The organism is Nannocystis sp., from assembly GCF_016714285.1.
Classification (GTDB): Bacteria; Myxococcota_A; Polyangia; order Nannocystales; family Nannocystaceae; genus Nannocystis.
The window spans coordinates 57486-170789 of record NZ_JADJNN010000013.1 but is presented as its reverse complement, the minus strand read 5'-3'; the positions used below and the strand labels follow the sequence as shown (position 1 = coordinate 170789).

Here is a 113304-nt window from a genome sequence, read left to right as displayed (position 1 = left end):
GGGGACCAGCTCGCCGGTGTCGGCGTTGAGCAGGAGGGTCGGGCTGGTCGCGCTCAGGGTCGCGTCGCCGCCATCAAGGTGGAAGGTCAGGCCGGTGGTGTCGATGCCCGCGGGGAACAGCGCGAGGATCGGCATGTGCTGCGAGAAGCCGTCCGCTGGGTGGGCCAGGAGGTTGTCGATGGCGACGCCCTCGAGCGTCTTCGGGGTCGCCTCCGGGCTCAGCGCCACGCGCAACCCGCCCGGGAGCGAGGCGTCCGGCACGGTGAACCAGTCGGAGGGGTAGGGCAGCATGCAGTCCGCCTCGTAGGCGATCGGGTTGCAGCCCTGCGGGACCTCGGCCGGTGGCAAGGGGTCGCCGGTCGGGTCGCCGGTGGGTTCTCCGGTGCTCGGATCGTCGGTGCCGGCCGTCGGCGTGGTCGTGGTCGGTGGCTCGGCGGTGGTCGCGTCGGTCGTGGAGCCTGCGCCCTCGGTGGTCGTGCCCGGGTCGACCGTGCAGGCGACGAGCGCAGCGAGCGTCAGCGAGGCGAGTCGCGCGGGGAGCTTGGGGGTATGCGAGGCAGCCATCATTGCAGCTGCAAGCTTAGGGCGAGGCGGTGAGCTCAGTAAAGCAGGGCGTCGTCGCCGTCGGTCACGCTGACGACGAGGATCGTGTCGGCCTTGAGCAGGGGGTCGAGGTCGGCGTAGGCGGCGACGATGCTCTCGCTGTGCATCGGGGCGTAGGCGACGACGTGGAGGATCTGCTTCACCCAGGCGTCCTCGGGGGCGACGTTGCCGGAGCTGATCTGGATGTCGCCGAGCTTCTTCTTGAGGATGGTGGTGGCCTGGGCGACGGTGTACGGGTCCTGCTTGGGGAATCCGACGGCCCGCACGACGCTGACGCCGACCTTGGCGCCGTCCAGCTCGACGAGGATGTCGGTCTTCTTGCCCATCGGGTCCTGATAGACGATCTTGGCCTCGGTCTTGAGCAGGGTCGCCATGTCGCAGCGGGCGAGCACCTCGTAGGCGATGACCTCGGACTTGAGCGAGCCGTCGTTGAGGCCGCCCTCCGCGATCATCTGCATGCCGCCCGGGGTGAGCAGGGCCTCGTCGAAGCCGCCGACGCCGAGGTCGATCGCGTTGGTGAACACGAACGGGGCGGGCGACTCGAGCTCCATCGCGTCGATGAGCCCGCAATCGCCGGAGAGCGTGCCGAGGGCCTCCGGGTCGCCGGTGGTGCCGGTGCTCGTGGTGGTGCCGGTGGTGCCGGTCGTGCCGGTCGTGGTGGTGTCGGTGGTGTCGGTATTGTCGGTGGTGCTGTTGTTGTTGCCGGTCGTGCTCGCGTCGACGGTGCTGGCGGTGGAGCCGGTGTCGGCTTGCACGCTGCCGGTGCTCGGGGCGGTGGTCGTGTCGCTGGTGCCGGTCGCGGTCGCGGTGGTGGTCGGCAGCTCGCTCGCGGAGCTGGCCGCGTCGGTGCTCGCGGTGCTGGTGCTGGCCGCGCTGGTGGTCGGCTCGGAGGGGCTGGCGGCGCAGGCCGACGCGCAGGCCAGGAGCAGCGCGCTCAGGATCCGTTGGGAGGTTGTCGCGGGGATGGCCATGGCGCCTCGGGCCGCGACTGTATCACCGCGCGGGGGTGACTATCCGCGGTAGGACTCGTCCTGTTCGATCTTGCTGAGGACCCAGTCGAACTCGCCGCGGGTCAGGTGGGCGCCGCAATACTCGCAGGTGCCGGCCATGCTGACCTTGTCCGACGGGGCGCCGCAGCTGGGGCAGGTGCCGGGGTCACGCGGGGCGCCGCGGACCTTGGCGCCGCGGATGAGGGTCCAGTATTCGCTGTACTTGCGCTTGCGGGTGTTGCTGCCGGACACGCGGTGGTTGTCGGCGGCGCGGACGGTGTAATCGAGGCCGGCGGCCCAGAAGCGCAGGGTGATGGCGTCGTAGTGAAGATCGCGGGTGAGCTTGACGATCTGCACGCGCTCGACAGCCATCTGCTCGAGCACGTTGCGCAGGCCCTGGTTGCGGTAGGCGGAGATCCAGTATTCGAGGTAGTTGTAGAGGGAGTCGGAGACGAGCGGACGGATCCGCTTGAGGTCGAGGGCGGTCCACGCGAGGTTCAGTTCGCTGTAGATCGCTCGCAGGCGGCGCTCGATCAGCTCGGGCGCGGCGCCGGGGTCGTCGGAGATGAGGGCGGCGTGCTGGGCCTGCACCTTCGGGTCGAAGATCGTGCGGCGATTCGTGCCCTGCTCGGCGACCTCGGCGGTGAGCGCGGGCGGGCGGGTCTCCTGGCGCAGCAGGCGGACGTGGCTGACCGACCAGTCGAAGCGGCCCTCGCCGACCTCCTGCTTGCAGAAGCGGCAGCGCTCGTCGCCGGTGGACTCGAAGGCGGCGCCGCAATTGGGGCAGCGGAAGGTCCAGGCGTCGCCGGCTTCGCGGGGGCGGGTGAGCACGCCGGCGGCGCGTTCGACGGTCCAGCGCTCGTGGACGTAGTAGCCCTGGGGGCCGCGGGGGCCGGCGGCGGTGTAGTTGGATTCGAACTCGAGCTCGACGCGGGTGGCGTCGTCGCCGAGCTTGACGGAGGCGATGCGCATGGCGCCGATGACGACGCCGGAGATCGTTTGGCCGGTGGGTTCGCGGGCGAGGAGGGCCTGGCGCGAGGCGGGGGCGACGTAGGGGGCCAGGCTCGCCATCGCTGCGGGGTCGCTGCGGGCGGTGTGGATGCGGGCGTAGAGGGCGTAGAGAAAGTCCTCGAAGAGGACGAGCGAGAACTCGGGGTCGCGGGCGCGGAGGGCGTTGATGTCGACGCTGCCGCGGGGCGCGGGGGCCTCGATGCTGGGCTCGCCGCTGCTCGACCAGCGCTCGCTGCGGAGCGTGTTGCCGTGGCGGGCGCGGACGACGAAGATGGCGATGACGATGAGGGCGAGCGGGATGCCGACCTGCGGGTAATAGATAATCAGGCGGATGAGCAGCTCGATGATGATGCCGGCGCCGTCGCCTCCCCCGCTGCCGCCGCCGCTGCTGTGACCGCCGCCGCCGGAGTAGCCCTGGCCGCCGCCGGGGCGGGCGTCGGCGCCCTGGGCGACGAGGCAGGCGAGGGCGACGATGGCGATGGCGAGGGTGGTCGTCGTGCCCGCGGTGGCGAGGCGTGAGCCGCGGTTGAAGCTCGTGCTGCCCTGCTCTGCAGCGCAGCCTGTTGGCGTGCGGTGCTGCTTCACGAGTCGACCTCGTCGGAGAGTTCGTTCTCGTCGTCGGCCTGGCGCGGGAGCTGCTCTGCGCACAGGTCGGCGAGGGCGACGAGCAGGGGCGGGAGGGCCGAGGCTGGTTCGCCGCGGCGGACGGCGGCGTCGATCGCCGCGCAGGCCGGCGACCACAGCTCGGCGGGGACGGCCTGGCGCACGCCGAGGTCGGCGAGGACGACGGCGCGGCGCTCACCGACGGCGATGTAGAGGAGCACGCCGGTGCGGGCCCGGGTGTCGCAGACGTTGCGGGCGACGAAGGCGGCGCGGGCGGCTCGCAGGACCCAGGCGTCGCGGCGGGCGGCGGGGGTGACGAGGCGCTCGAGGGCGGACCAGGTCGAGGTGAGGTACGCGACCGCGAGGCCGATGACGACCGGGTCGATGAGGAACCAGTGGAGGGCGAAGCTGGGCTCGCCGTACAGGAGGAAGGCGAGGGCGGCGAGGGCGGCGAGGGCGGCGAAGGCGAGGGGGACGTGGAGGTAGTGGCCGGCGCGGGGTTCGACGACGATGACGAGCTCGGCGGCGGTGCGGGCCTCGAAGGCGACGATGGCCCGCGAGAGGGCGGCCTTGCCGTCGGCGCGGAGGAAGGACATGCGGGGAGATTGTCGGCGAAAGCGGGGCCCGGGGCCAGCCCTCGCGGGTGCGCGTGTCAGCGCAGGTCGAACTCGTAGTCGGTGTCGTAGGTGCGGACGAGGAGGCGGCGGCCCTGGACGAACAGGTACTCCGGGGCGCTGTCGACCTTGACACGGGAGACGGTCTTGCCGCTGCGGCGCTCGAGGACGATGAGGTTGTCGGGCTCGGCGGTGAAGCCGTAGCCGGTGAGGATGAAGGCGCCGTCGAGGACGAAGTTGGCGGCGCCGGCGACCAGGGGTGCGCTGCGCCAGCGCAGCTCGGCGGTGAGGAGGTCGAGGGCGGTGATATAGGCGGTCATGCCCTTGGAGCTGCGGGCGTAGGTGCGGTGGCCGTGGGAGATGTAGAGGATGCCGTCCTTGACCTCGGCCCACTGCACCGTCTGGTCGACGAATTGGAGGTCGGACTTGAGGTTGTCGGGGGCGAGGCGGTAGGCGGAGAAGTCGAGGAAGGCGATCATCGTGCCGCTGGCGTCGAGCACGGCGACGTGGGTGCCGCCGGCGTAGTTGGGGCCGTAGACGAGGATCGTGTGGTCGGGGTGGGCGATCGCCTGGACCAGCAGCTCGTTGCCGAAGGTCGGGGGGATGTTCGGCGGGAGGTTGCCGGGGAGGTTGCGCATCGGGTTCGGGACCTCGAGCTCGGGGATGCGGAGGTTGTGGCGGCGCAGCCACTCGGCCTCGTCGGTGATGCTGTTGCTTTGTTTGCTGAGCTGGACCAGCTTCGGCGGCGCGCCGGTCTCGATGGCGATCGTTCGCGCGAGGGTGTAGCGCCACGGCGGCGCGGGCACGGGGCGCGGGGTCACGTTGGCGAAGCTGCGGGCGGCGCTGTCCTGGGCGGCGAGCATGGCCGCGGTGGCGACGTCGAACAGGGCCTTGACGCCGAGGTTGCCGGGGGCGACGGCGAGGATCTCCGCGAACTCGCTGCGGGCGAGGTCGAAGCGGCCGGCGTCGAGGGCCGCGAGGCCGCGGAGGCGACGCTGCTGCTCCGCGTCACGCAGCGGGGCGGCGGCCCCGTCGGTCGCGGGATCGAGGCGCTCGCCGACGATCTGCGGCGGACGCTCGGCGAGGATCGGGGCCGGCTGCGGACACGTGCTCGCGGGCGGGACCGAGAGCGGGGCGACGCCGGGGGCGTCGCGGCGACAGGCGGCGGCCAGGAGCAGCGCGAGGAGCTGTGAGGTGCGGGGCACGGGCGGACGATAGCGCAGGCGGTCGCGGCGGCGGGGCGGCTCGCGTATGCTGCGGGGCGTGCGAGCGTGGGCCCTGGCGATCGGTTGCGCGCTGCTCGGCGCCTGCGAGGGTGGCTCCGGGACGACGAGCACGAGCGGCGGCGCCTCGAGCAGCGGCGAGGTGGACCCCACCGGGGGCGAGCTGGTGCCGCTGGTGCTGCCGACGATGTGGAAGCCGGTGCCGGCGCCGATGGACCCGCTGGCGGAGCACCGCCCGGCGCAGGTGCAGTGCCCGCTGGGGGGCTGGCTGTTCGAGCCGCAGGGGCTGGAGATCAACACGCTGCTCTGCAACTACGCGATGTTCAGCCAGCCCTCGCGCGCGGCGATCGTGAAGGGGGCGCGCATCGTCGCGTCGGTCTATCACTTCGATCTCGTGGCCGACGAGCCGGCGACGGCTCACGTCGCGCTGCTGGTCGGCGACGACGTGGTGTGGGAGCAGGAGATCGCGATCCCCGGCAAGGCGAACGCGTACCCGATCGACGTGCCGGCGAGCTTCGCCGCCGACGCGGGGACGCCGGTGTACTTTCACCTGCACAATCACGGGCAGAACACGTGGACGCTGGGCGAGATCGAGGTCGAGGTGTTCGCGGATTGAGCCGGTGGCCGGCGCGTGCGATCTCTCGTATGGGCGGCGGGTCCGGGCTGGTGCGGGTCCGCGCCGCTGGCTTGCCAGGCAGCGGTGGGCCCGGTAAAAGCGAAGGACGATGGTTTTCGTGTCCTCGTCGTCTCTGCGGGTGTTCGGGTCGATTGCTGGCGTGGCGCTGTTGGCCGCGCCCGGTTGCAAGGAGGGCGACGCTGGCGATGCCGGTGACGCGAGCACGAGCGGGGCGACGACCCCGGCGACGACCGGTGATAGCGCGCCGACCAGCGGCGGCGAGAGCAGCGGTGGTGACACGGGTCCGGCGGCGGCGGTGACGTGGCATCAGGACATCGCGCCGGCGATCGTGAGCAAGTGCGGTGGCTGCCACGTGTCCGGGGGTATCGCGCCGTTCTCGCTGCAGAGCTACGAGGAGGCCAAGCCCTTCGCGGCGGCGCTGCTCGACGCGGTCGAGCGCAAGGCGATGCCGCCCTTCCTGGCCGAGACCACGGAGACCTGCGCGCCGCGTTTCGACTTCAAGGACGACCCGCGGCTCAGCGATGAGGAGCTCGAGCAGCTGCGCGCGTGGATCGACCAGGACACGCCGGAGGGTGACCCGTCGAAGGCCAAGCCGATCCCGCCGGCGGCGGATCTGGTGCTGAAGGACATGGACCTCAGCCTCAAGATCCCGAGCGAGGTGACGATGACGGGCAAGGACGACGCGTACCTGTGCTTCAGCATCGATCCGGGCTTCACCGAGGACACCTGGCTCGACGGGCTGCAGATCAACGCGGGCAACCCCAAGATCGTGCACCACGTGCTGGCCTATGTGGACGAGGACGGGGCGTCGGCGGCCAAGGTCGGGCCCAAGGGCGAGCCCTACTCCTGCTTCGGCGGGCCGGGGATCAACAGCTCGCAGCTCATCGGCGTGTGGGCGCCGGGCTCGCTGCCCTTCGTGCCGCCGCCGAACGTGGCGATGCGGGTCGCGGCCGGCTCGCGCATCGTGCTGAGCGTGCACTACCACCCGACGGGCGAGGAGGAGCGCGACGACAGCACCTCGGTCGACCTCAGCCTGTACCAGGGCCTGCCGACCTACGTCGGGCTGCTGGCGCTGCTGGGCAACGAGGGCGGGGCGGGCGGCGGGCTGCAGCCGGGGCCGAACGACAGCAACGGCGTGCCCGAGTTTCGCATCCCGGCGGGCGCGGTCGACCACACCGAGGAGATGCTGATCGACCTCAACAGCCTGGACATCCCGGAGCTGCGGGTGTTCGGGGTGGCCACGCACATGCATTACGTCGGCACCGACATGATGATCGGTGTCCAGCACGCGGACCCGCAGGGGACGGAGCCCTCGGGGGAGTGCCTGCTGCAGACGCCGCGCTGGGACTTCCAGTGGCAGCGCCTGTACAGCTACGACACCGACCTCGAGACGGTGCCGCGGGTGCGCCCGGGCGACTCGGTGTACCTGCGCTGCGTCTACAACAACTCGATGAGCAACCCCTTCGTGGTCAAGGCGCTGGCGGACCAGGGCCTGAAGGCGCCGAAGGACGTGGTGCTCGGCGAGGCGACGCTCGACGAGATGTGCCTCGGGGTGTTCGGGGTGGCGGTGAAGCTCAGCGACGTGCTGTGAGGGTGCGGGCCCCTGGGGAGGGGGCGTGCGGGCCTCTAGCAGTTGGCCTCGTCGGTCTCGTCGTCGCAGTCGGCGAAGCCGTCGCAGACGTACGGCCACGGGAGCTCGAAGTCGTCGTCGCAGCGGTGGATCCGCGAGCACACACCGACGGCCTCGCGGTCCGGTTGGCTGTAGCCCTCAAGGTACCAGTCGGTGCACAGCAAGCCCGCGGCCTGGGCCGCGCATGCGACGTCCCGGTCGGGCAGCGAGTGGTCGCAGAACGCGGAGCAACAGCGGGCGGTGTCGCAGTCTGTCAGGACCTGGGCGTTCACGCAGGCCAGGCCGGGGGCGCAGCTCTGGACCCCGCAGGCCTCGCCGGGCCCAGCCGGTGGCGGCTCGGCGGGGGCGCACATGAAGCGATTGCCGTAGGGAGCGCACAGCTCGCTGGGGCCGCAGGCGTCGGCAACGAGCGGGTCGCAGTCGGCCCGGGTTCGACGCAGGCGGACGACCTCGAGGCTGCTGCACTCGCTCTTGTTGATCGCCGCGCTCGCGTCGTCGTCGGGCCAGCACATGCCGCCGTACTCGGCCTTGGGTGGGCCGTAGTCACCGGTGTGATGCACGCGGTTGGTGATCACGATGCCGTCGCCGTCGACCTCGAGCTTGATGCTGCGCAGGCTCGCCTCGCAGTGATCGCCGACCATCTCCGGGGCGAGCCATGCCCCGGCGTGCCAGCCGTCGTGGTCGTTGCCGTGGAGTTGAGGCCAGCCGGCAGCGAAGGCCTCGAAGAATCCGCCGCCGCACACCCTTGACTCGCATTCGGCTTCGTCGACGCAGGGACGCACGTGCAGCCGCGGTGTGCTCTCGGTACATGCCTGGACCAGCGCGGCGTGCTCGCTGCGGGCCGCGAGTACCGACGGGCCCTCGCCGTCGCAGCTGGCCTCGTTCACGGTCCACGCCTCGATCGTGTAGAGGCCGAGCAGCGTGCTGTCATAGGGGTCGATCTCTGGCCCGGGCTCAGATCCACAGCCGGCCAGTCCTATCAACAATGGGATCACCCTGCGCCTGTATGACGTCATCGGCCACCTCGGGGTTGAGCGATCGCCGATGGTACCAGACCGGTCGATCCGCGAGCGATGCTCACTCCGGGCGCAGCTGCGCGCGGGCTTCGCTGGCGGAGAAGCGGCCGGCGGGCGAGCGGACGACGCGGCTGGCGGCGACCTCGGGGTCGTGGGTGTAGAAGGCCCAGCCGCGCTCGGCGACGATGCTGGCGAGCAGGGCCTCCTTCTCGTCGATGAGTAGCTCGGGGAAGCGGTCGTAGCCCATGGTGATCGGGAGGTGGACCCACGGGACGCCGGGGACCAGGTCGCCCAGGAAGGTGACGGGGCCGAGCGCGGCGCCCTCGACATGGGTGAGCATGAGGCCGGGGGTGTGGCCGCTCGAGTAATGGAAGCGGTAGGCCGGGCCGAGCGTGGCGGCGTGCGGGCCGTCGACCTGCTCGAGTCGGCCGGTCGCCTGCAACATGTCCTGAAGGACAGGGATGAAGGAGGCGCGGTCGCGCGGATGGGGGTGGAGGGCGCGCTGCCAGGCGGGGGCGCTGACGATGTAGTGGGCGCGGGGGAACACCAGCTGCGGGGCGTGGCCCTCGGCCCAGGCGGACAGCAGGCCGCCGGCGTGGTCGAAGTGGAGGTGGGACAGGACGATGATGTCGATGTCGTGGGGCTGGAGGCCGAGCTCGGCGAGCGAGCGGAGGAGGACGTGCTCCGACTCCTGGACGCCGAAGCGGTCGCGGAGCTTGGGCTCGAAGAAGGCGCCGATGCCGGTCTCGAGCAGGACGTTGCGGCCGCTGGCCTCGCGCACGAGCATGCTGCGGCAGGCGAGGCGGATGCGGTTGTGGTCGTCTGGCGGGGACCAGGAGGCCCACAGGTCGCGGGGACAGTTGCCGAACATCGCGCCGCCGTCCAGGCGCTGGGTGTTGCCCTCGACCGAGAAGATCTGCACGTCCCGGGGATAGCACGGGGGCGGGTCAGTCGTCGTCGTCGTCGTCGTCGTCGGGCTTCGCCGGGTGAGTCGCGGGGCGCAGGGGGTGCTTCGCGGCGGGTTCGGGGAGGCGGTGGCCGTGGCGGTACGGCATGTTCTCCTCGGGGTTGTCGCCGATGAGGGCCGGGCCGAGCAGCTGCGACATGAGGTTCAGCAGCTGCACGCGGTCCTCGTCGCTGCCGGCGGCGCGCATGAGGTCGTAGATGAAGGCGGGCACGGTGAGGGCGAGGAAGGCGGCGATGAGGCCGAGCTTGGCGGCGGTGATGCCGGTGAGGCCGAGCCAGGCGAAGCTGGCGGCCCACATGATGTAGAAGCTGGCCTGGCGGGACAGCGGGCCGCGGGCGAAGCGGGCGCGGACGAGGGTGCCGCGGGGTGTGGCGATGAGTTCGGCCTCGAGGGTGAGGCGGCGGAGGACGGCGGGGCCGGTGTCGACGGTGCCGCTGGCGGCGAAGTTCTGGCACACACGAAAGCCGCGGCCGGCCCGCTCGGCGAGGAACTTGCGGTCGCTGCGGCCGCGCGCGGGGAAGCCGGAGATCAGCTGGATGTCGGGGTCGGCCTCGACGCGGGCGAGCACCTCGGTGGGCGAGAGCTCGACGTGGTAGGCGAACTCTCGCGCGAGCTGACGGAGCGCGGGCACGGCGCGGGACGGGCTGGTCATCGGGTGAGTGCGGAGCGTAGCCGCGAGCCGGGCTCCGGCGGACGGGGGGCCGCGTGGTGGTGCTCACGGTGGCGGCGGTGATCTGGCTCTTGGGTCAGCCTGTGCGGTGATCTGGCTCTTGGGTCAGCCGGGCTCGGGCGCCTCGTTGGGGCCGTAGGGCACGTCGCGCGGGGTGGTGCCGGCGAGTGGGAGGCTGAAGTGCCACCATTCGCGCGGGTAGTCGCGGAAGCCGGCCGCGCGCATGGCCTGGCGGAGGCGGAGGCGGTTCTTCAGCGGCGCGCCGGTGGCGGCGGTGGTGTGGCTGCGGGGGTCGAGGGTGTCCCAGGCGGTGCCCATGTCGAGCGGGCGGCAGTCGGGGGTGGCGAGGCCGAGGTCGACGGTGGTGCCGTGGTTATGGTTGGACTTGCGGGCGATGTAGCCGCCGCGGAGGAGGTCGCCGCGGTCGTGCTGCTCGGCCCAGCTGACCATCGCCTCGCTGGCGCGGCGCGGGCGGTAGGCGTCGAAGATCAGGAGGCTGAGGTGGTCGGCGGCGAGGGCGGCCTGGACGCGCGCGAGGGCGGCGGCGGGCTTGGCGAGCAGCCAGGCCCCGGCGGCGGCGTAGCCGGGGAGCGGGGCGCCCGTGAAGTTGTCGGCGGCGGCGTAGCCCGGGGTGAAGCAGGCGCCCGGGAGGGCGGCGCGGAGGTCGATGAAGCCGGGCGGGGGCGGGCGCGGGGATGGGGTGGTTGGAGGGACAGGTGAGGTCGGAGCCGGGGTGGTCGGAGGGACAGGTTCGGCTGAGGTGGTCGGAGGGACAGGTGAGGTGGTCGGAGGGACAGGTTGAGCTGAGGTGGTCGGAGGGACAGGTGAGGTGTCTGAAGGGACAGGTCGGGGGGTGCAGGCGCCGAGGAGGGCCGCGAGGGTGAGGGGGCGGTGGGTCATTCGCTGGCCCCGGGGAGGACGCCATGGGCGACGATCACCTCGCCGTCGAGGACGGCGCCGCCCTGGCGGCGGGGGTCCGGGAAGGCGACCCGCTGGTAGCGCAGCTCCCAGGCGACCCAGCTCTGCGAGAGGTCCTCGCAGATCGCGGCGACGGGCCCGGGGCCGTCGTGGAGGTCGAAGCGGACCAGCACTGGTTCAGCGTGCAGGCGGGTGTCGGCGATCTGGGCGCGGGCCAGGACGGGGCCGTGCGGGCGGGTGGCGAAGCTGCGGCCGAGGTTGTGGCGCTGGGGGGCGCGTGGGTTGGTATCGTCGATCACCTGGACGCGGAGCTCGAGGCGGCGAAACAGGTCGCCGGTGGGGAAGGCGTGGCCGGCGGCGTGGGGCGTGAGGGTGAGCTCGACGAGGTCGCCGGGCAGGCGCCGCGCGGACACGCCGACGGCGCGCGCGAGCAGGTCCGGGTCGCGTGAGGCGGCGAAGCGGTGGGAGCGGTGGCCGCGGGCGTCGCCGTCGTCGACCCAGGGCATGTGACAGTCGGCGCAGGCGTAGTCGGCGGCCCACGACGCGGCGTGCTCTTGCACGGTGGATTGCATGAGGTCGGGGCGCGGGACGATGCGGGCGTCGGGGAAGGCGAACTCGTGGCAGGCGGCGCAGGCGGAGGGGCCGGCGAAGGCCGCGTCGCGGCGCAGGCGGTGGGGGGTGGCGGGGTCGTGGTTGCCAGGGATTGCGAGCACTGCGTCACCGGCGGTGAGGTGGCAGGTGACGCAGCCGACGCCGACGGCCTCGGCCCAGGCGGAGGGGGTCTGGCGCGGCGGGGCCTCGGGGACGTGGCAGGCCTGGCAGAACGGGAGCGGCTCACGGGCGTGGGCCTCGCGGTAGGGCTCGTCGCTGCCGGCGACGTGGTGCAGCGACTCGGACCACTCACGGGCGATCGCCGGGTGGCAGGTGACGCAGCCGGCCTGCGCGGCGGGGCGGTCGCGGGTGCGCGGCGGCGGTGCCGGGTGGGGCATCGGATGCGCGGGCGCGGCGAGCAGCAGGGTCAGCAGCGTCCAGCCGGGCGGCATCGCGGCAGTGTAACGCTACGGGATGGGCGAAGGTGGCAGCGGATCACGGGTGGCTCCCAACCAGCCGTGATGACGGCGGGCGGGCGCACGCGAGAATCTACAGGCTTTGGCTGTTCGGCATCAGGGGCAGTTCAGCTCGTCCGAGGCGTCGGCACAGTCCGGGAAGCCGTCGCAGTCCTGGCCCTGCGCGATGCATTCGCCGTCGTCGCAGGTGAACTCGTCGATCGCGCAGGGGATCGTGCAGAGCGGGTTGATCGGGGCCTCGTCAGACTCGTCATTGCACTGGGGCATCCCGTCGCAGACGAGGGCGAGGTCGATGCAAGCCCCGCTGTTGCAGGTGAACTCGTCGGGCTTGCAGTCCTCCTGCGGCAGGCCGCCGTAGAGGCCGCAGACCTGGGGCGGCGGCTCTGTGCACACGTCGTTGTCGCTGCACACGTAGGGGGCCTGGCAGGCCCCGAAGTCGCAGGCTTCGCCGAGAGTCGGCACCGCCGCGCAGACGTTGGGCAATTGCATCGGATCGCAGTACAGGCCGGCAGCGCACTGGAAGTCGATGCATTCGGCGCCGAGGCCCGGGAGGGCGGTGCAGATCTTCTTGCCGGGGACGCTGGTGTCGCAGAACAGGTCCTCGGCGCAGAACTCCCCGGTGGTGCAGGTCTCGCCGGCGGCCGGCAGGGCCTTGCAGATCGGGTTGAGGTCGGCGGCTTCGGTGTCGCAGAAGGCTCCGTCGACGCAGCCGAGCAATTGTCCGCAGACCTCGCCGAGCGCGGGGACCTTGGGCTCGGCGCAGGGATCGACGCAGACTTGATCACCACCGCAGACGAGACCTTGCTTGCAATTGTCGAAGCCGTTGACGGTGGTGCAGGTGGCGCCCTTGCCGACCGGGCCGTACCAGAGCTTGCAGGGGGCCTCACAGGCCGCGTCGGGATCGCCCAGGTTGACGCCACAGGCGAGCTCCTTCAACGCCGCGGTGGCCTCGTCGGCGCAATCGCCGTCGAAGCTCAGGCCATCGACGAGGTTGAGCTGCGCCGTGGAATCGAGGAAGACCGTCAGCTCGCCGAGGCAGTGCTCGTACGCCGCGCCGTTGGGGTACTGGCAGCTGCAGGCGATGACGGCGTCGCAGATGTCCTTGGCGCTGTTGTCGACGTAGGCGTCGACGGAGGTCGAGCTCTTGCAGGCGACGAGCCCCGCGATCGCCAGCGCGAGCGAGCTGGTACGAAGTCCCCGACGATTCGCTTGCGAGATCATGGCGGACACTTACCGCAAGGACGCCGTGGACCCAAGCCCCGGGCTCCACGCCGAGTGGGTCCTGCGTGGTGACGCCGGACCCGCCGCGGACTGAGGCCAAAGCCGCCCCGGGGCCGCGGGGGCCCGAACAGTGGCTACTCCGCGCTCCATGGATGATATCGGCACAGGGTCTCCTCACACGGTCAATGATTGTGGAGAGATCTCTCTGACGCTGGGGCCACACGAGCAGCGCCGTCGGAATCAGGGTATCTGGACCGCCTTGCGGTCCAGGTGGACTGCGTGGTCGCGCGATAATATTGGCGACGTCGCAGCGAGCGCTGGTTGTCATCACCGGGCGTGGCGCGCATCATGCGGGCCGCATGCGTACGCTCCTCGGAATCTCCGTCCTCGCCACGTCCCTGCTCGTCGCGCCGATCGCCCGCGCCGACGGGCCGCAGGACGTGTTCGTGATCCTCACGGCGAGCTTTGAGGGCAGCAAGGCCTGCCCGGCCGACGCCGGTTGGGAGGTCTCGCAGGTGATTGAAGATCCCGACGGGGGCAGCCCGGCCGCGCCGGCCGGCGCGTACGCGGTGCCGGTGGGCTACGTCCTCGAGATCACCGACGTGATCGTCACGGTCAAGCGGCTCGACAAGACCACCAACAAGTACCTCGCCGTGCGGGTCCAGAACCGGGCGGACGCGAGTCGCCGGCATACCGCGTTCTCGGTGAACCTGGCGGCGGAGGCGATCATGAGCCGGGCGCAGCTCGAGGGGCTGGACGATCCGACGCGCGCGGGTCAGTACATTCTCCCGCGTGGCACCCAGCACTTCGGGCTTGGCACGGGGTTCCTGGTGTCGTCGCGGGCGCGGCTGTGCGTCGCCACGGACATGACCCCGCAGGAGCGCTCCGTGGTGCGCCTGCGCGGCAGGCTGCACAAGGTGGCGGAGCTCGAGACGCCGCCTGACCCGGTGCCCCCGCAGCCGGCCCCGAAGCCGATTCCGAAGCCAGCCCCGGCGAAGAAGAACCTCCCGAGCCCCTAGTTAGCTGGCAGTCGGCGCGCGCCGCCGCGGGAGGGCGCCAGGATTGTAGTGCCCGCTTGTGGTGCCGCGCGGGACGGGCGAGAGTGCTCGCCATGACCCTGACGATTCACGCATCGATCGAGCCCGCCCGCCTGTCGCTTTTCCTCGCTCTCGGATTGCTCGGGTGCGGCTCCGGCGGAGGGAGCAGCGACGGGGACACCGGCGGCGGGACCACGCAGGCGGCGTCGACGGGGAGCAGCGGGGTGGCGAGCACGGGCGGGGCGACGGGGACCGGCGAGCCGACCAGCGGGGCGAGCGGGAGCTCGGCCAGCAGCGGCGACGCGAGCACCGGGGCGCTGACGACGAGCAGCACGGGCGAGAGCTCGGGCGTCAGCGCCAGCACGGGCGGCCCTGGTGGCGGATCGACCGATGGTAGCACGGACGGCGGGAGCTCGAGCGGTGGCGAGACCGTCGGGCCGGAGTGCACACAATTGATGCAGGGATTCGTCGACCCGCCGGTGCCGTCGGGCTGGGAGAAGTGCGGTGATTTGCTGCCGCACCGGGTGTCGGCCGAGGCGTGCGTTGTGCCGGCGACGCCGTCGAACTGCGACTTGCAGGGCCAGCCGTGCCAGACCAACGCGGATTGCAAGGAGCAGGCGTTCGGGTCGTGCCAGAAGTTCTCGGTGCAGATCATCGGCTGCGGTTGTGTGTACGGTTGTGAGACGGACGCGGACTGCGGGCCTGGGCTGGTGTGCCGCTGCGCGGGCGACGTGCTCGGGCCATGGACGCGCTGTGTGGCCTCGAGCTGCGACGACGACGCGGACTGCAAGGGCGAGCTGTGCCAGTTCTCGCAGTCCGAGGGCTACGACTGCGGGGCGGAGGTGGTCAATGGGGCGTGTACGACGGCCAACGATCTGTGCGAGACGGACCCGCCGTGCGTCGACACGCCCTGCGCGTTCGGGGAGGGCAAGTGGGAGTGCTCGTTGGTCGCGTGCGGTCGGCCCTTCGTGGTCGACGAGGTGGCTATGACGGCGCCGAGTTGCGGGCGCGACGACTGGGGGACGGCGGTGGTCGGGGTGGTCGCAGCGGCGGAGCTGCGCGCGCCGCTGGCGGAGGCGTGGACGGAGATCGCGGTGGCGGAGCACGCGTCGGTGGCGTCGTTCGCCCGCTTCATCTTGCAGCTGCTCGCGGTCGGGGCCCCGCCGACGCTGGTGCTCGCGGCCCAGCAGGCGCTGGCCGACGAGGTGGAGCACGCGCGCGTGGCGTTCGCGCTGGCCAGCGCGTACGCGGGGCGAGGCGTCGGGCCGGGGCCGCTGCCGCAGGCGAATGCGCGGGGTCCGGAGACGCTCGATGAGATCGTGGCGGCGGTGATCCGCGAGGCCTGCGTGGGCGAGACGCTGTCGGCGCTCGAGGTCCGCGAGGCGGCGGCGCGGGCCGAGGACGCGGGGCTGCGGCGGATCTTGTCGGCGATCGCGGCGGACGAGCAGCGCCACGCGGAGCTCGGCTGGCGCTTCGTGCAGTGGGCCCTCGCGGGTGCGAGCGGCGAGCAGCGAGCCCGGGCGCAGGCGAGCTTCGCGGCGGCGATCGCCGCTGCCGAGGCGGGTGCGGAGCGCATGTCCCGGGGGACAGGTTGTCCCGAGCTGCGCGCGCACGGGGTGATCGATGCGCCGCTGCGGGCGGCGGTGTGGCGGCGCGGCCTGCGGGGGCTGGTGATGCCGGCGGCCGCGGCTCTGCGGGCGGCGTGAGGGCGGGGAGTCGCGGAGCGCGTGACGTGCTTGGGTTCAAGGGGCGCGGCGCGGCAGCAGGGGCATCGGCTGGGAGTCTACCGCGGCGCGGGGATATGCGGTCCGTGATATTCTGCGAGCATCTGTGGCGATGTTCCTGGTGCGCGTGTTGTTGAGTTGCTGTTATAGCTGCTCGATCTGCAGCTCGAACGGCCCGTACATCTCGCCCTTGCCGTCGACGAACATGCGCACGTTCTGTCCCGCCGTGAGGTCGAGGGTCACGACCTCGGGCGCACCCGGGCCCGCGTCGTCGGCGCAGGCGAGCTCCGTGCTGCAGCTAAAGCTCCCGTCCGTCTCGTTGTTGCTGACGTACAGGATCGGGTCGAAATCGGCCATCAGGGTGAACCGGTAGCTCCCGTCGGCGGCCGCCGTCCACGTCATTTGGGTGTCGCGGAAGTTCTCACCGCCGCAGCTCCCGCAGCTGGTGTCCGCCCAGTAGCCCGTGGTAGCGAGATCGCCATAGATTGAGAACGGCGGCAGTTCGTCCGAGTAATCGTCGTTGAAACTGCAGTATAGATAAATGCCCCGGACGATCTCGAGCTCGAAGTCGCCGAACTCCCCGGGGCTCGCCGTGTCGACGACGATCGTCAGCTCCGTGCCCGCCCCGAAGCTCTGGTAGTGCACCACCTTGCCGTTGACCGTGCCCTCCGCCAGGCACGCCAGCTCGGTGCCCGAGCACGCGTTCAGGCCCTCGTAGATCGCCAGGCGCGGCGTAAACGCCGGGTTGTTGATCCGCAGCGAGTACGGGCCGGCCTCCACGGGGCGGAAGTTGACGAAGGTCTCGGGGCCCGAGCCCGAGTAGCACGAGCCCTCGGCCAGCGACATGCCGGCGGCCACCCCGTAGTAGAAGCTCGTCTCGACCGCGTCCCCGATCTCGGGCTCGCCGCCGTCGCACACGGCCGGCCCGTCCGTGGTCGCCGCGCTGGTCGGTGCGGTAGCGTCGCCGCTCTCGCCGCTCGCGTCGGTTCCGCCGCTGGCGCTCGTCGGCGTGCTCGTTGTTCCACCAACCTCGGTCATGGTCGCCGGCGTATCGCCGGACGTCGATCCTCCCGACGAGTCCGAACAACCGCAGAGCCCCACGACGATCCCCATCCTCCACGCGATACGCCATGCCATCCCTGCGTTGATGCGCGCGCCGCAGGCACCTGTCAAGGCGCGTCGACGTCACGCACGGGCCGCTGGCCGGGCGACGCCGCGCACGATGTGAGCCGCGACGAGGTCTTCCCGCTGGTCTGGCGGATCTTCGACTTGCTCGCCGAGGAGCGGCTGTGGCGTCACGAGCTGCGGGCGACGATCTTGCGGAGGATCACCTTGGGGCTCGGCTCGGTGACGCTCGAGTTTTGTTCGATCGACACGATGACCTCGAACTTCGCGTGCGGCGTGGTCGCCACGAGCAGGCCGCGGCGGCGACGCTCGGAGTAGTTGAGGAAGCCGGCCTTGGTGGTGGGCTGCCCGGGCACGGCGATCCACACCATGTAGCCCTTGTTGGCCGGGTCGATCCTCGCGGGCGGAGCGAGGTGGATCATCTCGACGCGGAGGGTGCGGACGCCGGTCTTGTTGACCTTCACCGAGAGCTTGGCCTGGGCGGCGTAGGTCGGGCCGTCGGCGTCTTGCTTGTAGCGCGAGGCGCAGGCGGAGCTGGTGGCGAGCAGCAGGGCGCACAGCGTGGGGGCGAGGCGGGAGGCGAGGCGCTGCATGCGGGCGAGGGTAACACGGGCGGGACGCGCGGACGCCCGGGGTCAGGGCTCACGGGCGCGCCGTCGCGGGCTCCTGGCGTGCGACGGCGAGCGGGTCACGGCAGCAGGTGAGTGGGGTATTGGGGAAGCCCTCGAGGCCACAGCCGGTCGACGGGCAGATCCTGGTGACGGCACCCTCGAGCGTACAGATGCACGTATTGTTGTCGCAATCGATTCGCAGCAGGCCGTCCGGGCACAGCTCGTCGGAATAGCAGGAGTTCGCATCGACCGGGCCGCCCGAGATATTGCACAGCCGGCAGGCCGTGAGCATTGCCCGCAGCTCTGGGTCGCAGGCCCGCGAGGGGTTGTCGCCGAGCAGGATCTCGCAGCTGAGCGTGGCCAGGCAGGCGGTGAGGGCGGCGTCGGCGGGCAGGCATTCGGGATCGTGGCCGGTTTGGAGCAAGAACAGGCAAGATTGCACGCAGGCTGGATCGACGGGTTGCTGCCAGCACGCTGCCTTGGCGTCGCAGAGCGCGGTGCAGGCGGCCTCGGGCTCGACGGGGTCGGGCTCGCCGGTGGAGGCGATCGCGGTGCTCGTCGGGCTGGGTTCGTCGGTGCTCGCCGCGAGGGTGGCCCCGGTCGTGGTCTCGGCGTCGGTGGTCGACGGGGCCGCGGCGGGGCCGCAGGCGAACGCCGCGCAGCTCAGGCCGAGGACGATGCCACGCATCGCAGCACCGTATCAGTTTTCGGGGGGCCTCAGTTCATGCTCTTGTCGTCGATCACGCTGACGACGCGGAGGCCTGGGATGAGGGTGCCCTGGTCGGGCTCGCGTTTGTCGAGTTCGATGATGACCTCGAGGATCTTGGTGTCGATGCGCTCGACCGGGTCGTCGGTGCGGATGTTCTTGCGGCCCATGCGGCGGCCGATCTCGATGACGCGGCCTGGGAAGCGCTGGCCTGGGAAGGCGTCGGCGGTGATATATGCGTAGAGGCCCTTGCGGATCTTGCCGATGTCGCGCTCCTCGACGTCCATGCGGACGCGGAGGACGCGGGTGTCGCCCATGACAACGGCCTCGCCGGCGCCGGGGCTGTAGTATTCGCCGGCGCGGACCTTCACGGAGAGCACCTCGCCGGCGATCGGGGCGCGGATGGTGAGGCGATCGAGGATCGCTCGGGCCTGGTCGCGGCGGGCCTGGGCTCCGCTGACGCGGGCGCGGGCGGCGAGCACGTCCTCGCGGCGGGAGCCGGCGAGGGCGGCGGATCTGCGGGCGTCGGCGGCCTTGTACGCCATATCCTCGGCCTCGGAGGATCGCCGGGCCCGGTCGAGCTCGTCGGGGGTGGCGGCGCCGCCCTCGGCGAGCTTGCTGATGCGGTCGAGGGTGCCCTTCGATAATTCGGCGCGGGCCTTGGCGGCGTCGGCGTCGGCGTCGGCGGCGTCGATGTCCTGACGGATGCGGCCGTGCAGGGTGCGCGACAGCTCGGCGTCGGCGGCGGCGAGGTCGGCCTCGGCGGCGGCCAGGGAGGCCTTCTCGGTGGCCGCCTCGAGCTCGAGCAGGGGCTGGTCGGCGACGACCTGGTCGCCCTCCTTGATATGCACGACGGCGATTCGTCCGGGGGCCTGGCCGGCGACGCGGGTCTCGCGGTCGGCGGGTTCGACGATGCCGTTGCCGGCGACGCCGCGGAGCTCGGGCAGGGGGACGCGCTCGTCCTTGCCCTTGACCGCGACCTCTTTGTTGGCGCTGGCGAAGTCGGCCTGGTTGGGGACCGTGGGTGGGCCGCCGAGGGCGGAGCGGAGGATGAATGTGAGAGGCCGCCGGCGGCGACGATGGCGACGAGCGCGGAGAGGGTGCTGCGGGTGCTCATGGTTTGGCCTCTCTCATGCGGCCGTCCTCGATGTGGAGGATGCGGTCGGCGAGGTGGAAGATGCGATTGTCGTGGGTGACGACGACGACGGTGCGGCCCTGTTCGCGGGCGAGCTGGCGGAGGATCTCGGTGACCTTGAGGCCGTTCTCGGCGTCGAGGGCGGCGGTCGGCTCGTCGGCGAGGATGAGGGGCGGGCCGCCGGCGAGGGCGCGGGCGATGGCCACGCGCTGGCGCTGGCCGCCGGAGAGGTCGCGGGGCTTGCTGTCGGCCTTGCCGGGGAGGCCGACCTGGTCGAGCAGGAGCTCGGCCTCCTGGCGGGCGGCGCGGACGGCCCAGCCGCGCAGCTGGAGGACCAGCATGACGTTCTCGCGGGCGCTCAGGGAGGCGACGAGGTTATGGCCCTGGAATACGAAGCCGATGTACGAGAGGCGCAGCTGGGGCAGCTGGGAGTCCTTGCTGGCGGACACGTTCTCGCCGAACAGGCGGACCTCGCCGGCGGTCGGGGAGAGGACGCAGCCGAGGATCGACAGCAGGGTGGTCTTTCCGGAGCCGGAGGGGCCCTCGAGCATGATGAATTCGCCGGGTTCGACGCGCATGTCGACGTCGCGCAGGGCGGTGAAGGCGGTCGCGCCCGATCCGTAGACCTTGCTCAGCTGCTTGACCTCGACGGCGGCCTGGTTGCGGAGGATGGGGATCATCGGAACACCATCCCTGGTTCGACCTTGCGCAGGCGCAGCAGCGCCAGGCCGGAGGCGACGATGCACATGAGGATCATGACGATGGTGGTGCCGATCAGGAGCTCGCCGGGGAGGATCATGGCGAGGGTGGGCGAGCGGATCTTGCTGGCGACGAAGGTGACGAGGCTGAGGCCGATGAGCGAGCCGAGGAGCGCGTAGACGACGGCCTGGACGGCGAGCAGGCGGGCGAGGTCGCGGTTGGTGGCGCCGATCGCCTTGAGGGTGCCGAATTCGCGGACGTTGTCGAGGACGGCGGAGAACATCGCCAGGGCGACGATGACGAAGCCGATGATCAGGCCGAACAGCGCCGAGGTGCCGAATGTGATACCGATCGCGGTGCGGGTGAGGAGATAGCGAATGATCGAGCTGCGGTATTGGTCCCTTGTGAGGATCTTGGTGTCGGGCAACTGGGCCTGGAGGTCGGCGGCGACCTGGACGGGGTCGTGGCCGGGGCGCACGCCGACGAGGCCGAAGCTGGTCTGGTCCGGGGGTACGCGCAAGATCTGTTGAATGAGGTTGTATTCGCCGAATGCGTAGGAGGGGCCGAATGGCAGCAGGCCCCACGTGAAGCCGCTGACGACGACCTTCTTGCCGCCGAGCTCGCGGACGGTGCCGAGGTTCAGGCCGCCGAACTTCTCGCGGTCGGCGTGCTCGAAGAACATCATGTCGGGGGAGCCGAGGCTCTGGGGATCGCCGACGACGACGTTCCAGGGGCCGCCGTGGAGCGCGGGGGCGCGGGTGCCGACGAGGGTGACGGCCTCGGCGCCGCCGGAGGGGAGGGCGATGGTGGAGGCGCCGTAGAGCAGGGGTTCGGCCCATTCGACGCCCTCGACGACGCGGGCCTGCAGGATGTAGGACTCGGGGATCGGCTTGCCCGGCTGGAAGGCCTCGGTGCCGGGCGGTGCGATCCAGATGTCGGCGTCGCTGTTGGCGACGAACATCGTGTTCTTGTAGATGAGGCCGAGGAAGGTGCCGGCTTGTTGATTGGAGAGCAGGACGGCGAAGATGACCCCGGCGAGGGTGCCGATCATCTTGAGCTTGTCGTGGAACATCATGCGCAGGGCGACGCGGGCGAGGGTGCGCCAGCGCAGGCCGAAGCCGGGCCGGGTGGTGATCGGGCGGGCGATCGGTGGCGTGATTCGAGCGACGATCGGGAGCGCGACCGGCGGGTCTGGCGGGGTCGCGGTCATCGGGCCAGCTCCTGCGGTGATTCGACGCGCGGGGGTGCGGGCTCCGGGGTCGATGCGGGCGCGGGTTCGGGGCCGGTATCGCGGAGCAGGGCCTCGGCCTCCTTGAGGTCGCGGCCGGCGGCGAGGCGCAGGGCGATGCGGGCGTAGGCGAGGTCGGCGTTGGCTTGAATGAGGGAGATATGCGCGGAGAATGCGTCGCGTTCGGCCTGGGTGACCTCGAGGAAAATTCCGGTGCCGGCCTCGTAGCGTTGGCGGGCCTGTTTGTGGGCGGCGCGGGTGGTGTCGCGTTCGACGCGGGCGGAGCGGGCCTTGGCGACGGCGGCCTTGACCTGATGCCACGCGTTGTGGATCTGGTCGTGGACGCGCTGGCGGGAGCGGTCGACGCGGACCTGGGCGAGCTGGGCCTGGGTCCTGGCGGCGCGCAGCTGGGGGATGATGGCGAGGTCGATGCGCCAGCTGAGGTTGAGCGACGCGGAGGCGATCGCGTATTTGCCGAGGAAGCCGGTGGCGTTGGTGAAGCGCTCGGAGGCGGAGGCCGAGAGGGTGGGGAAGAACAGGGCCGAGGCGGCGCGGACCTGGACCTCGCTGGTGTGGGCGTCGGCGAGGTCGGCCTTCACGGAGGCGACGGCGTCGATGCGGCCGTCGAGGAATGTCGGTAGTGGCGGCTCCTCGGCGAGGGACACCGATATCGCGGGGTCCGAGCTGGCGGGTTCGGGTTCGACGCTGGTGAGGCTGACGAGGCGCTGGCGGGCGATCGCCAGGTTGTATTCGGCGTCGGCGATGGACTTGCGGCCGCGTTCGACCTCGACCTCGGCGCGACGGCGGTCGAGGTCCGAGGCGACGCCGGCGGCGGCGCGCTGCTGGACGATCTCGAGGCTGGCGCGGGCGGCCTGGAACACCTCCTGGGTGGCGGCGATGAAGGCCTCGGCGGCGACGACCTGGTAGTAGGCCTCGGCGACGCTCTGGTCGACCTGCAGGCGGGTGGCGGCGACGCGGGCGTCGGCGGCCTCGCGGCTCTGTTTGGCGATCTGTAGGTTACGCAGGATCGCCACGTCGACGATCGGCTGGGTGAGGGTGAGCTGGGCGTCGAGTTGGTTGTAGGGGGTGATCGTGCGGGTGAGGGGATTGGCGGGGTCCTGGCCGGGCAGGGTGACCTTGACCTCGTATTGATTGCGCGTGTAGCCGGCGGTGGCGGAGATCGTGGGCGTGTAGTCCCACTTTTGTTGGTCGATCTGGTGCTCGCGCTGGCGGACGATCAGGGCCGCCTCGCGATTGTCAGGGTTGTGGCGGCGGCCGGCGGCCAGGAAATCGCTGAGCGGCTGGAGGGCGCGCGCGGGGGCCGGGGCGAGCAGCGCGAGGGCGAGGGCGAACAGGGCGGGGTGGCGGGTCACGGCGCGCTCCGTGGGGAGGGTAGGGTGGTGGTGGCGTCCGGGCCGGCGCCGCGCCACAGGAGCTCGACCAGGCCGCGGAGGAATGTGGGCAGGGGCAGCGGCAGGGCGTGCTGGGCCTGGGTGACGAGCTCGAAGAAGACGTACTGTTGGACGCTGCCGAGGAAGATGCGGGCGAGCAGCTCGGGGTCGATGGGGCGCAGGCGGGCGAGTCGGATCTCGGCCTCGAAGTAGCCCGCGAGGCGCTTGAGGGCGCGCAGCGGCGGCGGGTTCGGGCGGGTCAGGGCCTCGGGCAGGCCGCTCGGGCCGGGGTTCGCGTAGCTCATCATCATCAGCGGCATGAGCTGGCGGAAGAAGCCGATGCCGGCGGCGCCGAGCTCGTAGAGGTGCTCGCGCAGCTCGCCCTGGCCGACGCGGGCCTCGAGGTCGCTCAGCCACTCGAGCTGTTCGAACTGTGGGTGCATCGCGGCCTGGAACAGCTCGGCCTTGGTCTTGAAGCGATTAAAGAGTGTCCCCTCAGAAACTCCGGCGCGCTCGGCGACCTCCGCGGTGGTGGCGGCGAAGCCGCGTTCGAGAAAAACGGCCCTCGCGGCGTCGATGAGGGTCTGGTCCTTGATGGAGACGGGGCGGGCCATGGGCGGAATAATGAGCCACGACTTAGTAACCTGGATCCGCGGGTGTTGGTGATGGGGCAACGCGAGAAGAAACTCACGGAGGTTCGAGCGAAAACGCGCAGATGCATCGTGGTGAGGGCGAGGTTTCGAGGATTGTGGGTAGTTGGCGTGTGCTGAAAGTTCGCCATGGATGATGGATTGGGCCCGGACGACATCGGCGGGTTTACACGCCTCGCGGGCGCTGTTACCGTCCGCGGCGCATGCAGACCGCGAGACGGGGGCACAGATTCGCTAATGGTGACGAGATGCCGCTCCTCGGGCTCGGCACCTGGAAGTCGGCGCCGGGCGACGCGTACCGGGCGGTGAAGGCCGCGATCGCGGCGGGATATCGTCACCTGGATTGCGCGGCGATCTACGCCAACGAGGCGGAGATCGGGCGGGCGCTCGCGGAGCTGTTCGCGGCGGGTGAGGTGCGGCGCGAGCAGCTGTGGATCACGTCGAAGCTGTGGAACGACATGCATGCGCCTGCGGACGTGCTGCCGGCGCTGCGCAAGACCCTGGCCGACCTGCAGCTGGAGTACCTCGACCTGTATCTCGTGCACTGGCCGATCGCGCTGGCGAAGGGGGTGCTCGCGCCGCGGTCGGCGGCGGACTTGATCCCGCTGAGCGAGCTGCCGCTGGCGCAGACCTGGGCGGCGATGGAGCCGGCGGTCGAGCTCGGGCTGACGCGTCACCTCGGGGTATCGAACTTCAGCGCGGCCAAGCTGCAGGCGCTGCACGCCGGTGCCCGGGTCAAGCCCGAGGTCAATCAGGTCGAACTGCATCCATATCTGCAGCAACCGGAGCTGCTGGCGAGTTGCCGCGCGCTCGGGGTGCACGTGACCGCATATTCGCCGCTCGGCTCCGGCGACCGTCCAGGCGGGCTCAAGGCGGCGGACGAGCCGGTGTTGCTCGGCGACCCGGTGATCGTCGACATCGCCGGGCGGCAGGGGGTGAGCGCGGCGCAGATGCTGATCGCGTGGGCGCTGCAGCGCGGGACCTCGGTGATCCCCAAGTCGATCGATCCGGGGCGGATGCGGGAGAACCTCGCGGCGACGGCGCTCACGCTCAGCGACGAGGACATACAGCGCATCGCCGGGCTCGAGCGGCGGCGCCGCTACCTCGACGGCAAGTTCTGGATCGCGGGCGGGGTCTACTCGCTCGCGGGTCTGTGGGACGAGTAGCGCGGGCGCCGTCGTGCCAGCGATCTTGCCAGCCACGCTCGACCCACTCGAGCCGCACGAGATCCCCGCGGAGTATGACCTCGCGGGGCTGCGGGCGTTCGTCGAGCAGACGCGTCTGGCGGACGGCGCGGAGCTAGCGAACAGCCAGAAGATGTTTGTCGAGCTGTGCGTTGTGCTCGGGGTGCCCGAACCGGGGTACAAGCGGGCGGGGCAGGATAACGCGTACTGTTTCGAGGAGGACGTCAAGGCCGACCAGGCCCACCGCCGGATCGATGTCTATTGCCGCGGTCATTTCGTGTTCGAGGCCAAGCAGGGCGTTTCGCCGCGGGGGCCGGTCGACGCGGTCGGCCGGGCCGCCAAGGCGAGGTCGGGGCACAGCAAGCGGGCCACGGGGGCGGGGCTGCGTGGCTCGGCCGCGGTGGTTGGAGGCGATGCAGGCGGGGCGCATCCAGGCCGGCAACTATGCATTGTGGGTTAGCCAGCGCGGCGATCCGAAGCCGCCCTTTATCATCGTCGCGGACATGGGCCACCGGTTCTGGGTGTGGTCGAGCTTCCAGCCGGATATCAGAGACGATTATGGGGACTTCGACCTCCACGAGGAGGCCGCGTTCGCGTGGAGCGACCTGCTGAGGCCGGAGGTGTTCGCGTTTCTCCGCGCGATCTGGACGGCGCCCGAGCGGCTGGACCAGGAGGCGATCGGCCAGCGCGTCACCGCCGAGATCGCGGAGAAGATCTGCGACCTGGCGGTCCGCCTGGAGCGCAGGGCGTCGCCGGAGCAGGTCGGCGATTTTTTGATGAAGTGTGTATTCACGATGTTCGCCGAGGACATCGGGCTGATCCCGACCAAGCTGTTCAAGCGCTGTCTCGAGGGCTGGATCCGGGACGCCCAGACGGGCAATGTGGGCACCTTTGTCAAGGGGATCCGCCGGCTGTGGACGGTGATGCGGGACGGCGGGGACCTCGACTCCGGGGAGTCTCTCAAGCGATTCAATGGCTATCTGTTTAGCGACCCGGAGCCGCTCCCGCTCGGGCTCGACGAGCTGGAGCTGCTCCACGCGGCGGCGGGCGCCGATTGGCGCAAGGTCTCGCCGGCGATCTTCGGCACCCTCCTCGAACGCGCGCTGACGCCGGCCGAGCGGCAGCGGCTCGGCGCCCACTATACACCGGAGGTGTACATTCGTCGGCTGGTCGAGCGGACGGTGATGCGGCCGCTGCGCGGCGAGTGGATGCGGACGCGGGTGGAGATGGACCTCATCGCCCGCACCGGCGCGGCGACCAGGGCCGACGGTAGCGTCACCAACACCCGGAAGCCGCGCAAGGAGTTCGACGCGGCGCGGGCGCTCGGCGCAGCGGTGATGCATGGGCACCGCTTTCGCCGGCGCCTGGCGGGTGTGACCGTGCTCGACCCGGCCTGCGGCAGCGGTAACTTCTTGTATGTCGCGCTCAAGGAGATGAAGCGGCTCGAGGGGGAGGTCGAGCGCACGCTGCTGGCATTGCAGAGGACGCAGAATCTCTGGCTGGACATCGACGGCGAGTCGGTGCGGCCGGGGCAGTTCTGGGGCATCGAGCAGAAGCCGTGGGCGGCCAAGGTCGCGGAGCTGGTGCTGTGGATCGGCTATCTCCAGTGGCAGGTGTCGGCGGGGCGGCTGCCGCGGATGCGCGAGCCGCTGATCCAGGACCTGCACCACATCGAGACCGGCGACGCGTTGATCCGCTGGGAGCGGCGTGAGCAGCAGCGGGGCGAGGACGGGGCGCCCGCCCTCCAGGCGGTGGGTGTGACGGCGCGGCGAGGGGCGCGGGCGATGGTGCCGATCGAGCGATATGTCGGGGTCCGCGTGGCGCCGTGGCCGGACGCGGAGTTCATTGTGGGCAATCCCCCGTTCCTGGGGAACAAGCGGATCAATGATCTCCTCGGAGCCGGGTACGTCGACGCGATCAAGCGCAGTTATCCCGGCGTGGGCGGCGGCGCGGACCTGGTGATGTGGTGGTGGCTGCGCGCGGCGGAGCTGGTCGTGCGGGGCAAGACCCGGCGCTTCGGGTTTGTCACCACCAACAGCATCGCCCAGACCGGGGGTCGCGGGGTGGTGAGTGGGGCGCTCGCGCAGGGGTTGCGGCTGGTCTATGCGATCGCGGATCACCCCTGGTACGACGAGGGGGCCGCGGTGCGGATCGCCATGACGGTCGGGACGATGGAGCCCGAGGTGGCGGTGGTCGGGGAGGTCGTCGACGAATCGCGGACCCGCGTCGGCGAGCTCGAGTCGGTGCGGGTGGTCGAGCGCGAGGTGGCCGATATCCACGCCGACCTCTCGACCGGGGCGGATGTCTCCGCGGCGGCGCCGTTGCTCGCCAATCAGGGGATCTGCTTTCAGGGGATGAATTTGGTGGGGGATGGGTTTCGCCTGACGCCGGAGGAGCTGAAGGGGCTCGGTTTGGCTGCTGCGGCGCTGCCCCTGGTGGTGCGCCGCTACGTGATCGGGCGGGACCTGCTGCAACGTTGCACGGAGCGCTATGTGATCGATCTCCACGGGCTCGAGGCCGACGACGCCCGGCTGCGCTTCCCGGCGCTGTGGGACCACCTCGTGCGCCACGTGCGGCCGGCGCGGGCTGCCAACAATCGCGCGAACTATCAGAAATATTGGTGGTTGTTCGGCGAGGGGCGACCGGGGATGCGGCGGGCGCTGGTCGGATTGTCCCGCTATATCGTCACCGGGGAGACGGCGAAGCACCGCGTGTTCCAGTTCTTGCCCGCGGACACGGTGGCGGACCACAAGATCTACGCGATCGCGGCGGACGATGCATTCTTGCTCGGGGTCCTGTCGTCGCGCGTGCACCGCGAATGGGCGCTGGCGGCCGGAGGCACGCTCGAGGACCGGCCGACCTGGACGAGCACGACTTGCTTCGCGCGCTTTCCGTTCCCGGACCCGTCGCCGGAGCAGCGGGCGGCGATCGCTAGGATCGCCGAGGCGATCGATGGGCACCGGAAGGCGGTCCAGCGCGCGCGTGCGGAGCTCGGGCTGACGGATCTATACAATGTGATCGCGGCGCTGCGCGCTGGACGGGCGCTGACGACCGAGGAGGAGGCGGTGCGGAGCGTGGGGCGTGTCGACACATTGTTGCAGCTCCACGAGGACCTCGATGCCGCCGTGTTCGCGGCGTATGGCTGGCCAGTCGGGCTGGGGCGCAATGAGCTGCTGGCGCGGATCGTGGGCTTGAACGGCGAGCGGGCGCGGGAGGAGGGGCAGGGGCGGGTCCGATATCTGCGCCGCGAGATGCAGGCGCCCGGGGGCCTGGACGCGGGTCGGGAGCTGGTGTTGCCCGCTCGCCCGGGGCCCGTGCGGGTCGTGGTTGGGGGCCCCGAGAAGTGGCCAGCGGGGGCCTTCGAGCGGGTCGGGGCGGTGGTGCGGGCGCTGCGGGGGCGCGGCGAGGCGTGCGGGGTGGAGCTGCTGGCGGGGATGTTCACCGGCGCTGCGGCGGGTGACGTGTTGCTCAGCCTACAAAACGCCGCGGCGGCGCAGTTGGTGTCGTGCATCGATAGTGAGGCGGGCGCGGTGTGGATCGCTCGCAGCTGAGTGCGCTGCGGCGCTGGTTCTCGGCGAGCAACGCGGCGAGCGTGCAGGTGCCCGGCGAGCGCGGGCGAGGCGGGCGGCGGCGGCGGGCGTTTCTTGCCAGATCGTGGCCAGTGCCCGATCGGTCCGGGTGACCTGCTGTACGCACGTTCACGCTTGGCGGTGGAGGGCGCGGTGGAGGGCGGCGGCGGCGTGGTCGAGGGCGGCGGCGGCGGCTGGGATGGCGTCGACCAGGCCGATGAAGCCGTGGACGAGGGAGGGGTTCTCCTTGAGCTCGACGGGGACGCCGGCGGCGCGCAGGCGCAGGGCGTATTCATGGGCCTCGTCGCGCAGGGGGTCGAAGCCGGCGGTGCTGATATAGGCGGGGGGCAGGCTGGCGAGGTCGGGGGCGAGGAGCGGAGATACGCGGGGGTCAGTGATATCGGCGTCACTGTGGAGATAGTGACCCATGAACCAGGAGATCGAGGCGGCGGTGAGGAGGTAGCCGTCGGCGAAGTCGCGGTGGGAGGCGTGGCCGCGGCGGAAGTCGAGGCCGGGATAGAGGAGCAGCTGGAAGCAGGGCGGCTGCGGCCAGTGTTCGCGCGCGGCGGTCTGGCAGATCACGGCGGAGAGGTTGCCGCCGGCGCTGTCGCCAGCGACGGCGATGCGGCGGGGGTCGAGGCCGAGGCGGTCGGCCTCGGCGACGATCCACTGGAACGCGGCGAGGGCGTCGTCGAGGGGGGCGGGGAACTTGTGTTCGGGGGCGAGGCGGTACTCGAGGGAGAGCACCACGCACTCGCCGAGCTCGGCGAGGCGGGAGCAGGGGCTGTCGTGGGTGTCGAGATCGCCGATGACCCAGCCGCCGCCGTGGAGGTAGAGCAGGGCGGGGGCGGGGCGTGTGAGGTTGTGGGGCTCGTAGATGCGGAGGCGTAGCGGGCCGCCGGGGCCTGCGAAGGTGGTCTCGTGGACCCGCGCGAGCGGACGGCGGCGGCCGGCGAGCAGGCGCATCGAGCGACGGGTGCGGCGGCGGGCTCTGGCTGGGCTGTGGGCGGTGAGCTCGTCGAGGCCGAAGCGGTTGCTGGCGTGGAGGAGGAAGGCGAGGCGGGGGTCGAGGTGATCGCCGCGGGGTCGGGGAGAGGCGAGGCGGGCGAGCCAGGCGGCGGGGGCACGGAACACCGTGCGTACGACGCTCGAGAGGACGAGGTGACGGATCTGGTCGCGGCGGGTCATGCGAGGGCGGCGAGGATATCAGCTGGCGAGGCGCCCAGGCGGTGCCCCGGCGCACCCCGGCGGCACCCCGGCGGCACGATGGTGGTTGCGCGCGAGGTGGCGGGGACGTTATGCCTGCGGCATGTCGATGCTGTCCGCCGATCCGTCGTTCAAGTTGCTCGCGATTTGTAGCTGCGTACTGGTGCTCGAGAGCCTGGTGCTGGCCGGCATCACGCCGGCGAAGCGGGCCAAGCACAAGGGCTTCATCAACCCCGAGGACAACCGCGTGTCGTTCGGCGAGGCGCGGATGGTCGACGGAGCGGAGCACCCGGAGGTGGCGCGGGTGCAGCGGGCGCACCGCAACCTGCTCGAGAGCCTGCCGCTGTTCTTCGGGCTCGGGTTGGTCTATGTGCTGTCCGGGGCGCCGGTGTTGGGCGCGCAGGTGTGCTTCATCGGTTTCACGGTGATGCGGGTGCTGCACGCGATCGTTTATTTGAACGCGGTGCAGCCGTGGCGCACGATCTTCTACGCGCTGGGGACCTTCTGCCTGTTCGGGATGATCGCGCTGATCCTGCGAGCCGTGCTCGCAGGGTGATCAGTTGGTGCCGCAGTAGCGGCCGTTGCAGCCCCAGGAGACGTTCTTCAGGTAGTAGACGAAGAACTGGCCGCAGTTGCGGACCTTCGCGGGCTCGTTCCAGTTGCAGGTATTGTTGTTCCAGTTAAAGCAGATCGTGCGGTCGACGGCGCCCTGGTTGACGGCCGGTTCGGCGCCGTTGAGCCAGCCGGGGGCGTGGGTGCCACAGGCGAGGATCTGGGGGGCGACGGTCGGCATGCGGGTGCCGGAGGCGCCGGTGAAGCGGTACCAGCCGGTCGTGAAGGGGTTGTCGCAGCTGACGTTGCCGTTGACGTAGGTGATGTTGCGGGTGTTGTCGTTGAGCTGGGTGGCACTCATGCACTCGGGGGCCATCGGCGAGTTCTTGCAGGTGTTCTCGCAGCCGTCGCCGTTGACCATGTTGCCGTCGTCGCACTCCTCGACGCCGGCCTGGACGAACTTATCGCCGCACTTTGCGGCCTTGCAGGTGACGCAGGCGTCGGTGTTGACCATGTTGCCGTCGTCGCAGGTCTCGCCGGCGGCGGCGTTGACGGTGCTGTCGCCGCAGGTGACAGCGGTGCAGTCCTTGTCGCAGGCGACGGTCTCGGCGCCGTCGTCACAGGTCTCGCCGGCGGTGGCGTTGACGGTCTTGTCGCCGCACATGGCGGCGCTGCAGTCCTTGTCGCAGGTCTTGGTCTCGAGCTTGTCGTCGCAGGTCTCGACGCCCTCCTGGATGAGGCCGTCGCCGCACTTGGCCTTGATACACATGGAGGTGCAGGCGTCGGTGTCGACCACGTTGCCGTCGTCGCATTCTTCCATGGCGGAGAGGATGCCGTCGCCGCAGCCGGGGAGGGCGCAGCTGTTGGTGCAGGCGTCGTCGTCGACCTGGTTGCCGTCGTCGCAGGCCTCGACGCCGTCCTCGACGAGGCCGTCGCCGCACTTGGCGAGGGTGCAGTCGGGGAGACAGGCGTCGGTGTCGATGTCGTTGCCGTCGTCGCAATCTTCGCCGTCGTCGACGTTGCCGTCGCCGCAGATGGGGGCGACGCCGGTGCTGGAGACGTCGGTGGCGGAGGCAGTGGAGCTGGACTCGGCGACGCCGGTGCTGGCGACGTCGCTGGTGCCGCTGACGCCGCTGGTGCTGGGGTTATCGCCGGAGGTGGTGGGGGTGCCGGAGGTGGTCTCGGCCTCGGAGGTGCTGCCCGGCGGGGTCGTCATGTTGGTCATGGAGGCGAAGCCGGTGGTCGTGACGTCCTCGCCACCGCCGCACGCGAGCGTCCCACAGATCAGAAGCGCACCCACTCCGACGGTCCTACGCATATGCATGGAGGGCATGAGAGCGGAGGCCCACCGGCTGCGCAATGGCTGCGATCGCGGAGGGCCGACGATCGCGCGCCGGCGATATGGAGGCGCCGCGAGTCGTGGGATCAGTTGGTGCCGCAGTAGCGGCCGCTGCAGCCCCAGGCGACGTTCTTCAGGTAGTAGATGAAGAACTGGCCGCAGTTGCGGACCTTGGCGGGCTCGCTCCAATTGCAGGTGTTGTTACTCCAATGGAAGCAGATCTGGCGGTCGACGGCGCCCTCGTTGACGGTCGGCTCGGCGCCGTTGAGCCAGCCGGGGGCGTGGGTGCCACAGGCGAGGATCTGGGGGGCGACGGTCGGCATGCGGGTGCCGGAGGCGCCGGTGAAGCGGTACCAGCCGGTGGCGAGGCCGTTGTCGCAGCCGACGCTCTGGTTGACGTAGGTGATGTTGCGGGTGTTGTCGTTGAACTGGGTGGCGGTCATGCACTCGGGGGCCATCGGCGAATTCTTGCAGGTGTTCTCGCAGCCGTCGCCATTGACCATGTTGCCGTCGTCGCACTCCTCGACGCCGGCCTGGACGAACTTATCGCCGCACTTTGCGGCCTTGCAGGTGACGCAGGCGTCGGTGTTGACCATGTTGCCGTCGTCGCAGGTCTCGCCGGCGGCGGCGTTGACGGTGCTGTCGCCGCAGGTGACGGCGGTGCAGTCCTTGTCGCAGGCGACGGTCTCTGCGCCGTCGTCACAGGTCTCGCCGGCGGTGGCGTTGACGGTCTTGTCGCCGCACATGGCGGCGGTGCAGTCCTTGTCGCAGGTCTTGGTCTCGAGCTTGTCGTCGCAGGTCTCGACGCCCTCCTGGATGAGGCCGTCGCCGCACTTGGCCTTGATACACATGGAGGTGCAGGCGTCGGTGTCGACCACGTTGCCGTCGTCGCATTCTTCCATGGCGGAGAGGATGCCGTCGCCGCAGCCGGGGAGGGCGCAGCTGTTGGTGCAGGCGTCGTCGTCGACCTGGTTGCCGTCGTCGCAGGCCTCGACGCCGTCCTCGACGAGGCCGTCGCCGCACTTGGCGAGGGTGCAGTCGGGGAGGCAGGCGTCGGTGTCGATATCGTTGCCGTCGTCGCAATCCTCGCCGTCGTCGACGTTGCCGTCGCCGCAGATGGGGGCGACGCCGGTGCTGGAGACGTCGGTGGCGGAGGCAGTGGAGCTGGACTCGGCGACGCCGGTGCTGGCGACGTCGCTGGTGCCGCTGACGCCGCTGGTGCTGGGGTTGTCGCCGGAGGTGGTGGGGGTGCCGGAGGTGGTCTCGGCCTCGGAGGTGCTGCCCGGCGGGGGGGTGGTCATGTTGGTCATGGAGGCGAAGCTGGTGGCGGTGTCCTCGCCACCGCCGCACGCGAGCGCCCCACAGATCACGATCGCACCCACTGTGACAGTCCTACGAATAGCCATGGGGGCATGAGAGCGGAGGCCCAGCGGCCGCGCAATGGCTGCGATCGCGGAGGGCCGAGGATCGCGCTTGTGCCACGGCGGCGCGACTTGGTGGGCGGAGCGCCGATGGCAAGTGTGTAGATATCGCTAGCGGCGACTTGGCGGCGGCGGTGATTCGCGGGAGTAGAGCTGGCTGACGGCGACGCCGCTGCCCTGGCCGGCGCGGAGCACGAACTTGGCGGCGATCGGGCTCTGTTCGGGCTTCCACGGGAAGCAGGCCGCGCCGCCGCCGATGACGGCGGTGGTGCCGGTGGCGGCGTCGCTGGCGAGGATCTCGGTCTTGCTGCGGGCGGGGCCGAAGGTCTCGAAGGTCGCGTCGAGCTCGGCGATGCCGTCGCCGGCGACGGCGACCAGGGTGTAACAGCGGCCGGGTTGGAGGCGAAACTCCTGCTCGAAGAGCTGGCCGGGGGCGAGCTTGGTGGCGATGAGGTCGCCCTCCTGCTGCATGTCGACGGCCTCGCGTTCGGCACACTCGCGCAGCGGGCCGTTGGTCAGGCGGGTGCCCTCGAGGGCGACGGGGTCGTCGTCGGGGACGGGGCCGTCGAAGCCGGCGAGCGCGGCCCGGGCGTCGAACTTGGGCTCGGGGGTCGCGGTCGGCGGTGGGGCCTCGCGGCAGGCGGCGAGCGCGAGGAGCAGGAGGAGCGCGCGCGGGGCGGTCGACATCGGGGCGGCCATCGGGGCGGCAGGATAGGCCGCGGCGAAGATCGCGAGCAAGCGGCGCTTGTGGCTCGCTCGCGGCGCGATCACCAGGCGGCGGGTTGGCGGTCGCGGAAGAAGCCGCCGCTCGGGCTGTCGTTCGGCGGGCGGGTGGCGAGCCACACGGCGGTGTCGGCCCCCTCGGCGACCTCGCGGGTGGCGTGTGGGCCGCCCATGTCGGTCTTCACCCAGCCGGGGCAGACGGCGTTGAAGCGGAGCTGGCGGGGGTCGTCGGCGAGCTCGCGCGCGAGGATCTGGGCGAGCATGGTGGCGCCGATCTTGGAGACGCCGTAGGCGGAGGAGGGCCAGCCGTCGGCGCTGTGGTGGCCGTCGGCGACGGCGGTGACGAAGGCTTGCATGAGGTCGACGAGCTGCGGGCGGTCGAGGGCGCCGTCGGCGAAGCGGGCGCGCAGGGCGGGGGCGAGCTTGCTGCGATCGCCGACGCCGCTCGAGACGATGACGACGCGGGCGTGCGGGCGCAGGAAGGGGAGCAGCGCGACGGTGAGGTTGTGGACGGCGAAGAAGTTGACGGCGAGGGTGTCGCGGGCGACGCGGGCGTCGAAGCCGGGGAAGGTGACGCCGGCGTTGTGGACCAGGACGTCGAGGCCGAGCTTGCGGCCCTCGAGGCTGGTGACCATGCGGGCGATGCTGGCGGGGTCGCTGACGTCGAGGGGTGTGAAGGCGACGCCGAGCTCGCGGGCGACGGCGAGGCCGCGGGCGGGGTCGCGGGCGGCGAGCAGGACGTGGAAGCCGCGGGCGTGGAGTTGACGGCAGATCTCACGGCCGATGCCGCGGTTGCCTCCGGTGACCAGGGCGACGGGCTGCTCGTGCATCGCGGGAGGATAGCTCGCCCGGCTGCGCGGGCGAAGTGGTTTGCGCGGCGCGGGTGTGCGTCAGGACTCCGGGTTCACGGACTCTGGGCGCTCGCGCGGGTCGGCGTGGCGTCGGTCTTGCGGGGGCTTCACTGCGGGAGCGGGGGCGGGGCCTTGAAGCCCTGGACGATGTACACGCGATCGACGCCGGCGCCCCAGGTGAGGAACATGAAGTCGCCGGTGAGGGGCTCGAAGTAGGCGCCCCAGGGGCGCGGGAAGGTCGTGTAGAAGTCCTTGCGGGTGGCCATCTTGGGGTCGCCCTGGGCGTCGACCTGATAGACGCCGACGGTGTTGGTGCTCCATTCGGAGACGATGACGTGGTCGACGTCGAAGCCGGGGGAGCCCTTGGGGACGTAGGCGAAGCCGCCGGGGCCGTTGGGGAGGGTTGCGGTCTTGACTGGTTTGGAGACGACGAAGAGCTCGCCGTCGGGGTCGCGCTCGAGGTGGTACCACTCGCCGCCGGGCCAGGACAAAAGGCGCATGCCGCCGGCGTCGACGAAGCCGGGCGGGACGAAGCCGATGCCGCCGATCGAGTTGGCGACGCCGAGGGGGCCGAGGGCGGTGGTGCGGGCGGGGGCGTTGCCGCCGGGCAGCAGCTGGCTCAGGTTGTTCACCGGCCACTCGGAGTAGAAGAGCAGGCCGCTCTTGACGTAGATGAGATTGGCGTCGATGTAGGGGGTGTTGGCGATCGAGGTGGCCTGGCCGGTGAAGGCGACGATGTGATCGCAGTTGCCGCGTTCGACGCCGATCTTGTAGAGCTGGCCGTTGGTGGCCTCGGAGTAGCCGGCGATGAGGAGGATGTTGGGGTCGTCGAAGCTGATCACGCAGCCGCCGAGGCGCGCGTCCGGGGGGATACCGGGCACGGGGCCGAGCTCGTAGGTGGTGTAGAGGTCCATGAACTCGGGGGCGATCACCACCTCGTTGCCGGCGAGCTTGCCGGGCTCGTCGGTGCAGTCGATGATGCCGCCGGTGCTCGCGGCGGCGCCGGTGCTGCCGGTGTCGGCGGCGCCGGTGCTGCCGGTGGTGGAGGTTGTGGTTGTGGTGTCGCCGGCGGAGGGGTCGGTGGTGCTGGCGGTGGGGTCGGTGGTCGTGCTGCCGGGGCCAGTGGTGGTGTCGATCGGTGTGGTGGTGGCGGAGGCGTTGGTGGTCGCGTCGGCGGTGGTCGGGCTGTTGGTGGTGGGGGTGTCGGTGGTCGGCTCGCTGGTGTCGGTGGCGGTGGCCGTGACGGTGTTGGTGTTGGTCGGGTTGCTCGACGAGGGGCCCGTGCTGGTGTCACCCGAGCCGCCGTCGTCGGGGCAGGCCGCGAGCAGGAGCAGGGCGAGGGGTAGCGACGAGGGGCGGGAGTTCATCATCGCAAGCTATCGCGATCACGGGCGCGGAGGGAGGGCGGCGCTGGAATTCGCGGGGGTGCTGGCGCGCAAATGGCTGGGCGTCGATGCACGCGCGGCGCTGCGGGTCTCGTGATCGAGCAGCCAGCGCTTGGCCGGCGGGCCGCCGGCGTAGCCGGTGAGGCTGCCGTCGCTGCCGAGGACGCGGTGGCAGGGGACGATGATGGAGATCGGGTTCTTGCCGTTGGCGGCGCCGACGGCCCGGGAGGCGCGTGGGTGGTCGATCGCCGCGGCGAGCTCGGCGTAGCTGCGGGTGGCGGCGAAGGGGATCTCGCGCAGGACCTGCCATACGCGGCGCTGAAAGGCGGTGCCTTCGAGGTGTAGGGGGATATCGAATTGCTGGCGGGTGCCGGCGAAGTACTCGTGCAATTGCCGGGCGGTGCGCAGGAGGATCGGGTGGTGTTGGGAAGTGGCGGCGATCGGGGCGGGCTGGACCGGGAGGTAGACGCCGCGGAGGGCGTCGTCGTCGGCGAATAGGCGGAGTTGTCCGAGCGGGCTGGTGATGGCGAGGGTGTGGAGATTGTCGGGATTCATGGGTGTTCGCTTTCGTTGTGCTCGGTCCACAGGTGGAGGACGGCGTAGGCTCGCCAGGGCCGCCAGGCCTCGGCTCGCTCGCGGATGGCGCGTTCGGGGCGGCCGCCGAGGGCCTTGCGGAGCACGAGGTCGCCGGCGGGGAAGCCGTCGGGGTGATGCAGGGCGCGCAGGACCAGGTATTGCGCCGTCCAGTCGCCGACGCCGGGGAGGGCGGTGAGGGCGGCGGCGAAATGCTCGGGGTCCTGGTGGGGTCCGGCGAGATGCTCGTCGGTGAAGGCGCGGGCGAGGGCCTGCAGGCCTGCGGCGCGGGCCTGCGGCAGGCCGATCGCGGCGAGCTCGGGGACGGCGATATCAGCGATCTCGGCGGCGGTGGGGAAGCGGTGGGTGAGGTTGGCGAGGGGCTCGGCGAGGGGGAGGCCGAAGCGGGCGACGAGGCGGCCGGCGAGGGTGGTGGCGGCGCGCACGGAGACCTGCTGGCCGAGCACGGCCCGGGCGGCGGCCTCGAAGGGGTCGATGGCCCCGGGCACCCGCAGGCCGGGGCGGCGCAGCAGGAGGGGGGCGAGCCGCGGGTCGCGGGCGAGGACGGCGGAGATCTGGGCGGGGTGGGCGTCGAGGTCGAGGAGGCGGCGCAGGCGGGCGACGAGGGGCATGAGCACGGGGGCGAGGCCGGGGTCGACCTCGGCACGGATCGCGGGGTGGTGTGGGTAGGGGCGGAGGCAGACAGGTCCGGTGTGGCCGCCGAGGTGAATGACACGACGATAGATATCGCCGTCGATCTGCTCGACGCCGGGGATCGCCCGGGCGGCGAGGAATGCGAGGAGGCGGGGCCAGTCGAAGGGCGGGCGGAGGTCGAGGCGCAGGGCGAGGGCGGGGCCGCGGGTGGTGGCGGCGCGGCGCAGCTCGGAGGGCGGGCGACCGAAGCGGGCCTGGAACAGGGCGTTGAAGCGGCGGACGCTGCGAAAGCCGCTGGCGTGGGCGAGCTCGGTGATGGGGAGGGTGCTGTCGTGGAGGAGCTGCTTGGCGAGGGCGAGGCGGCGCGACTGGGCCAGCTCGATCGGCGAGACGCCGAGCATATCCTCGGTGGCGCGGCGGAGGTGGCGGGCGCTGACGCCGAGGGTGCGGGCGAGGGCGTCGACGCCGTGCTCGTTGAGGTATCCGTGATCGATCAATGCGGTGGCGCCGGCGACGAGGCGGGGGACGGCGTCCTGCGGGGCGGCGCCGGGGGCGAGCTCGGGGCGACAGCGCAGGCAAGCGCGATGGCCGGCGCGCTCGGCCTCGGCGGACGATCGATAGAAGGTGCAGCGGTCGCGCCGCGGGGTGCGGGCGCTGCACACGGGCCGACAATAGATGCCGGTGGTGGCGACGCCGACGAAGAAGAGACCGTCGAAGCGGGCGTCGCGGGCGGTCAGCGCGGCGTAGCAGGCGTCGAGGTCGAGCATGGTGGGGTGGTGATAGCCCGGGATGAGGGCGGCGTCTGGCCGTTTTCGGACGCGGAGACGAGAAGGGCGCGGCGACGAGGCCGAGGCCGCCGTCGATCAATTCGGGTGGAGCGTCATGGCGTGGGAGCTGCCGCACGGCGAGCGACCATTCGGCGGACGGGGCGCGGCGGTCGTTTCATGCTGCACCGCGGATGCGGGGCTCAGGCGTATCTGGCAACATCGCTCGCATGCGGACCGCGGCGCGAACCCTCGTGTGCCTCCTGGCCCTCGGCTGCCCGCCGCAAAACCCGCCGATCACCGGCCCGAACGACGACACCGGCGCCGCGGACACCGCGACCACGGGCGCTCCGACCAGTGGCGACGTCACCTTCGACGATTCCGGGTTCGTCGACCCGACCATGGGCGAGCCCCTCGACCCGGACGCCAGCCCCGCGGAGATGTGCCTCCACCTGTGCATGCGGGTCGACGTGTGCGACACCGATCCCGGCTTCGAGGGCTGTCCGTGCGACGAGTCCATCCCGGCGTTCTGCGTCGCCGAGTGGTTCGACGTGACCAACTGCTTCGACCAGACCTCGTGCACCGAGCTGCAGACCTTCGAAGGCCCGTGCTGGGACAAGCTGGAGCACGCCTATCTCAAATGCGAGTTCGGCGAGGATGGCTGCGAGGAGTACACCGTCGGGGTGTTCCCCGACCCCCCGGCGGGCACCTGTGGGTTCGGGCGCGAGTGTCTCGACATGCCGTCCAGGGATGTCACCTGCGAGGCCGACACCTGCACGTGCACGATCGACGGCGTGCAGGTCGGCACCTGCCCCAGCGGCGGCGTATGCGAGTTGGACGACCCGGCGATGTCCGCCAAGATCGACGAGTGCTGCGGCTGAGCCGACACACTCTCGCGGGTGTGGCGTGGCGAGCCGCTTACGTGGTAAGCACGACGCCCATGCCCGTACCCCGCGCAAACATCGCGCTCCGCCGCTGTCACAGGAGTCTCGCGTGCGCTGCCTCGTGACCGGGGCGGCGGGCTTCGTCGGCTCGAGCCTGTCGGAGCGGCTGCTGGCGCTCGGGCACGAGGTCGTGGGGGTCGACCGCTTCAGCGATTATTACGGTCGGGCGTACAAGGAGGCGAACCTCGAGCGTCTGCGCGACGAGCCGCGGTTTGAGCTGCAGGTGCACGACTTGGCGGAGTGTCGGATGGAGCCGCTGCTCGAGGGGGTCGAGGTGGTGTACCACCAGGCCGCGCAGGCGGGGGTGCGGGCCAGCTGGGGGCAGAGCTTCGAGACCTACCTGCGGGATAATTTGTGGGCGACGCAGCGGCTGCTCGAGGCGCTGCGCGGGCACAGGAGCGTGCGCAAGGTGGTGTATGCGTCGTCGTCGTCGGTGTATGGCGAGGCGCACGAGCTGCCGATGCGGGAGGCCAGCGCGACCCGGCCGTACTCGCCCTACGGGGTGACGAAGCTGGCGGCGGAGCACCTGGTCGAGCTGTACCGCCACAACTTCGGGCTGGCGGCGGCGTCGCTGCGATATTTCACGGTGTACGGGCCGCGGCAGCGGCCGGACATGGGCTTTCACAAGTTCATCGAGGCCGGCCTCGACGGCCGGCCGATCCACCTGTTCGGTGACGGTGAGCAGACGCGGGACTTCACCTTCATCGCCGACATCGTCGAGGCCAACATCGCGGCGGCGGCCGACGGGGTGGCGGGGGTGTTCAACATCGGCGGCGGCTCGCGGGTCACGCTGCGCGAGGTGCTGGCGACGATCGGCGAGCTCACAGGGCCGCTGCAGATCGAGCGGCAGGGGCGCGAGGCGGGGGACGTGCTGGACACCTGGGCCGACGTGTCGCGCGCGGCCGAGGTCATGAACTACGCGCCGCAGGTGGCGCTGCGCGAGGGGTTGGCCGCGCAGGTGGCCTGGCACCACGAGCGGCGGGCGCGGCTGGGCCGGTGAGCGTCGGAGGGCGTCGACCGGCATGAGTGAGACGCCAGGACAGAGCATCGCGCCGGTGCGGGCCGTGGCGATCAACGGGCCGCTGCTGCACCGCCGCGGGCAGCCGGACCGCGAGCCCTACGTCTCGGTGGTGGTGCCGATCTTCAACGAGGTCGACAACATCGAGGCGCTGCTCGCCGAGCTGATGGCGGCGATGGAGCGGACCGGTCGCAGCCACGAGCTGATCTGCGTCGACGACGGCAGCACGGACGGGAGCTTCGAGCTGCTGCGGGCCGCGCACGCGCGCGACCCCCGGGTGATCGCGGTCCGGTTTCGTCGCAACTTCGGGCAGACGCCGGCGATCGCGGCGGGCTTCGACCGCGCGCGCGGGGAGTGGGTGATCACGATCGACGCCGACCTGCAGAACGACCCGGCCGACATCCCGCGGATGCTGGCGCGGGCGGAGGAGGGCTACGACGTGGTCAGCGGGCGGCGGGTCCAGCGGAAGGACGCGCTGCTTAGCCGCAAGCTGCCGTCGCGGGTGGCCAACTGGTTGATCGGTCGCATCACCGGGGTGGCGCTGCACGACTACGGCTGCTCGCTCAAGGTCTATCACCGCGACGTGGTCAAGAACGTCAAGCTGTACGGCGAGCTGCACCGCTTTGTCCCGGCGGTGGCGTCGAGCCTGGGGATCCGGTGGACCGAGATGGCGGTCAATCACCGCGCGCGCACGGCCGGGGTGTCGAAGTACACCGGGTTCTTTCGCACGGTGTCGCGGACCATGAAGGTGGCGCTCGACCTGATGACGGTGCGCTTCCTGCTGACCTACTCGACCCGGCCGGCGCACGTGTTCGGCGGGCTCGGGGTGCTGACGGGCGGGCTCGGGGTGGCGATCGGGCTGTACCTGACGGTCGAGAAGCTGGTCTGGGGGCACGAGCTGGCCGACCGGCCGCTGCTGATGTTGGCGGTGCTGCTGGTGGTGGTCGGCGTGCAGCTGGTCAGCCTCGGGCTGATCGGCGAGTTCGTGGTCCGCACCTACCATGAGTCGCAGCGCAAGCCGATCTACATGGTGCGCGAGGTGCTGGCGGACGACGACGCGCTGGCGGATGGGGCGGATGGATCGCAGCGCGTATGATCGCTGGTTCGAGCTCGAGGACCGGCACTTCTGGCGGATCGCCAAGCGCGAGCTGATCCTCGAGCTGGTCGAGCGGCACCGGCCCGCGGCGGCGCCGGGGCAGCCGCTGCGGCTGCTCGACATCGGCGGCGCGTGCACGCTGCTGACCCGCGAGCTCGGCCGCTTCGGTGAGATCACGATGGTCGAGCACGACGCGGAGATGGCCCGGTTCGCGGCGGAGACGCTCGGGCTGCCGGTGCACCACGGGAGCCTGCCCGACCGCCTGCCGGCCGACCTGGGCGGGCCCTTCGACGTGGTGACGCTGATCGACGTGCTCGAGCACATCGACGACGACGTGGCGGCGGCGCGGGCGGTGCTCGAGATCTTGCGGCCGGGGGGGCTGGCGGTGATCAGCGTGCCGGCCGTGCCGCTGCTGTGGAGCGAGCACGACGTGTCGGTGCATCACCGGCGGCGCTACATGGCGGGGACGCTGCGGCCGGTGCTGTTGGCGGCGGGGTTCGCCGTCGAGCGCCTGACCTATCACACCTCGCTGCTGTTCCCGGCGGTGCTGGCCCAGCGCGTGTGGAGCCGGCTGCGGCGGGGGCTCGAGGCGCGCGCGGAGTATCCGGTGCAGGCGCCGCCGGCGGTGATCAACCAAGCGTTTTATGCGGTGATGAACCTCGAGCGGAGATTGCTGCGGCGGGTCGACATGCCGATCGGTTCGTCGCTGGTGGCGATCTGCAGGCGGGCGGCGTGATGGGATCTGGTGAGATTGGCGGACGGAGTGCCGAGCGTGCTCGAGTCGGTGTGAGTCGCTACTTCGCGGGCTCGCCGACGGGCGGGGGCGCGACCTGCCAGCTGATGAAGCCCATGATCACGGCGGCGACGTAGATGACGAGGAAGACGCCGAGGCCGTAGATCACGCCGGCCTCGCTGCTGTGGCCGAGCAGCGGGAAGGCGAGCGCGAAGAACAGCTCGCGGACGCCGAGGCCGGAGATCGAGATCGGGAGGAGGCCGAGCAGGCTCGAGACGGCGAGCAGACCGACGACGCTGAGGACGCCGAGATCGAGGTTGAGGGCGACGGCCAGGAGGTAGCCCTGCAGATAGTTGATGACGAAGGCGAGGATCGTCCAGACGACGGCGCGGGCGATGTCGGCGGGGCGCTGCTGCTTGAGGCCGGCGAGGAAGCGGTCGAAGCCGGCGAGCTCGGGCTGACCGGGGAGCCAGCGGTACATGACGGCGGCGACGCGGCGCAGGAGGCCAGGCAGGAGCAGGAGCAGGGGGCCGAGCGCGGTGACTGCGACGCCGAGCCAGAGCACGAGCGCGAGCTCGCCGGTGAGGGCGGCGCCGAGGAGGGCGACGCCGAGGCCGGCGAAGGCGAGCAGGACGTAGAGGTCGCAGAGGCGGTCGATGGTGAGGAGGGCGAGGCCGTCGGCGTAGGGGATGCCGAGGTCGTGGCGGAGATACTGGACGCGCAGGAGGTCGCCGACGCGGCCGGGGGTGAGGAGGCCGACGTAGCCGGAGGAGAGGAAGGAGGTCCAGGCGCGCAGGCGGCTGTAGCGGTGGCCGCGGGCGGCGAGCAGGACGTCCCAGCGCAGGACCTTGAAGTAGTAGTTCAGCGCGCCGAGCAGCATGGCGCCGGTGAGCGGCAGGATGTCGTGGCGGTCGAGCTGATCGAGGACGACGCCGGCGCCGTGCAGGCGGTAGAGGACGACGACCAGCAGCGCGGGGCCGACGAGGCGGATCGCCAGCTTGAGGACGCGGCGCGGCATGCTGGGCGCGCGAGTATACGCCCGCTTGCGAGGGGCGTGCGAGCTGACGCGAGGTCAGCGGGGCGTGCCGGCGATCGCCGCGGTCAGCTTGGCGAGGAAGGCCTCGCGCTCGGTGGTGGCGACGAGGTCGCGGCCGAGCGTGAGGGCGGCGACGGAGATCAACATGGCGATGACCTTGGAGCGGACGAGGTAGTGCACGCCGATGAAGTCGGCGTTGTGGCGCTTACCCCAACGCTTGAGCTCGTCGCGCGCTTCGGCGTCGTAGCTGGCGAGGTCGTACCAGTCGTGGAACACGGCGACCCGACCGTGGCGCATCTCCTGCTCGGCGTGGCCGGTGTAGAAGCGCAGGGCCGCGGCGCTGGCGTGGCCGCGGATGCGGGTGACGAGGAGGCGCGGGGCGGGGCGCCACAGCAGGGCCTCCATGCCGGCGTCGCGGTAGGACTCGGCGTCGGCGGGGTTCCAGGTGAAGGCCGGCATGGCGGGGGTACGTGGGCGACGGGGCAGGCGACTCGAAGGCTACTCGATGGGGAGCGGCGCGGGGTCGCGGACCATCCGCAGGAAGGCCTTGATGCCGGAGATGAGCTCGCGGTTGTCGGTGAGGCGGTCGAGGCTCTCCTCGAACTTGCGGGCGAGGGCGGCGATCTTGAGGTCGAGGTCGCCGCGCTGTTTGTCGGCGCGGGCGAGGGCGGCGTCGTGTTCGCTGCGCAGGGCCTCGAGGGTCTCGCGCAGCTCCTTGACGGCGAGCTCGTGGGCCTCGACCTGGGCGCGCAGCTTCATGACGTCGTCGCGCGGGAAGCGGGTGTCCTCGGCGATGTGCTCGAGGCGGCGCCGGACCTGCTGGATCGACGCGGTGGCGGGGCGGACCAGGCTGCTGAGGAGGTAGAAGCCGGCGAAGGGGTAGCCGAGCTGGTTGCCGGTGAACAGGGCGAGGGCGAGGGCGACGGCGGCCGAGAGGATGTGGATGCCGAGGCTGGTGGCGAGGGTCCAGCGCTTGACCTTCTCGGCGAACGCGAGCTGGTCGGCGGTCACGGTGATGCCGGCGTCGATCGATCGCCGCATCTCGCCGAGCACCTCGCGGGCCCGGAAGTGCAGGTTCCACGGCAAGGTGACGAGCACGACCAGCCAGATCAGGGCGGCCCCGCCGGCGCCCCAGGTGACGAGGGTCCCGGGCGGGACGCCGCGCCAGGTCGACACCGCGAGCGCGGCGACGTAGGCGAGGAACAGGAACGCCAGAGCCGAACCTTGCACGGGCCCAGGATACCCGGGGCGGGGGCGCGGGGGCAGGCCACGCGCAGGGGGCGAAGTCGACCTCGCGCCACGTCGCCCGCCGCACCCTCGGCGTCACCGCCGCCCTTGTAATGCAAACAGGTCTTCTGCATATTGAGCACGATCGTCACGGACACTAACTCCTCAAGGAATGTGTTGTTCATTCCGGGGAGATTGAAGAAATGAATATTGACGGTGCTGAGGATAGTTTTACTAATATTCTTGCCTTCCTTGATTGTGTCGAGATTTTGCGAATCCGTAATCCGGACAGTCACAACCTGCGACGGCGGTCTACCCTTGCGCCAAGTGACACCTTAGCAACAGTGGCTCACTCATTATATTCAAGTCAGAGAGAACGATGTCGACGTCGTTCGTCATGCGCTGTGCACCATGGGCGATCGCGGCGAGGCCTCCCACGATCACGAACTCGACCCCGCCTTCACTCAGGCGGCGCAGCGAGCCGCCCGCGGACCGGTCCAGATGCTGCCCGCGCCCGGGCAAGGACCCGTCCCGCAGGACCCTGATCACGAACCCGCGAACACGAGATAGATCAGCGTCACCACGACCCCCGCGCCGAGCGCGAGGAATGCGACCGTGCCCGCGGAGGGGCGCCGCGCGGTGTCGAGGAAGGTTTGATCGTGATCGGGCAGGGGCACCGGCGACCTCGCTTCGCGAGCGTCGCGCCGGGCGCTCGACTCGACGTCGTGCACCTCGAGCGAGTCGAAGACCGCGGCGACGGCGTGGTCGCCCAGCACATCCGACTCCTTCGAGATGGCCGCGAATGCCTTGACGAGCGAGACGCCGGGCTCGATCGCCGGGGCTGCGGCGGCTGCAGGGCTCGCGGTGTCGCCGGGCGGCGTGCTGTCCGCGGGTCGGGGCTGCGGCGGTGGCTGGCTGGCCATCGGTACCACCACAGCGATCTCGGTGCGCAGACCGCTGTCCGTGGGCATGGCGGCGAGGGGCGTCGCTGCGGCTGGGGGCGGTGATCCTGCGATTGCGGTCGCTGCGATGTCGAGCGGCTTCGCTGGGGGCGGTGATCCTGCGATTGCGGTCGCTGCGATGTCGAGTGGCTGCGCTGGCGGCGGCGATGCTGCGATTGTGGTCGCTGCCACGCCGAGGTCCGGGGTCGCCGCCAGGACGGTGCTCGAATGAACGATCGGCCGGGGAGTGGCCATCAGGGTCGGCGGGAGGCTGTTGCGGCCCTTGATCGCGGCGGACAGGGCCGAGCGGAATTCGCTGCCATTGCGAAAGCGGTGATCTCGGTTCCAGGTGATCGCGGTGCGAATGACCATGCGGATCGCCTCGGGGACCTTCAATTCACCGATCAGTCGGTCGGTGTCGCGGATCACGTCCATGGTCAGGTCGCGCTCGTAGAACAGGAACGCGAGGGTCATCCCCAGGCCGTAGACGTCGGCCCGGGCGTCGGCCTCGCCGGCCTGCTCCATCATCTCGGGGGCGGCGTAGATCACGGTGCCGAGGCCGCCGGCGGTGCCGCCGGTGGTGTCGTCGGCGCGGACCAGGTCGAAGTCGGTGAGATAGGGGGTGCCGTCCTCGGCGACGAGGATATTGCTCGGCTTGACGTCGCGGTGGACGATGCCGCGTTCGTGGGCGAAGGCGAGCGCGTCGGCGACGGAGATGAGCATCTGGAGGCGCCTGGAGACCGAGAGAGCGCCGCCCATGACGGCGTCGCGGAGGGTGCCACCGGCGACGTACTGCATGGCGAAGTACTCATATTCGCCGTCGCTGGCCCAGGGTTCGATGATCTTGACGATATGCGGGTGGTCGAGCTGGGCCATGATCCGCGCGCCGCGGAAGAAGCGTTCGCGGCGCTCGGGGTTATGCACGTGCTGCGAGTGGAGGACCTTGAGCGCGACCGCTGAATCGGTGGACTTGTCGAGCGCCCGCCAGACGGTGGCGAAGCCGCCGGCGCCGAGGAGGTCGAGGACGACGAAGCGGTCGTCGAGGACATCGCCGTGGTGCAGGGAGCGGCCCATCCGCAGGGAGCGGCAGAGCATGTTGATCTCCTCGCGCACGGTCCTGGTGTCCTCGCCCAGGTGCTCGAGTTGGGCCTTGCGCGCGCGGGCCAGCTCGAGCCGGTGCTCGATGTCGCGGGTGCTGTCGGACTTGATGATCGTGGAGGCGCGCGGTGTCGGGCCGCCCGGGGCCAGCCCCGCGAGGGTCGGGCCGCCCAGGGCTGGGCGGTCCAGGGTCTCGACGATCTGGTCGCAGATCTGCTCGAGGGCGTGGTCGGCCTCGGTGAAGGGCAGGCTGTCGAGCGGGCGCGAGGGGTCGCCGAGGACCTTGAAGTCGACGAGGTCGGTATCCTCGTAGTCGCTGGCCCGAACCGAGATCCACAGGACCGGGAGGCCGCGGCCCTGGGCCATGAATGCCAGCGAGAAGAGCTCCTCGCCGGGCGCGAATTGCTCGGCCAGGAATTGCGGCGAGACCAGCAAGATGACGGCCTTGGCCCCGGTCAGGGCGGTCGCAATGGCGTCACGCTGGTGGGCGCCGGGTTCGAACTCGCCGCAGTCGCAGGTCGTGAGGCGGTTGCCGTCGCGGTGGGTCTTGAGGTGTTGCTGCAGGTGCACGACCCAGCGGCGGTCGGCGGGGTTGCAGCCGATGATCAGGTGCTCGGCGGCGGCGCTCGTCGGCGCGGGCCGCGGGACCTCGGCGACCTCGTCGATGATCAGCGATTCGTCGCGGACGGCGGGGCCGACGACGGGGCCGCTTGGGTTGGCCCACGGGCGCGGCACGGCGGTGCGGGTGGGCGTGAGCTCGGGGTGCTCACGGGCGCCGCTGGGCTCGGGCGGGCTCGGGGCGGCGAACGCGGTGCGGGCGAAGGCGAGGCCCTCGAAGGGTGCCAGCGCCGCGCTCAGCTCGGCGCAGGAGGCGTAGCGCTGCTCGCGGTCCTTGCACAGGCAGCGGTCGACGATCGCGGCCAGGCCCTCGGGGACGTGCGGCGCCACCTGTGCGAGCGGCGGGTGCGGCGTGTGCAGGATCGCCGTGAGCATGGACGGCAGGTCTGGGCCATCGAAGGGCGCGACGCCGGAGAGCGCCTTGTAGAGAATGGCCCCGATCGCCCAGATATCGGTGCGCAGGTCGACCTGGGCGGCGCCTCGCGCCTGCTCGGGCGAGGTATAGGCGGGGGTGCCCATAAACAGGTTCATCGCGGTCATGGCCTTGCGGCCCTCGACCGAGAACTTTGAGATGCCGAAGTCGAGGAGCTTGACCACCAGGTGGCCGTCCGCGGGTTCGTGGAGGAAGATGTTCTCCGGCTTGATGTCGCGGTGGACGATGCCGGCGCGGTGCACCGCCTCGAGGCCGATCAATGCCTGGCGGAGCAGCAGCACGGCGGTCTCGGGGGCGAGCCGGCCCTGCTGCTGGATCAGCGCCTCGAGCGGGCGCCCGAACAGCCGCTCGAGGACGATGTAGGGCCCGTGGACGCTGCTCTTGACGAGGTCGAGGACATCACATACGTGCGGGTTATGAATGCGGCCGGCGGCGGTCGCCTCCCACAGGAAGCGGGCGAGCACGGCGGGGTTGCTGACGACCTCGGCGCGCAGCGATTTGATCGCCACCTCCTTCTGGGTGTCGATATTCCGCGCGTCCCACACCAGGCCAAAGCTGCCCTCGCCGAGCAGCTGCTTCAGCCGGTATTTGCCGTCGAGCAGGATCGTCTGCCTGGACTTCGGGCACGCCGGGAGGTCCTCCAGGTGGTGGTCTGCGCAATAGGGGCAGGGCAGCGGCTCGCGCGCATGAGCGAAGGTGTCGGTCATGGCGCCCGGATCTTTCGCACCCGGGCGCGGCCGCTACGGCCCGTAGGGTGCCCGCCACGGCCGAACCGGAGCCGGGCACCCTGCTCCGCGCAGGAGGTCCCCGGTCGAGGGGGTGCCGACGAGCTCCGCAGCATCGCGGGCACTGTAGCCCGCAACGCGCGAGGTCCACAAGGCGGGATCCCGGGGCGCGGGATAGTCCTCGAAAGAGGACCACAGATTTGTGGAGTATTTCGGTGGCCACACAATGATATATGCGATCCACGATATCGGTGCGCAGTGGAGCTCAGGAGGCCGGAGTCCATGCCAATTGGCTGGAGACCATACGAGCGGGTCGGCGCCCGATCTGCGCAGTATGGTCAATCGCCCCATCGACGCTCAGACCCGAGGCCGCCAGGGGGCGCAAGATCGGGTCACAATTCGGGAGACAGAGCGCGAGCACAAGGTACTGATCGGAGCGACAGCTGGTCTTAAGCGGGCAGAGGGGTGCGTTAGAAGTGCCGGTGCACTGCCGGAAGAAAATCCCGTGATTATCGGCATCGACATCCCAGCAAACCGATCCCAGGGCGCAATCATCGACACCAGCGAAAGGGCCTTCCGGCGTGGTACAGGTCTCGCCGGGGGGACGTGCGGCCGTGGTGGGCAAGTTGGTGGTCGAAGGATCGCCTTGGCTCGTGGTTGGTGTGCCAGTGCCCGACTCGGGGCCTGCAGGAGCAGGACCGCGCGACGGAACACGAATCGCCGCACTCCTGAGCTGCTGCAGCCCAAATTGCGCCGTCTCGTCCGTGCCTCGAATCGAGGCACGATATCAGGGGTCCGGGGACCACACGACAGAAAACCTAAAATTATTTTAGTTTTTCTGTCGTTGACAGCGCCCTTCACGGCCCTTTGTTAGGCAGCCCCAGCGTGGGAACGCAGTCGACCGTCCAAACACCGGCGGGCCCGTCGGGGAGGCGGCAGTAGGACAGCGCCGCCTCGCTGGGCCCGTAGCTGACGTGGTTGATCGGCTTCAGGCCGAGGTCCAGAAGGGTCACGGAATCGCCGGTATCGCCGAGGCCGAAGGGGTGTTGGCCGGCGAGGTCGCCCTTGGCGATGACGAGGTACTCCTTGGGGGCGACGCTGGAGGCGGCGGGGAAGACCAGCTTCTCGAGGTCGGCGTCGGGCTTGTAGGCGGGGTCGACGGGGTCGTCGGTGAGGATCCACCCGGAGATGTCGATGGCCTGGGCGCCGGCGTTGTAGAGCTCGATGCGGTCGTCGCTGGACTCGACCTCGTTGATGACGAGCATGCTGCCGGACGTGCAGGCGGAGGCGTCGAGGAGGCAGCTGGCGGCGCAGGCCAGGGTGCCGCCGGTGAAGCCGAGCTGCTTGCAGTCGTGGCCGTCGAGCTGCTTGCCGTCGCAGACCTCTTCGCCTTCGAGCTTGTCGTTGCCGCAGGTCACGCTGGCGGGCTTGTTGGCGCTGCCGAGGGTGAGGTCGCAGGTCTGCCAGGCGCCGCTGCCGTCGGGGATCCGGCAGTAGGAGACGGCCGCGTCGGCGCCCTGGACGATCAGCTGGTCGACGACGACGTCGCTGGCGTTGGCGAGGGTCAGGGTCTCCTCGCTGCTGCTGCTGATGCCGAAGGGGAGCTCGCCCTCCATGGTGTCAGGGTTTAGCTCGACGAGCACGAAGAAGGCGCCCTTGGCGAGGCTGCTGCCGGCCGGGAATATGTAGGTCTTGTCGACCGGGAAGGTCGGGTCGTCGGAGAGCTTCCAGCCGGCGAGGTCGATCGCCTCGGCGCCGATGTTGGTCAGCTCGATCGCGTCGCCCTTGTCGGCGAAGGGGCCGTCGACCGCGCCCTTGGAGGTGACCTCGTTGAGGGCGACCTGGGCGGCCCCGGGGTCGCTCTCGCAGCCGCTGGTGACGTACTTGCAATCTGCGCTGCACTGCAGGGTGCCGCCGCTCCACATCGGGTCCAGGCCCTGACAGGTCTGGTCGGCGAGGTCGTCGCCGTCGCAGTCCTCGCCGTCGTCGCGGGTGCCGTCGCCGCAGACGCCGGCGCCGGTGGGGGTGTCGGTGGTGGGGGTGTCGCCGGTGCTCGAGCTGGCGGCGGTGGTGTCATCCGTCGTGGCGTTGGTGCCATTGCAGGCACACACGACAATGAGGGTTGCGAGGGGCAGGGCTAATGTACGCATATTGGTTTGTGTAGAGATGGAGAGGTCAATGCGTGAGCGGGCCGCCGAGGGCGAGCTCCAGGTCGATGAGGGCGTCGCGGCGATCGTGGAGGGCGGCGAGGTGGAGGCGGCGGGCGGCGACCCGGCGGGCCTCGATCTCGCCGGCTTGCAGCGGGTCGAGGGCGCCGGCGGCGAGGGCGGCCTCGGCGGCGCGGGCGGCCTCGTCGAGGCGGGGGAGCAGGGTGGCCTCGAGCTCCTGCACGCGGGTGTTGGCCCGCTCGACGCGGGCGAGGGCGTCGCGGACCTCGCTGGCGACCTGCGAGACGCTGGCTCGCTCCTCGGCCTCGCGCTGGCGGACGAGCGCGCGGGCGGCCTTGATCTCGCCGCGGTTCCAGCTGAACAGGGGGACGTCGAGGGCGAGGCCGAAGCCGAAGGCGGCGGGGGTGCTGCTGGCGCCGAAGTAGTAGTTGACCTGGGCCCAGCTGAGCCACGGGTAGACCTCGCTGCGGGCGAGGTAGACGCCGGCCTGGGCCTGGCTGACGCGGCTCTGGGCGGTGCGCAGCTCGGGGCGGGCGCGCAGGGCCTGCTCGGTGAGGCGGGTCATGTCGAGGGGGAGGTCGCGGGCGCCGAGGGTGTTGGCGTCGACGCGGAAGGTTCGCGGTGGGCCGGGGCCGATGAGGCGGGTGAGTTCGGCTTCGGTGAGGGCGAGCTCGTCGCGGGCGCGGCTGGCCTGCTCGAGGGTCTCGGCGTGGTCGACGTCGGCGAGGGCGAGGTCGACCTGGGTGGCGGCCTGGCGCTCGAGGCGAGCGCGGAGCTGGGTGCGGCGGGCGTCGCCGAGGGCGGCGGCGCGGGTGAGCTCGTCGATGTCGGCACGGAGGAGGGCGAGGCGGGCGTAGCGGCGATCGATCTCCGAGCGGAGGAGGCGGCGGGCGGCCTCGGTCTCGCTGTGGACGCTGTCGGCGGCGAGGCGGGCCTGCTTGACGCGGGCGTGGACGCTGCCGGGGCGGGGGATCGGTGCGCGCAGGCCGAGGTTGAAGCCGGTCTTGCCGCCGGCGGTGTCGTCGACGCGAAAGTTGGTGAAGCGGACGGTGGGGTTCTCGACCTGCTTGGCGACGTCGACGCCCGCGGCGGCGACCTCGGCCTCGGCCTCGGCGACGGCGAGCTCGGGGTTGTTGGCGAGGGCGAGGGCGTAGGCCTGGTCGGCGCTGAGGGCGTCGTCGGCGGCGGGGCTGGGCGTGTCGCGGCTGCCGGCGGGCGTGTTGCTGCCGGGGCGCGTGGACTGCATGTCGTGCCAGGTTGCGACGCTGCGCTGCGGGGAGTAGGCCGGGGCGTGGAAGCAGCCGGCGGCGAGGGTGAGGCCCAGCGCGTGGGTGGCGGCGATGGGGATCCGGGGGTTGCGTCCGGCTGGCGGTCGCGCTGCCTGGGTCGCCACCAGTCCGTTGGTGGCGGCGATCAGGGGGCGGGCCACGGGAGCTCCATCCACAGGCTGGGCGCGGCGCCGGTGTCGAAGACGACGACCAGAGCGGCGCCGTCGTGGCGCAGGGCGATGCCCTCGGGCTTGAGTCCGGGGAAGCTGTGGAGCTTGCGGGGGGCGGCGAGGCCGTTGCGACCGTCGGCGAGCCAGAGGGCGCCGTCCTGGGTGCTGGGCTCGGTGCCAGAGGCGGTGCTGGCGATCAGGAGGGTGCCGTCGGCGAGCTCGAGCAGGTCGGAGATGCCGGCGGGGTGGGGGCTGCCGTCGGCGAGGACGGTCAGCGGGGCGGCGCCCCAGAGCGCGAGGCCGGCGTCGCGGGTGGTGCCGCCGGCGAGCAGGACCTCCGGGCGTGGGAGGTGCCAGATCGGGGCGTGGTCGGCGGCGTCGAGCGGCTCCTTGAGGCCGAGCAGGAGGCCGCCTTGCGCGGTGGGGGTCATGCCCTCGAGGTCGAGCTTGGCGGTGCTGGCGAGGCCGAGGGTGGTGAGGAGCTTGCGGTCGGCGCCCAGCTGGTCGGCGAGGGAAGTGCTGGCGAGCACGTGTGCGCCGGTGGCGTCGATGGCGATCTGGGCGAACAGCTGGCGGGTCGCGGGGCGCTTGCCCTTGCGGCTGCGGCTCTGGGAGGCGAGCAGGTAGAGGCTGCCGTCGGGGCCGGGGGCGAGGGCCTCGAGGTCGCTGAAGCCGGCGATGCCGGCGACGACGAGTGGTTCGGGGTCGACGCGGCCCTGGGCGTCCATGGTGAACAGCCAGGGGGCGTGCTCGTTGAGTTTGTCGTGACCGGTGTCGTCGCTGGCGATCACGAAGCGGTCGCGGGCGGGCAGCCAGGCGATCGCGGAGGGCTCGAAGCGGGTGCGGGCGGCGAGCGCGGGCGGGAGCGCGAGCGGGCGGGCGCTGCTGTTCGCGCCGGGGCGACGGCCGGGGCGACGGGCGGGGCGAGCGCGGGTGTTGGTGCAGGTGCAACGGTCGAGGGTGTGGCGGCGCGGGGGGAGGGGTGGCCGAGGAAGCTGACGGAGAAGGCCTGGCCGGGGAGGAGGGGGAGGTGCTCGTCGAGGGCGACGGCGACCTCGCGGCCCCACTCGGGGAGCTGGGGGTTGCGGCGGCAGCGGAGGGGGAGCTCGCTGACCTGGGGGGCGACGCGGGTGACGTGGCTGGCGAGGCCCTCGCCGACGGCGCCGCGTGGCGTGACGATCGCGGCCTCGCCGATGCGCACGGTGCCGGCCTGGGTCTCGTGCAGGCAGACGATCACCTCGTCGTCGTCGCCGGGGCCGTGGCTGACGATGGTGAGGATCGGGAGGCCGACGGTGGCGACCTCGCCGGGGCGGACGAACACGGCAGCGACCTCGCCGTCGGCGGGGGCGCGGAGGATCGTGGCGTCCTTCTGGGCGGCGAGGAGCTCGGCGCGGCCGGCGAGGACGGCCAGCTCGGCGCGCAACCGGGCCGAGGGCGAGCTCGGTGGCGCCCTGCGGGAGGAGGGCGCGGCGGGCCTTGGCGCCGGCGACCTGGCTGACGAGCTGGGCGACCAGGGTGTCGGCCATCTGCAGCTGTTTCTGCAGGCCGGCGTGGGTGACGCTGAGGGCGTCGAGTTCGCGGCGGTCGGCCATGTGGAGCTCGACGAGTTCGCTGAGGCGCTGGGTCTGGGTCTCCAGGGCCTTGAACTCGGCGGCGCGGACGTTGCGTTCGGCGCGGGCGGACTTGAGGGCGAGGTCGGCGGCGGCGACGGACTCCTCGAGCTCGCGGGAGGACTCGCCGACGCGGACGTCGGTCTCGGAGCGGACGGCGCCGATCTCGGCCTCGAGGCGGGTGCGTTCGGCGGCGACGATGGCGAGTTCGGCGTCGATGGTGCGGGCGTCGAGGGTGGCGACGACCTGGCCGGCGCGGACGCGCTGGCCGGGGGCGACGATGAGGGTCTCGACGCGGGCGGCGAGGGCGGGGGCCAGCTTGTATTCGACGCCGAGGGCGAAGCCGACGGCGCTGACCTGGCGGACGTCGTGCCAGAGCCACGCCGCGGTGGCCATCGTCACGCCCCACATGCCCCACGGCAACAGCCGCGTCCTGACCCACTCGATCATCGCTTACAGCTCCACCGTCGGCTCTTGTAGCAGCAAGGATACGTCTTGAATGCCCGGGGTGGCCTCGAGGGCCTGGACCAGGGTGGCGCGCTGACGCGGGCTACCGAGGCGGATCTGGTAGGCGTGCTCCATCGCCTGGCCCTGGGCGACCTCGCGGAGGGTGACGAGGGCGACGAAGCGGGTGTGGGCGCGCAGGAGCGCCATGATGCCGGTCTCGTCGGCGCCGACGGGGAGCTGGAAGCGGAGCAGGCCGTCGAAGCGGCGCTGGCTGCCGAATTCGCTGACGGTGAGGGTGACGACGGCGAGGCAGAACAGGGCGGTGCCGCAGACGGCGGCCGCGTGGGCGCCGAGCCCGGAGGCGATGCCGCAGCCGAGGCCGGCGAACACGAACATCATGTCGCGAGGGTCGCGCAGGGCGGTGCGGAAGCGGATGATCGCCAGGCCGCCGGCGATGCCGAGGCCGGCGGCGATGCTGTTGCCGATCGCGAGCATGAGCATGCAGGCGATGATGCTGCCGAGGACGATCGCGTGGACCAGGCCCTGGGAGTAGGACATGCCGCGGAAGGTCCAGACGTAGACGGCGCCGAGGGCCTGGGTGAGGCCGAAGGCGAGCAGGAGCGAGAGCGCGGCGGCCTTGAGGCTCAGGGCCTCGCTGACGCCGTGCGACCACAGGTCGAGGCCGTTCACCGCCAGCCTCCGGCGTGGCGGGGGGTGCGGAGGTCGGGCGGGCAGTAGAAGGCCTGGATCGAGGTGCCGTACTTGGAGAAGGAGCGGCGCGCGAGGCCGCAGAGCTCGACGATGTGGACCAGCCAGCTGGGGACGTGGGTGGTGAACTTGAGCTCGAGGACGATGAGGGAGTCGAGGGTGCGCTGGGTGATCGCGTCGTCGAGGGCACGCCAGCCGCGGGCTTCGGACTCGAAGGACAGCGTGCGCATGGCCTGGGCGCGGATGCGGGTGTCGAAGGTGACGCGGGCGTAGTCGTCGATGCGGCTGAAGTAGGGCTCGCGCTCGTAGCGGACCAGGGTGTAGGGGCGGAGGTTCAGGGTGCGGGCGATCGAGACGAAGCGTTCGACGGCGACGCGGTCCTTGCCGGTGATCTCGGCGGGGATCGGCGCGGCGGGGTCGCTGAGCATCGCGGTCCACAGCTTGCGCGGGACCTTGCCGCGGGTCTTCAGGATGACGTCGTTGACGCGGCGCTTGACCTCGAAGAAGACCGGGCTGCCGGGGACCTCGGCGTAGCCGCGGACGCGCACCTTGATGCGGTCGAGCTGCTCGTGGTGGTTGGCCCAGAACAGGCCGAGGGCGGCGGTGTCGAGGTAGAGGCTCTCGATGGTGTAGATGCCGCGGGGGTTCTTGGCGGCCCAGGGGTCGAGCTCGCAGAACGGGCGGATCGCCGAGCGCACCGCCGCGGCCGTGGGGGCGTCGATCAGGTACTTGAATTCTCTGCGCTCGATGACGTTGACGTTGGCCGCGGACATGGACCTCCCGAAGTGCGAGCCTCGAAATGCTCAGTCGCCGCGTCCCGGGTAGGGGCGCGCCTGTTTGATGTAGAGCGTGGGCGGCTGGCCGGGGTCGGCCTCGTCGTCGAACTTGAACTCGATGTCCATCGCGTACCAACCATCGTTGCCGGCGGCGGGACCGTAGGCGGACGAGAAGCGATGATGGATCGCATCGAGGGCCGTGCCAAGCTGGTAGACCTGCTTGGTGCTGAGCACGGTCTCGCCCGCGGGCACGAGGCTCGAGTGCGCGAGGTAGGAGATCGGCTGGTTGGGCGACCCGAAGAAGTAGAGGAATTGGTCGCTGGCGATGCCGGGGGGCGGGTGCACGACCTCGACCTCGCCGCCGTACTGGACGTTGATGTAGAAGGCGGGGTCGATGCCGGAGGCGTCGAAGGGGTTGGCGGTGACGGCGACGCCGTTGGCCTCCTCCTCGGGGAAGTTGTGGTGGACGAGCAGGGCCATGGCGACCGAGCTGTGTTTGATGCCGTAGTAGCTGCGCTCCTCGAAGGTGCGAAACAGCCACGCGCTGGCGTAGGTCTCGCGGATCGCGTCGAGGACGTCGGGCCAGTCGGCGGGGTCGCCGGTGTGCGACTCGTAGCAGCCGGCGCAGGGGAAGCCGTCGAGGTCCTCGCTGTTGGTGCTGGTGCGGAAGCGCATCGTCTGGCCGGGGTAGTCGGCGGCGAGCTTGGCCTTGAGCTTGGCCTGGAAGGCGCCGTCCAGCGGGGCGTCTTGCATGTCGACGCGCAGGAGGGCGAGCTGCTGGTCGCGGACGGTGGCGTCGGTCTTGAAGTCGGGGTCGGCGAGCAGGCCGTCGATGCGGTCGTAGAAGCCGTTGTCGACCATGAACTGCTCGTAGAAATAGACCGGGACGGCGAAGGCCTTGGGGATCGGGACGCCGTCGGTGCGGGCGAGGATCGAGTACTGGGCCGCCTTGCCGCCGAAGGCGCGCACGGACTCCTTGATCGCGTCGCGCAGCGAGGCGCCGCCCGCGGGCTCGGGGGTGACGGCCTCGATGTCGACCAGCTCCTGGATGTCGAGGTTCTTGCTCGGCAGGGTCACGGGGTCGGGCTTGTGCTCGTCCCAGAAGGCCTCGGCCTCGGCCTGCGTGACCTCGTGGATGGACCAGGCGGAGGACTCGACCTTGAGCTCGATGAGCTTGCCCTCGAAGGCGCGCAGGGTCTCGTTGGTGGTCGCGCCGCGCAGGCCCATGTTGGGGGTGTGGCGGTTGAGCGAGAGGACGTTGACGTGGGAGAGCGGGGTCTGAAACTCCTCGGTGATGAGGCCCTGGACCACGGAGATGTCGTTGGGGGCCTCGTCGAGGACGAGGATCTCCTGGTAGGAGACGTACTCGGTCTCGAGATCGGCGGCGTTGAGGAAGCGCAGGCGGCCCATGGCCGAGCCGAGTGAGAGCGGCTGGTAGTCGATCGCGGCGTAGAGCTCGTCGGTGCTCATCACCGGGATGTCCTTGGGCAGCTTGGCGGCCTCGACGGTGACGGCCTCCGAGGTGGGGTGGAACACCAGGGTGTCGCGGAAGTAGGCCTCCTTCTGGACCCCGCGGAATAGGGTCTCGATCATCGCGGCGGAGGCGGTGTCGTAGGGGGCCAGCTCGAGCGCATAGACCTTGGGGCCGTCGTAGTAGGTGACGGCGCCGAGGTTGAAGCGGCGCTCGGGGGAGTAGTACTCGGTGGTGTTGAAGTCGGAGAGCTGGGGCACCAGCGGGAGCGTGTCGCCCGAGAGGTGGGTCGACACGAAGTCGTAGTGGATCTGGTAGAGCACGCTGTTTTGGAAGTACAGCGCGTCGCTGTCGGCGTGGTCCTGCACCACCTTCACCGAGCGGGCACCGGGCAGGTTGGCGTCGATCGGCTCGGAGGCGAGGGCCTGGAAGTCTTCGGCGCAGCCGATGTGCTGGATGAACTCGGGGGCCTCGCCAGCGGGGATCTGGCAGGTCTCCTCGGTGGGCTCGCTGGTGTCTGCGGTGGTCTGCGCGCCGCCGTTGCAGGCGGTGAGGAGGCCGAGCAGGAGCAGTGAGCGGGTGGTGCGGTGGGCGGGCATGACGGGTCGCTCAGGGGGTGAGTGCGAAGCAGTAGAAGCCGCCGTAGCCGCCGCCGGAGCCGACGGTGTTGGAGTTCGGATCGGGCGGGCCCATCTCGATCAGGCTGACGCCGGGGGCGCAGCCGGACTCGTCGAGGGAGGACATCCAGTTGGCCATGCTGCCGTCGCCCATGCCGGGGCCGGGGCCGGGGCCGGGGCCGCCCATGCCGTAGCGGGGCCACGAGTGGCCGACGCGCGGCTTGCCCTCGCTGCCGGTGTTGCCGGTCCAGTCGGCGCAGGTGGCGGTCTTGCTGTAGAGCTGGCCGTTCTCGTTGGTGCCGGTGAGGGTGTCGTGGTTGTCGACCTCGGGCTGGTTGGGGTCGGGCTGGTGGTTGGGGACGCCGTCCTCGTTGGGGAAGTCGTCCTTGATCGCGGGGTCGATGTTGGTGGGTCGCTCGGTGAGCAGGTCGGCCTTGGTCAGGGCGAAGGTGCGGCCGAGGCGGTCGTACCAGGGGCCCTCGCCGACGCGGTCGATGGCGTTGACCTGGTTGCCGTTCTCGTCGGCGACGGCGCTGAGGAAGGCGCGCCACTGCTTGTTGCCGGCGCCGGGCATGCTCTTCTCGGCGATCGTGGCGCAGATCTTGTCGGCGCCGCGCAGGCCGGCGCCGGGGCCGTCCTCGCCGAAGCGGAGGTCGCCGCCGAAGCCCTCCTGGTTGCCCGAGAGCTCCTGCAGGGCGATCAGGCTGGTGACGAAGAAGCTGAACTTCTCGGTGGGGATGACCTCGCCGGTGCTCTCGCCGTTGCTGTCGGTGCCGGCGGTGGTGGCGTCGGTGGTGGCGTCGCCAGTCGGGTCACCGGTCGGGTCGCCAGTCGGGTCGGCGGAGCCGGCGGTGGTGGGCGCGTCGGTGGTGGGCGCGTCGGTGGTGGCGCCGGTGGAGGCGCTGGTGCCGTCGGTCTCGCCGTCGCCGTCGCCGGTGCACCCGAGGGTGACGAGGACGAGGGCGCCAGGGAGGAGGCCAGTGAGGAGGGAGAGGGGGCGGGTCATGGCGTAGTTCATGGGAAGGGGGGGCCTTGATTACTTGCAGGTGAGGTCGTCCTGGCAGGTCTGACCGTTGGGGCACTCGCTGGTGTCGCTGCAGGACGTGACGCCGTCGATGTCGACGAAGTGTTCGGTCTTGGCGGAGATGACGAGGTCGACGCGACCGGTGGCGATCGCCGCGGAGCCGACGGAGCGGCGGGTGACGATGATCGACGGGAAGCCGGCGACGCCGAGGTCGAGCAGCTCGGAGATCAGCGCGCCGGGGAGCTCGAGCGAGCCGGTGTCGGCGGTGTCGCACTCGATCATGCCCTTGGTGCCGCCGTGGTGGCTGATGTCGAGCTTGACGTGGATGCTCGAGCGGCTGGGGTCGGCGGCCGGGGTCCACTGCAGGGTCACGGGGGTGTCGGCGACCAGCGGGATGCTGGCGTTCTTCAGCTCGAGCTGGGCGATGCCGCGGGCGCTGAGCTTGAAGGCGTCGACGTCGGCGCCGGGGGCGTCGAGGGTGACGAGGTCGCCCTCGGCGAAGGCGGGATAGGCGAGGGTGATGCTGCCGGGCGGCTGATAGTTGTTGGCGATCGGGTCCATCGTGAACTCGGTCGCGCCGTCGCTGGTCTTGAGGCCCTTGACGGTGATCGTGCCGGCGCTGCCGGCGGTGGGGTACGGCGCGCAGGTGTTGTCCTCGACGCACACGGCCGAGCCGCCGCAGGGGGTGTCGCAGAACGGCACGCGGGGGGTGAAGAGCTGACACTCGCCGGACTTGGTGCCGGCCTCCCAGATGATCGTGGCCGGGGTCTCGCCGTCGTAGACCTTGCCGACCACGGCCGTCTTGCCGGCGCTGGCGGGCGAGGTGTCGCTGGCGGGGACTGGCGCGACCAGCTGGACCTGGAAGGTGCCGACGAGGGTCTCGGGGTACTCCACGTTGCCGGTGTCCCCGGTGGGGGTGCTGGTGTCCTCGTCGCCGGCTTCGCTGCTGGCGGTGTCGCTGTCTCCCTTGGCGTCGCCGCAGGCCAGCGGGAGGAGGGCCAGGAGGCCGACCGCAAACCCCCGAATCGCCGGGTGCTGGGGGATCTGGGCCGACGTGGAGGTGGCGATCGGAGGCGGGCGAGGGGGCTGCATGGGCGTCGCTGAGTGGGTCGCCTCAGGGTCTGCCAGATTACAGCCAGGTCGCAAAAATGTGTCAGCCAGGCTTTACGCGCACGGACGCGCGCGAATTGGCTGCTGGACGTCCGCGAAGGTGGGGACGGCGACATCACGGCGGTGCGCCGGAGTTCGGTCAGCACGATGGGGCGCACGCGAGGGGTGAGTCGCGGATCCTAGTACTTGTTGTGGTCGCCGCTCTTCTCGCCGCCGTTGCCGCCGACGATCTTCTCGAGGAATTGGATGATCGCGTCGGCGACGTCGACCTCGGAGGTCTTTTCGATGCCCTCGAGGCCGGGGGACGAGTTGACCTCCATGACCACGGGGCCGTGGTTGGAGCGGAGGATGTCGACGCCGGCGACCTTGAGGCCGAGGATCTGGGCGGCGCGCACGGCCGTGCTGCGCTCCTCAGGGGTGAGCTTGACCTTCTCGGCCCTGCCCCCGCGGTGGAGGTTCGAGCGGAACTCGCCGGCGGCGCTCTGGCGCTTCATGGCCGCGATCACGCGGTCGCCGACGACGAAGGCGCGGATGTCGGCGCCGCCGGCCTCCTTGATGAACTCCTGTACGAGGATATTGACGTCGAGGCCGCGAAACGCCTCGATCACCGAGGTGGCGGCCTGTTTGGTCTCGGCGAGGACGACGCCGATGCCCTGGGTGCCCTCGAGCAGCTTGACGACGAGCGGCGGCCCACCGACGATATCGACGAGGCCGTCGATATCCTTGATCGAGTGGGCGAAGCCGGTGACGGGCAGGCCGATGCCCTTGGCGGCGAGGATCTGCAGGCAGCGCAGCTTGTCGCGCGAGCGGGAGATCGCCTGCGAGCTGTTGGGCGTGAACACACCCATCATCTGCAGCTGGCGGACCACGGCGGTGCCATAGAAGGTGTTGGAGGCGCCGATCCGGGGGATCATGGCGTCGTAGCCCTCGAGCTTGCGGTTCTGGTAGACCACCACCGGATGGTGGGAGGTGATGTTCATATAACAGCGCAGATAATCGACGACCTGGACCTCGTGCCCGCGCTTCTGGCCGGCCTCCTTGAGCCGGGCGGTCGAGTACAGCGAGGTCTTGCGAGAGAGGATGGCGATCTTCATGGAGCCCTCACTCTGGGCTGTGGGTGGCCCTGGGGGCGGCCGCAGCGGTAGGAGCCGCCGGGGTCGACCGCGAATCTGCGGCGCAGGGCCTCGCGGCCGAGCAGCATGCGAAAGCCGAGGAGCGAGCGGTTGGTCAGGGTCAGCTCGGCGGCGAAGCGGTGGCCGCCGAGCTCGACGAGGGTGCGCACGACGGGGCGCAGCTCGGTGTCGCCGCTCGAGTTGCGGACCAGGCGGTGCTCGACGAACTCGGCCTCGGCGGCGACGCTGGCGTCGTCGTCGCGCTGGTGCGGGTGCACGTGGAAGCGGACGCGTTTGCCGTGGAGCTGGACGTCGAAGGCGTGGAGGGCCGAGGTGCGGGCGCCGGTGTCGACCTTGGCCTTGAGCGCGGCGATGCCGAGCTCCGGCAGGCTCACCCACTCACGCCAACCGATCACCACAAGGGCGTCGCGGTCTCGCCGAAGCGTCATGGCCGGGGTCTCGTGGGGGGTCGCGGGTCACCGCGGCCTGGCCACCTTGCGCCCTCGTGCGGGGCCTGGTCAAGCGGTGGCGAGGTGGCGAGGTGGCGCGTGCGTGGACCTCGCGCGGCGGGCAGGGGGCGTCTTCTCTCGTGGTCTCGCGGGGTGTTAAGGTGCGGCTCGTGGACGACCTGGATCTGGACGATCAGGCGCTGGTTGGGCGCGTGGGGGAGGGGATCGCCACATTCGCGGCGGACCCCGGGCAGCGCGGGGGCGACCTGTGCGTCGCGGTCACGCGGGGCGCGGCGGACCACGTCGCGGCCGTGTTCACGCGGATGACGGCCCGTGGCATCGCCCGCGCGGCGGCGCAGCGGTTCACGCTGCAGTGCGTGGTCGCGCTGTCGGCGGAGGCGCTCGGGGCGGCGCCGCCGGGGATGTTCGCCAGGGTCGTCGCGGAGTGTCGGCTGCAGCTCGGTGTCGAAGAGCGGGAGCAGCTGTCGCGCGCGGCGCAGGCAGATTGGTCGCGGGTGGAGCCGGCGAGCTTCGGGGCGTTGTTTCAGGCGAGCCTGGACCCGGGGCGCAGGCATGCTCTCGGGGCGCACTTCACGAGCGAGGCGGACATCGCCCGGATCGTGGTCCCGACGATCGTGCGGCCGTGGCGAGAGCGCATTCGCGGGGCGGGGACGATCGAGGAGCTGGCGCAGCTCCGGCGCCGACTCGGTGAATACCGGGTGCTCGATCCGGCGTGTGGGAGCGGTGATTTCCTGCATTCTGCGTACCGCGCGGTGGTCCGGCTGGAGATCGAGCTGGTCCAGCGGATGCGGGAGCTGGGCGGGGCGGTCGTGGCCGGCGCGGTGGTCCGGGTCGGGAATTTCCTCGGTCTCGAGCGGGACCCGCTGGCCGTGGAGCTGGCGCGGGTGACGATGCTGCTGGGCGAGCAGCGGGCCCGCGGGGAGCAGCGGGCCGCGTTCGCGGTCGATCCGTCCGCGGGTGGTGGGGAGGCGGCGATTCGCTGGGATCACGTCAATACGAGCATTAGCGAGGCTGACGCGCTGTTCGTGGAGTGGCCCGCGGCCGACGCGATCGTCGGCAATCCGCCGTTTCAGGCCAAGAACAAGCTGCAGGGGGAGCTCGGGGTGGCGTATGTCCAGGCGCTGCGGGCGAGGTATCCTGAAGTTTCGGGGATGGCGGATTACTGCGTGTATTGGTTTCGCCGGGCGCACGACGCCTTGCCGCCGGGCGGGCGGGCTGGTCTGGTGGGGACCAACACGATCCGACAGAACGCGAGCCGTGAGAGCGGGCTGGCGCACATCGTGCGGACCGGGACGATCGTCGAGGCTGTCGCGTCGGCGGTGTGGCCCTGCGACGCGGCGGTCCACGTGTCGATCGTCAACTGGGTGAAGGGCTGCGAGCGGCCGGGGAAGCGGCGCCTCTCGTGGCAGGAGGGGGACCGGGCGGACGGTCCGTGGGTCACGCTGGAGGTCGACGAGATCGGCCCTTCGCTTTGCCCGGGGACGGACCTCAGCGCGGCGCGGACGCTGGCGGGCAACGCGGGCGCTGGCTGCTGCTATCAGGGGCAGACGCACGGACACGCGGGGTTCCTGCTGTCCGCGGAGGAGGCGGAGGCGATGATCTCGGCGAGTCCGCGCGACGCCGAGGTGATCTTTCCGCTGGTGAACGGCGAGGAGCTCCTGGCCGGACGGGAGGGGGCGCCGAGGCGGTATGTGATCGACTTCGGCGAGCGCGAGCTCGCCGCGGCGCGCAGCTACGAGGCGCCGTTTCAGCGGGTCTGGCAGCGGGTCTGGCCGGACCGGCGCAGCGCGATGGCGGCGGAGCTGGGGCGCAACGCGGAGCTGCTGGGCCGCGATCCCCGGGCGCGGGTGAATCGTCATCACGCGCAGTTCCTCGAGCGCTGGTGGCGGCTGTCGTGGCGCCGGGGCGAGATGCTGGCGGCGATCGCCGAGCTCCCGCGGTACATCGTGTGCGCGCGCGTGGCCCGGCGCCCGATCTTCGAGTTTGTGGCGCGGGAGCTGCGGCCGGGTGATTCGCTGGTGGTGTTCCCGCTGGCCGACGATTACTCGCACGGGATCTTGCAATCCTCGATCCACTGGGCGTGGCTGATGGGGCGCTGCTCCACGCTCAAGCGGGACTTTCGTTACACCTCGAGGACGGTGTTCGATTCGTTCCCGTGGCCGCAGGAGGGCCAGAGATCGCAGGTGCTTCGCGTCGCGGCGGCGTCGCGGCGGCTGAGGGCCGCGCGGCTGGAGCTGTCGCGCCGTGACGGCCTGTCGCGGCGGGCGATGTACCGCGGGCTGGAGGGGCCGGGGCGCGGCCCGCTGCGGGACGCGCACGCCGAGCTCGATCAGGCGGTGCGCGATATCTATGGCGTGCGGGTCGAGGCGGAGGTCCCTGGCCGCCTGCTTGCGCTCAATCACCGGTTGGCGGACGCGGAGGCCCGCGGCGAATCGGTGGTGGGGCCGGGGCTCCACGCGCTCGGGCTCGGCCCGGACATCGCGCGACGATGTAACTCAGAGGATTGCATTCAGGTGAGTCGAGGGTGGGGCGCCTGAGCTCAGGGGACGCGCCAGGCCGGGTGCTCGTCGCCGATCGCGGGCGGTGGCAGGATGTCGTTCTCGACCGCGCCGTCGTCGCTCTCGGGCTCACACAGGTAGACGGCGATGGCCCCGAGCGGCTGCTCGGTGGCGACGCGCGACCAGCCTGCTGGTGCGGCGCGGGTCGAGTGCCGCCATTCGACGCCGACCTCGCCGACGCGCGCGGCCTCGAGGATCGCCCGCCCGTCCTCGGCGCCGAGCGACGCGATCGTGGCGACCTCGACCTCGTGCACACCGCTGGCGGGTTCGACCCGCAGGCCGTGGCGCTGGAGGTGCTCGGCGAGCGCGGGCGGGACGAGATAGGCGCGTGGGCGATCGACCACGGTGGTGCCGACGAAGCGGGCGTGGTGCGGCAGGCGCAGTGTGACGGGCTCGCCCGCGAGGGTGCGAGGGCTGCGGGTGAGCACCTCGACGGGCTCGGCGCGGGTGTCCAGGCGGTAGCGGACGGCGACGCGGTCGGGCGGGCGGGCGCAGGCGGCCACCAATTCGCGGATCTCCGCGGCGTGCTGCGCGGCCCAGCCGAGGGTCTCGATCTGCCACGCCGACGCGGTGTGGACGCGCTGCTCGAAGGGGAGGTAGCTGTAGCACTCGAGCAGGAGGTCGAGCCGGCCGGTGAGGCCGCGGTAGTTGGAGCCGAAGCGCGGGTGGTGCGGGTAGGTCATCCAGCCGAGGCCGACGGGGGCGTGGGGATCGACCTCGCCGTCGGCGTCGAGGACCCGCTCGTCCTCGACGAAGTTGCCGTACCAGCCGGAGTCGAGGCCGCGCTTGCGTACGGCGGCCATGACCTCGGGGACCAGGCGCTCGCGCATCAGGGCGATCGGTTCGGGGCGCCCGGACTCGCCGGTGTGCGGGACGTCGACGGTCATGTGGAAGCGGTGGACCGAGCCGTTGGTGGCGTGGTTGTCGATCGTGAGGTCGGGGGCCCAGGGGATGCACACGCGCTGCTGGAGCAGGCGCATCTCGGGGGCGGCCTGGCGGAGGTAGTCGCGGTTCAGGTTGATGCCGTGGCTCTGGGTGCGCGTGCCGACCAGCGGGCCGGGCTGGCCGCTGAGCTTCTTGAGGTCGAGGCGGCGGTTCTTGGGGTCGAGGGCGTCGTTGCCGTCGGGGTTGAAGAGGGGGACGACGAGGAGGACGATGTCCGCGAGCCAGTCGGGGTGGTTCCCGCTCAGGAGGTCGCGGACGAGCGCGAGGCTGGCCTCCTTGCCCTCGACCTCGCCGGGGTGGATCCCGTCGAGCATGAGGACGACGGGGCGACCGCTGCGGCGGGCCTCCTCGGGCGTGCGCAGGCCGCCCTGCGAGAGCACCAGGAGCGGCAGCTCGCGGCCGCCGGGGCTGCGGCCGAAGTCGCTGACGTGCAGGCGCGGGTCGCCCTGCGCGGCGAGGCCGGCGACAAAGCGCATCACGTCGGCGTGGAGGGAGGTCTCGCGGTAGCCGGTGGCCTCGGCGCGGGTGAGCAGCATGAGCTGCTTTTACAACGAGTCGGGGCGCCGGTGGCATACTGCCGCGGGATGCGACCGGCCCAGCGTTCACTGCTGCGCGCGGCGTGGCACGCCGAGGCGGGCCGGTGGGGGTCGGCGCGGGCCGAGGCGCTCGCGGCGGTGACGGCCGCGCCGGCGGACGGGGTGGTGCAGCTGGCCGCGGCGCACCTGCTGCACGTGACGCGGGATCATCAGCGCGGGCTGGTGGCGCTGGGCGAGGCGCGTCGCCTGCTGCCGGGCGAGGCGCCGCGGATCTTGCGACGGGTGATCGCCTGCGCGGAGAGCTTGGGCTGGGAGCGCGAGGTCGCGGAGGCGTGCGCGGAGGGTCGTCGGTTGGCGCCGCGGGACCCGGCCTGGGACGCGCTGTTGTTGGCGATGCACCGACGCGGGGGTGACGACGAGGCGGCGCTGGTGGCCGCCGAGGCGGCGCTGCAGCTGGCGCCGCGCTGGTCGGCGCTGCAGCTCGAGCGCGCCGCGATCCTGGCTCGCCTCGGGCGCGGGCGCGAGGCCGGGGCGGCCGTCGCTCGCGCGCTCGAGCTGGCCCCGCTCGATGCTCGTGCGCACCGCTGTGAGGCCGCGTCGGTGCTCGTCGAGGCCGGGGACTTTCGCGGCGCGGCGGCGCAGTGGCACGCCGCGCTCGCGCAGGACGGGGCCGCCGTCGGCGTCATCGGCGACGCGGCGGCGGGGCACGCCGCGCTCGCGCAGGACGGGGCAGCCGTCGGCGTCATCGGCGACGCGGTGGCGGGGCTCGCCGAGCTGTGCCTGCGGGTCGGCGATCGGGCGGGGGCCGCGGCCTGGGCGGCGCGCGCTGGCGCTGGCGGGCGTCCGCTGGCGCTGCGGGTGGCTGGCGCTTCGGACATGTCCTCCGGGACATGGTCGGCGGCGCTGGCTCGCTTCGACGAGGCGCTCGCGCTGGCGGACGAGGCGACGACCTGGCTGTGGCGCGCCGAGGCGCTGCTGCGGCTCGGCCGCGACGCCGAGGCCGCGGACGCGCTGACGCGGGCCGGGACCGGGGGCCGCGGCGACAACTTCGTGGCCGCGCTGCTGCGCCTGCTCCTCGCGGCGCGCGCGGCCCCGGACGCGGAGCTGCGGCCGCTGCACGTCGAGGCCTTCGCGGCGGCGCTGCACGAGCAGGGGCCGGAGCTGGGGCGGGCGCTGGAGGTCGGCACGCTGGCGGCCGGGGCGGTCGCGGTGGAGGCTGCGCTGCGCCGCCTGGGCGGCAGCCGCGAGGCGCCGCTCAGCTGGTGCGATGTACCTGTCCCCGGGGACAGCCCATTGCTGCATGAACATGTCCCATGGGACAGCCAGGCGAAGGTGCATGAACATGTCCCATGGGACAGCCAGCCGAGGGTGCATGAACATGTCCCATGGGACATGCTCACGAGGCTGCGTCGATTCGCCAGCCGTGGGGGTCCGCGGCGCGCGTCACGGAGCGCGCTGGGGACGATCCGCGGCGCCGAGGCGGGGCGCGTGCTGGCTCGCTTCGCCGGCGTGATCGCGGCTCACCCGGCCTCGTCGTTGCCGATCTGCCATCGCGGCGAGCTGCGCCTGTGGCTCGGCGACGTCGACGCTGCGGTGGCTGACCTGGATGCCGCGCTGGCGATCTCGCCGCACACGCGCTGGGCCTACATCGGCCGGACCATGGCGGCGCTGCTGCAGGGCGACCCGGCCGCGGCGCTGGCCGAGGACGCGCGGGGCGTCGCCATGATGGGCGGCGAGGGTCCGGCGGTCTACGTCCACCGCGGCGAGGCGCTGCGCCGGCTCGGTCGCCCGGAGGCCGCGCTGCTCGAGCTGCGTCGCGCCGTCGGGCTGCACCCTGGTCGGCTCGGCGCGTGGCTCAACCTCGGCCTCAGCCACGCGGCGCTCGGGGGGCACGGGGGGCACGCGGGGCTCGCGGCGGTCTTCGATCGCCTGCGCGAGCGCAGCCCCGGCCTCGTCTCGGACGCCGCCGCTGCCTGCGGGCTCGCGGCCTGGCGTGACCCGGACGACCCGGTGCCCGCGGCGGCGCAGCAGGCCGTGCTCGCGCGGGCGCTGGTGATGCTGCGCGGCAACCGGTCGTCGAGCCTCGTCACCTATTTCACCGAGCAGGGCCAGCTCCGCGTGGCCCAGGACGGCGCGCCGGCGGGTCGCGGTCCGCACGCCCGCGACGCGCAGGACCTCGCGCAGGCGCGGGCGCTGGCCCGCGGCGCCCGCCCGTGAGTTGAGGTCGCGGCGGCCAGCTCAGGCCATGCTGCGCTGGCCGACGAAGGAGCCGCGCGCGCGGCTGAGGTCGAGCGCGTACTTGTCGTAGCTGCCGCTCTTCGCCCGTCTGCGCTCGTCCGAGAGGAGCTCGGCAAAGTCCTTCTCGAGGTCGCTGTAGACGTCCCAGGTGCCGGGGTCGTAGACATCGGCGGCGGCGTGCTTCTGTTGCAGCTGCGCGAGGAAGCGGTTGGACCAGGCGACCACGTAGGCGGGCATCCAGTTGTGCAGGCGGACGATGAGCGCCAGCCCGCGCTCCGAGGTGAGGTAGCGAGTCACAGAGCCGCCCTTGCTGCTGCCGTCGTCCTTGCGGCCGATGACCTTCTGGATCGCCTTGAGCAGGAAGCTGCGCCGCCAGAACACCATCTGTCCCAGTTGTAGCGATGCGTCGTTGCCCGCCAGCAGGAACGCGCCGATCAGCCGCGGCTGGGTGCGGATGTACTGCCAGCCGTCGTCGCCGCGCTTGACGCCCTCGGGTGAGCTGACCACCACGTGCCAGCCGGTCATGGTCTTCTGCTTCCACGGGTAGGCGCCGTAGGCCACGTCGATGCCGTTGGCCGCGAAGCAGCGCTGATACGCGGCCTTGCTGCGGGCATTGTCCTTGAGGTCGGCCATGAGCGCGGCCAGGGTGCCCGCGTGGCCGGCGAACTGGGCCATCCCCCACGATACGATCTGGTCGTCCCAGGTGTTGATCGCCCCGAACTGGCCGCCCGACTCCTTGAGCGCGTTGGCCTTCAAGATCCGCAGCTCGCTCGCGCTGTAGCCCGCGCCGAGGATGTCGCGGTCGGGCACCAGGTTGAGGCGCGCGCCGTAGTACTTGCTCACATTGTACGGCTTGTACTTGCGATAGTTCGGGGTCCAGTACGAGAAGCGCACCGTGCTCTGGCCGTCGCTGATCGCGTACTCCACCGTGCCGTCGACCGATTCCTCCACGACGGTCAGGGCCCCCACGGTGGTCTGCGTGGGGGGGGTCTGGGTCGCCTGCTCCGCGTTGACCGGCGCCGGCTCCTCCTCGCACGGCGTCGTGTCGTCGATCACCGGCGTCTCGTCGTCGTCGCCCTCGTGGCGGGTCGTCGCCTTGGTGCCGGTCTGCAGCTCGAGCTCGGCGATCGTCTTGGCCCCGGCGATGCCGTCCACGCCCAGCGCCGCGGCGCCCGGCCGCAGCTCGCGGACCCGCCGCTGGAAGGTCTTCACCGCCACTCGCGTGCGCGGCCCGAGCTCGCCGTCGACGACGAGCTCCGGTGCCACCAGGGCCTTGAGCGCGCTCTGCAGCCAGCGCTCGAAGCTCGCGTCGTCCTCCAGCGCGACCGGACCGCCGAACGAGAGCGGCCCCTCGAGCTCCTCGAGCCCCTCGGCGTCGAACTCGTCCCACGGCTCATCGGGGTCGTACTCCGGGCGCTCGACCGAGTCTTCCGCTCCGGCGTCGAAGCTGATGATGTCGTCGGGGTAGGTGCCCGGCGGTGCGGTGTCGATCATTTCCAGCGTTTCATCCGTCATGCAACCAATCTCCAGCGTCGTGGATGATACAAGAACCCGGCGCCCACGAATCGTCGCACTGTATGGGGCGCTCGCGCTCGCCGCTCTGCCAGCGCGCGGCGCAGGTTCACGCCGCGCGATCGTGCTGGCATTGTCGCGGCCCCGGGCGCCGTGTTAGGTAGCGATCATTGGGCCTTGGGGGTGGAGCGTGCGCGCCAAAGTATCGACATTCGCACATGAGCGCCCGGCGGTGGGCGCTTGAGGTTGCCACGCGAGAAGGCCAGCGACGCGTCGGGCGACAGCGGCTCGCCGGAGATCGTGATCGAGGAGAGCGGCTCCAGCGGGCCCGCGGACGGCATCCAGAGCTTCGTCGCCAAGCTCAGCGGCACGATCTCGCGGGCCCTCGATGACATGGGCAGCCTCGAGGTCAGCACCTACGTCACCGGTGACATGACCAGCATCTACGTCGAGGAGGGCCAGGTCATCGGCGCCGCGCTGCGGGCCTACACCCGCGTCGCGCTCGACGGCGACACGATCGTCTGCCTGCCCGAGCGCGACGGCGAGATCGACCGGGCCCTGCTCGAGATCCACGCAGCCTCGGTCAAGCAGGCCCAGGAGGCCCGCTGCGAGCTGATGCGCACGATCGTCGAGGCGGCCGCCCGCCTGACCGGGCCGGGCCGATGAGCGACGCGACGGGATTCGCGGCGCTCGAGGCGAGGGTCCACGCGATCGTCGACGCCCTGAGCCGCGACGAGGTCGCCGACGACGCGGGGCTCGCCCGTCTCGCCCGCCTCGTCCGACCGGCGCACAGCGGCGACAGCGAGGGAGCCGGGGCCAGCGCCGACGAGCGTTCGCTCGCCCGCCTGCAGCGCGAGTGGTCGGAGTTCTCGGCCCGGGCCTTGCGTGAGCTCGAAGAGCACGCCTGGGTCGGCGGTGGTCCGCTGCGCAGCCACATCAGCGCGATCGGGGATGTGCAGCTGGTGGTCGGCGCGAGCGTCAGCGCGGCCCAGCGGGCGGCGCATCTCGACGAGGTGCAGGCGGTGTACGCCGCGCGGGCGCGGCGGCTGCGGCTGCTGGCGACGATCGTCGTCACGGCCCGAAGGATCGCCGGGCTGGTGGTCACGCCCGCGGGATTGATCTCGGCCCTGCCTGTGGCCCTCGCGTGTGTTCGCGAGGCCCACGCGCGGGGCGAAGGAACGCGCGCCGACGTCGGCGCGGGAGGCATCGCATGGCTGTGAACGACATCAAGGAGGCCGGCCGCAACGCGGCCGACACGATCCGCAAATACATCGAGGACGTCGCCGAGCTGCGCGTCGAGACCCAGACCCTCGTCGTCGGCACGGACGCCGCGCCGCAGCTCGCGGCCCGCACCACCCTGCGCCTCGACGGCGACAACACCACCGTGCTCCCGGTCCAGGCCTCGGCCGCCGGCAAGCTCGAGGTCGACGCCGCGCTGCACGAGCTGCACATGCAGCACGTGCGCAACGCGATCGAGTACCGCAACAAGATCCTCGAGGTCCTCGGGGGCCTGCTGCGGGCCCGCTGAGCCTCACGCTAGGGGATGAGCACGATCTTGCCGGTCATGCGCCCGGCCTGGCTGAGCGCGAGGGCCCGCTCCGCCTCGGCCAGCGGGATGCGCTCCTCGATGCGCACCCGCAGCGCCCCGCTGGCGACCGCGTCGACGACCGCCCGCAGCCTCGCCGCCGTCGGCCGCCCGAGCACGCTGCGCGACGTGAAGGGCGGGACCACGACATTGAGCGACTCGCCGAGGCCCTCGGCGGCGATCATGACGTGGCGACCGCCGGGCCCGAGCAGGCGGCGACAGGCCGCGCCCGAATAGCCACCGACCGCGTCGAGCACCACCTGAAACGGCGCCAGGGCCCGCGCCGCCACCAGCGGGTCGCCCTGCGTGTAGTCGATCACCGCCTCGGCCCCGAGCTCGCGCACCAGCGCCGCGTTCTTGCCCGAGCACACGCCCACCGCGCTGCCGCCCTGCGCCCGCGCGAACTGCACCGCGAGCTGACCCACGCCGCCCGACGCCCCCAGCACCAGCGCCCGCTGCCCCGGGCCGAGGCGGCCGACCTCGACGATGCAGCGATAGGCAGTCACGCCGGCCACCGGCAGCGCCGCGGCGAGCTCGAGGTCGAAGCCGGCGGGCAGCAGCGCGAGCTGGCTCTCGCGCACCACCACCGTGTCGGCCTGGCTGCCCCGTTGCCCGCGTGAGAAGTCGGTGCCGCCGACCACCGGGTCGCCGACCTTCACGCTCGTGACCTGGGCGCCCACGGCCTCGACCACCCCGGCGAAGTCGACCCCGAAGATCACCGGCGGTCGCGGGCCGATCAGCCGCGCGGCGAGGCGCAGCGGGCCGCGCTGGCGCATCTTCCAATCGACAGGGTTGACCCCGATCGCCCGCACCGCCACCCGCACCTCGTTGGCCCGCGGCTCGGGCGTCGGCAGCTCGATCGCCACCAAGGGCTCGCCCGCGGCCCAGCTGCGCTGCGCCATCGCCCTCATGGCGATCCTCCGACGCGGTGACTCGGGGCAGGGCAGTGGCGGGGTCGGGCGGTCATTCGCCGCGATGGTAGACCAGCCCACGCAGCGCCCGGCGCCGCGGTGCGGCGCGAGTGAGCTGCACCCGTGTGCCGTCACACGCGCCAAATCCACCGCCCCGCGACCTTGCACACGAAAGTTCTTCGCTCGTCGTCCGCGGCTCGGGTGGTGACGCTGACGATCAGCGAGGTCTCCCTGATGCTGGTCCCGTCCGTCGACCTGAACGCCAAGATCCCCAATAACGTCGGCCTCGCCGACGACCCCAAGGTCCGCCGCGCCCTCGAGCACTGGCAGCCCAAGTACCTCGAATGGTGGCGCGACATGGGCCCGGCCGACTTCTCCGAGCGCGAGATCTATCTGCGCACCGCGGTCTCGGTCGAGCCCGGCGGTTGGGCCCACTGGGAGCAGGTGCGGATGCCGGAGTACCGCTGGGGCGTGTTCCTCACCCCGCACGCGCAGGCCGCGACGATCCACGTCGGCGACGACACTGGCGCGCCCGCGTGGGACGAGGTCCCGGGCGAGCACCGCGGGGCGCTGCGCCGGATCATCGTCACCCAGGCCGACACCGAGCCCGCCAGCGTCGAGCAGCAGCGCCTGCTCGGGCACATGGCGCCCTCGCTCTACGACATGCGCAACCTGTTCCAGGTCAACGTCGAGGAGGGCCGCCACCTGTGGGCGATGGTCTATCTGCTGCACAAGTACTTCGGCAAGGACGGCCGCGACGAGGCCGAGGCGCTGTTGCAGCGCCGCTCCGGCGACCCCGACCACCCGCGGATCCTCGGCGCCTTCAACCAGCCCTGCGATCACTGGCTGTCGTTCTTCTGCTTCACCATGTTCGCCGACCGCGACGGCAAGTTTCAGCTGGCCGCGCTGCGCGAGAGCGCGTTCGATCCGCTGGCCCGCTCCTGCGAGTTCATGCTCACCGAGGAGGCCTTCCACCTGTTCGTCGGCGAGACCGGCATGGAGCGCATCATCCGTCGCGCCGCCGAGCTCGAGGCCGTCGACCCAGACGGCGACGTGCGGCGCCAGGGCGGCGTCGACTTCGGCACGCTGCAGCGGGCGATCAACTACTGGTTCAGCTACTGCCTCGACCTGTTCGGCAGCGAGCTGTCCAACAACGCCGCCGGCTACTTCGGCGCCGGCCTCAAGGGCCGCTTCAAGGAGGCCGAGCGCTACGGCGATCACCAGGCGCTCACGCAGCACTACACGCTGGCCAGCGTCGAGCACGACCGTATCGTCGAGCGCGAGGTCCCGCTGCGCACCGCGATCAACGAGGTCCTGCGCGACGATTACATCCACGACTGCGAGCGGGCCCTCCGCAAGTGGAACCATATGCTCGCCGAGATGGGCTCGTCGCAGCGCCTGCGCCTGCCGAACCGCCGCTTCCACCGGCATCAGGGCATTCACGCCGGGTACAGCTTCAACCCCGAGGGTGAGCTGATCACGGCCGGCCAGTTCGCCGCCCGCCGCGACGACTGGCTGCTCTCCGCCGCCGACAATGCATATCTGCGCTCGATCATGACGCCCGTGCGCGAGCCGGGGAAGATGGCCAACTGGATCGCCCCACCGCGTCGCGGCATCGGCGGACAGGACCTCGAGTACGCCTACGTCCGCGGTTGACGCGAAGCCCGGGCACACGCTCAGGGCTGGCGGCGAACCAGGCGTTTGCCGCCCGCGACGAGGGCCAGCAGAACCGCGCCCGCGAGCAGACCGACCAGGCCGACGAACAGGCTCGACAGCACAAAGCCGGCCCCTGGCACGCCGGCCACGGCGCGCACCAGCTGCTCGCCGAGGGCCTCGGCGCCGGGGATGCCGTGGACCAGGATGCCGCCGCCGACCAGGAACATGGCGATGGTCCCGGCGATCGACAGGCCCTTCATCAGGTAGGGCGCGCCCCACAGGATCGCCCCGCCGAGCGCGCGCGCGGGGCCGCTGCTGCGGCGCAGGCGCAGGCCGAGGTCATCGAGCTTGACGATGCCGGCGACGAGGCCGTAGACGCCGACAGTCATCACCACCGCGATCGTGATCAGGGCCGCGATGCGGGTCCCCACCGGCGCCGAGGCGATCGCGCCGAGCGAGATCACGATCACCTCGGCCGACAGGATGAAGTCCGTACGAATGGCGCCGCGAATCTTCGCCTTCTCGAACGCGACCATGTCGACCGCCGGATCGGCGATCGCCTGCACGAGCGCCTCGTGGTGCCGCTTCGCCGCGGCCGGCGCGAACAGCTTGTGCGTCAGCTTCTCGCAGCCCTCGTAGCAGAGGACCGCGCCGCCGAGCATCAGCAGCGGCGTGATGGCCCAGGCCGCGACGGCGCTGATGAGCAGGGCCGTCGGCACGAGGATCAGCTTGTTGACGGCCGAGCCCCTGGCGACCGCCCACACGACCGGGAGCTCGCGGTCGGGTGAGACCCCCGCGACCTGCTCGGCGTTGAGCGCGAGGTCATCGCCGAGGACACCCGCGGTCTTCTTGGTGGCGACCTTGGTGAGCACCGCGACGTCGTCGAGCAGCGCCGCGAGGTCGTCGAGGAGGGTGAACAGGGTCGTGCCGGCCATGGGAGCGGGTCGTAGCTTATCCGCTCGTCCGGCCGTTGGCGGCCCCGGAACTGCGACACGGGCGACATGGCGCCCCCACGGCCCGCGCCGCTATTGCAGCGCCCGGCCCACGATCTCCTGCACCGACTTCGACAGCCCGGCCTGGCCCGCGATCCGCTCGAGCTGCCCGCGCATCGCCGCCTGGCGTCCGGCGCAATCCGCTGACGGATCACCGAGCATCTCAGCCGAGCCTTGTCAGCCGCAGAGCACTCGCCATCAACCCATGAAGCTCGCTACCGACGCGGATCTCGCCGTCGTACTCCTGCATTCGTTCCATGGTGTAGCGGCCCGGTGCGAGCTCACCGAGGTACGCCGGCTTCGTCTTCCCCGCGTGTGCCGAGTCGAGCAGCGCGAGCTCCTTCCCGGTCATGCTGAAGACCTCCTTCTGCTTCTTCCACGCCTTCGAGGGCGCCGAGAGCACCGCCTCGAGCACGTGCGACCCGGCATCCGCGCCGACCCAGAAGAGGAGATAAGCGGTGCCCGGCTCCAGCTGCAGGAAGGCCGTCGACACCTGCTCGAGCACCAGCGCCTGGCCCTTGCCCACGGAAAGGATCAGGCCCTTCGCGTCACAAGCGCGGTCGTAGTCGCACGGCGCCGATCCGTAGACATACTCGCCGTCCGCGTCGTACACGCCGTGCCACTGTGGAAGCAGCGACCTCGGGCAGGCGAGCAGCGGCCCGCCGTCGGTGCCGACGAACTTCAACCTCCTGGCGAGCGCCGCGGTCTCCTTGCGCAGCTCGAGGATCGCGGGCGGGCCAGGCTGCACAGCGACCCGCTTGCCCTTCGGCGGCTGCGGGAGCTCGTCCTTCGCACGAAACCGGTACAACACCACCGCAAAGTCGCGTTCACCGAGCGTGGCGTGGTCGACCACGTACTTCCCCGGCGGCAGCGTCACCGGCAGCACGTTCGCATCCTCCCTGGCGATCGGCTGCGGGTCACGCGGCACAGCATCGAACAGCTCGCGTGCCCCGTCCGCAGGACCGTCCAGCGTCACGGTGCTCACCGCGAGCTTCCAGTCGCGCTCGGCCACGGCCCACGGGTCGACGCTGAGCGCCTCCGCCTCGTGGTTGCTGTGGCCCGCGAGGCGTACCAGCACGCCGGCACGCGGGCCGAGCTGATGCCACGTGCTGGGAAACTGTCCCGGGAAGAGGAGGACTCGTTGCTTGCCGAGTTGTCGCGCAAGCACTGGCCCCTTCGTTGCTTTCGCCAGCGCCTTGAGTGTCTTCGCGTCGCGCGTGGTCTGCACGATCGCGCGCACGGTCGACGTGGCGAGCACCAGCGGGCCCGTGGTCCAGAACCAACCTCCGACGATCAGCGACTTCTTCCGTTTGCGCATGGCGGCGACGGTAACAAGACTCGCGGGCGTGGGCGAATCACCCCCGGCGTCACCCCGGCATCAGCGGCTCGCAGGTGAACTTGACGCGCTTGCGACCGCGTCGAGACCGCGGCGACCTTCCTCGGCGCCTTGTCTGCGTCCGCCGTGGTTCGCCTGCGCGTCAATTGTCGGGCTGGATCAGGAAGAAGGTCTTGAGGTCGATGGGCAGGGGCTCCGCGTCCAGCGGGGTCCAGGTGCCGGCGTCCGGGGCGCGGCCGTCGCTGCGCACCTGATACTCGGCGTCGATCCAGCGGATGAGCACGTTGCTGCGGCAGTAGTGATCGTCGGCGTCCATCTCGTAGGTCCCGACGGACAGGTGGAGATGTGGACCGCCGGCCTGGCCGCTCTCGCCGACGCGGCCGACGAACTCACCCTGGGTGATTCTTGGATAGGCGATCGCTGGCTCGAGGCGCTCGAGCCGGGAGGCGTCGGTGGGGCCGCTCTGCTTGCCGGCGATCGCACACGGGGCGTCGGCGTTGCTGTCGGGGATCGGCACATCATCGGCGATCGGGCACAGGCGCTCGGGGATGCTGTTCTGCATGAGATGGGCGAGCAGGATCAGGTGCCCGTCGGCGCTGCGGATCCACAGGTGATTGCCGGTGGCCATGCACTCGCCGCTGGCGAGGGCGGCGCAGCCCGGCGGCGTGTCGTCCTCGCGGTCGGGGAGGTCGTCGGGCATGTTGCGCCAACACGCGACGACCTCGCCGTCGACCGGCGCATGCAGGTCCATGCCCCAGATCGCGTGGTCGGCCTGCGAGCTGCCGCCGTTGGTCTTGTCGCCCGAGTAGGCGCGGGCGGCTGGGTCCCAGCGCGAGGCGCCGAGGTCGTAGCCGCAGCCGCCGCCGTGGCTGCCGGGGCACGGGAAGTAGCCGTCGCCGCCGTGGCCCGCGGTCGAGACGTGGGTGTCCGCGGGCAGGGAGCTGCTCCGCCACGGCGGGCGCAGGGCGAAGCTCGGCGTGTCGTCGTCGATATCGGGCGGCGTCGATCCAGGCGGATCGTCGGCGCAGCCGGCGAGCAGCGACACGAGGCCGAGAGACGCGAGGCGCGACATCGTGCCAGGATACTCGAGCGGCGCGGAGCGAGGCAAGGCAAGCGCGGGCGAATGTGCGATCAATAATGGCCTTTCGGACATGTCCGAAGGGTCATGCGGGCGCGAAACTACCGCCTTGTCGGGGCGATGGTTCTCGTGTCTGCTGGCGATCCCATGTCCAAGAATCCCGCTGACAGCACCAAGCCGACGAGCGAGACGCCGAAGGCGCCCGCGACCCCTCAGGACCACGCAGCGCCCGTGAAGCCGCCCCCCAAGGAGGTTCGTCAGCCGTCGCCGGGCGACGAGGGCGCCAGCACCGACGATGGGTCTGGAGGCGCGAGCGCCCCCTGAGCGCGAGCCTCCGGGCGGCCGCTAGAACGGCTTGAAGGTCCCGAAGAGGCGGTCGCTCAGGTTCAGCAGCACCGAGAAATTATGCGGCTTCCCGCCGCCGTGGTGCTCTTCGTGCATCGGCGCGGACGCCAGCACCGAGTTCGGGTAGAGCGGGAGGTCGTATCCGCAGTGCGTCACCATGGTGATGAATGTGTTGATCATGGCATAGGCGGCGAAGATGAGCGGGTGCACGCCGAGCGCGAAGGGGACGATGTAGAGCGTCAGGAACACGCAGAGCGACTCGACCGGGTGGACGTAGAAGCCGCTCCAGACGGTGAGCGGGCGGCGGACCGCGTGGTGCACGGAGTGGACGTGCCGCCAGATCAGGGTGCTCGCGTGCTCGAGGCGATGCCACCAATACGAGAGCAGGTCGCCGACGACGAGCAAGACGGCGACGCCGCCGACCAGCGCGAGCAGGCTCGGAGCGGTCCGCGGGACCTCATTGCGATAGGGCGCCGGGAGCCACATGAGGAGCATGAAGACCGCGAGGTACCCGGGCAGCGTGATCAGCAGATACCTCGCGGCGGCCCTGAACGGCAGCTTCCGCGCGACGAACACGTCGACGGCCGAGAAGGCGATGCCGGCCACGAGCACGGTGGTGATGATCGCGAGCACGAAGAACAGCGGGTGGCTGATCGTGTCGATCCCCAGCGTCCGGACGACGCCGTCCCACAGCGGTTGGAGCAGGCGCGCGCTCGGCTCGTCGGGGAGCACGCCGCCATGAGACCCTATTTCGGGCCCGGTGGGTAGCCCGTGAGGGGGCCTCGGCGAGCTGCTCGGGCCCCGGTTACGCGACCTGGGCCATCATCTCGACGAGGCCGCACAGCGCGGCGAGCCGGTGGAGCGCGTCGACGGTGGTGAACATGCCGACGATCTGGTCGCGCTCGACGACGATGGCGCAGCCGTAGCGGTGGTTGGCCATGTCCGTGGCCACGCGGGCGAGCAGCTCGTCGGGGTGGCAGACGTAGAGCGAGGTGGCCATGACATCCTCGACCTTCTGCAGCTTCAGCGGCACGCGGGTGGTCTCGGCGCGCGACAGGTCACGTTCGCTGAGCAGGCCGACGAGGCGCGTGCCCTCGACGACGGGCAGGTGGCGGATGTGGTGCTCGAACATCCGCTGGCGGGCGTCTTCGAGTGAGAGTCCGACCTGGATCGTGATCGGGCTCGGCTTCATCACCGCTCGCAATCGCTGTTCAACCTGCACCATGGCAAACAATCTATGTCGTGCCGCGGAGAAGCCATCGCCGCAGTGAATTCGCGGCGGCACGCAGGATTGGCGGGCGCCGCTCCGCGACGGCGTCGCCGATCTTGGGGCCAGGGGCTGTCAGCGGCTGCGTACGCCGCTGAGGTCGATCGCGGCGCCGCCGAAGCACACGCCGGCGCCGATCAGCAGCACGAGCGGCGCGCTGGCGAGGAAGCCGAGGCTCGCGTCGCGCTTGCCCGCGAGCGCGAGGATCAGGGCCACGAGCAGGTCGAGGAGGACGTGGGCGCCGCTGGCCAGGCCGATCAGGATCACGTAGGTCATCTGCTCCTCGCCGCCGCCGCTGAGGGTGGCGAACAGCTTGATGGCGATGGCGTAGGCGAGCAGGACGATCAGGTTGACGCTGATGATCTTGTTGAAGGGGGATCGCTCGCTCATTGGGGCCTCCGCAGCTGGACGAGGGCGTGCGCCTTGTCGTCGCGGTAGAACATGTTCATGGTCTCGAAGGGGATGATCTTGAGGTCCTTGCTGACGATATGCACGCAGGAGCGTTTGATCGCGCGGACGTCGAAGTTGTAGGCGTCGATGAACTGCATCACGATGACGCGGAAGATGTTCTCATAGCTGAGGCCGGGCGCGGCGATCTGCGGCAGGCAGCACAGCAGCGCCTGGAGCTCGGGGGCGACGCCGTCGACGGTGTTGCCGGTCGAGAACACGCGCAGCAGGTGCGAGCGCAGGCGCTGGTCGGCCTCGTACACGATCGTGTTGCCGGGCACGCCGAGCAGGTCTTCGGGCCGCAGGTAGCGGGTCAGCGGGATGACCTCACCGCCGAGCTTGAGCGCGTAGCCCATCACCAGGGCGTCGGGGTTGCAGGGCACGGGGATCAGGTCGGCGGCGGTGAAGACGGGGCTCTGGCGCAGGATGTCGCTCCGGACCTGGGTCAGCGTGTAGCGGTCGGTGGCCGGGTTGAAGTGCTCGAGGCGACCGGCGGCCTGGGTCGGCTGGAAGGTGACGCCGCGGACGCACGGCTGCTTGAGCGCGAAGTCGATGATCTCGCCGATCTCGTCGGTGTTCTGTCCCTGCTGTAATGTGACGACGAGGGTGGTCGACAGGCGATATTTGTTGAGGTGGGCGAGGGCCTGCTGCCTAACCTCGCGCAGGTCCTTGCCGCGCAGCGCCACCAGCGGTCCCTCGCGCAGCGAGTCGAATTGCAGGTACACCTCGAAGGCGGGCATGTAGCTGGCCAGGCGCGCGGTGAACTCCTCGTCGCGGGCGATGCGGATGCCGTTGGTGTTGACCATCAGGTGGCGGATCGGTCGCCGCCTGGCGGCGTCGAGGATCTCGAAGAATTGCGGGTGGATCGTCGGCTCACCGCCGCTGATCTGGACCACGTCCGGGCGGCCCTCGCTGGCGACGATCACGTCGAGCATCGCCTCGACCTCGGCGAGGGTGCGGTGGCGGCCGTGGCTCGGCGACGATTCGGCGTAGCAGGTCGGACAGGTGAGATTGCAGCGGTCCGTCACCTCGATCAGCGTCAGGCACGAGTGTTGCTCGTGGTCCGGGCACAGGCCGCAGTCGTAGGGGCAGCCGTGGAGCGTCGGCGTGCCGGGGTGCAGCGGCGCCTCGCCGGGCTTGATGAAGTCGCGACAGCGGCGATAGTAGGCCGCGTCGGTGGCGATCAGCACCTCCTCGGGGCCGTGCTCGGGGCAGCGCTTGCGCATGAGCACGTCGTCGCCCTTGATGATGATCTTGGCGTCGACGCGGCGCAGGCAGCGGCTGCACAGGCTCAGGGTGAAGTCGTAGTATATGTAGTCGCGCTCGGGCATGGGGGTTATCTCGGGGTCACGAGCTCGTGGGGTCGCAGCCAGACTCGACGGTAGTAAATGAGGCCGGCGACGCAGGCGAGCTGGATCGCCGAGAGGCCGGCCCACGGCCGCGGTTCGGGCTTGAGCAGCTCGATCGCCAGGCGAAAGCCGAGGTAGGCGACCATCCACAGCTTGAACAGCGCGCCGTCGGCCAGGCGCACGCGGGCCTGCAGGCGGCGCAGGCCGAGCCACAGCAGGCCGAGGAAGCCGATCTCGTAGAGCGGGAGCGGGTGCCTCGGGACGCCGTCGCCGAGGTCGATCGCCCACGGCAGGCTCGAGGCGACGCCGTGGGTGCCGTCGCCGAGGCCGGCCATGAAGCAGCCGACGCGGCCGATCATCAGGCCGAGCAGCAGCGGATATACCATCAGGTCGCCGGACGAGACGCGCACGCCGAGGCGGCGCTTGGTCCACTCGACGCCGACGAGGCCGCCGAGCAGGCCGCCGACGATCGTCTTGCCGGCCAGGAGCTCGGGGACGGAGTGGGCGGTGGCCCAGGTCTCCGGGTGCTCGAGCAGGGCGAGCAAGCGCGCGCCGAGCAGCGCGCCGGTGACCGCGCCGATGAAGATCCACATCCGGGCGAGATCCGAGATCGGGTCGCCGCGCCGCCGGAGCGCCGCGTAGTAGCGGTAGCCGAGGGTGTAGGCGAGGACCTCGAGCAGCAGGTGCGCCGGCATGCGCACGAAGCCGAGGTCGATGTCGATCGGGAACTGCACCCGCGGCGAGGATCGCCGGTCGGGGCGTCCATCACCAGCCTTGATCCGCGCTCGCGGCAGTGCGGCCGCGCTTCGCCGGTCCAGCAGCGCTGGTTCATCACCGAGCCGGACGGCTTGTGATCACGGCGGGCCGCGGCCCTCATGGCCGGACAAGGTGACTGGTTCCAGCCGAGCCCGCCGAGGCATCGATGGGTCGGGCGAAATCGCGCGTCGTCGGCATATCTCCCGGCAGAACATCGTTCTTGGTCGATTCTGACGCTTCCGCGCGCGACGTTGCTGGCAGCGGCTATGAAGGCCGCGCTCACGGTCCGGGGGCGCTGATGCCCTCCGTAGGCGTGCACAGGAGGAAGGTCGTCGATGATGCGCAAGTCCCTGGTGACGAAGATTGCCCCGCTGGTGTTGACGCTGGCGTTGAGTGGTTGCGGCGGCGAGGCGGTGGAGGTCGGCGAGCTGCAGCCGCTGCCGCTGCAGTCGTCGGGGCGCTTCCCGCTCGGGTCGACGTACTTCCTGCCGGACCCGGTGTCGGGTCGCTGGGTGATCGAGGCGGCGCCAGAGGGGAACGCGAACGAGGTGGTGGCGGGCAACGACGGCTTCTCGCGCTTCACGCCGGTGGTGGCGGGGGAGTACAGCTTTCGCATCGCCGGCAGCGAGGAGCGGCGCGGGCTGACGGCGGTGGCCGAGGTGCCGTACGAGCACTTCAATTACTACGCGACGACCTCGCTGGCGCAGGTCGGCGACGAGGTGTGGGTGGCCCATCTGTACGACCCGCAGATCAGTCGCGTCGACCCTGCGACGGGGACGGTGAAGGGGACGATCGCCAGCGGTCCGTGGCCGGCGGCGCTGGCGTGGAGCGAGGCGCAGGGGGTCGCTCTCGTGGCGCACAAGGCCGGGGACACGCTCGGGGTGGTCGACGTGGCCGAGGGGCGGCTGATCGACGCGGTGTGGGTCGGCGACGAGCCGGCGGCGGTGGTGGTGTCGCCGGACGGGGCGACGGCGTACGTGTCGCTGGCGAAGGAGGACGCGGTCGTGGTGGTGGACATCGCCGCGCGGTCGGTGATCGGGCGGGTGGCGGCGAACAAGAACTCGACCTCGATGGCGTTGAGCGCGGACGGGGCGACGCTGTACGTGGCGAGCTACTGCTCGGGCGTGGGCGACCGTCAGCAATTTCCGGCGGACGATCGCAACGACAAGTTCGACATCGCGGTGATCGACACGGCGACGCTGAAGGTGACGGGGTACATCGGCGAGGTCGGGTCCGTGCTCGGCGGGCTGCTGCTGGCGGACGATCGCCTGTATGTGGCGACCACGCGGGTGGCGGTGCGCGAGCTGTCGGGCACCGAGGGCATGACGGCGTTTCGCCACTCGGTGGCGGCGTATGATACCGGGAGCCTGAAGCAGGTGGCGGCGGTGGACGTGGGCCGGCAGGCGAGCGCGACGGCGCTGGCGGTGCGGCCGTTCGGGATGGCGCTGGCGGGCGGGAAGCTGTGGGTGACCTTCGAGGGGACGGACGAGGTGGTCGGGCTCGATCCGAATTCGCTGGAGGAGCGCGCTCGCTTCGCGGCGGAGGGCCGGCCGCGTACGATCCTGGCGAGCGGTGAGCAGCTGTTCGTCCACGGGGCGCAGGGCTACGCGGTGACGGTGGCGAGCAGCGCCGGCGAGTCGAAGCGGGTGATCGCGCTGGCGGGGGATCCACGCGACGCGGGGTTGGCGGCCGGTCAGGCGCTGTACACCGGCACGGGGGCCAAGGGCGGGGTGAGTCACAGCTGCGCGGACTGTCACGTCGACGGGCTCACCGACGGGAACGTGTGGTCGGCGGGCGGCTTCTCGGAGTCGGCGAGTCGGCCGATGTTCTGGCTCGAGGGCACGGCGCCGATCGGCTGGGAGGGCGACGCGCACGACCTGTTCTCGTACCTCTACGGGAGCCCGGGGCCGACGATCGGCGCGACGATCAGCACGGAGCTGCATCAGGCGTTCTACGACTACCTGGCGGCCCTGATCCCGCCGCCGCCGGCCAACGGGGCGACCGAGCGCGACGGCAGCATGACGGCAGCGGCGCTGCGCGGCGAGGCCGTGTTCCGCGGCAAGGCCAACTGCGCGGGCTGTCACGCCGGGCCGCTGGGCTCGCAGGAGCTGCGCCTGCCGGGCGGCGGGACGCAGACCGATCACCCGATCGTGGTGCCGAGCCTGGTCGGCGCGTATCGCCACGGGCACTGGCTGGTCAACGGGGCGGCGTGGGAGCTCGGCGAGGCGGTCGACGCGATGCTCAAGCTGTCGGCCGGGAAGATCGACGCGACGGAGAAGGACGACCTCGTCCGCTATCTGCAAGAATGGACGGCGCGTGAGTTCCTGGTGCTGGCGACGACGCCGTCCGCGGGCGATCTACAGGTGCGCAGCGAGGGCGCGCTGACGGTGACGCTGTCGCACCCCGTGTTCGCGGACGCCAGCAATCTCGCGCGGGTGCGGCTGGTCGGCGCGGATGGTGCGGACGTGGCGATCGAGGTGACGGCGGATCGCCGGCACCTGACGATCACGCCGGCGGCGGCGCTGAAGCCCGGCGGGGCGTACAGGCTGATCGTGGGCAAGGGCTTCGAGGCGTGGAGCGAGCGGACGCTGGCCGCGGATCACGAGGTGAAGTTCACGGTCGCTGCGGCGCCGAAGTTGCAGCTCGACGGTGAGTATGTGCTGACGGTCGAGCACCCGAACCTCGACATGGAGAACAAGCGCTACGACCCGTCGGTGATCATCCCGATCGAGGTGGCGCTGAAGGCCACTGCGAACGGATATGGGGCGAGGGTCACGGAGGTGGTGACGCCTGTGATGACGGTGCAGCTCGACGTGGTGGTCGCCGGGGAGACGTCGTATTGGCCGCCGTTCCCGTTCCCGGTCGGACCGGGCTTCCTGAACCGGAGCTTCCCGACCGAGATGGTGCTGGTGGACGATGACGCGGACGGGGTGGCGGACCGCGGGGAGAGCACGCTGCTGCTGCGCAGCCCGGGGCTCGAGGCGAGCGGGGTGGTCTGGCGGATCGCGCGGGACACGGGCGCGCCGATGGACTGCGCCGGGATGGAGGGCGAGCACGCGGTCGACCTGACGACCGACGCGATGGGGGCGCCGACGGTGAGCTGGGCCGACGATGTCGACGCGCTCGGCTACTACGTCACCGATGTCGCCGCGAAGCCGCCGCTGGGGCCGGGGCCGGTGACGGACGGCGAGACCTACTGGGCCGTGTCGACGGCGAGCTTCCCGACCGGCTTCCGCGGGCCGGTGGTCTACGGCGAGCTGCCGATGGGCGGCATGGACGTGAGCGAGGCCAGCATGGCGCCGCTGGGCGGGGCGCCGCTGCCGGCGGCGAGCTGCGTGAAGTTGACGCTGGTGTTTAGCGACTTCACCAGCTCGGTGCTGCGCTACGAGACGCCGTGACGGCGAGGTCGCGGTCGTGAGCGTTCAGGCTCACGGCGCGCGACCTCGGTGGTGGACGCCTGTTGCGTCGCGGCTACCTGGGCCGCGACGGTCCTGTCTAGTTGGTCTTCGCGGAGGCCTTCACGAGGCCGTAGACCTGCCGCGCGAGCGCCTCGGTGTAGGCCGCCGGGGGGGTCGAGAAGGCGTCCATCGGCTTGGTGTCGTTCACGCTGTAGACCGCGCCGTCCTTCTCGATGAAGTAGTAGAAGTGCGACTCGGGGGCGTACTTGGTGCCGTTGTCCTCGTCCTTCATCTGGTAGGTGAAGACGAAGCCGTTCGGCTCCTCAAGGAGCTTCTTGCCGTCCTTGAACGAGGAGTTGCCGATCGACGAGGAATCGCCCCACTCGAGCGCCTCCTTGAGGCTGCTGACGGCGAGGTTGCCGACGGTGAGCATGTAGAACCCGGCGAGCTTGATGTCGACGCCGCCGTTGCCGTTCTTCTCGAAGGTGGCGTCCTTGGGCGCCTTGATCGTGACGTTGATCATCGGCGAGACATCCTTGAGGTTCTTCTCGACCCAGTCGGCCTCGTTGATCTTGAGCGTGGGGAGCTCGACGGCCGGGGCCGCGTCCTTGGCGTCCGCGCCTGCGGTGCCCGCAGCGCTCTTGGCAGCGGCCTTGTCGCCCTTGGCCGGCTCCGCGGCGCCGCCGCAGGCGGACGCGAGCGCGAGCGTGAAAATCGAGATTGCCGTGAAATGTGTGAGCTTCATTGCGGGCGGGTATCACACACTTTCGAGCGTACTGTCGAGTACGCGCCCAAGTCCGGGACGGGTGCAGCTGCAAGGAACTACCGCGGCCGAACGGCTCGGCACGGTGGTCGGTATGCGAAAACTAACTCCGGACGCTCGCCGCGGAGGAGCTACTGCTCGATGCAGTAGAGCGCGGCCTTCCAGGCGCAGCTGGCGGCCTGACCCTCGCAGAACTTGGTCCACGTGAAATTGGTCGCCTTCGCGTGGCCGAGGCGGGCGGCGCCGGCGGTGCTGTTCCAGCCGTCGCAGCCGTTGTTGGCCCAGGCGGTGCCGTCGGCGAGGGTGTTGGTCCACACGGTGGGCTTGGTGCCGGCGCCGCAGCCGGCCCCGGGGATCGGCGCGGCGCCCTTGCTCTCGGTGGTATCGATCGCGTGCTGCAGGGTGCCGTCGACCAGGTCCTGCCAGTGCTTCGCCACCTGGATGCCGGTCGGGAGGATGTAGGGCACGCTCGAGTGGATGAAGCGGCTGTCCGGGGCGCTGTTGCTGTCGCTGAGCCAGGCGTAGAAGACACCGCCGAGCTCGGCGTCGTCGGCGAGCTGTTGGCACTGCATGTCGGCGCCGGCGATGCCGCCGAGCTTGCCGGTGTAGAGCTTGCTGGTCACGAAGATCTTTCGTCGCAGCTTCTTGCACTCGCTCGAGCAGTCGTCGAAGTCGCTGAGGTTGCCGTCGTCGCACTCCTCGCCGCCCAGGACGCTGAGCGTGCCGTCGCCGCACTCGACGGGGCTGCAGTCGGCGTCGCAGGTCGCGGTCGCCTCGCCGTCGTCGCAGGCCTCGCCGGCGGCGGCGTTGGCGGTCTGGTCGCCGCACTCGGCCTTGCTGCAGTCGGCGTCGCAGGTGGGGCTCGGGCCGGCGTCGTCGCACAGCTCGACGCCCTGCTGCACGAAGCCGTCGCCGCAGGCGGCCGACTGACAGGTGCCGGGGCAGGCGTCCTTGTCGCTGGGGTTGCCGTCGTCGCAGGTCTCGCCGGGCTGGATCACGCCGTCGCCGCAGCTGGCGAGGGTGCAGTCGTTGCTGCACTCGTCGTCGTCGACGTCGTTGCCGTCGTCGCAGGCCTCGTGCCCCGCGTGGAGGTGGCCGTCGCCGCACGCGGCGGCGATGCAGGCGACGCAGTCGTCGTCGTCGGCGTCGTTGCCGTCGTCGCAGGCCTCGCCGGGGTCGAGGTGGCCGTCGCCGCACGCGGGCGCCGGGCCGGTGGAGCCGGAGGTGGAGCTGGTGCTGCTGGCGTCGCCGCTGCTCGATCCGTCGCTGTCGCTCGCGCCGGTGGTGGTGGTGGTGGAATCGGGCGCGACGCCGGTCGAGCTGGCCTCGCCGGTGCTGGTGCTGGCGGCCGCGAGCGAGCTGGAGCCGTCGTCGCCGGTGGTGTTCGGCGGCGGCGCGCAGGCGGCGAGCGACATGGCCGCAAGGACAGGTCGCCACGCGTCGCGTGGGGACTGCCGGGGCCGCGCGGCGATCGCCCTCGAGGGCGCGGCGGGCGAGGCGATGGCCGCTCTGGCCTCTGCGCTGACATGTTCGCCGATCGCACCAGATTGCATATGTCGGCGAGCCTAGGGGCCGGGCCGCGAGCTGACAAGCGTCGGCTTCGGCGCGGATCTGCGAGGGCTTCGCGCGATGATGCGCGCAGCTGCGCACAGCCGCGCTGATCTGTGGTGGGCATGATCCGCATGATCCGCATGATCCGCGAGATCCGCGAGATCGCCGACTTGCGGCGCGCGGGGTCGTCGTCGATCGCGGGCGCTCGCGCGGGCTGCTCAGGTCGCGGTGGTTTCGCGGTCCGTGACGCGGAATGGGGGCCCGAGGCGCGGGTGCGCGCGGTCCGGAATTCGGGTATATGGCGCGCCATGCTGTTTCGCGCGCCCCTTGCGCTTTCCACCCTCCTGGGCGTCGAGCTCGTGCTCGCCGCCGCATGTACGCCGAGCTCCTCGCCGGAGGCCGAGAAGAAGGCGGAGCCGACCGACGTGGCCAAGAAGGTCGAGGTGCCGACGAAGGTCGCCCCGCCGTCCCAGCCGCCTGCGCCGCCGCTGCCGCTCGAGCCGAGCCCGGACATCAAGTTCGACGCGCCCTTCGATGGCGTGCCGGTCGCGACCAGCAATACGGCCGGGGGGATCGCCGTGTCGGACTACGTGCTCGGCGAGGGCGCCGAGGCGGTCAAGGGCGGCGACGTGGAGGTCCACTACACCGGCTACCTGACGGACGGCATGGTGTTTGACTCGTCGCGCCCGCGCAATCGGCCCTTCAGCTTCGAGCTCGGGGCGGGGCGGGTGATCAAGGGCTGGGACGAGGGGGTCGCCGGCATGAAGGTCGGCGGCAAGCGCAAGCTCGTGATCCCGTCGAAGCTCGGCTACGCGGAGCGGCGGGCCGGGAAGATCCCGCCGCACTCGACGTTGATCTTCACCATCGAGCTGCTGAGCTTCACCCCGCCGCTGCCGCCCCCGCAGCCGCTCACCGCGTTCGATGGCAAGGCGCTGGCGACCAAGAAGCTCGACAAGGGGCTGGTCGTCGCCGACTACAAGCTCGGCGAGGGCGCCGAGGCCAAGGCCGGTGACACCGTGTCGGTGCACTACCGCGGCACGCTGAAGGACGGCACCGAATTCGACTCGTCGCTGGCGCGGCCCAAGCCGCTGGTGTTCGCGCTCGGGGCCGGGCGCGTGATCAAGGGCTGGGACCTCGGCATCGAGGGCATGAAGGTCGGCGGTCTGCGCAAGCTCACCGTCCCCGCCGAGCTGGCCTATGGCGAGCGCGCCCGCGGCAAGATCCCCGCCAACGCTGACCTCATCTTCACGGTCGAGCTGATGGCCGTGAAGCCGCCGGCCACGCCGGCCACGCCGGCCACGGTGGTGCCCATGGGCGACGCGAAGGCTGGCGACGCGACGGCTGGCGACGCGACGAAGGCTGGCGACGCGACGAAGGCGGGCGACGCGACGAAGGCGGGCAGCAAGCCGGTCGAGGCGAAGACGGGCGACGCGAAGGCTGGCTGAGGTCGATGCGCGGCGGTCTGGTGCTCGGGGTGGCGCTCGCGGCGGGCGCCTGTGCTGGCCCTGCGCCTGCGCGTGAGCCTGGCGGTGGGGCTGGCTCTGGGGACAGGTCCGGCGCTGCGTCGACGCCGGGCATGGCTGGCTCTTCGGACAGGTCCGGTGCTGCGGCGACGCCGGACGCGGCTGGCTCTGGGGACAGGTCCGGTGCTGCGGCGACGCGAGCGGATGTCCCTGGGGACAGGTCCGGTGTTGCGGCGACGCGAGTGGATGTCCCTGCGACGCCGGTCGCGGCTGTCCCTGGGGACAGGTCCGGTGAGGCCGCCCCTGGGGATGGGTCGGGCGAGGCGGGGGGGCTCGCGGTGGCCGGGGGCCCGGAGTTTCCGGGCGCGCCGGCGCCGGAGGCCTGCGCTGCGGCGCCGGAGGGGATGGCGTGCGTGCCGGCGGGGCCGTTCCTCCGCGGCTCGGACGACGGCCCGGAGAACACGCGGCCGGCGGCGCGGGTGTGGCTGCAGACCTTTTACATGGACCGCAACGAGGTCACCTACGCGGAGTACAAGGCGTGCGTGAAGGCGCGGCGCTGCGACCCGTCGGGGCCGGGCTACACCGACTTCGACCGGCCGCGCCAGCCGATCAACGGGGTCCGCTGGTTCGACGCCGACAAGTACTGCCGGGCCCAGGGCAAGCGGCTGCCGAGCGAGGCACAGTGGGAGAAGGCGGCGCGCGGGCCCGATGGGGCGCTGCACCCGTGGGGCGACGAGCCGGCGACCTGCGAGCGGGCGATCATCAAGGACGAGACGGGGCGCAGCTGCGGGGTCAAGAAGCTGCTCAGCAAGCCGGAGACCGGGCGGCCCTTCGAGGTCGGCTCGCGCCCGGCCTACCGCTACAGTCTGTTCGACATGGCGGGCAACTCGTGGGAGTGGGTCGCGGACTGGTACACGCGCGACTACGCCGAGTGCGGGGCCGACTGCCTCGGGGTCGAGCCGCGCGGGCCGTGCCAGGGCGCGGCGACCTGCGCGGGCTTTCGCCGCAAGCTGGTGCGCGGCGGCTCGTGGTACTGGGACGCCGCCCACGCGACGGCGATCTACCGCCGGCCGCACTGGCCGGAGAACCAGCCCTTTCATCACTTCGGCTTTCGCTGCGCGGCCAGCCCGGCCGAGGCTGCGGCCCTGCGGGCGGCGGCCTCGCCCGCGGGTTGACTGCCCGCGGGTTGACTGCTGCGGGTTGACTGCTGCGGGTTGATTGCCGCGGGTTGACTGCCGCGGGTTGACTGCCGCGGGTTGACAATGCTGGCGCACGGCGAAATAAGCGGTGGCGATGAAGTTCACCCTTCGACACCCCTACTCGATCGAGCCCGAGGCGTTCTGGCGCGACGTGTTCTTTGATCCGGCCTACAACGAGGCGCTCTACCGTAAGGCGCTGCAGTTCGAGGCCTTCAAGGTCATCGAGGAGACCCAGGGGCCCGACGGTCGGCGCGCGCGCAAGATGTCGGTGACGCCGAAGATCGACGCGCCGGGGCCGATCAAGTCGCTGCTCGGCGACTCGGTGAGCTACATCGAGGACGGTCACCTCGACCTGGCCAAGCCGAGCTGGGTCGTGAAGGTGCTGCCCTCGAAGCTGGCCGACAAGTCGACGATCCGCAGCGAGATGTGGCTCGAGCGGACCGGGCCGGGGCAGTCGGACCGGGTCGCCAACTTCGAGATCGAGGTCAAGATCTTCGGCATCGGCGGGATGTTCGAGAAGTTCCTCGAGAAGACGATGCGCGACAGCTACCAGAAGGCGGCCGACTTCACGAACCTGTGGCTGCGCGAGCAGGGGCTGGCCGGCAAGTAGTCAGCCGTTGGCGGGCAGGCCCGCGGCCTCACGCGCGAGACGTCGCTGCTCGCGGCGGCGCAGCGCGGCGGGGTCGGGGAGCTCGCGGGTCTCGAAGAAGCCGCGCTCGTCGACGACGACCTCGTCGCGGCGGATGACGTCGTAGATCGATCGCAGGTCGGGGACAGCGAGCCAGCGCCGGTAGTTGCGCGCGGGCTGGGCGTTGTAGCGGTAGTCGCGGTTTGTCTCCCAGGTCAGCAGGGTCCGCAGCACCAGCGAGCGATCGTCGACCGGGAGGGCGCGGAGGTTGTCGCGGAAGGGCTGCGGCAGCCGCTCCCAGTACTCCTCGGCGTTGGACAGGTAGAGCACGCGCAGGGGCACGCCGAGCTCGCGGGCGACGGCGCCGATGTGGGCGACGGCCCCGTCGCGGGTGAGGTCGGCGCACAGGGCCCGCACGCGACCGGCGAGCACCAGGCCGCGCACGTGGGCGTAGTCGTCGGCGTCGGCGAGGAAGCTCGGGACGGCGGCGGCCTGCATCTCCTGGCGCAGCTCGTCGAGGCGGCGGGCGACGCGGGCGCGGTTGTTGCGGTAGAGCTCGATGAGCGGGGCGCCGGCGGGGCCGGGGTGGGCCGCGCGCAGGGCCGCGAGCGCGGCGCGGCGCCCTGTCGGCTGCCACAGCGCGAGGTAGTCGTCGGGGGTGGCGGCGGCGGCGATCAGGGCCTGGTGGACGGCGTGGATCTCGACGACCGCGGGGTCGTAGTCGATGAGCCAGGCCAGCTCGGCCCGCGACCAGCCGAGCAGGAGGTAGCCCTGCTCGGCGCCGACGCCGAGGTAGCCGCCGCCGAGGCCGCGCACGCGCGCGTGGAAGGCGTGCAGCGCGTGCTCGTTGCCGGTGAGGTAGTGGCGACCGTGGCGGGCCAGGGTGACGCCGCCGAGCGCCTCGGGGGGCGGGTCCTCGGGGGTCGCGAGGAACGCGGCGCGCTCGGCCGGGCTGAGCGGTGAGGGCTGTCCCGAGGGACAGGTGGAACATGGCGGATCGGACATGTCGTCGGGGACATGTCCCGAAGGACTGGCGGCGCGGGGGGCGTCGAGGCTGATGCAGGCGAGGCCGAGGCCGCACAGGAGGGGCCGGATCCTTGCGATCGCGCGGGTGGCCATGACAGGGCCCTGGTACGCGGGGGGCGGCGGGGGCTGTTCCGGAGCGGCGAAAATAGTGTCGCGGGGGCGCTTGCGGGGGGAGGCGAGCCCCTTATACTCCGCCGCCAATGACGCCCCGCCCCCTGCACCCCGAAAGCGCTCGAACCTCTCACGTCGCCGACAAGATGGCGGGATTTCACGCCGGGGTCGTCGCTCAGGTGCGGGACGCGGTCGGGCGCGACGCGGTGGTGGTGGTCGGGATGGCGCAGAACCCCTTCGTGAAGAAGGTGCGGCGGGCGCTGGACGAGGCGGGGGTGCCCTTCACGTACCTCGAGTTCGGCAGCTACGTGAGCGCGTGGAAGGAGCGGCTGGCGATCAAGATGTGGAGCGGGTGGCCGACCTTCCCGCAGGTCTTTGTCCGCGGCACGTTGATCGGCGGCAACGACGAGACACGCGCCGCGATCGCGGACGGCGCGCTCAAGCAGATGCTCGCCGGGTGAGCGTCAGATCGCGGCGAGGTAGAGCGTGCCCTCGTCGGGCTCGTGGATCAGCACGCCGCCGAGGCCGGGCTGCCACTGCGCCGGCAGCTGCCGGTCCGAGGTGAAGCGCGCGAGCTCCGGGCGCGGGCGGGCCTGCAGGGTGTGGAGGCGGGTCCAGTCGACGCGGCCCTGCTCGACGCTGACACCGCCGTCGCGGCTCATCAGCAGCTGGCCGTCGGGCAGGCGGGTGTAGATCTGCCAGCGCGGGCCGGTGATGGCGACGCTGCGGCCGTCGGTGTACACGAGGCGCTGGCTGATGTACTCGCGGTCGCGCGCGCGGGTGACGTCGATCAGCACGGCGTCGGCGGCGACCCAGCGGCCGCTCCGGAGCTCCTCGGCGGGCGGGTCGACGAGCTGGGTGAGGGTGGCGCCGGTGGCGAGGTCGAAGATCTCGAGGCCGGAGCCATCGGGGCCCGAGAAGTCGGCGACGACGCGGTCGCCGAGCGGGTCGCGGCCCTCCCAGACCCAGTGGTAGGGGAGCTCGCCGCCGCGGCCGTCGACGAGGTCCTGCCAGCGCATGCGGCCGGGCCACTCGCCGGGGTCGGCGTCGCTCAGCGAGACCGGGCGGGCGCGGGCGTCGGGGCTGCAGGCGAGGCTCCAGTCGCCGATGAGGCGGCGGCTGTCGCGGCTCCAATAGAAGGGCGGCGGGTCGTCGCTGGGGACGCCGACGCCGACGCAGCGCGGTTCGCTGCCGTCGCTGCGCGAGACGACGATCGCCACCAGCTCGTTGCGCTCGCCGGGCGGGCCGCCGCGCAGCTCGAAGGCGTGGCCGAGGGCGACCAGGCGGCCGTCGTCGCTGACCTCGGGGCCGAGCTCCGTGACGTCGCTGCCTCGCCGCAGGCGCCAGCCGGCGGCCGCGGGCGACCACTCCTGCGACCACGGGGTGAGGGCGCCGGTCGCGGGGTCGAGGCGCTGCAGCGAGGTGTCGCCCTCGGGGACGAGGTCGCCGCCCTGCTCGACCCAGGTCGGGCCCGGGGTCACCAGCAGGCCGCCGTCGGCCAGCGGGGCGTAGGTGCGGACGTTCGCGTGGAGCAGGCGGAGCGGGGCCAGGCTGGCCTTTGGGGCAGGTGGCGCGGCGGGGCTGTCCTCGGGGACAGGTATGTTCGAGCGGCCGTCCGGGACCGCGGCGGCTGCTGCGGCGTGGGGTGAGCTGTCCTCGGGGACAGGTGCACTCGGGCCGTCGGGGACCGCGGGGGCGCAGCTGGCGAGGCAGAGGAGGGCGAGGCGGCGAGCTGGCACCGGCCGGGCGTAGGGCAGCGACGCGGGGCTGTCCAGTTTTCACCCCGGAGGCGGGGAACAGGCGGGGGTGCTCGGCCGCGGAGGCGGCTCAGGCGGGGAACAGGCGGCGGTGCTCGGCGAGGGTGCAGCGGTCCTGGATCACGCGGATGCCGGCGCCGCGGAGGGTGCGGGCGAACTCGGCGTGGCGGATGCCGAGCTGCAGCCACACGAGCTTCGGCAGGGGGTGCATGGCGAGGATCTCGGGGACGTGGGCCATCAGCGCGTCGGAGCGGCGGAACACGTCGACCACGTCGATCGCGGTGTCCAGCTCGTCGAGGCTGGCGACGACGGGGTGACCGAAGAGGCTGCGGCCGACGAAGTTCGGGTTGACGGGGTGGACCTGGAAGCCGTGGGCGGCCAGGTACTGCGGCACGTAGTAGGCCGGCTTGCCCGGCTCCGTGTTGGCGCCGAGGATGGCGATCGTTCGCGTGGCGGCGAACAGATCGCGCAGCTCCGAGTCGGTGGGCGATTGCACGCGCGCGAGTCTGCGGCACGGGCGCGTCGGAGCGCAAGGCGGGCCCATGTGGGGCAGGCCGGATGGCCGCGCTCTGCCAGCGGGACGTTGTTCTCGCCGCGATCGCGCGGGCCCTCGTGGACGGCGTCCTGGCGCGGCCGGGGAGCCTGCTGGCGGGCCCCTGCGAGGGACGCGGCGCTGTACCCTGTGGGCTGATCGCCATGGCACGCATCGCTCGTAGCTCCCCCTGGTGCACCCTCGCCGCCCTGTTCGCCTGGCTCGTCGCCGGCGGTGTACACGCGGCGCCGCTGACCGCCGCCGAGGTGCCCGAGCCGCTCAAGGCGTGGGTGCCGTGGGTGCTCCACGACGTCGCGGGCTCGGCGTGTCCGTACATCCACGCGACCACCGACCAGCGCCGCTGCACCTGGCCGTCGCGGCTCGAGCTGGCGCTCGGCGACACCCGCGGGGAGTTCGTGCAGGAGTGGCTGGTGCTCGAGCGCAGCTGGGTGCCGCTGCCCGGGGACGACGAGCGCTGGCCGCAGGAGGTGAAGGTCGCGGACGTGCTGGTGGTGGTGCAGGTGAAGGACGGCAAGCCCGGCATCGAGCTCGAGCCGGGTCTGCACCGCGTGCAGGGCGTGTTCGAGTGGGACAGCCTGCCGGAGAAGCTGTGCGTGCCGGCGGAGACGGGGCTGCTGGCGCTGAAGGTCCGCAGCGAGGCGGTGGCGTTCCCGCAGCGCGACAACACCGGCGTGCTGTGGCTGCAGAAGCGCGAGGCCGAGGGCGGCGAGGAGAACCTGCTCGACGTGACGGTGCACCGAAGGATCGCCGACAGCATCCCGCTGGTGGTGACGACCCAGGTGGAGATCCACGCGTCGGGCAAGAACCGCGAGGTGCTGCTGGGCAAGGCGCTGCTCGACGGCTTCGTGCCGATGGCGGTGCGCAGCGAGCTGCCGGCGCGGCTCGAGGGCGACGGGCGACTGCGGGTCCAGATCCGTCCGGGGCGCTGGACGATCGCGATCGACGCGCGCGGGCCGGGGCCGCTGCCGGAGCTGCGGCTGGGCACGAGCGAGGGGCCGTGGGCGGCCGAGGAGATCTGGGCCTTCGCGGCCGAGCCGACGCTGCGGCGCGTCGAGATCACGGGCGTCAGCGCGGTCGACCCGCAGCAGACGCTGCTGCCCGACGAGTGGAAGCGCCTGCCGGCCTACCGCGTGCGCCCCGGCGACGCGATGATGCTGGGCGAGACCCACCGCGGCGAGGTCGACCGCGGGCCCGATCAGCTGACGCTCGTGCGCAGCTGGTGGCTCGACTTCGATGGTCGCGGCTTCACGGTGCGCGACATGCTGGAGGGCGACGTGTTCAACACCCGTCGCCTCGAGGTGCGCACGCCGGCGCAGCTGGGCTACGCGGCGGCGGCCGGGAGCCCGCAGTTCATCACGGCGCTGGTCGAGGGCGGCCAGCCGGGGGTCGAGCTGCGCAGCACCCGGCTGCAGCTGAGCGCGGACCTGCGGGTGCCGGCGGGCGGGCTGGAGATGGGGCTGTCGGCGGTCGACTGGGACCAGGACTTCGCCAGCGTGCGGGGGCAACTCCACCTGCCGCCGGGTTGGCGGCTGCTGCACAGCACCGGGGTCGATGAGATCGACGACACCTGGCTGCAGCGCTGGACCTTGCTCGACATCTTCCTCGTGCTGGTGATCTCGATCGCGATCGCCAGGCTGTACGGGTGGGCCTGGGGCACGCTGGCCGTGGTCACGCTGGCGCTGGCGTTCCCGGAGTGGATGGCGCCGCGGACGGTGTGGATCTTCGTGCTGGTCGGCGAGGCCCTGCAGCGCGCGCTGCCGGACGGCAAGCTGCGCGCGCTGGCCCGCATCTACTGCCTCGGCGCCCTGGTGACGCTGACGGGCTTCGTGATCGCGTTCACCGTGCAGCAGGTGCGCGGCGGGCTGTACCCGGCGCTCGCGGTGCGCAGCGATGACGACGGCTTCGGCCTCGGGGTGCTCGGCGGCAAGCGTGACTCGATGCCCGCGCAGGCGATGCCGACGGCCACGGACTACCGCGGCGGCGAGGAGGGCACGATGGGCCGGCCCGACGATGGCGCGCCCAGGTTCGCGGCGGAGCCGATGGGCGGGGCCATCCCGGAGGACGGCGGCGCCTACGACCAGATCCAGGTCGAGCAGGAGCGCGGCAAGGCGGATGTGTACGGGAGCAGCAACAGCAGCAACGGCGAGTGGAGCCAGAAGGCGCTGATGCGCAAGCAACAGAAGCTGCGCGAGTACGACGCGAACACGGTGGTGCAGACCGGCTCGGGCGTGCCCGACTGGCAGTGGCGCGCGGTGTCGCTGGCGTGGAACGGGCCGGTCGCGCGCGACCAACAGCTGCGCCTGTACCTGCTGCCGCCGCACCTGAACCTGGCGCTGGCGTTCATCCGCGTGCTGTTCCTGGTGACGCTGCTGTTGGCGGTGTTCGGCGCGTTCGGACGTCGGCGGGCGCGCGGCGCCGCTGCGGGCGTGGGCTCGGCGGCGGCGCTGTTGCTGGTGCTCGGGGCCGGCGTGTTGGCGCCGGCGAGCGCCCGCGCCGACACGCCGAGCGCGGAGCTGCTGGGCGAGCTGAAGACGCGGCTGACGGAGGCGCCGGAGTGCTTGCCGGGCTGCGTGACGAGCCCGCGGATGCGCATCGAGGCGAGCGAGAAGGGGCTGCGGATCGTCCAGGAGCTGCACGTCGCGGCGCCGGTCGGTGTGCCGCTGCCGGGCTCGGCGGAGCAGTGGTTGCCGACCTCGGTGATCGTCGACGCGGCGCCGACGAGCTCGGGGCTGGCGCGCGGGGCCGACGGGACGCTGACGCTGCAGCTGTCGCCGGGTCGCCATGAGATCGTGCTCGAGGGGCCGCTGCCGGTGCGCGAGACGGTGCAGATCGCCCTGCCGCTCAAGCCGCATCGCATCGAGGCGAAGGCGAAGGGCTGGACCGTCGACGGCCTGCACGAGGACGGGCTGGCCGACGACAACCTGCAGTTGACCCGCTTGAGCCCGCAGGACGCGAGCGCGCCGGCGGCGGAGCTCGAGGTCGGCAACTTGCCGCCCTTCGTCCGCCTCGAGCGCTCGCTGCAGCTGGGGCTGTCGTGGGAGCTGACGAGCCGGGTCGTGCGCCTGACGCCGAATGGTTCGGCGGTGGTGGTGGCGGTCCCGCTGCTGCCGGGCGAGTCGGTGACGACGGCGGAGCAGCGGGTCGAGGGCGGCAAGGTGCTGGTCAACATGGCGCCGGACCAGAGCGAGCTGACCTGGACCTCGGTGCTGCCGATCACGGAGCAGGTCGCGTTGACGGCGGCGACGGGCGAGCCGTGGACGGAGGTGTGGCAGGTCGAGGTCGGGCCGGTGTGGCACGTCGAGCACGAGGGCGCGCCGACGGTGCGCCAGGGCGAGGCGGGGCTGCGGGAGTGGCGGCCGTGGCCGGGCGAGCGGGTGGCGCTGACGGTGACGCGGCCGCAGGGCGTGCCGGGCCAGACGCTGACGATCGACAGCGCGACGCTCAGCCTCGACCCGGGCGTGCGGGCGGTCGACGCTCGCCTGGAGCTCGGGCTGCGCAGCAGCCGGGGCGGGCATCACGTGGTCACGATCCCGCCGGACGCGCTGCTGCAGACGGTGACGATCAATGGACAGCGCCAGACGATCGGCCAGGACGGTCAGCTGGTGCGGCTGCCGATCGAGCCGGGCTCGCAGCGCATCGAGCTGGCGTGGCGCGAGACGCATGAGCTCGGCCAGCGCTACGCGGCGCCGGTGGTCGACCTCGGGGCGCCGGCGGTCAACGTGAACGTGCGCATGCAGTTCCCGACGAGCCGCTGGATCTTGCTGGTCGGCGGGCCGCGGCTCGGGCCGGCGGTGCTGTTCTGGTCGTTCGTCATCATGCTGCTGATCACGGCGGCGGTGCTCAGCCGGCTGCGCTGGACGCCGCTGCGCGGGCACCAGTGGTTCCTGCTCGGGCTCGGGCTGTCGCCGATCGAGGTGCCGATGGCGATGCTCGTGGTCGGCTGGTTCCTCGCGCTGGCGTGGCGCCGCGATCACGCCGGGGTGCCAGCGTGGTGGTACGACCTGCGTCAGCTGTTGCTGGTCAGCTGGACGCTGATCGCGTGCATCTGCATGATCGAGGCGATCCACAAGGGCCTGCTCGGACAGCCGGACATGCAGATCGAGGGCAACGGCTCGTTCGGCAGCAGCCTGGCGTGGTATCAGGACCGGGTCGACGCCAGCGACGCGGGCGCGGGGCTGGTGCCGCGGCCGTGGGTGCTGTCGGTGTCGATGTGGTGGTACCGCGGGCTGATGCTGGCGTGGGCGCTGTGGCTGGCCTGGTCGCTGGTGCGCTGGTTGCCGTGGGCGTGGCAGAGCTTCAACGCAGGCGGGCTGTGGCGGCCGTTGACGCCGCCGCGCTCGCCGACGCCGTCGCCGCGGCTGAGCGGGCCGAGCAGCGCGTCGACGGTGCAGCGCTCGGTGGTCACACAGGTGAGCTCGGGGCCGATGCAGGCGCATACATCGTCGGCCTCGGAGGCGATCTATTCGCCGCACACCGGGCAGTCGGTGGTCGACGCCGAGGCGCCGCCGAACACCGCACCCGCGCCGGGGCTGGGGCCCTTGCCGACGCGGACGCCGAGCCCGTCGGACACGCTGCCCTCGGCCGAGGTGGTCGCGCCGGGGACGAGGGAGCGGCCGGTGTCGACCGCGACGGCGCGGGTGGTGCCGGCTCAGCCGGCGGCGCCGGTGCCCGAGGCCGTGGCGCCGCGCACCCGTATCACGCCGCCGCCGCCGAGCCCGCGTCCGCTGGCGCGCCGGCCGAAGACGGAGCCGGAGGAGATGATGCCCGACGACGACGACGAGTCGCTGTAGTGCGCGCACACGCGCGCAAGGGCCATCTGCACGGTCCCGGACCGGTTTGCGCTCCCAGCCTGTGAGTGAGAAGCTGGCGCCGGAGACCGTTGTATGGACATCGCCAAGCTGCAGAACTGGGCCCGTGAGAACTTCGGCGCCGCACTTGAACACCTGCCGCTCGACTACGGGGTCGCTCGCTTGCTGATCCAGTCGGGGCAGCTCGGCGAGGCGGCGCTGCGCGGCGGGCCGGACGTCGACAAGGAGATGGCCGACGTGCTGTTCGTGCTGCTCTCGCTGGCCAACCGCTGCGGGGTCGACCTCGACGCGGCGGCGAAGCAGCTGGCCGAGCGCAGCCCGGCGGAGATCGTCGGGCGGCTCAACCGCTAGTCAGCTGCGGCGAAACGGCAGCGCCCGGTGCTGCAGCACCAGGGCCTGCTGGTCCTGCATCGCGTGCAGCAGCCGACGCCAGCGTGACTCGTGCTCGGCGAGGGTGTGGACCTGGTCGAGGAAGGCCGAGCGGGTCGCGGCGAGCGCGTCGATCTGCATCGAGGCGCGGGCGCCGAGCAGCCAGGCGACGGCGGGGGCCATCATGATCATGAAGCTCATCCACAGCGAGAGGCGGAAGTAGCCGCCGAGGCCGCTGGCGCTGAGGGTGGAGATGAGGGCGAACACGAGGGCGCTGCCGACGACGAGCAGGAGCGCGGGCCTGGCGACCTCGAGCATGCGAATGCTGGGCAGCGGCGGCGGTGCTTGGTGCACGGCGGCGACCTGGCGCAGCGCCACCTCGCGGCTGCTCGGGCCGATCGGCTCGAGGTAGCACTGGGTGCTGACCACGGCCGAGAAGTCGCCCTTCGAGACCGAGACCCGCACGCCCTCGACCATGCCGTGCAGCTCGGTGGCGGAGGTCTGATAGCCCTCGGAGGCCGGGAAGTGGGTGGTACAGGCGTCGCGGGCGGCGTCGGCGAGGGCGTGGACGAGGACAGTGGCCTGCGCCGGCGTGTAGCTGGTCCGGCGCATGGCCCAGGTGGAGCGCAGATCGGCGGGTTCTCCCATCACAATCGACGTTACGCCGGGTGTGCCAGCGAGTCCACGGCCGCGTGTCGCGCGGGCGTGCGAGCGAGCGTGAGCGGTGGTCGCGTCGCGCTTCACGCTGGCACCACGCGGGTGGTTGCGTCGCTATTTCACTCCGGCCAGATCGGGTGCAGGCGAGTGCACGCGAGCGTGACGCGGGCTCACTCGAGCGCGAGCAGCGGGTGGACGGAGGTCGGCAGGGCCTTGCCCTTGAGGTGGACGACGCGGGCCTCGCCGACGCGGGCGCGCTCGCCGAGGAGCTGGCGGGTGGCGTCGGAGACGAGGAGGTCGCAGCCGAGCTCCTTGCAGGCGGACTCGATGCGCGCGGCGGTGTTGACGACGTCGCCGATGAGCGTGTAGTCGAGGCGCTGCGGCGCGCCGATGTTGCCGGCGATCGCCTCGCCGGTGTGGACGCCGATGCCGATGCGGAGGGCGGGCAGGTCGTCGGCGGCGAAGGCGACGTTGAGGCGCTCGAGCCGGCGGCGCATGCCCAGGGCCGCCTTCGCGGCGCTCAGGGCCGACTGCTCGGGCGGCTGGCGCACGGGGGCGCCGAACACGACCATGATCGCGTCGCCGATGAACTTGTCGATCATGCCGCCGTGCTCCATGCACTCGTCGACCATCTCGGTGAAGTAGCGGTTGAGCACGCGGACGACCTGGCGCGGGGGCATGCGCTCCGACAGCGAGGTGAAGTCGCGGATGTCGGCCATCAAGATCGTCGCGGTCAGCAGCTCGCCGCCCAGCTCGAGGCCGCCCTGCAGGACCACGTCGCTGACCTGGCGGGTGACGTAGCGGCTGAAGGCGTCCTTGATGAAGTCGCGCTCCTCGAGGCCGCCGAGCATCGCGTTGACGGCGGCCATCAGCTTGCCGACCTCGTCGGAGCTCATCGGCACGCCGCGCTGGGTGTAGCGCTCGGGGTTTAGCTCGGTGACGAGGGTGGTCAGCTCGCGCAGGGGCTCGGTGGTGTGGCGGGTGACGAGCAGGCAGCCGGACAGGCTGACGGCGAGGCCGGTGGCGGTGACGAGGATGAGGTGGAGGGCGAGCGAGCCGGGGTTGCCGGTGGCGATCGCGTGGGCGGCCTCGCGGTACGCGAGGGTGCCGGCGACCACCGAGCCGACCACCGAGACGCCGACGATGACGATCGCCATCTTGGCGGCGAGGCCGAGGCTGACGATGCCGGCGCCGCTGACGGGGAGCATCGGGTCGCGCACGGCCATGGCGCGGCGCAGGGAGCGGGTCGCCCAGTCGGTGTAGAGCCAGGCGAAGATCGCGTCGAGGATCGCCGCGAGGGTGCCGCCGACGGCGATGTGCAGGCCGAGGTCGCCGTCGCCGGTGGTGATCGCGGTGATGCCGGCGACCAGCAGCGAGACGGCCAGGGCCGAGAGGCCGACGGTGAGCGAGAGGTGGGCGGGGTAGTTGATCGCCTGGCGCCACGCGGGCAGGGCGACGCCGTCGCCGGGGCGCCGCAGCCAGGCGATGAGGGCGGCGCTGAGGCGCAGGTGGACGGCGTAGGTGCCGATGATCGAGAGCACCACGAGGCCGCCGAGGACCAGCAGGAACTGGCCGAGCGTGCCCGGCGGGAAGCTGGCGGCGAGGGTGATGTAGTAGGCGCCGACGGCCGCGGCGGTCGAGCCGATGGCGATCGCGCCGGTGAACACTTGCAGCAGGCGCCCGGGCGGCGGCAACGGGACGGCGGGCGCGTGCGCCGGCAGCGGGCGCGAGAGGAGGCGCACCGCCCCGGCCGTCATGCTCGAGTCGCTGTTCACCGCGGGCCGGTCTCCTCGCGCGCTGTGTCGGTCAGGAGGGCGCGGTGGAAGTCGGCCGCGAGCGCGAGCGGGTCGTTGGCGTCCTCGTAGAGGTTCGAGGGGGTGATGATGGTCTTGATGCCGAGCCGGCGGGCGTCGGCGGCGGAGCTCGGGGTGAACTCGTCGGAGACGACGAGGTGGAGGCCCTGGATGTTGCGCAGGGCGGTGATGAGGCGCGGGTCGATGCTCAGCGCGGGGTCCTCGTAGTCGAGGGCGAGGTAGCGGTAGCCGACCATGCGGGCGTACATCGCGTAGCCGACGATGATCTTGGCCTTGGGCACGAGGAAGGCGTCGTAGTACCAGCGGGCGGTCGAGTTGCCGAGGATGAAGTAGGCCAGGGGGATGAAGTTGAGGCCGCGCTGGCAGATGTTCATCGCGGTGGCGACCGAGCCGGAGCCGAACGGGCGGGCGTAGTGCGAGTCGGAGTTCATCACGTCGGGCAGGAGCACGACGTCGGCGGGGGCGAGCGAGTCGGGGCCGGCCGGGTAGAGGACGACGGTGAGCTTGGTGTGGGACTTGATGTCGCTGACGACGGCGGCGAGGTTGGAGGCTCCGGTGCCGCCGAGCAGGACCTGGCGGTAGCCGATCTTCTCGAGCTCGCGATAAAAGGCCATGTCGGCGAAGCGCTCCGGGTCGAGGAGCGGCAGGTACGGGTCGAACTTGAAGTCGAGGTCTTGTTGCACGGCCGAGCCCCCTCCAGATATCGCCGCCGAGCTTACACCCGAAGCCCGCGAGGGCGGTCGTGGGGCGGCATGTCCCTTGGTTCACGTGGTTCACAGGGGCGCGTGGGAGCCCCGGCGAGCCGCTCTGCGAGGGAGCGCTAGATCGCTCACGGCTTTCGCGCGATCTGCGTCGGCGCAGCGGGGTGGCGTTACAATCTCGCTGTGTTGACGACCGCGACCCCGAGCCCGGAGCAGATGCTGCAGATCCTCGCCGACGGGGGCGAGCACCTGCGCGAGAGCTTGCTCGCGCAGCTCGAGCGGATGGCGAGGGAGGGCGGCTCGGCGCTGCTAGCGAGCCTGCGCGAGGCGCTCGTCAAGGTGCTGTCGGCGGACTCGCATCACCGCGTCGACGACGAGGAGCACTCGGGCTCGTGGACGCGCTCGTGGCAGGTGTCGGCGCTGGTGATCGTGGCCGGCGACGACGCGGCGGCGCGGCGCCTGATGGATCTGTACAGCGACCGCGCGCAGGAGCCGAATCGGTGGATCCGCTACTGGACCCTGGCGACCGCGAGCGGGCGCAAGGAGCACGCGGCGTGGGTGCGGGCGCGGGCCGAGGCGGTGGCCCGCGACCAGGGGGAGCACCTGATGTTGCGGTGCCTCGGCTGGGCCCTCGCGGCGGAGTTCGACGACAGCAGCGAGGCGCTGGCGGCCCTGCTGTGGGCGCTGCAGGGCGGACAGACGCCGTTCCCCGGGGCGCCGCGCTACGCCTGTGCGGCCGGCGACGCGGCGACGGCGGTGGTGGCCCGCAGCGGGGCCTTGCGGGCGCTACGGGTGGTGCCGCTGGCGCAGTGCTTCGAGGAGGTCGAGGCGATCGTGGACACCGGGTCGTTCGCTTCGTTCACCTGGGACGCGTTGACGGTGCTCGGGCGCTTCGGCGGGACGGCCCGCGCGGCCGAGGCCTCGCACACGCTGGCCCGCTTCGTGGTCGCCAAGCGGCGGCAGCGGGAGTTCTACGACATGGTCGGGGTGGCGGTGAAGTCGATCGGCCGCCTCGGCGTGGCCCAGACCGATCTGCTGATCGCCGAGCTCGAGAGCGCCAGCCCGGGGGTGGCTGTCGAGGCCGCGCGGGCGCTCGAGGTGCTGCTGACGACGCCGCAGGCGGTCGACCGCCTGCTCGAGCTGGCGACGCTGTCGAACGAGCGCGACGACAAGCTGGCGGCGGCGCTGCGCTGCATGCAGCGCGCCGGGGTGGTCGAGCACCTCGATTCCAACCTGCGCTGCGGGCAGGTGCGCCGCGAGGACGCGGCGCGGCGCATGTTGATCGAGATGGGCGGGTCGGTGGCCGTGGACCGGGCCCAGGTGCGCCGGCAGGACCTCGAGAGTCGGCGGGCGGTGGTCGCCGAGTTCGACGTCCGTCAGCGCGACCACGTGAAGTGGATCGCGCTCGGCGACGGGGTCGCGACCTGGATCTCGGTGGGCATGTGGGTCGTGGTCTTCGCGATCGGGACGGTGACGATCATGCTCGGGGTGCTGATGGGCTACCGGCAGGGCTTCGAGACCTTCTCGGCGTGGGCGATGACGGGGACCGGGGCGGTGTTCTCGCTGCTCGGGAAGGTCGGGTTCCAGGGCCGCCTGGTCGAGGTCGCGGGGGCCCGCGCGGCGGCCCGGCTGGCGGTGTTCAACGCGTATCAGCGGCGGCTGCAGCAGGTCGACCTGGTGCTGGCGCAGCGCTTCATCGACGGCATCCAGGTGACGCCCGAGGAGCTGGCGCAGCTGAGCGCGCTGATCTCGACGGCGCAGGTCGAGACGCAGGAGTCGCTGCTGTCGCTGATGCCGAGCGAGAAGGAGCTCGACGCCTACCAGAAGCGCAAGGCGACCCTGGAGGGCGGGAGATAGCGCGGGGCTCGGACGGGACATGTCCTTGAGGACATGTCCCGGCTTGCGCGGAGGAGGGGCTCAGGGCTCGGGGGCGGTGACGACGGCGGGGATGCAGCCGCGGTCGTGGTAGTCGACCTCGACCTGGACGCAGGTCTCGCCGGGGGCCACGCCGATGAGGACGAAGCGGCGCGAGTTCTCGGTCGGCTCGACGCGCAGGACCTGGCGGTTGTCGCTGCGGAGGTCGAGCTGGTCGCTCTCGTAGTAGTCGAACTGGTTGGAGCTCAGGGGCTTCACGTCGATGACGACGGCGATGCCGGCGGGCAGCTCGAAGTCGTTGTCGCTGACGTGCACGGGCACGGGCGGCTCGGAGTGGAGCTCGATGTTGATGCCGTCGTAGCGCGGACCGCAGGCGGCGAGGAGCAGGGCGAGGGGTAGCAGGCGGGTCACAGGGCACCTCCCGTGGTGCCGGTGCTGGTGCCGGTGTCGGTGCTGGTGCCTGTGCTCGAGTCGGTGCCGGTGCCGGTGCCGGTCGCGTCGGTGTCGCCCGTGCTGTCAGTGCTGCCGGTGCTGGTGCTGTCGGTGCTGCCGGTGCTGGTGCCGTCCTCGGGTGGCTCGATGGTGACGGCGATCGCCACGGAGAGCTCGCCGAGGGTGAGGGTGAGGGTGGTGTCGCCGGCGAGGCCGCCCTGGAGGCGGACCTGGCCGGAGTCGGCGCCGGCGGTGATGCTGAGGATGTCGGGGTCGGCGGTGGTCCAGGCGTGGCCGAGGACGCCGCCGAGGGTGACATCGTCGACGTCGAGGGCCCGGGCCTGGAGGAGGGTCTCGGCGCCGGCCTCGAGGTGGAGCTCGGACAGCGGGAGGGTGTCGCCGATGTTGCTGACGCGGAGGGCGTCGATCTCGCGGATGTGGAGGTGGCGGAGGTCGACGATCTCGCTGTTGCCGGTGACCGCGAGGACCGCGGCGTAGCCGGTGGCGAGGGCGGTGAAGCCGTCGCTCTCGCGGGCCAGGAGGGTCGGCGAGGCGCTCTGCAGCTGCGGCAGGGGGTCGCTGAAGTGCTCGCTGTCGTCCTTCCAGTTGTACTTGAGGTGGATGCGTCCGCCGAGGGCGAAGGCCTGCGGGAACTCGGCGGCCGGGCTGCCGTTGGCGCAGTACGGGTCGCCGCTGGTCGGACACTCGTAGAGGAACACACCGACGCCGAGCTCGCCGTAGCCAGGGTCGGGCTTGTACTCGTAGTCGTCGCTGCAGGCCGGGAGGGCCGCGAGGAGGAGCAAGAATCGCAGTCGCATGGGTGCCTTATGGAGAAGTGAAGGTAAGCCGCGGGCGTGCCGCGTGAGGCGAGGGTAGCAAAGCTCCGCGGGGACTGCGCTGGGGCAATTTCTGCTGGGGTGGACGATGGATCGGTGCTGGCACGCGCAGATCGCACTTTCTGTGCGTTACACGGTCGCGACGGTCCTGTCGCGAGGGCGACAAGCTTGATTCCGCGATGTGACAGGACAGGGCGCGGACGCCCGGGCTACGGTGGCACGCCAACGACGGCCAGGAGCGTGACCATGGAAGCGCTGTTCGACGGAAGCATCGGCACCGGCACCCTGCTCCTGCTCGCGGTCTCGCTGTTGGTCGCGTTCGGCTTCGAGTTCGTGAACGGGTTTCACGACACGGCGAACGCGGTAGCGACGGTGATCTACACGCGTGCGCTGCGGCCGTGGACGGCGGTGATCGTGTCGGGGATCTGCAACTTCCTCGGGGTGTTCATCGGCGGGATCGCGGTGGCGATGAGCATCATCAGCCTGCTGCCGGTCGAGCTGCTGGTGGCGAGCGGGACCGGGGCGGGGCTGGCGATGCTGCTGGCGCTGCTGCTGGCGGCGATCCTGTGGAACCTTGGGACCTGGTACTTCGGGCTGCCGGCCTCGAGCTCGCACACGTTGATCGGGGCGATCGTCGGGGTCGGCCTGGCCAACTCGCTGCTGCCGGGGCACGAGTTCGGGGTCGGGGTGAATTGGGCCAAGGCGGGGGATGTCGGGCTGGCGCTGCTGATCTCGCCGCTGATCGGGTTCACGGTGGCGGCGCTCCTGTTGCTGGCGGCGAAGAAGCTGATCCGCGATCCACGGCTGTACCGGCCGCCGGTCGGGAGCCAGCCGCCGCCGGCGTGGTTCCGCGCGCTGCTGATCGGGACCTGCACGGGGTGAGCTTCGCCCACGGGTCGAACGACGGGCAGAAGGGGGTCGGGCTGGTGATGCTGATCCTGATGGGGGTCGTGCCGGCGGGCGTCGCCTGGCGCCTGGCGGTCAGCCCGGCGGAGCTGCAGAAGGCGACGCGGGCGATCGACGAGGTGTCGCGGACGGTGGCGGTCGACGCGGGCGACCCGGAGCGGGTCCGGCTGCACGCGGAGCTGGACGAGCTCGGCGGGGTGCTGGCGGGGGCGCACGCGCTCAAGGACGTGCCGGCGGAGCAGCGCTGGATGGTGCGCCGCGACGTGCTGCTGATCGAGTCGACGGTGAAGAAGCTCGAGGCGAAGGCGGCGCCGGCGGACAAGCAGAGGCTCAAGGAGGCGCGCGGGGACCTGCGCAAGCTGACCGATTACGCGCCGGACTGGGTGCTGATCGGCGTGGCGCTGTCGCTCGGGATCGGGACGATGGTCGGCTGGCAGCGCATCGTGATCACGGTCGGCGAGAAGATCGGGAAGGAGCACCTGACCTACGCGCAGGGGGCCTCCGCCGAGCTGGTGGCGATGAGCACGATCGGGATCTCGGCGGGGCTCGGGCTGCCGGTGAGCACGACGCACGTGCTGTCGTCGGGGGTGGCCGGCACGATGGTGGCCCACGGCTCCGGCCTGCAGATGCACACGGTCAGCAAGATCGCGTCGGCGTGGCTGCTGACCCTGCCGGTGACGATGCTGCTGTCCGGGCTGCTGTTCCTGGTGTTCCGGGCGATGCTCGCCTGATCACCGGGGCTGATCACTGGGGGATGACGTCGAGGTCGAGGCCGCCGGGGTACCAGTAGCTGCCGGCGTTCTGGACCCCGCTGACGGCGATGCCGACGCCCACGTCGGCGGCGATGGTGTGGTTGCCGTCGCCGCCGTTGTTGAGCTTGGCGTGGGTGACGGAGTAGCCGGTGGCGCCGATCGGCAGCCAGCCGGCGACGGGGTTGCCGTCGAGGGTGACGGCGGCGCCGTCCTTGGCGATGAAGTCGATGTAGTTGGCGGTCCAGCTGGTGGGGGCGTGGACGAGGTAGCTCTTGCGCCACTGCTGGGGGTTAACGGCCTGGATCATGGCGGGGTCGCTGGTGCCGAAGCCGCCCGACTGGCCGATCATGTACTGCGAGACGAGGATCTTCTTGTCGGCGGTGACCACGAACTTGGCGGTGCTGGTCGGGATCTGGACGAAGTCGCCGACGTTGGCGATGTTCTTGGCGACCGGCTGGTCGGGGTTGAAGACGAGGGTGGTGTTGGCCTCGCTGGCGATGATGCGGACGAACTGGGCCTTGTCGAGCTTGTCGTTCGGGACCTGGACGGGCGGGACGACGACGTACTCCTTGGCGAGGGTCTCGATCGGGAACATCGACTCCTCGAGGTGGTCGCAGGCGCTGACGTTGGCGGGGACGTTGGTGCACTTGTGGCCGCCGATGACCTGCACGGGCTTGTCGGCGGTGACGACGGTGCCGGTGAGGTCGGCGTTGCCGTTGGTCTGGGTGATGACCTCGATGACGTCGCCGGTGTTGAGCATGACGACGCCGGTGCCGTCGGCCGCGACGCCGCCGCCGGCCTGCACGGCCTTGCCGGTGGCCGAGGGGGAGAGGGTGACCTTGGTGTTGTCCTGCGAGGCGGTGACGGCGTAGAAGCCGGGGATGCCGCTCCACTGCGGCCAGGAGGCGACCAGGTAGTTGCCGGTCCAGGTGTTGACGGGGAGCAGCAGCGAGGCGTCGTTGGTGGTGGTCGAGGCGATCGGGTTGTACTGGTAGACGGTGACCGGGCCGTCGGTGCGCAGGCGGTAGGCGCCGGTCTTGGCCAGCACGGAGGGGCCGTTGTTCTTGGTCAGCTCGTTGACCCACGGGAGGTTGATGATCTTGACCGTGTTGGGGCCGACGTTGTCCATGGCGACGTTGTTGACGCCGCGGGTGATCGTGATCTTGACGGCCTTGTTGGAGGTGTTGGCGACGGCGACCGCGAAGTTGTCCTTGGGGCTGGTGTTGTAGAGGTCGTACTGCAGGGTGACGGTCGGGTAGTAGTCGCAGCCGATGTACGAGAGGGCGAGCGCCGCGGGGGCGCAGGCGCCGACGCAGGCGCCGGCGTCGGGGTCGCAGGTGACGCCCTGGACGCCGTCGCAGGTCTCGACCGGGTTCAAGCTGTCGCCCTGGTCGTCGCACAGCAGCACCTTGTCGCCCTCGCAGGCGGTGCTGCCGGGGTCGCACAGCTTGCAGCCGACGTCGGCGATGCACACGCCGGCGCACGCCTCCTCGTTCTTGAAGCCGCCCATGCCGTCGCAGGTCTTGGCGGTGTCGCCCTCGCAGACGATGGTGCCGTCGGGACAGGGCGGGTCGCCGGTGCTGCCACTGGTGCTATCCGAGCTGACGCCGGTGCTGCCGGTGGTCGACGGGTCGACGGTGGTGGTGGCGTCGGTCGTGGTGATCGTGACGGCGCCGGTGCTGCTATCGCTGATCGTGCTGGTGGTGGCGCCGCTCGAGGTCTGGCCGCCGCCGGTGGTCGACACGTCGGTGGTCGGAGTGTCGGTGGTCGGGGTGTCGGTGGTCGGGGCGGTGGTCGCGGTGCCGGTCTCGCCGGTGGTCAACGCGGTGCCGGCCGAGGTCTCGCCGGTGCTGTCGTCACCGCAGGCGGGGAGGACGAGCGCGGCGAGGGGGAACAGGAGGGTCCAGCGGGGCGAGGCGGTCAGCATAGACGGCAGGTATATGCTGGTTTGCGGGGTGATGGCGCGCGGGGTTGTCGAGGGGGCGGCGACGGGGGGCCGCGATCGCGGGCTGGCCCCTCGAGCAGCGGTCAGCGCATGCCGGGGGCTTCGTGGCCGGACTGGGCCACGTATTCGACGTAGCCGCCGCCGTACTGGCGCGGGGGGCCGCTGCCGAGCTCGAGCACGCGGTTCGACAGGGCGGCGAGGAATCTGCGGTCGTGCGACACGAAGATCATGGTGCCCTCGAATTCGCGGAGGGCCGCGACGAGCATGTCTTTGGTGGCCATGTCGAGGTGGTTGGTGGGCTCGTCGAGGACCAGGAAGTTCGGCGGGTCGTAGAGCATGAGGGCGAGGACCAGGCGGGCCTTTTCGCCGCCGCTGAGGATGCGGACCGGCTTGTCGGCGTCGTCGCCGGAGAAGCCGAAGGCGCCGGCGAGGGCCTTGAGCTGGCCGATGGAGGCGAGCGGGAAGTCGGCCATCAGGGCGTCGAGGACGGTGCCGGAGGCGTCGAGCAGGTCCATGGCGTGCTGGGCGAAGTAGCCGAGCTTGACGGCGGCGCCGATCGTGACAGTGCCGCGCTCGGGCTGGGTCTGGCCGGCGATGAGTTTTAATAGGGTGCTCTTGCCGGCCCCGTTCTCGCCCATGATGCACCAGCGCTCGTGGCGGCGGACCATCAGCTCGAAGTTGTCATAAATGATCTTCTTGCCGTAGGCCTTGGAGACGCCGGTGAGCTTGATGACGTCGTTGCCGGAGCGCGGGGCGGGGCGGAAGTCGAAGGAGAGGACCTTGCGGCGGCGGGGGGGCTCCAGCTTCTCGATCTTGTCGAGCTTCTTGACCCTTGACTGGACCTGGGCGGCGCGGCCGGCCTGGGCCTTGAAGCGCTCGATGAAGCGGATCTCCTTGGCGAGCATGGCCTGCTGGCGCTCGTACTGGGCCTGGGCCTGGGCCTCGCCGAGGGCCCGCTGTTGCTCGTAGAAGTCGAAGTTGCCGACGTAGGTGACGAGCTCGCCGGCCTCGATCTCGACGATCTTGGTGACCAGGCGGTTGAGGAACTCGCGGTCGTGGCTGGTCATGACGACGGCGCCCTGGAAGTCGCGGAGGTAGTGCTCGAGCCACAGGATCGACTCGAGGTCGAGGTGGTTGGTGGGCTCGTCGAGGAGCAGCACGTCGGGGCGCAGGAGCAGGATGCGGGCGAGGGCGACGCGCATCTTCCAGCCGCCGGACAGCTTGCCGACGTCGTTGTCCATGACGTCCTGGGCGAAGCCGAGGCCGGCGAGGATCTCGCGGGCGCGGGCGTCGAGGCCGTAGCCGTCGAGCTCCTCGAAGCGGGCCTGGACCTCGCCGTAGCGGGTGACGAGGGCGTCGAGCTCGTCGGCGCGGGCGGGGTCGGCGAGGGCGAGCTCGAGCTCGGCGAGCTCGGCCGCGACCTGGGCGATCGGGCCGGCGCCGTCCATGGTCTCGGCGACGACGCTGCGACCCTGCATCTCGCCGACGTCCTGGCTGAAGTAGCCGAGGCTGATGTTCTTGTCGACGCGCACCTGGCCCTCGTCGGGGGTCTCCTGCTGCATGATCATGCGGAAGATGGTGGTCTTGCCGGCGCCGTTGGGGCCGACCAGGCCGACCTTCTCGCCGCGGAACATTGTTGCGGAGGTCTCGATGAACAGGATCTGCTTGCCGTGCTGCTTCGAGATGGCGTCGATGTGGATCACGGTGGCGGAGAGTACAGGAGGCGCCGCGGCGCACCAGGGCGGGCGTGCGCCCGCGCGGGCTGGCGGCGTGAGGGGTCGCAAGTGCGGGGCACGGCGTGCGCGCCGTGGGGCGATGTAGGGTCGCGCCATGTTGCAGCTTCGTCATCGTCTTCGGGATCGTTCGTGTGGGGCTCTGTTCGTGCTTGCGAGCGTGATCGCTGGCTGCGCGGACGACGGTGCTGGTTCGACCACGGGGAGTCGACGAGCGGGAGCACATCGTCGACGACGAACGGGCCGACGACGGTGACGCCGACGACCGAGGCGCCGACGACCGAGGCGCCGACGACCGAGGCGCCGACGACGGGGGAGACGGGGTCGGCGACCGGGACGACGACGGAGGCGATGACGACCAGCGGGACGACGATGGGCGTGTCGGACACGGAGCCGGGGACGGGCAGCAGCGGGACGACGGGGCCGGGCTGTGTGGCGCCGGAGATCGACTGCGGGGGCTGCGTCGACCCGAACACCGATCACATGAATTGCGGCGGTTGCGGTCTGGCCTGCGGGGACGAGCAGATGTGCGTCGACCAGGCGTGCGTCGATAGCTGTCCGATCGGACAGCTGCTGTGCGCGGGCCAGTGCGTCGACACGGCGGTTGATCCGCAGAACTGCGGCGACTGCGGGATCGTGTGCGACGCGTGTATGGCGTGCGCCGACTCGATGTGCACGATGCTGCCGGTGCTCGGCGACCTCGAGGCGATCGAGGGGCCGACCGAGCTGTGCGGGGCCAAGCAGGGCATGTACACGGTGCCGGAGCTGCCGGGCGCGACCGACTATCAGTGGAAGGGGCCGGATGGATCGACCGTGAGCGCGGGCCAGGGCACCAACGCGGTGACGATCGACTTCGGCGACGCGAACGGGCAGGTGTGCGTGACGGCCTCGGACGGCTGCACCAGCTCGGCGGAGCTGTGCGTCGATGTGCTGCTGGCGGCGGCGGCGGGGATGCAGGACTTCGCGTTCACCGGGCAGACCCAGGAGTTCGTGGTGCCGGACTGCGTGACGAAGGTGAAGCTCGAGGTCTGGGGCGCGCAGGGGACGGCGGGGATGACCGGGACCGCGGGGCTCGGCGGGATGGCGAGCGGTGACCTGGCGGTGACGCCGGGGGACAAGCTGGTGGTCGTGGTCGGCGGCATGGCGGGCTTCAACGGCGGCGGGGCGGCGGGCGGCGGCGGGCCGAACAAGGCGGGCGCGGGCGGTGGTGCGAGCGACGTGCGCACCGGCGCGGCGCAGCTGGCGGATCGCAAGATCGTCGGTGGTGGCGGCGGTGGTGGTTCGGGCAGCCCGCAAGGCGCCTGCTCCGGCGGAGTCCCGGGCAACGGCGGCGCGGCGGGCGGGGCCAGCGGGACGATGGGCACCGCGGGCACGGGCTGCGGCAATGCGCAGGAGACCGGCGGTGCGGGTGGGACCCAGCTCGCGGGGGGCATCGGTGGTACGGGCACGAGCAATTGTGCGGACCAGGGGGGCATGGGCGCGCCCGGGGTCGTGGGTGTTGGCGGCGTCGGTGGCGTCGGCAAGCTGGGCTGCGCCGGCTTCACGGGCGCGGGCGGTGGCGGTGGCGGTGGCGGCTACTTCGGCGGCGGCGGCGGAGCGGGCGGGCCGGGCGGCGGCGGCGGTGCGTGGGGTGGTGGTGGCGGCGGCGGCGGATCGTCGTTCACCGGCGGGGTCATGAACGGGGCGACGATGCCGGGCCTGCAGCTGGGCGACGGCAAGGCGCGCGTGTCGTGGTGAGCGCCGCGCGGTCTTGACCGCGGGGGGCGAATGTAGATACCAAGGCGGCCCCCCATGAAGCAACGTTCTCCTGCCGCTGTGTTCTTTCTGCCCATCGTCACTTTCGGGATCTACGGGATCGTCTGGCTCGTGAAGACCAAGAACGAGATGAACGAGGATGGCGCCCAGATCCCGACCGCCTGGCTGCTCATCGTGCCGATCGCGAACCTGTACTGGTTCTGGAAGTATGCGGAGGGCGTGCAGCGGGTCTCCCGCGGCAGCATGTCGGCTCCGGTGGCGCTGCTGTTGATGCTGCTGCTCGGCAATATCGGCTGGGCCGTGCTGCAGTCGACCTATAACCAGCGGGCGCTCCCGGTGGCCGCCGCGTAGGCAGGCGGGCGCTGCCCCGAGCTGATCGAACGGCTGATCAAGGGCGGCGCGGGAATCATCGCCTCGGAGCAAGTCTGCGCTCTCAGACTTGCGCAAATCGGCGGATCCAGTCACCACGAGGGTCATGCCATCTCGCTTATCATGTGCCACCCTCGCGCTCCTTTTCGCGGCCTGCGGATCGACCGGAGACGGATCGACTGGCGACGAGAGTGGCACGGGCAGTGGCACCGCGGCGACGAGCAGCAACACGGAGCCGACGAGCACGGAGCCGACGAGCACGGAGCCGACGAGCAGCGGGAGCACCGGCGACCCGCTGCGCTTCACGCCCGACGTGTGGCCGATCTTGCAGGTCAACTGCCTGCGCTGCCATGAGACCGCGGACGGGGAGATGACCCCCGGCCCGCCCAGCCCCAAGCCGGGCCTCGTCCTCGGCGCCGACGATCCCGCGTTCGCCTACGCGGCCCTGATCAACAAGCCCGCCGTCTTCGCCCCCGCCCTCATCTATGTCGTGCCTGGCAGCGTGGCCACCAGCTATCTGTTTCACAAGCTCGCCGGCACCCAGGCCTCGGTCGGCGGCGTCGGCGGCTCCATGCCGCCCGGCGGCATGCTCACGGTCGACGACATGGCGACGATCGAGGCCTGGATCGACGGCGGTGCGCTCGAGTGACTAGCCCTTGAACACCTGCAGCAGGTTGCTGTAGGCGTCGGTCCACAGCGGCCAGGGGTCGTTCTCGGGGGTCCGCTCGGGCTCGGGTTCGGCGGCGAGCTGGAGCTCGGGGGCGGCGAGGGCGGCGGGGTCGCGGGCGAGCAGCATCCAGTCGCTGCTGTAGACCATGTCGTTGCTCTCGGCGTCGTCGATGCGGAGGACGGTGAGGCCGAGGACTTCGGCGATGCCGCGGACGACGGGGTCGAGGTCGAGGTAGCGGTTGGAGATGTGGACGGCGAGGACGGAGTCGCGGTCGCGGAGGTGGCGGAGGTAGAGCTTGACGGCCTCGACGGTGAGGAGGTGGGCGGGGATCGAGTCGCTGCTGAAGGCGTCGAGGGCGAGGACATCGAAGCCCTGGTCGGGCTCGCGCTCGAGGTTGATGCGGGCGTCGCCGATCGCCACGCTGACCTGGCCGGGGCAGTCGCGCAGGTAGGTGAAGAAGGGGCGGTTGCCGGAGGAGAGGGCGACGACCTCGGGGTTGATCTCGTAGAAGCGGACGCTGTCGGCCTTGGCGGCGTAGCTGGCGAGGGTGCCGGTGCCGAGGCCGACGAAGCCGAGGCGCAGGGGCTCGTTGCGGGCGCGGCGGGGGTGGTTGTGGATCGCCAGGCCGACCGCGCTGCCGGGGCCGTAGTAGCTGGTCGGCATGCGGGCGAGGTCGGGGTCGGCGAACTGGAGGCCGTGGATGATGCGACCGTGGCGCAGGCGGGTGCGCAGCTCGCCGCTCTCGCCGATGTCCTGGTCGACGCGCAGCACGCCGAAGAAGCCGCGCGAGACGTGGATGTGGTCGTCGAGCTCGTGGTGGGCGTGGTAGGCGAGCACGCCGGTGAGCGCGAGCAGGTAGGCGAGGCCGAGGGCGGCGAGGCAGTTGCGGACGATCGGTGAGCGCGGCCAGGCGCCGCGGCGGGCGAGGGCGAGGGCGAGGGCGCAGGCGGCGACGAGCGAGAGCGGGAGCTCCCAGAGATCGGGGAACAGGTTGGGGGCGAGGAGGCCGGTGAACAGGCCGCCCGCGGCGCCGCCGGCGGAGACCAGCAGGTAGAAGCTGGTGAGGTGGCGGGGGTCGGGCTTGTGGCGGACCAGCTCGCCGTGACAGACCATGCAGGCGAAGAACAGGGTGAGCAGGTAGGTCGCGAGCTGGACCAGCATGGGGGCGTCGACGCCGACCCGGATGACGACAGCCGTGCCGCCGGC

General features: G+C 71.3%; 97 protein-coding genes and 2 pseudogenes (2 of these 99 running past the window's edge). 32 read left to right on the top strand and 67 right to left on the bottom strand.

The genetic code is table 11. From position 1 onward, the window contains the following. The 5 genes in view from IPJ59_RS22860 to IPJ59_RS22840 are tightly spaced (at most 56 nt apart) and all read right to left on the bottom strand, a layout consistent with a single transcriptional unit that may run on beyond the window. Window positions 1–564, bottom strand: the 5' portion of a protein-coding gene (locus IPJ59_RS22860; protein WP_293247590.1) for a hypothetical protein. The gene continues 1539 nt to the left of window position 1, outside the view; only the first 564 of its 2103 coding nucleotides appear in the window; it begins with the start codon at window positions 562–564; its stop codon lies off the left edge, out of view. A gap of 35 nt (window positions 565–599) precedes the next feature. Next, window positions 600–1574, bottom strand: coding sequence for a hypothetical protein (locus IPJ59_RS22855; protein ID WP_293273288.1), 975 nt, complete (start codon window positions 1572–1574; stop codon window positions 600–602). A 39-nt stretch (window positions 1575–1613) separates the two neighbouring features. Beyond that, on the bottom strand, window positions 1614–3188 hold the full coding sequence (locus IPJ59_RS22850) for a TIM44-like domain-containing protein (protein WP_293273287.1): 1575 nt from the start codon (window positions 3186–3188) through the stop codon (window positions 1614–1616). Further along, window positions 3185–3802, bottom strand: a complete 618-nt coding sequence (locus IPJ59_RS22845; protein WP_293247599.1) for a hypothetical protein — start codon at window positions 3800–3802, stop codon at window positions 3185–3187. Before IPJ59_RS22845 ends, IPJ59_RS22850 begins: the two co-directional genes overlap by 4 nt. Window positions 3803–3858: 56 nt before the next feature. Next, window positions 3859–5025: a hypothetical protein gene (locus IPJ59_RS22840; protein WP_293273286.1), complete on the bottom strand. Its 1167-nt coding sequence runs from the start codon at window positions 5023–5025 to the stop codon at window positions 3859–3861. 58 nt (window positions 5026–5083) lie between these two features. Here IPJ59_RS22840 and IPJ59_RS22835 point away from each other — a divergent pair, with 58 nt between their 5' ends. Further along, window positions 5084–5659: a hypothetical protein gene (locus tag IPJ59_RS22835; protein ID WP_293273285.1), complete on the top strand. Its 576-nt coding sequence runs from the start codon at window positions 5084–5086 to the stop codon at window positions 5657–5659. Window positions 5660–5777: 118 nt separating this feature from the next. Continuing rightward, on the top strand, window positions 5778–7271 hold the full coding sequence (locus IPJ59_RS22830; RefSeq protein ID WP_293273284.1) for a hypothetical protein: 1494 nt from the start codon (window positions 5778–5780) through the stop codon (window positions 7269–7271). Between the two features lie 35 nt (window positions 7272–7306). On the opposite strand, the gene IPJ59_RS22825 is transcribed toward IPJ59_RS22830, so the two are convergent. The 6 genes from IPJ59_RS22825 to IPJ59_RS22800 all read right to left on the bottom strand — a co-directional run bounded on the left by IPJ59_RS22825 (window position 7307) and on the right by IPJ59_RS22800 (window position 13169). Next, a complete protein-coding gene (locus tag IPJ59_RS22825) occupies window positions 7307–8326 on the bottom strand; it encodes a hypothetical protein (protein WP_293247611.1) in 1020 nt (339 codons plus the stop codon). Between the two features lie 61 nt (window positions 8327–8387). Beyond that, window positions 8388–9248 (bottom strand): MBL fold metallo-hydrolase, encoded by an 861-nt coding sequence (locus IPJ59_RS22820; protein ID WP_293247614.1) that lies wholly within the window; start codon window positions 9246–9248, stop codon window positions 8388–8390. Window positions 9249–9273: 25 nt separating this feature from the next. After that, window positions 9274–9945 (bottom strand): hypothetical protein, encoded by a 672-nt coding sequence (locus tag IPJ59_RS22815; protein WP_293273283.1) that lies wholly within the window; start codon window positions 9943–9945, stop codon window positions 9274–9276. 123 nt (window positions 9946–10068) lie between these two features. Further along, complete coding sequence (locus tag IPJ59_RS22810) at window positions 10069–10863, bottom strand: M15 family metallopeptidase (protein WP_293273282.1); 795 nt, start codon at window positions 10861–10863, stop codon at window positions 10069–10071. Continuing rightward, window positions 10860–11924: a multiheme c-type cytochrome gene (locus IPJ59_RS22805; RefSeq protein ID WP_293247622.1), complete on the bottom strand. Its 1065-nt coding sequence runs from the start codon at window positions 11922–11924 to the stop codon at window positions 10860–10862. Before IPJ59_RS22805 ends, IPJ59_RS22810 begins: the two co-directional genes overlap by 4 nt. Before the next feature lie 120 nt (window positions 11925–12044). Beyond that, window positions 12045–13169: an LDL receptor domain-containing protein gene (locus IPJ59_RS22800; protein ID WP_293273281.1), complete on the bottom strand. Its 1125-nt coding sequence runs from the start codon at window positions 13167–13169 to the stop codon at window positions 12045–12047. Window positions 13170–13528: 359 nt separating this feature from the next. Between IPJ59_RS22800 and IPJ59_RS22795 the strand changes: the two genes are divergently transcribed. Together IPJ59_RS22795 and IPJ59_RS22790 are read left to right on the top strand one after the other, a co-directional pair. After that, window positions 13529–14188: a hypothetical protein gene (locus IPJ59_RS22795; RefSeq protein WP_293247628.1), complete on the top strand. Its 660-nt coding sequence runs from the start codon at window positions 13529–13531 to the stop codon at window positions 14186–14188. A gap of 92 nt (window positions 14189–14280) precedes the next feature. Beyond that, window positions 14281–15912, top strand: a complete 1632-nt coding sequence (locus tag IPJ59_RS22790; protein ID WP_293247631.1) for a ferritin-like domain-containing protein — start codon at window positions 14281–14283, stop codon at window positions 15910–15912. A gap of 162 nt (window positions 15913–16074) precedes the next feature. Here IPJ59_RS22790 and IPJ59_RS22785 read toward each other — a convergent pair whose 3' ends face one another. From IPJ59_RS22785 to IPJ59_RS22750, 8 genes are all read right to left on the bottom strand, one after another. After that, window positions 16075–16968, bottom strand: coding sequence for a hypothetical protein (locus tag IPJ59_RS22785; protein ID WP_293273280.1), 894 nt, complete (start codon window positions 16966–16968; stop codon window positions 16075–16077). A 257-nt stretch (window positions 16969–17225) separates the two neighbouring features. Continuing rightward, window positions 17226–17648 (bottom strand): hypothetical protein, encoded by a 423-nt coding sequence (locus tag IPJ59_RS22780; RefSeq protein ID WP_293247637.1) that lies wholly within the window; start codon window positions 17646–17648, stop codon window positions 17226–17228. 49 nt (window positions 17649–17697) lie between these two features. Continuing rightward, the gene (locus IPJ59_RS22775) at window positions 17698–18354 is read right to left on the bottom strand and encodes a hypothetical protein (RefSeq protein WP_293247640.1); all 657 of its coding nucleotides are present in this window, start codon (window positions 18352–18354) and stop codon (window positions 17698–17700) included. Between the two features lie 29 nt (window positions 18355–18383). Next, the gene (locus tag IPJ59_RS22770; protein WP_293273350.1) at window positions 18384–19286 is read right to left on the bottom strand and encodes an HlyD family secretion protein; all 903 of its coding nucleotides are present in this window, start codon (window positions 19284–19286) and stop codon (window positions 18384–18386) included. Between the two features lie 199 nt (window positions 19287–19485). Next, window positions 19486–20187 (bottom strand): ABC transporter ATP-binding protein, encoded by a 702-nt coding sequence (locus IPJ59_RS22765; protein ID WP_293273279.1) that lies wholly within the window; start codon window positions 20185–20187, stop codon window positions 19486–19488. Further along, window positions 20184–21416 carry an ABC transporter permease gene (locus IPJ59_RS22760; protein WP_293247649.1) on the bottom strand — a complete coding sequence of 411 codons (1233 nt, stop codon included), beginning with the start codon at window positions 21414–21416 and terminating at the stop codon, window positions 20184–20186. Before IPJ59_RS22760 ends, IPJ59_RS22765 begins: the two co-directional genes overlap by 4 nt. After that, on the bottom strand, window positions 21413–22807 hold the full coding sequence (locus IPJ59_RS22755; RefSeq protein WP_293273278.1) for a TolC family protein: 1395 nt from the start codon (window positions 22805–22807) through the stop codon (window positions 21413–21415). The genes IPJ59_RS22760 and IPJ59_RS22755 overlap by 4 nt, the downstream gene beginning before the upstream one ends. Next, window positions 22804–23439, bottom strand: a complete 636-nt coding sequence (locus IPJ59_RS22750; RefSeq protein WP_293273277.1) for a TetR/AcrR family transcriptional regulator — start codon at window positions 23437–23439, stop codon at window positions 22804–22806. Before IPJ59_RS22750 ends, IPJ59_RS22755 begins: the two co-directional genes overlap by 4 nt. 284 nt (window positions 23440–23723) lie before the next feature. Here IPJ59_RS22750 and IPJ59_RS22745 point away from each other — a divergent pair, with 284 nt between their 5' ends. The 3 genes from IPJ59_RS22745 to IPJ59_RS22735 are packed head-to-tail and all read left to right on the top strand — an operon-like array spanning window position 23724 to window position 28210. Beyond that, window positions 23724–24641, top strand: coding sequence for an aldo/keto reductase (locus IPJ59_RS22745; protein WP_293273276.1), 918 nt, complete (start codon window positions 23724–23726; stop codon window positions 24639–24641). Window positions 24642–24666: 25 nt separating this feature from the next. Beyond that, the gene (locus tag IPJ59_RS22740) at window positions 24667–25119 is read left to right on the top strand and encodes a type IIL restriction-modification enzyme MmeI (RefSeq protein ID WP_293273275.1); all 453 of its coding nucleotides are present in this window, start codon (window positions 24667–24669) and stop codon (window positions 25117–25119) included. Continuing rightward, window positions 25073–28210: a class I SAM-dependent DNA methyltransferase gene (locus IPJ59_RS22735; RefSeq protein WP_293273274.1), complete on the top strand. Its 3138-nt coding sequence runs from the start codon at window positions 25073–25075 to the stop codon at window positions 28208–28210. Before IPJ59_RS22740 ends, IPJ59_RS22735 begins: the two co-directional genes overlap by 47 nt. Before the next feature lie 147 nt (window positions 28211–28357). On the opposite strand, the gene IPJ59_RS22730 is transcribed toward IPJ59_RS22735, so the two are convergent. After that, window positions 28358–29416 carry an alpha/beta hydrolase gene (locus IPJ59_RS22730; RefSeq protein ID WP_293273273.1) on the bottom strand — a complete coding sequence of 353 codons (1059 nt, stop codon included), beginning with the start codon at window positions 29414–29416 and terminating at the stop codon, window positions 28358–28360. Between the two features lie 121 nt (window positions 29417–29537). Between IPJ59_RS22730 and IPJ59_RS22725 the strand changes: the two genes are divergently transcribed. Continuing rightward, on the top strand, window positions 29538–29990 hold the full coding sequence (locus IPJ59_RS22725; protein ID WP_293247664.1) for an MAPEG family protein: 453 nt from the start codon (window positions 29538–29540) through the stop codon (window positions 29988–29990). Here the strand turns inward: IPJ59_RS22725 and IPJ59_RS22720 are convergent, their stop codons facing one another. The 7 genes from IPJ59_RS22720 to IPJ59_RS22690 all read right to left on the bottom strand — a co-directional run bounded on the left by IPJ59_RS22720 (window position 29991) and on the right by IPJ59_RS22690 (window position 37699). After that, the gene (locus tag IPJ59_RS22720) at window positions 29991–31286 is read right to left on the bottom strand and encodes a DUF4215 domain-containing protein (RefSeq protein ID WP_293273272.1); all 1296 of its coding nucleotides are present in this window, start codon (window positions 31284–31286) and stop codon (window positions 29991–29993) included. A gap of 125 nt (window positions 31287–31411) precedes the next feature. Beyond that, the gene (locus IPJ59_RS22715; protein WP_293273271.1) at window positions 31412–32707 is read right to left on the bottom strand and encodes a DUF4215 domain-containing protein; all 1296 of its coding nucleotides are present in this window, start codon (window positions 32705–32707) and stop codon (window positions 31412–31414) included. A 150-nt stretch (window positions 32708–32857) separates the two neighbouring features. Continuing rightward, on the bottom strand, window positions 32858–33445 hold the full coding sequence (locus IPJ59_RS22710) for a hypothetical protein (protein WP_293247673.1): 588 nt from the start codon (window positions 33443–33445) through the stop codon (window positions 32858–32860). 68 nt (window positions 33446–33513) lie between these two features. Then, window positions 33514–34299 carry an SDR family NAD(P)-dependent oxidoreductase gene (locus IPJ59_RS22705; RefSeq protein WP_293273270.1) on the bottom strand — a complete coding sequence of 262 codons (786 nt, stop codon included), beginning with the start codon at window positions 34297–34299 and terminating at the stop codon, window positions 33514–33516. A gap of 128 nt (window positions 34300–34427) precedes the next feature. Further along, on the bottom strand, window positions 34428–35687 hold the full coding sequence (locus tag IPJ59_RS22700) for a hypothetical protein (protein WP_293273269.1): 1260 nt from the start codon (window positions 35685–35687) through the stop codon (window positions 34428–34430). A gap of 18 nt (window positions 35688–35705) precedes the next feature. After that, window positions 35706–36260 carry a methylated-DNA--[protein]-cysteine S-methyltransferase gene (locus IPJ59_RS22695; RefSeq protein ID WP_293247682.1) on the bottom strand — a complete coding sequence of 185 codons (555 nt, stop codon included), beginning with the start codon at window positions 36258–36260 and terminating at the stop codon, window positions 35706–35708. Further along, on the bottom strand, window positions 36257–37699 hold the full coding sequence (locus IPJ59_RS22690; protein WP_293273268.1) for a DNA-3-methyladenine glycosylase 2: 1443 nt from the start codon (window positions 37697–37699) through the stop codon (window positions 36257–36259). Before IPJ59_RS22690 ends, IPJ59_RS22695 begins: the two co-directional genes overlap by 4 nt. Before the next feature lie 227 nt (window positions 37700–37926). Here IPJ59_RS22690 and IPJ59_RS22685 point away from each other — a divergent pair, with 227 nt between their 5' ends. The 4 genes from IPJ59_RS22685 to IPJ59_RS22670 all read left to right on the top strand — a co-directional run bounded on the left by IPJ59_RS22685 (window position 37927) and on the right by IPJ59_RS22670 (window position 41490). Then, window positions 37927–38577: a hypothetical protein gene (locus tag IPJ59_RS22685; protein ID WP_293247688.1), complete on the top strand. Its 651-nt coding sequence runs from the start codon at window positions 37927–37929 to the stop codon at window positions 38575–38577. Window positions 38578–38689: 112 nt separating this feature from the next. Beyond that, window positions 38690–39640: an NAD-dependent epimerase/dehydratase family protein gene (locus IPJ59_RS22680; RefSeq protein ID WP_293273267.1), complete on the top strand. Its 951-nt coding sequence runs from the start codon at window positions 38690–38692 to the stop codon at window positions 39638–39640. A 22-nt stretch (window positions 39641–39662) separates the two neighbouring features. Next, window positions 39663–40754 carry a glycosyltransferase family 2 protein gene (locus IPJ59_RS22675; protein WP_293247694.1) on the top strand — a complete coding sequence of 364 codons (1092 nt, stop codon included), beginning with the start codon at window positions 39663–39665 and terminating at the stop codon, window positions 40752–40754. Next, window positions 40735–41490, top strand: a complete 756-nt coding sequence (locus tag IPJ59_RS22670) for a class I SAM-dependent methyltransferase (RefSeq protein WP_293273266.1) — start codon at window positions 40735–40737, stop codon at window positions 41488–41490. The genes IPJ59_RS22675 and IPJ59_RS22670 overlap by 20 nt, the downstream gene beginning before the upstream one ends. Window positions 41491–41548: 58 nt before the next feature. Here the strand turns inward: IPJ59_RS22670 and IPJ59_RS22665 are convergent, their stop codons facing one another. The 8 genes from IPJ59_RS22665 to IPJ59_RS22630 form a co-directional block, all read right to left on the bottom strand. Beyond that, window positions 41549–42505, bottom strand: a complete 957-nt coding sequence (locus tag IPJ59_RS22665; protein WP_293247700.1) for a lysylphosphatidylglycerol synthase transmembrane domain-containing protein — start codon at window positions 42503–42505, stop codon at window positions 41549–41551. A gap of 54 nt (window positions 42506–42559) precedes the next feature. Then, window positions 42560–42982 (bottom strand): hypothetical protein, encoded by a 423-nt coding sequence (locus IPJ59_RS22660; protein WP_293247702.1) that lies wholly within the window; start codon window positions 42980–42982, stop codon window positions 42560–42562. 39 nt (window positions 42983–43021) lie between these two features. Then, on the bottom strand, window positions 43022–43753 hold the full coding sequence (locus tag IPJ59_RS22655) for a coiled-coil domain-containing protein (RefSeq protein WP_293273265.1): 732 nt from the start codon (window positions 43751–43753) through the stop codon (window positions 43022–43024). Between the two features lie 542 nt (window positions 43754–44295). Beyond that, on the bottom strand, window positions 44296–47547 hold the full coding sequence (locus tag IPJ59_RS22650; protein ID WP_293273264.1) for a protein kinase domain-containing protein: 3252 nt from the start codon (window positions 47545–47547) through the stop codon (window positions 44296–44298). 875 nt (window positions 47548–48422) lie between these two features. Beyond that, window positions 48423–49715 (bottom strand): lamin tail domain-containing protein, encoded by a 1293-nt coding sequence (locus IPJ59_RS22645; protein WP_293273263.1) that lies wholly within the window; start codon window positions 49713–49715, stop codon window positions 48423–48425. Window positions 49716–49740: 25 nt separating this feature from the next. Beyond that, entirely contained in the window at window positions 49741–51162 is a 1422-nt protein-coding gene (locus tag IPJ59_RS22640) for a TolC family protein (RefSeq protein ID WP_293273262.1), read from the bottom strand. Continuing rightward, window positions 51147–51962, bottom strand: coding sequence for a hypothetical protein (locus IPJ59_RS22635; RefSeq protein ID WP_293273261.1), 816 nt, complete (start codon window positions 51960–51962; stop codon window positions 51147–51149). Before IPJ59_RS22635 ends, IPJ59_RS22640 begins: the two co-directional genes overlap by 16 nt. Next, window positions 51959–52594 carry an HlyD family efflux transporter periplasmic adaptor subunit gene (locus tag IPJ59_RS22630; RefSeq protein ID WP_293273260.1) on the bottom strand — a complete coding sequence of 212 codons (636 nt, stop codon included), beginning with the start codon at window positions 52592–52594 and terminating at the stop codon, window positions 51959–51961. Before IPJ59_RS22630 ends, IPJ59_RS22635 begins: the two co-directional genes overlap by 4 nt. A 127-nt stretch (window positions 52595–52721) precedes the next feature. Here IPJ59_RS22630 and IPJ59_RS38745 point away from each other — a divergent pair, with 127 nt between their 5' ends. Then, complete coding sequence (locus IPJ59_RS38745) at window positions 52722–53261, top strand: hypothetical protein (RefSeq protein ID WP_293273259.1); 540 nt, start codon at window positions 52722–52724, stop codon at window positions 53259–53261. Here the strand turns inward: IPJ59_RS38745 and IPJ59_RS22620 are convergent. The 7 genes from IPJ59_RS22620 to IPJ59_RS22590 all read right to left on the bottom strand — a co-directional run bounded on the left by IPJ59_RS22620 (window position 53235) and on the right by IPJ59_RS22590 (window position 60495). Beyond that, window positions 53235–53918, bottom strand: coding sequence for a DUF4956 domain-containing protein (locus tag IPJ59_RS22620; RefSeq protein ID WP_293273258.1), 684 nt, complete (start codon window positions 53916–53918; stop codon window positions 53235–53237). The two genes, IPJ59_RS38745 and IPJ59_RS22620, sit on opposite strands and share 27 nt — an antisense overlap. Next, complete coding sequence (locus tag IPJ59_RS22615) at window positions 53915–54709, bottom strand: polyphosphate polymerase domain-containing protein (protein WP_293273257.1); 795 nt, start codon at window positions 54707–54709, stop codon at window positions 53915–53917. The genes IPJ59_RS22620 and IPJ59_RS22615 overlap by 4 nt, the downstream gene beginning before the upstream one ends. A 30-nt stretch (window positions 54710–54739) precedes the next feature. Further along, complete coding sequence (locus IPJ59_RS22610) at window positions 54740–56782, bottom strand: PEP/pyruvate-binding domain-containing protein (protein WP_293273256.1); 2043 nt, start codon at window positions 56780–56782, stop codon at window positions 54740–54742. A 10-nt stretch (window positions 56783–56792) separates the two neighbouring features. Next, window positions 56793–57806, bottom strand: coding sequence for a hypothetical protein (locus tag IPJ59_RS22605; RefSeq protein ID WP_293273255.1), 1014 nt, complete (start codon window positions 57804–57806; stop codon window positions 56793–56795). Window positions 57807–57836: 30 nt separating this feature from the next. After that, on the bottom strand, window positions 57837–58916 hold the full coding sequence (locus IPJ59_RS22600; RefSeq protein ID WP_293273254.1) for a hypothetical protein: 1080 nt from the start codon (window positions 58914–58916) through the stop codon (window positions 57837–57839). A gap of 197 nt (window positions 58917–59113) precedes the next feature. Beyond that, window positions 59114–60028: a 30S ribosomal protein S6--L-glutamate ligase gene (rimK, locus tag IPJ59_RS22595; protein WP_293247727.1), complete on the bottom strand. Its 915-nt coding sequence runs from the start codon at window positions 60026–60028 to the stop codon at window positions 59114–59116. Further along, the gene (locus tag IPJ59_RS22590; protein ID WP_293247730.1) at window positions 60025–60495 is read right to left on the bottom strand and encodes an ATP-dependent zinc protease family protein; all 471 of its coding nucleotides are present in this window, start codon (window positions 60493–60495) and stop codon (window positions 60025–60027) included. Before IPJ59_RS22590 ends, rimK begins: the two co-directional genes overlap by 4 nt. Window positions 60496–60665: 170 nt before the next feature. On the opposite strand from IPJ59_RS22590, the gene IPJ59_RS22585 reads away from it, so the two are divergent. After that, window positions 60666–63053 carry a DNA methyltransferase gene (locus IPJ59_RS22585; RefSeq protein ID WP_293247733.1) on the top strand — a complete coding sequence of 796 codons (2388 nt, stop codon included), beginning with the start codon at window positions 60666–60668 and terminating at the stop codon, window positions 63051–63053. Between the two features lie 2 nt (window positions 63054–63055). Here IPJ59_RS22585 and IPJ59_RS22580 read toward each other — a convergent pair whose 3' ends face one another. After that, window positions 63056–64555 carry a M14 family metallopeptidase gene (locus IPJ59_RS22580; RefSeq protein ID WP_293273253.1) on the bottom strand — a complete coding sequence of 500 codons (1500 nt, stop codon included), beginning with the start codon at window positions 64553–64555 and terminating at the stop codon, window positions 63056–63058. Window positions 64556–64603: 48 nt separating this feature from the next. Between IPJ59_RS22580 and IPJ59_RS22575 the strand changes: the two genes are divergently transcribed. Beyond that, entirely contained in the window at window positions 64604–66772 is a 2169-nt protein-coding gene (locus tag IPJ59_RS22575) for a tetratricopeptide repeat protein (RefSeq protein WP_293273252.1), read from the top strand. A gap of 21 nt (window positions 66773–66793) precedes the next feature. On the opposite strand, the gene IPJ59_RS22570 is transcribed toward IPJ59_RS22575, so the two are convergent. After that, complete coding sequence (locus tag IPJ59_RS22570) at window positions 66794–68308, bottom strand: peptidoglycan-binding domain-containing protein (RefSeq protein ID WP_293247742.1); 1515 nt, start codon at window positions 68306–68308, stop codon at window positions 66794–66796. A gap of 237 nt (window positions 68309–68545) precedes the next feature. Between IPJ59_RS22570 and IPJ59_RS22565 the strand changes: the two genes are divergently transcribed. The 3 genes from IPJ59_RS22565 to IPJ59_RS22555 are packed head-to-tail and all read left to right on the top strand — an operon-like array spanning window position 68546 to window position 69833. Further along, window positions 68546–68971, top strand: coding sequence for a hypothetical protein (locus IPJ59_RS22565; protein ID WP_293247745.1), 426 nt, complete (start codon window positions 68546–68548; stop codon window positions 68969–68971). Next, window positions 68968–69525, top strand: a complete 558-nt coding sequence (locus IPJ59_RS22560; protein WP_293247747.1) for a hypothetical protein — start codon at window positions 68968–68970, stop codon at window positions 69523–69525. Before IPJ59_RS22565 ends, IPJ59_RS22560 begins: the two co-directional genes overlap by 4 nt. Then, complete coding sequence (locus IPJ59_RS22555; RefSeq protein WP_293247749.1) at window positions 69516–69833, top strand: hypothetical protein; 318 nt, start codon at window positions 69516–69518, stop codon at window positions 69831–69833. The genes IPJ59_RS22560 and IPJ59_RS22555 overlap by 10 nt, the downstream gene beginning before the upstream one ends. 8 nt (window positions 69834–69841) lie before the next feature. On the opposite strand, the gene IPJ59_RS22550 is transcribed toward IPJ59_RS22555, so the two are convergent. Beyond that, window positions 69842–70801: an NAD(P)-dependent alcohol dehydrogenase gene (locus tag IPJ59_RS22550; protein WP_293273251.1), complete on the bottom strand. Its 960-nt coding sequence runs from the start codon at window positions 70799–70801 to the stop codon at window positions 69842–69844. A 234-nt stretch (window positions 70802–71035) separates the two neighbouring features. Here IPJ59_RS22550 and boxB point away from each other — a divergent pair, with 234 nt between their 5' ends. Continuing rightward, the gene (gene boxB / locus IPJ59_RS22545) at window positions 71036–72457 is read left to right on the top strand and encodes a benzoyl-CoA 2,3-epoxidase subunit BoxB (protein WP_366524665.1); all 1422 of its coding nucleotides are present in this window, start codon (window positions 71036–71038) and stop codon (window positions 72455–72457) included. Window positions 72458–72477: 20 nt separating this feature from the next. Here boxB and IPJ59_RS22540 read toward each other — a convergent pair whose 3' ends face one another. The 4 genes from IPJ59_RS22540 to IPJ59_RS22525 form a co-directional block, all read right to left on the bottom strand. Then, window positions 72478–73392, bottom strand: a complete 915-nt coding sequence (locus IPJ59_RS22540; protein ID WP_293273249.1) for a DUF808 domain-containing protein — start codon at window positions 73390–73392, stop codon at window positions 72478–72480. Window positions 73393–73482: 90 nt separating this feature from the next. Then, on the bottom strand, window positions 73483–73611 hold the full coding sequence (locus IPJ59_RS22535) for an aminopeptidase N C-terminal domain-containing protein (protein ID WP_293247761.1): 129 nt from the start codon (window positions 73609–73611) through the stop codon (window positions 73483–73485). 1 nt (window position 73612) lies between these two features. Beyond that, a complete protein-coding gene (locus IPJ59_RS22530; protein WP_293273248.1) occupies window positions 73613–74767 on the bottom strand; it encodes an Imm21 family immunity protein in 1155 nt (384 codons plus the stop codon). Window positions 74768–74927: 160 nt separating this feature from the next. Then, window positions 74928–75857 (bottom strand): hypothetical protein, encoded by a 930-nt coding sequence (locus IPJ59_RS22525; RefSeq protein WP_293273247.1) that lies wholly within the window; start codon window positions 75855–75857, stop codon window positions 74928–74930. Between the two features lie 153 nt (window positions 75858–76010). Between IPJ59_RS22525 and IPJ59_RS22520 the strand changes: the two genes are divergently transcribed. Continuing rightward, window positions 76011–76187 (top strand): hypothetical protein, encoded by a 177-nt coding sequence (locus IPJ59_RS22520; protein ID WP_293247770.1) that lies wholly within the window; start codon window positions 76011–76013, stop codon window positions 76185–76187. A gap of 21 nt (window positions 76188–76208) precedes the next feature. On the opposite strand, the gene IPJ59_RS22515 is transcribed toward IPJ59_RS22520, so the two are convergent. The 5 genes from IPJ59_RS22515 to IPJ59_RS22495 all read right to left on the bottom strand — a co-directional run bounded on the left by IPJ59_RS22515 (window position 76209) and on the right by IPJ59_RS22495 (window position 80005). Continuing rightward, window positions 76209–76940, bottom strand: a complete 732-nt coding sequence (locus IPJ59_RS22515; RefSeq protein ID WP_293247773.1) for a sterol desaturase family protein — start codon at window positions 76938–76940, stop codon at window positions 76209–76211. A 73-nt stretch (window positions 76941–77013) separates the two neighbouring features. Then, window positions 77014–77433: a CBS domain-containing protein gene (locus IPJ59_RS22510; protein ID WP_293247776.1), complete on the bottom strand. Its 420-nt coding sequence runs from the start codon at window positions 77431–77433 to the stop codon at window positions 77014–77016. Window positions 77434–77550: 117 nt separating this feature from the next. Then, complete coding sequence (locus IPJ59_RS22505; RefSeq protein ID WP_293273246.1) at window positions 77551–77865, bottom strand: hypothetical protein; 315 nt, start codon at window positions 77863–77865, stop codon at window positions 77551–77553. Further along, the gene (locus tag IPJ59_RS22500) at window positions 77862–79253 is read right to left on the bottom strand and encodes a radical SAM protein (RefSeq protein WP_293247825.1); all 1392 of its coding nucleotides are present in this window, start codon (window positions 79251–79253) and stop codon (window positions 77862–77864) included. Before IPJ59_RS22500 ends, IPJ59_RS22505 begins: the two co-directional genes overlap by 4 nt. Window positions 79254–79258: 5 nt before the next feature. Further along, complete coding sequence (locus tag IPJ59_RS22495; protein ID WP_293273245.1) at window positions 79259–80005, bottom strand: prolipoprotein diacylglyceryl transferase family protein; 747 nt, start codon at window positions 80003–80005, stop codon at window positions 79259–79261. Window positions 80006–80362: 357 nt separating this feature from the next. On the opposite strand from IPJ59_RS22495, the gene IPJ59_RS22490 reads away from it, so the two are divergent. Further along, complete coding sequence (locus tag IPJ59_RS22490; protein WP_293273244.1) at window positions 80363–83425, top strand: Ig-like domain-containing protein; 3063 nt, start codon at window positions 80363–80365, stop codon at window positions 83423–83425. A 97-nt stretch (window positions 83426–83522) separates the two neighbouring features. Here IPJ59_RS22490 and IPJ59_RS22485 read toward each other — a convergent pair whose 3' ends face one another. Both IPJ59_RS22485 and IPJ59_RS22480 read right to left on the bottom strand, forming a co-directional pair. Then, window positions 83523–84170: a hypothetical protein gene (locus IPJ59_RS22485; protein ID WP_293247833.1), complete on the bottom strand. Its 648-nt coding sequence runs from the start codon at window positions 84168–84170 to the stop codon at window positions 83523–83525. Between the two features lie 149 nt (window positions 84171–84319). Further along, window positions 84320–85603, bottom strand: coding sequence for a DUF4215 domain-containing protein (locus IPJ59_RS22480; RefSeq protein ID WP_293247835.1), 1284 nt, complete (start codon window positions 85601–85603; stop codon window positions 84320–84322). A 675-nt stretch (window positions 85604–86278) separates the two neighbouring features. Between IPJ59_RS22480 and IPJ59_RS38030 the strand changes: the two are divergent. The 3 genes and pseudogenes from IPJ59_RS38030 to IPJ59_RS22465 form a co-directional block, all read left to right on the top strand. Further along, window positions 86279–87010 (top strand): annotated as a pseudogene (locus IPJ59_RS38030) (FKBP-type peptidyl-prolyl cis-trans isomerase); the annotation flags it as partial. Between the two features lie 530 nt (window positions 87011–87540). Further along, window positions 87541–88377: a formylglycine-generating enzyme family protein gene (locus tag IPJ59_RS22470; RefSeq protein WP_293273242.1), complete on the top strand. Its 837-nt coding sequence runs from the start codon at window positions 87541–87543 to the stop codon at window positions 88375–88377. Between the two features lie 118 nt (window positions 88378–88495). Beyond that, on the top strand, window positions 88496–89011 hold the full coding sequence (locus IPJ59_RS22465) for a DUF2505 family protein (RefSeq protein WP_293273241.1): 516 nt from the start codon (window positions 88496–88498) through the stop codon (window positions 89009–89011). On the opposite strand, the gene IPJ59_RS22460 is transcribed toward IPJ59_RS22465, so the two are convergent. Further along, window positions 89012–90148, bottom strand: a complete 1137-nt coding sequence (locus tag IPJ59_RS22460) for an LIC_10091 family protein (protein WP_293273240.1) — start codon at window positions 90146–90148, stop codon at window positions 89012–89014. Between the two features lie 107 nt (window positions 90149–90255). On the opposite strand from IPJ59_RS22460, the gene IPJ59_RS22455 reads away from it, so the two are divergent. Then, on the top strand, window positions 90256–90627 hold the full coding sequence (locus tag IPJ59_RS22455) for a glutaredoxin domain-containing protein (protein ID WP_293247882.1): 372 nt from the start codon (window positions 90256–90258) through the stop codon (window positions 90625–90627). A gap of 3 nt (window positions 90628–90630) precedes the next feature. Here the strand turns inward: IPJ59_RS22455 and IPJ59_RS22450 are convergent, their stop codons facing one another. Continuing rightward, complete coding sequence (locus IPJ59_RS22450; protein ID WP_293273239.1) at window positions 90631–91905, bottom strand: hypothetical protein; 1275 nt, start codon at window positions 91903–91905, stop codon at window positions 90631–90633. Between the two features lie 88 nt (window positions 91906–91993). Next, the gene (locus IPJ59_RS22445) at window positions 91994–92419 is read right to left on the bottom strand and encodes a CoA-binding protein (protein ID WP_293247888.1); all 426 of its coding nucleotides are present in this window, start codon (window positions 92417–92419) and stop codon (window positions 91994–91996) included. A gap of 200 nt (window positions 92420–92619) precedes the next feature. Between IPJ59_RS22445 and IPJ59_RS22440 the strand changes: the two genes are divergently transcribed. Both IPJ59_RS22440 and IPJ59_RS22435 read left to right on the top strand, forming a co-directional pair. Continuing rightward, on the top strand, window positions 92620–97266 hold the full coding sequence (locus IPJ59_RS22440; protein ID WP_293273238.1) for a hypothetical protein: 4647 nt from the start codon (window positions 92620–92622) through the stop codon (window positions 97264–97266). Window positions 97267–97359: 93 nt separating this feature from the next. Further along, window positions 97360–97635 (top strand): hypothetical protein, encoded by a 276-nt coding sequence (locus tag IPJ59_RS22435; RefSeq protein ID WP_293247893.1) that lies wholly within the window; start codon window positions 97360–97362, stop codon window positions 97633–97635. On the opposite strand, the gene IPJ59_RS22430 is transcribed toward IPJ59_RS22435, so the two are convergent. The 3 genes from IPJ59_RS22430 to IPJ59_RS22420 all read right to left on the bottom strand — a co-directional run bounded on the left by IPJ59_RS22430 (window position 97636) and on the right by IPJ59_RS22420 (window position 100807). Beyond that, window positions 97636–98301, bottom strand: coding sequence for a hypothetical protein (locus IPJ59_RS22430; RefSeq protein ID WP_293273237.1), 666 nt, complete (start codon window positions 98299–98301; stop codon window positions 97636–97638). It abuts the gene before it with no gap. Between the two features lie 179 nt (window positions 98302–98480). After that, window positions 98481–100085, bottom strand: coding sequence for an adenylate/guanylate cyclase domain-containing protein (locus IPJ59_RS22425; RefSeq protein WP_293247897.1), 1605 nt, complete (start codon window positions 100083–100085; stop codon window positions 98481–98483). Next, window positions 100082–100807, bottom strand: coding sequence for a geranylgeranylglyceryl/heptaprenylglyceryl phosphate synthase (locus tag IPJ59_RS22420; RefSeq protein ID WP_293247900.1), 726 nt, complete (start codon window positions 100805–100807; stop codon window positions 100082–100084). The genes IPJ59_RS22425 and IPJ59_RS22420 overlap by 4 nt, the downstream gene beginning before the upstream one ends. A 204-nt stretch (window positions 100808–101011) precedes the next feature. Here IPJ59_RS22420 and IPJ59_RS22415 point away from each other — a divergent pair, with 204 nt between their 5' ends. Next, window positions 101012–102682 carry a hypothetical protein gene (locus IPJ59_RS22415; RefSeq protein WP_293273236.1) on the top strand — a complete coding sequence of 557 codons (1671 nt, stop codon included), beginning with the start codon at window positions 101012–101014 and terminating at the stop codon, window positions 102680–102682. Window positions 102683–102742: 60 nt separating this feature from the next. On the opposite strand, the gene IPJ59_RS22410 is transcribed toward IPJ59_RS22415, so the two are convergent. Together IPJ59_RS22410 and IPJ59_RS22405 are read right to left on the bottom strand one after the other, a co-directional pair. Continuing rightward, window positions 102743–103111: a hypothetical protein gene (locus IPJ59_RS22410; protein WP_293247905.1), complete on the bottom strand. Its 369-nt coding sequence runs from the start codon at window positions 103109–103111 to the stop codon at window positions 102743–102745. Continuing rightward, the gene (locus tag IPJ59_RS22405; RefSeq protein WP_293273235.1) at window positions 103108–103950 is read right to left on the bottom strand and encodes a hypothetical protein; all 843 of its coding nucleotides are present in this window, start codon (window positions 103948–103950) and stop codon (window positions 103108–103110) included. Before IPJ59_RS22405 ends, IPJ59_RS22410 begins: the two co-directional genes overlap by 4 nt. A 264-nt stretch (window positions 103951–104214) precedes the next feature. On the opposite strand from IPJ59_RS22405, the pseudogene IPJ59_RS38740 reads away from it, so the two are divergent. Continuing rightward, a pseudogene (locus tag IPJ59_RS38740) lies at window positions 104215–105605 on the top strand (inorganic phosphate transporter). 13 nt (window positions 105606–105618) lie between these two features. On the opposite strand, the gene IPJ59_RS22390 reads toward IPJ59_RS38740, so the two are convergent. Further along, complete coding sequence (locus IPJ59_RS22390; RefSeq protein WP_293273232.1) at window positions 105619–107553, bottom strand: IgGFc-binding protein; 1935 nt, start codon at window positions 107551–107553, stop codon at window positions 105619–105621. A gap of 101 nt (window positions 107554–107654) precedes the next feature. Next, window positions 107655–109274 carry an ABC-F family ATP-binding cassette domain-containing protein gene (locus IPJ59_RS22385; RefSeq protein WP_293273231.1) on the bottom strand — a complete coding sequence of 540 codons (1620 nt, stop codon included), beginning with the start codon at window positions 109272–109274 and terminating at the stop codon, window positions 107655–107657. A gap of 282 nt (window positions 109275–109556) precedes the next feature. On the opposite strand from IPJ59_RS22385, the gene IPJ59_RS22380 reads away from it, so the two are divergent. The 3 genes from IPJ59_RS22380 to IPJ59_RS22370 all read left to right on the top strand — a co-directional run bounded on the left by IPJ59_RS22380 (window position 109557) and on the right by IPJ59_RS22370 (window position 112077). Then, window positions 109557–111041 (top strand): hypothetical protein, encoded by a 1485-nt coding sequence (locus tag IPJ59_RS22380; RefSeq protein WP_293273230.1) that lies wholly within the window; start codon window positions 109557–109559, stop codon window positions 111039–111041. A gap of 54 nt (window positions 111042–111095) precedes the next feature. Further along, window positions 111096–111410: a DUF4234 domain-containing protein gene (locus IPJ59_RS22375; RefSeq protein WP_293247917.1), complete on the top strand. Its 315-nt coding sequence runs from the start codon at window positions 111096–111098 to the stop codon at window positions 111408–111410. A gap of 124 nt (window positions 111411–111534) precedes the next feature. Next, window positions 111535–112077 carry a hypothetical protein gene (locus IPJ59_RS22370; protein ID WP_293273229.1) on the top strand — a complete coding sequence of 181 codons (543 nt, stop codon included), beginning with the start codon at window positions 111535–111537 and terminating at the stop codon, window positions 112075–112077. On the opposite strand, the gene IPJ59_RS22365 is transcribed toward IPJ59_RS22370, so the two are convergent. Further along, window positions 112078–113304 carry the 3' portion of a spermidine synthase gene (locus IPJ59_RS22365; RefSeq protein ID WP_293273228.1) on the bottom strand. It continues 936 nt past the right edge of the window, so 1227 of the gene's 2163 nt are visible here — the last part of the coding sequence; its start codon lies beyond the right edge, outside the window; its stop codon occupies window positions 112078–112080. It lies immediately after the preceding gene.

What these genes read in the sequence shown, in the direction of transcription:
- IPJ59_RS22725 (WP_293247664.1), top strand. Translation starts at nt 29,538, where the DNA reads ATGTCGATGCTGTCCGCCGATCCGTCGTTCAAGTTGCTCGCGATTTGT.
- IPJ59_RS22405 (WP_293273235.1), bottom strand. Translation starts at nt 103,950, where the DNA reads ATGCGACTGCGATTCTTGCTCCTCCTCGCGGCCCTCCCGGCCTGCAGC.
- IPJ59_RS22730 (WP_293273273.1), bottom strand. Translation starts at nt 29,416, where the DNA reads ATGACCCGCCGCGACCAGATCCGTCACCTCGTCCTCTCGAGCGTCGTA.
- IPJ59_RS22500 (WP_293247825.1), bottom strand. Translation starts at nt 79,253, where the DNA reads ATGCCCGAGCGCGACTACATATACTACGACTTCACCCTGAGCCTGTGC.
- IPJ59_RS22510 (WP_293247776.1), bottom strand. Translation starts at nt 77,433, where the DNA reads ATGGTGCAGGTTGAACAGCGATTGCGAGCGGTGATGAAGCCGAGCCCG.
- IPJ59_RS22520 (WP_293247770.1), top strand. Translation starts at nt 76,011, where the DNA reads ATGTCCAAGAATCCCGCTGACAGCACCAAGCCGACGAGCGAGACGCCG.
- IPJ59_RS22855 (WP_293273288.1), bottom strand. Translation starts at nt 1,574, where the DNA reads ATGGCCATCCCCGCGACAACCTCCCAACGGATCCTGAGCGCGCTGCTC.
- IPJ59_RS22580 (WP_293273253.1), bottom strand. Translation starts at nt 64,555, where the DNA reads ATGCTGCTCACCCGCGCCGAGGCCACCGGCTACCGCGAGACCTCCCTC.
- IPJ59_RS22575 (WP_293273252.1), top strand. Translation starts at nt 64,604, where the DNA reads ATGCGACCGGCCCAGCGTTCACTGCTGCGCGCGGCGTGGCACGCCGAG.
- IPJ59_RS22440 (WP_293273238.1), top strand. Translation starts at nt 92,620, where the DNA reads ATGGCACGCATCGCTCGTAGCTCCCCCTGGTGCACCCTCGCCGCCCTG.
- IPJ59_RS22705 (WP_293273270.1), bottom strand. Translation starts at nt 34,299, where the DNA reads ATGCACGAGCAGCCCGTCGCCCTGGTCACCGGAGGCAACCGCGGCATC.
- IPJ59_RS22685 (WP_293247688.1), top strand. Translation starts at nt 37,927, where the DNA reads ATGCGGACCGCGGCGCGAACCCTCGTGTGCCTCCTGGCCCTCGGCTGC.
- IPJ59_RS22775 (WP_293247640.1), bottom strand. Translation starts at nt 18,354, where the DNA reads ATGCGTGGCATCGTCCTCGGCCTGAGCTGCGCGGCGTTCGCCTGCGGC.
- IPJ59_RS22760 (WP_293247649.1), bottom strand. Translation starts at nt 21,416, where the DNA reads ATGACCGCGACCCCGCCAGACCCGCCGGTCGCGCTCCCGATCGTCGCT.
- IPJ59_RS22525 (WP_293273247.1), bottom strand. Translation starts at nt 75,857, where the DNA reads ATGTCGCGCCTCGCGTCTCTCGGCCTCGTGTCGCTGCTCGCCGGCTGC.
- IPJ59_RS22805 (WP_293247622.1), bottom strand. Translation starts at nt 11,924, where the DNA reads ATGCCGCCCGGCTGGACGCTGCTGACCCTGCTGCTCGCCGCGCCCGCG.
- IPJ59_RS22795 (WP_293247628.1), top strand. Translation starts at nt 13,529, where the DNA reads ATGCGTACGCTCCTCGGAATCTCCGTCCTCGCCACGTCCCTGCTCGTC.
- IPJ59_RS22810 (WP_293273282.1), bottom strand. Translation starts at nt 10,863, where the DNA reads ATGACCCACCGCCCCCTCACCCTCGCGGCCCTCCTCGGCGCCTGCACC.
- IPJ59_RS22650 (WP_293273264.1), bottom strand. Translation starts at nt 47,547, where the DNA reads ATGACCGACACCTTCGCTCATGCGCGCGAGCCGCTGCCCTGCCCCTAT.
- IPJ59_RS22590 (WP_293247730.1), bottom strand. Translation starts at nt 60,495, where the DNA reads ATGACGCTTCGGCGAGACCGCGACGCCCTTGTGGTGATCGGTTGGCGT.
- IPJ59_RS22690 (WP_293273268.1), bottom strand. Translation starts at nt 37,699, where the DNA reads ATGCTCGACCTCGACGCCTGCTACGCCGCGCTGACCGCCCGCGACGCC.
- IPJ59_RS22670 (WP_293273266.1), top strand. Translation starts at nt 40,735, where the DNA reads ATGGATCGCAGCGCGTATGATCGCTGGTTCGAGCTCGAGGACCGGCAC.
- IPJ59_RS22845 (WP_293247599.1), bottom strand. Translation starts at nt 3,802, where the DNA reads ATGTCCTTCCTCCGCGCCGACGGCAAGGCCGCCCTCTCGCGGGCCATC.
- IPJ59_RS22560 (WP_293247747.1), top strand. Translation starts at nt 68,968, where the DNA reads ATGAGCGACGCGACGGGATTCGCGGCGCTCGAGGCGAGGGTCCACGCG.
- IPJ59_RS22375 (WP_293247917.1), top strand. Translation starts at nt 111,096, where the DNA reads ATGAAGCAACGTTCTCCTGCCGCTGTGTTCTTTCTGCCCATCGTCACT.
- IPJ59_RS22700 (WP_293273269.1), bottom strand. Translation starts at nt 35,687, where the DNA reads ATGAACTCCCGCCCCTCGTCGCTACCCCTCGCCCTGCTCCTGCTCGCG.
- IPJ59_RS22530 (WP_293273248.1), bottom strand. Translation starts at nt 74,767, where the DNA reads ATGCGCAAACGGAAGAAGTCGCTGATCGTCGGAGGTTGGTTCTGGACC.
- IPJ59_RS22750 (WP_293273277.1), bottom strand. Translation starts at nt 23,439, where the DNA reads ATGGCCCGCCCCGTCTCCATCAAGGACCAGACCCTCATCGACGCCGCG.
- IPJ59_RS22780 (WP_293247637.1), bottom strand. Translation starts at nt 17,648, where the DNA reads ATGCAGCGCCTCGCCTCCCGCCTCGCCCCCACGCTGTGCGCCCTGCTG.
- rimK (WP_293247727.1), bottom strand. Translation starts at nt 60,028, where the DNA reads ATGAAGATCGCCATCCTCTCTCGCAAGACCTCGCTGTACTCGACCGCC.
- IPJ59_RS22645 (WP_293273263.1), bottom strand. Translation starts at nt 49,715, where the DNA reads ATGCGTACATTAGCCCTGCCCCTCGCAACCCTCATTGTCGTGTGTGCC.
- IPJ59_RS22455 (WP_293247882.1), top strand. Translation starts at nt 90,256, where the DNA reads ATGACGCCCCGCCCCCTGCACCCCGAAAGCGCTCGAACCTCTCACGTC.
- IPJ59_RS22710 (WP_293247673.1), bottom strand. Translation starts at nt 33,445, where the DNA reads ATGGCCGCCCCGATGTCGACCGCCCCGCGCGCGCTCCTCCTGCTCCTC.
- IPJ59_RS22550 (WP_293273251.1), bottom strand. Translation starts at nt 70,801, where the DNA reads ATGAGGGCGATGGCGCAGCGCAGCTGGGCCGCGGGCGAGCCCTTGGTG.
- IPJ59_RS22675 (WP_293247694.1), top strand. Translation starts at nt 39,663, where the DNA reads ATGAGTGAGACGCCAGGACAGAGCATCGCGCCGGTGCGGGCCGTGGCG.
- IPJ59_RS22390 (WP_293273232.1), bottom strand. Translation starts at nt 107,553, where the DNA reads ATGCTGACCGCCTCGCCCCGCTGGACCCTCCTGTTCCCCCTCGCCGCG.
- IPJ59_RS22610 (WP_293273256.1), bottom strand. Translation starts at nt 56,782, where the DNA reads ATGCCCGCCCACCGCACCACCCGCTCACTGCTCCTGCTCGGCCTCCTC.
- IPJ59_RS22695 (WP_293247682.1), bottom strand. Translation starts at nt 36,260, where the DNA reads ATGAATCCCGACAATCTCCACACCCTCGCCATCACCAGCCCGCTCGGA.
- IPJ59_RS22570 (WP_293247742.1), bottom strand. Translation starts at nt 68,308, where the DNA reads ATGACGGATGAAACGCTGGAAATGATCGACACCGCACCGCCGGGCACC.
- IPJ59_RS22430 (WP_293273237.1), bottom strand. Translation starts at nt 98,301, where the DNA reads ATGGGAGAACCCGCCGATCTGCGCTCCACCTGGGCCATGCGCCGGACC.
- IPJ59_RS22480 (WP_293247835.1), bottom strand. Translation starts at nt 85,603, where the DNA reads ATGTCGCTCGCCGCCTGCGCGCCGCCGCCGAACACCACCGGCGACGAC.
- IPJ59_RS22600 (WP_293273254.1), bottom strand. Translation starts at nt 58,916, where the DNA reads ATGCAGCCCCCTCGCCCGCCTCCGATCGCCACCTCCACGTCGGCCCAG.
- IPJ59_RS22435 (WP_293247893.1), top strand. Translation starts at nt 97,360, where the DNA reads ATGGACATCGCCAAGCTGCAGAACTGGGCCCGTGAGAACTTCGGCGCC.
- IPJ59_RS22745 (WP_293273276.1), top strand. Translation starts at nt 23,724, where the DNA reads ATGCCGCTCCTCGGGCTCGGCACCTGGAAGTCGGCGCCGGGCGACGCG.
- IPJ59_RS22665 (WP_293247700.1), bottom strand. Translation starts at nt 42,505, where the DNA reads ATGCCGCGCCGCGTCCTCAAGCTGGCGATCCGCCTCGTCGGCCCCGCG.
- IPJ59_RS22540 (WP_293273249.1), bottom strand. Translation starts at nt 73,392, where the DNA reads ATGGCCGGCACGACCCTGTTCACCCTCCTCGACGACCTCGCGGCGCTG.
- IPJ59_RS22615 (WP_293273257.1), bottom strand. Translation starts at nt 54,709, where the DNA reads ATGTCCGCGGCCAACGTCAACGTCATCGAGCGCAGAGAATTCAAGTAC.
- IPJ59_RS22555 (WP_293247749.1), top strand. Translation starts at nt 69,516, where the DNA reads ATGGCTGTGAACGACATCAAGGAGGCCGGCCGCAACGCGGCCGACACG.
- IPJ59_RS22505 (WP_293273246.1), bottom strand. Translation starts at nt 77,865, where the DNA reads ATGAGCGAGCGATCCCCCTTCAACAAGATCATCAGCGTCAACCTGATC.
- IPJ59_RS22660 (WP_293247702.1), bottom strand. Translation starts at nt 42,982, where the DNA reads ATGCCGGCCTTCACCTGGAACCCCGCCGACGCCGAGTCCTACCGCGAC.
- IPJ59_RS22605 (WP_293273255.1), bottom strand. Translation starts at nt 57,806, where the DNA reads ATGACCCGCCCCCTCTCCCTCCTCACTGGCCTCCTCCCTGGCGCCCTC.
- IPJ59_RS22735 (WP_293273274.1), top strand. Translation starts at nt 25,073, where the DNA reads ATGCAGGCGGGGCGCATCCAGGCCGGCAACTATGCATTGTGGGTTAGC.
- IPJ59_RS22535 (WP_293247761.1), bottom strand. Translation starts at nt 73,611, where the DNA reads ATGCTCGGTGATCCGTCAGCGGATTGCGCCGGACGCCAGGCGGCGATG.
- IPJ59_RS22785 (WP_293273280.1), bottom strand. Translation starts at nt 16,968, where the DNA reads ATGACCGAGGTTGGTGGAACAACGAGCACGCCGACGAGCGCCAGCGGC.
- IPJ59_RS22465 (WP_293273241.1), top strand. Translation starts at nt 88,496, where the DNA reads ATGAAGTTCACCCTTCGACACCCCTACTCGATCGAGCCCGAGGCGTTC.
- IPJ59_RS22825 (WP_293247611.1), bottom strand. Translation starts at nt 8,326, where the DNA reads ATGACGTCATACAGGCGCAGGGTGATCCCATTGTTGATAGGACTGGCC.
- IPJ59_RS22490 (WP_293273244.1), top strand. Translation starts at nt 80,363, where the DNA reads ATGATGCGCAAGTCCCTGGTGACGAAGATTGCCCCGCTGGTGTTGACG.
- IPJ59_RS22460 (WP_293273240.1), bottom strand. Translation starts at nt 90,148, where the DNA reads ATGGCCACCCGCGCGATCGCAAGGATCCGGCCCCTCCTGTGCGGCCTC.
- IPJ59_RS22815 (WP_293273283.1), bottom strand. Translation starts at nt 9,945, where the DNA reads ATGACCAGCCCGTCCCGCGCCGTGCCCGCGCTCCGTCAGCTCGCGCGA.
- IPJ59_RS22790 (WP_293247631.1), top strand. Translation starts at nt 14,281, where the DNA reads ATGACCCTGACGATTCACGCATCGATCGAGCCCGCCCGCCTGTCGCTT.
- IPJ59_RS22485 (WP_293247833.1), bottom strand. Translation starts at nt 84,170, where the DNA reads ATGAAGCTCACACATTTCACGGCAATCTCGATTTTCACGCTCGCGCTC.
- IPJ59_RS22765 (WP_293273279.1), bottom strand. Translation starts at nt 20,187, where the DNA reads ATGATCCCCATCCTCCGCAACCAGGCCGCCGTCGAGGTCAAGCAGCTG.
- boxB (WP_366524665.1), top strand. Translation starts at nt 71,036, where the DNA reads ATGCTGGTCCCGTCCGTCGACCTGAACGCCAAGATCCCCAATAACGTC.
- IPJ59_RS22370 (WP_293273229.1), top strand. Translation starts at nt 111,535, where the DNA reads ATGCCATCTCGCTTATCATGTGCCACCCTCGCGCTCCTTTTCGCGGCC.
- IPJ59_RS22800 (WP_293273281.1), bottom strand. Translation starts at nt 13,169, where the DNA reads ATGATCTCGCAAGCGAATCGTCGGGGACTTCGTACCAGCTCGCTCGCG.